This window comes from Aureivirga marina, assembly GCF_015767265.1.
GTDB lineage: Bacteria > Bacteroidota > Bacteroidia > Flavobacteriales > Flavobacteriaceae > Aureivirga > Aureivirga marina.
Genome location: NZ_JADPIB010000003.1, coordinates 115343 through 230685, shown reverse-complemented (window position 1 = coordinate 230685; position 115343 = coordinate 115343). Strand labels below are relative to the sequence as shown.

Below are 115343 nucleotides of genomic sequence, written 5' to 3'. Positions count from 1 at the left end.
ACAAGCAGCTGTTTCTTCTTCTTCAAAACTTCCAACTTCGCCACTCAAATTTCCATCTGAAACAGAATCATCATCATTACATGAAATTAAAAAAGCAAAACCAATAAAAAGGTATAATATTTTAAAAGTAAAAACTCTCATAGTAACTATTTTTAATATTTGTTATTTAAAGCTAATTAATACTTTTAAGAGAAGCTGTTAATAAAAATTGAAATCTATAATAGAAAAACTATTAATTAAACTTTAATTTTAATAGCTGAAAAAAATTCAAACCAAAAAAAATGAGCATTTTAGATTATATCAAGGATGAAATTCATTCTACCCACACAAAAACAAATCAATTAATAGAAAAAATTCCAGCTGAAAAATGGAATACTACTCCAGAAATTTTAGAAACAAATATGAATTGGCAATTAGGACATTTAATTTTGGCAAATTATTTACACGGAATTGCTTCTATTTCTGGACCAAATGAGTTGATTCGAAGTAAAATTAATATTCCAGATTATATTAAATTTTATGGACCGAATTCTTCACCAACAAAATTTAATGAAGAAAAACCAGATAATACTACTTTAAAAACTATTTATTCAATTCTTTTAGAAGAAATAAAAAAACAAATTGAAACTATTAAAGAAGAAGATTTAATTTCGGAAACAGCAATTCCAAATCCAGCTGCAAAAACCAAGAAAGAAGCTTTAAGTTTATTATATAAACATCAATCTTGGCATAACGGACAAATTGCTATGTTGGGAAGAATTTTAAAATAAGACATAAAAAAACCGAGTAAAATTACCCGGTTTTTTTGTTATTGGATTACCATTTTATTTTTGTCTTCTAAGTTGAATTTATCAAACTTTATTTTGTAGTCATATCCTGAACCACTTCCTTTAATAATTTCAACTTGTGAATTTACGTCTTCTAAAACTTTCTCATTTTTTGGATTTTCTAAAATCTTTACGAAACTTAATTTATAGTTACAGTGATCAATCCATTCAATTTTCAATTCGATTTTAACTCCTGTATCTAAATTATGCTCGATTTGTTGGCTTCCATTTCTTGTTACTTCAGTAACTCCAGAAATTTTGTCATCAATTTTAAATTTTCCAGATTTAAATTTCTCACAAACTGCTGGATCTAATGCATCATGAGATTCGGTGCTTGGTATCGTAAATTTCCCTGATTGGAATTTTTGACTACTTAAAACTTGACTGTAAGAAACCAATGACGTTAAAAAAAAGAAACCTAGTAATATTTTTTTCATTTAGTTAATTTTTAAAATTAGGATTGTTTTTATTGTTTAATAGTTATCTAGTATTTTAATTTGATTAATTAATTCTATTGAGTTGCAAATTTTATTATCGATTCCAGTTCCACCAAACATTTCAGTTTTCATTTTTAAATATTTTCTTTCACTATTTTTTACAAAGACTAAATAATTTGTGTACTTATAATCTCTTCTCGATCCTTCTGCTAAAAACCAAAAACTTTTCTTCCCTTGAAAGTCTCCTCTTCCGCTTGAAATTAATTCCAAACCTTCTTCTTGCACATATTTATTAATTACAAGAGATTCTGAATCTTGATCCATTTTTAAATTACCGTTGACCATTGAGACATCTAAAATAAAAGTATTTGTTAAACTTTTCGTAGTATCTGCCGAAAAAATTTCACTTTCATAATCGCTATAATATAAGTTTGTTTTCCAAGTTTCAGGGATTTTCATGATAAAGTTTTTCTTTATATCTATAACCTCCTCTAAATCATTAGTTTTATATTCAGAACTAGAACAATCAAATTCTGAATTCAAATAAGTTGTCGGATTTTTAGAACATCCAATACAAACTAATAGAATAAAAATTAAATAAATATTATGAATGTATGTTTTAATCATCGGGTTTTGTTATTTTAATGTTAAACGTGCCAATTTATTACTTCCACCTAACCAAGCGACTGTTGGAGAAACAAATGAAATTGTATAAAATCCTTTTTCACTTAATTTAGACCAATTATCTCCTTTATCTCCAGAAAAATAAATTCCTTCTGAACTTACAGCTACAATTTCTTTTCCGTTTGTTTCAGGAACAAATTTTACACAACTAATATATCCAGGTATTTGTTCATTTGCAATTAATGTCCATGTTTTACCTCCATCAATTGTCATAGCCTTTGTAGCTTTTGTGTCTTGTTTTTTATCCCAATTTCCTCCCATAATTATTCCTGTATTTGCATCTAAAAAATCAACTGAATAAATTCCAGTCATTGTTAGACCTTGAATTACTGGAGTATTAAATATTTCCCAAGTTTCGCCTTTATCTTTTGAATGTAAAATTCTAGCTTTTTTTCCACCTGTGACAATCCACGCATTATTTTCATATAAAGCAATATTTGTATTACTTGCAGCAAAAGCAGCTTCTCCTTCTTCTAAAGTTGGAATTTTATCACAAGAAATTCGATTCCATGAATTTCCACCATCTGTTGTTTTTAAAATAGTTAAACATCCATTTGTAGGATCTCCCATTACCAAACCTTCTTTATCATTCCAAAAATTAATTGCATCAAAAAAAGCATTTTCTAAAGTATCTTTATAAACAAAAGAAGTTCCTTGATTAAATTTTATGATTCCAGCAGGTTTTTCAATGCTAAGTAAAAATAAATTTTCTCCATTTTTGACAATTCCTCTAAAGTTCATTTTCTTTTCATTTCTTGGAAAAGAATCTAATTCTAATTCAATATTTACAGAATTTCTAATAAAACCAAAATGTTCATTAGAACCTCCATACCAAACTGTAGTTGAATCAATTGCTGAAATTGCACGGATTTCAGTTTTTGGAATTTGATATTCTTTTAAAACAATTTTTTTTTCATTATTTTTAGAAGAAGAGTTTCCACATGATAGGAAAATAGTTACAAACAGAAAATATATTAATTTTTTTAGCATAAATAATATTTTTTATTTCGTCAAATGTATAATAAAATAATAATATCATAAAAAAAACTTAGGAACAAAATATGAAAAAAGCATTGGTAATTTCTGGTGGTGGAGCAAAGGGTGCTTTTGCAGGTGGAATAGCAGAGTATTTGATTAAAAATCAAAAAAAAGACTATGATATGTTTATTGGTTCCTCTACTGGAAGTTTGTTAGTTACACATTTGGCTTTAGGAAAATTAGCTGAAATAAAAGAATTATACACCAATGTAACACAAGATTCTATTTTTAATAATTGTCCTTTTAAAATTCGTAAAATTCATGGACATGACAATATTCAAGTAAATATTTGGACATTATTATGGAGTTTAATCAAAAGAGAAAAAACATTTGGGCAGAGTTTAAATTTAAAACGATTAATCCGAAATAGTATTTCTCATGAAGATTATCAGCAAATTAAAGATTCAGATCATGAAATCTATATAACCGTTTCTAATTTTACAGAGAAAAAAATTGAATTCAAGAAATTACACGATTATTCGTATGATGACTATTGTGATTGGGTTTGGGCTTCTTGTAATTTAGTTCCTTTTATGAGTCTTTTAGAAAAAGATAGAAAACAATATGCGGACGGAAGTTTTGGATCCATTATTCCAATTCGAAAAGCAATCATGGAAGGTGCTAAAGAAATTGATATTATTGTTTTAGACACGGAAGAAATGCAATATAATCAGCTCACAGCAACAAATGCATTTACCGTTTTATTTCAAGCTTTTGACTTTATGATTTATAACTTAGAACAACGTGATATTGCAATTGGAAAACTCCGAGCTGAACATGCTGATATTAAATTAAATTTTTATTATACTCCACAAGTTTTAACACTAAATCCATTAATTTTCAAAAAGGATCAAATGGAAAAATGGTGGAGTAAAGGTTATAAATATGCACAAAAATACCACGATTTTTAAATCAAAATATTAGAATGCAATTTCGCAATTTCTTTCTTTTATAATTGAAATAATTGAATTGATAAGAGTATCCAAATTAATATCATTTTTAATTAATAAAGCTTTTGGATTTAATTTCTCATGTACTTTAGAATCATTTTCTAAATATTCAAAAGCAGTTAACAGAATAATGCTAGTATTAGGCATTTTCTTTTTAATTTCCTCACCCAAATCCAAACCAGAATAAATTTCATGTTTTGGAGCTGGAGTTAATTGTACATCTAGAAAAATAATATCTATTTCAATATTATTTTCATGACAATCTGATATTTTCTGATACGCATTTTCTAAAGTATTACATACAACTATTTCTTTGAAAACTACTCCCGTTTTTTCAGAAACAAAATCTAATGTTTTTTGATAGGCTTTGCATATTAGGGGATGATCTTCAACTATAAATACTTTATAATTTTTTTTCATAATGACTTCATGTAGGAATCGTTATTTTTATTTCAACACCTTTTCCTAACTCTGATTTAAATTCAACTTCTCCTTTAAGTTTTAATACTCTAGCCTTAATATTTTTTACCCCAATTCCATTCTTTTTCTTTTTCAAATCGAATCCAACTCCATCATCTTTTATAATGATTTCAATAAATTGATTTGCATGTCTTTTAATGCTGATATCAACATTTTTTGCTTTTGCATGTTTTAGAATATTTTGTATTGCCTCTTGAATAATTCTATATAAATTTACTCGTATTTCAATTGCAACATTTTCCCAATCATCATTTTCAGAATGTAAGGAAAATTTACAATCCGTTATACTTTCTTTACTTAAAATTAATTCTTTAATTAAACTTACAAAGTTTACATTAATATCTTCAGAAGACTTATTTAATTGATGTGTAATTCCTCTAATTTCTTTTTCGATTTCTTGTAATTCAGTAAGGTGATTTTCAAAAGTAGATTTTGTATCCTTATCAATATCACTCATTTTAAAAAAACTTAAATGTAATCGTACACCAAATAATTTACTTAATACGCTATCATGCAATTCTTCAGAAATTCTGTTTCGTTCATTATTCTTTTCATTCTGAATTTTCATATGTTGATTCAGTTTTAAAGAATAAATTTGTTCATTCATTTGTTGCTTTTCATTTTCTAAAAGTAATTTCTCATTTCTTTGCTTTTGAACAATCAAAAAGTAAATTAATATGATTAATACAATTAGAAAAAATAGGAAAGAAACCAACCAGATTTTTTGTTCAGATAATTGCTCTGTTTTTTGTGTTAATATTCTTGTTTTCTCAATATATTCATCTGTTTCAAACTCGATTCTAGCAAATTTATTTTGAATTCTTCGTTCTCTTTTTGTTACACTATCAGATACTTTAATATAATCTTCTAAATGCTCTCCTCTTTTATCAATATCGATTTCTGATAATAAATGTAAAGCTTTAAGATAATTCTCTGTGTTTGCTAATTTTTCAGAAATTTCTAATGCTTCACGTGCAGTTTCAAGAGCTCTATCTTGATTATTCTTCTTTAAAAAATATTCTGCAATATGTAATTTACTTATAAGTTCCCCAGATTTATTATCAATACTTTTTCTAATTTCAAGTGCTTTATTTAAATTGTTTAAAACATTATTATTAGTATTTCCTTGAAGTACTTTTGTATAAGCATAATTATCAATTAATCTTGCATATTTAATTTCGTCTTTTTTATCAACAAGTTTTAAAGCTTCGTCAAAATAATACAAAGATTTTTCAAATTCCCTTTTTTCTTGATAAACTCTTCCAAGATTATTATAAGTTCTTATATATAAATTATCCTTATTATCTTTTTCTAATTCTTTTATGATTTCAAGAGCTTTGATATGATATCTTTCAGCTTTATCTAATTCATCTAAATCTTTTTGTAATAGACCAAGATGATTATACATAGATTGCACATTATTTTGAGCATTTAATTCTTTAAAGATATTCAAAGAAGAAATTGTCAATTTTTCAGCTCCTAAATAATCTCCAAAAAAACCTCTGATTACAGACATTCCATATTTCATCAAGGCTATTTCATGTTTTTCATTTTTTGATTCATAGCCCTTTAAAGCATTATAATAATGATAATATGCACTATCATAAACTTCTCTTTTTTTATAGAAATGTGCAAAATTCCAATTAATTCTAGCTAATGATAATGTATCTTTAAATTCATCAGCAATTTCTAACGCTTGTTTATTTAATTTATAAAATCGCTTGTCATTTCCAATCTCATTATAATAAGTAGAAAGTTTTATCAAATAACCTATATTGGAAGAATCTGATAATTCTGATTTATATTTTATATAAAAATCATTTAAATAAGTATTTTTGAAGTGTAAAGAACTATCTTTCTTTTTCCCAAAATCTAATAATTCTTTTTTAATTAAATTTGTGTCTGTAATTGTTTCTTTTTTAGAAGTAACAAAACTACATCTGCTAAAAGTAAAATACGTAAAAAATAGGATACTTATAAATACTAAATATCCTATTAATTTATTAATTTTTATATTCAATTTTCTGTGTTTTGATACAAACGTATTATAATTTATTGAATTAAAAAATTTTCTTTTATTCTAAATAAATTATCCTTTTTTGTTTTCTTTATCCTTATTATTTTCCTCTTTCGGAGTTCTATCATAATTTCCTGGATCTAAAATATCCCAATCAATATCATCATCTCCACCAGTTCCTTTGATATCACCAAATTCAATAATTCCTTGATCAGTTTCTACAATTTCATCATTGTCAGTACATGAAATAACAACGGCCCCTAATGATAATAGTACGAAAGATTTTAATAATAGTTTCATAAGTAGTATTTTTTTTAAGTTTTTAATTGATTTTCTCACAAGATATATATTAATATTTCTTTTAGAAAAATTTTAAGAAAAAACTTCATATTTTAACACATTAATGGAATAACTGACATCATAATAGGAATAACTGACATACATTTATTTCTTCTCTAACTCCTTAATTGGAGAAGATTTAAACTCTTTATTCCTAGATACAGTGTGTTTTTCTTCAAACGGTTCATCCAAAAACTTTTCTACAACAAAATTGTAAAAAACATATTCTTTATGAATATAATCGTATGAAGTATTTGGTATTATAAATAACTGTGCTTTTTTCAAATTATTGTATATATCTATCACATGACCCAACTTAACTACATCATTATCAGATGCCACAACCAATACAGGACATTCGATTCTTTTTAAATCTTGATTTGACATATTAGGCTGAAACTTCATCAACTCCATTTGTGCTCTTGCCCTTTCCCAATTATTTGTAGAGTCATTTCTGAAAATTTTCTCTTCAATTTTTTCTAAATAATTTCTATTTGTTTCAAGCTCAGAAACATGAATTGCATCACTTCCTGGACGTAAATTAGGGGAAGAAACCACTAATTTAGAAACTCTATTTGGGTGTTTACTCGCTAATTCTAATGCAATATTTGCTCCATCCCCATAACCAATTATAAAAACCCTAGCAATTGATAAATAATCCATAATTGCTATATAGTCATTTGCCATCTGCTCAAAAGTCAACCATTTTGCATCTCCTTCTGATTTACCATGTGCTCTATTATCCGCAGAAATTACATGATAATTTTCTAAAAAATGACTAATCTGACAACCCATTGTTTTAATAGAACCTCCATTTTCATGAATAATTAAAATAGTTTGATTTTCGGGGTCTCCATAGGTTTCAAAATAAATATTTGCTCCATTAATTCTTGCAAAAGCTCCAACTTCAGCGTTCTCTCCAAACGGAATTTCTGTGTTGCAATCTTGTGCTTTTGTGTGGAATGAAAATAATACAAATAATAATAAAACTACCTTTTTCATCTTGTATACCGCATTTGATTTAGAATTCGTAAAGTTATAAAAATGCTTTTTGATTTCCATATGTTCTAAAATAAATCATACATCCTTAATATTTTAATTACTTTTTTTTACATTTATAATTCTTTTTTGAGAAAAGAATAAAAAGTACTAATATTATTAATTCAATTTAATGGGTGATTTCTAATTTTTTTATGATAAATTTGAATTCATTTTCAAACTAACCAAAGAACCTTATAAAAACAAAGAAAAAACACTTTTATTAATGGAAGTTATCGATATTATTGGATATACTGTTCCTGCAATTATCACTGCTGGAACTTCATACTATTTTTTGACGAATTTCTTGAAGAATGAACAAAAAAGAAGACGTTTCGAATTGATGAAAGAAGGTCAAAAAACATCTTTACCACTTAAATTACAAGCTTATGAAAGAATGACTCTTTTTTTAGAAAGAATCAGTCCGAATAAAATCGTAATGAGAATTCAACCAATTAGTGATAAAAAAGAAGATTATTTAAATCTTTTGGTTCAAAATATTGAGCAAGAGTTTGAACATAATTTAACCCAACAAATATATGTTTCAAAAGAATGTTGGAATGCTATTCTGACTACAAAAAATGCAACAATTCATCTTTTGAAAAAAGCTACTGCAAATACAGAAGTAAAAACTGCACAACAACTTCGTGAAGAAGTTTTAAAACTAATGATTGAAGGAGAATCTCCGACAGCAACTGGACTTTCATTTATCAAAAATGAAGTTAGTATGATGTTATAATTTATATTTAAAATAAAAGAAAGAATTACCATTTTTAAGCAATTCTTTCTTTTATTTTTTAATATGAATTTAATGATTTCATCGTTGTTGGCGCTGTAACATCTTCTGGAACTTCTTTTGGTTTCATATCATTAATAAGCATCACTACATGCTCTGCTGACATCATCGCTCCTTCTTGCCAACCTGGAATTGTAGAAACTTGATCTCCCATAATATAAAACCTTCTATCTGGCATTAATAATCTTCTATATGCATTCGTATGTGTCGCATCAATAATATCATGATGGTTCCATAAAGGCCATGAACCTTCAATATATGGAACATGTTGCCAAGAAATTGTAATTCCTTTGTGAAGTGGCACAATTTCATTATCTAAAATTTCAGGATGAAATTTAGAAACACTTTGTTTACTTATCGAACATCTTTCGTCTGGTGATAATTCTCCTAACTTATCTTTGTCTCCAGTATAAGCTCCAACTAAAATACCTTTATCTGCATAAAAATCATGTGATGGATACCAAATTTGTCTGATAGGATCAGTCGTCCATGAAATTCCACCAAAAATATGATTCTCTTTTGATTCCCAAAAACGATTATTACACTGCCATCCTACTTTAGTTGCTTTACTAAATTCAATAGAATCTAATGATTTTTTAAATTCAGATTCGAAATTATTTGGAATTTTCTTTAAAATTGGCGCTGGAATACTTGAAATACAATAATCAACATCAACATTAAAATCTTCATCATTCATTGTATAAACAAGCTTTACACCATTTTTCTTTACTTTAATTTTTGTAATTGGTGCATTATAAATAATATAATCTTCTAATCTATCTGTAAATCCATCAATAATTTTATCCATTCCTCCAACTGGTTGTAATAAAGTTGGTTGCCAATTTGTATAATAATGTGCATAAAAAGAATCTTCCCAAAAACCAGAATTCAATAAATCTTCTAATGGAATTTTATCTGGTGCATCACATAAACTATAAATATTTGGTGTCGGATTTCCAGCATCGTCTGTTCCACAGTGAATACTTTTTGAGCCTTCATATTTATAAGAACCATCACTTTTTTTGGTTAAATTTCCATAAACTTTTAAAAGTGATTGCATCTTTTTATTTTGTTCTGGATTTAAATTTCCAAAACTTGCATCTTTAGCTAATGAATTTGCCAAAATCTCAGCAATATATCCGTTTGTATCAAATTTTATATGATTATGCGTGAATTTTTTCTTTGGAGAATTTTCTTCTGAATAGAATATATTATTAGAACATTGAAAAATATATGGCTCTAAATCAATATCAAATTCTTTACAATAATGCAATACTCTTTTGTGCATATGAGAAATTCGACCTGGCCCCATATTTACATACAGTTCTTTTCCATTTTTCATTTTATCGAAAACACATTGTTGAACAGATTCTCCTCTCTTTGTTTTCTCTTTTATAATAGTTCCTCTTCTTGCAGTAAAATTTCTTCCTCCAGCTCTATTTGCAGCTTCTAAAATAATAATATTATAACCGCTATTTTTCAGCATATAAGCTGCTGTCAAACCTGAAATTCCGGCACCCAAAATTGCAACTGTTTTTCCTTTTCCTTTATCTGAAGGAATTTCCGGTGGTTTTGCCCAAACATCATTTGTTTGAAACATTCCCATCAAACTCATCACCTCAAATAAAGCTAAACTTCCTCCTGCTTGTCCTACTTTGTTCAAAAATTTCCTTCTTGACCAATTGTCAATCCTCTCTTTTTTATAAGTCATTTGTAAGCTCTTTAAGTAAACAATAAAAATATCTCAGATAAATAATTACCTTACTTTAAGTTACTAAAAATCAATGACTTATTTATTTATTTTTTTACAAATTTTACAAATAACTATCTAATTCCTAACATGTTATAAAGAAATCATTTGTATCGTCATGAATCTGGAATTTGATCATTTTTTTAATGCTAGCTGGAATTCATTGCTATATTTATTTAACAATTTAGAAAAATTTATTCCAATAAAATTTGTAATTTTTATAATAAAATAGAGTCCAAAATATTAATACGATTAAGACCATACGCATTATGTAAAAACATAACAATTTAACATCTAAATAATTACATTATAAGTAAAATTTCAATTCTAATTTTTAACTAGCACTATAAAATAAAAAATGATTAATTTTGTTAACAATTTATAAATAAATCTTCATAGAACAAAAATTATATAATAAAATACAAAAAATGAGAAAAATTACTACTTTATATTTAATTTTAATAACTTCAACCCTCTTTGCACAAACCAAAGAAAATATGAAAGAACTACTTCTTTCTCAGGTTGAAAAATGTAATTCAATGTTCGATACTGAAGAAGAAATGACATCTTTTGTATTGGATTTAAAAAACAATTATGTGCACTCTGAAGGAAGCTGGCCAAACTGCGGATGTAACTGTAATACAACAGCTAAAGCTTTTGAAAAAACAAACGGAGAATTCGCTATTTTAAAAAGAGAAAGTTGGTCTTGTGAAAACTCTTATGCAACTTCTATAAAAGAGTATCTTCCAGAGAATTTTAATTTCTCTACTTTCTATCAAAAAGATTCTTCGCAAACTCTTGTTAAAAACACGTTTTATTTAGATGTTACAATTCCAAAAAATCAAAATGAAATTACTTTATCTTTGAAAATTGTACCATTTGGAACAAATCATAAATCAAATGAAACACTTGTTTTTAATTATGAAGAAAGTGAAAAAAGCATCATTTTAGAAGATATCAAGACGATGATTGGAACATTTGATGATCCGCATACTGTTGAATATTTATTAGATGAATCTTATAATAATATTTCAAATTCTGATATGAATTTAATAAAATATTATACTTCAATGCCTGATAGTGCAATTTGTTCTGTTAGAATGTTAAGCGAATATATGCACGAATTAAAAGATATTTATGACATTTATTCAAATTTAAAATGTGATAAAGTAATTCTTTTATGGGATAGAAAAAATGATAAATTTAGAGTTGCAGATCAAATTAATACTGTAAGATTTGACAATTTCAACAACTTTTTGGAGGAAGTTCCATTTTGGACACCAAAATGTTAATTTCCACGCATAAATATTACAGTACTGATTGTTTTTATAATAATCTTAAAGTCCATAAAAATAGAACGTTCACGAACATAATAAAGATCATATCTTAATTTTATTTTTTGTTGTTCATATGTATTAGCATAAGGAAATAAAACCTGAGACCAACCAGTTAATCCTGGTTTAATCATATGTCTTAAAGCATAAAATGGTAAATCTTTTTCTAATTCATCAACAAATTGTGGACGTTCTGGTCTAGGACCAATTAAACTCATATCTCCTTTAAATACGTTGATAAATTGTGGAATTTCATCCAATCTTGTTTTACGTAAAACTTTTCCAAATTTCGTAATTCTTGCATCATTTTTTGTTGCCCAAACTGCGCCATTCTTCTCTGCATTAGTAACCATGGAACGCAACTTTATAATCTTAAATGGTTTCCCATTTTGACCAATTCTTTCTTGTAAATAAAATAATCCTCCTCTATTTGCAAAAATATTCACGATAAAAATAAACGGAATAATTGTCAACAAAAAAAGTAAACCAAATAAACTTGCAATTAAATCAATACTTCTAACAAAAGCTTCATAAACTCTATCTTTTTTAATCTCATTATAAGTAATATAATTATAAAAAGTAGAATCAAATCTTTCCACTGGAACTTTTAAAGTTAATTTTTCATAGAAGTTTTCAAAACTTGTAACTTTTACTCCTGATAATAATAATTTTGCTAATTGTGGATCAATTTGCTTTTCAAAATTATTATTTTCATATTTTGAAACAATGACTTCAGTTACATTATATTTTTTTACGATATGTTGTAATGAATTTTTAGAAATATCAAACCATGGTTCTTCCAAAATTTCTTTATCAAAAGAAGATGAAACATGTCCTATAATCACACTATCAATTCCTTCTAAAGCAATTAATTCAGCTGCTTTTTGATTTGAATTATTTGCTCCAATTAATAAAATTCTTCGTTGAAATCTTGGAGAAACTATTAAATATTTATAACCCAATCTCCAAAAAACTAATGCAAATAAAATACTGAAGAAAAAATAAATAATTTGTAATCTATTTTCTGGCAAAGAGGGAGAAAATATCGGTGTTAAAATATAAGATCCTGTTGTAAATAATGAAGTTAAAAGAATACTTCTAAACACTAAATATTTATCATTAGAAGTTTTTAAATTATACATTTCAAAAACTTGTCCAAAAAATAAAAGATAAAATACAAATACTACAACCCAAAGATAAAAATTATCATGATTTGTTTGAAAATATTTATAATCAATAGAAGTAGATTCTATCAAGAATATTTGAAAAATAATTACGAAAAATATGTCAAACAATCTTAAAAAAAACTTTCTTTCAGAAATTGAAAAGTGTAGTTTTGATAACATTAAATCAGTCTTAGGGTTAGTATATTTTGGAACTCAAAAGTATTAATTTTACAGAGTTTATCATAATTTATTTAAATCTTTATTTATTTAAAACTTTCTTGATAATATTAAAACTTAAGAAGTAAAATGATTTTATTATAGAAAATTTTTCTATTTCTCGAAATAATTTCCAATTCCATTTAATTAATTCTATTTTTTTAGAAGAAATGGAATTTTCTCTAAGTCTATAAATCGCTAAAGATTCTTCTAAAGCATAAGCATAATCAGTATTTTTTAACAATTTTAACCAAAGCGCATAATCCTGTCTTTTTCGAATTAAAGGCATTTGAAAATCTGAAAAATAATTGGCATCAAACATAACTGTTAAGCATCCCATAGAATTTTTATGTAACAAATCTTGATATGAAACTCTTCCAGAAACATGACGAGTTTGCTGTAATAATTCACCATTTTCTTGCATGCATTCATAAGAAGTAAACGATAATTTCGCATCCTTCTCTTTCATAAAATCTATTTGTTTTTCCAATTTTGTTGGCTTCCATAAATCATCACTATCTAAAAAAGCAACATATTTTCCAGTTACTTTTTTTAATGCAATATTTCTAGTGTGTGCAGCTCCTTGGTTTTCTTTACATTTAAAAAGTTTGATTCTTGTATCTTTTGAAACATAATTTTCTAATATTGAAATCGAATTGTCCAATGAATTATCATCTACAATCAACATTTCCCAATTCTGATATGTTTGTGCTAAAACACTTTCAATTGTTTGAGAAATAAACTCTTCTGCATTATAACAAGGTGTAATAATTGAAACCTTCTCCTCCATTTTTAAATTTTTGAAATAAAACTTTTTAATTTTCCATTTTTAGATTGAATCTGACAATTTTCTTCAATTTCAAATTCCATATCTTGTTTAAAATATTTTTTAATCTCTTGAAGTAAATCTTTTTTGTTTAATTCTGATAAATTTTGCTCTATTTTAAATTTCAATTTCCCTTTTTCTTCTTGGATTACTTGATAATTTAAAGACAATTCTTTCTCTTTATCTAAATTTTTAAAAATATAATAGAAATATAAACTTGGATAAATCTCTATATTTCCATAAACATTTTCTCCTATTCTACCTGTAATTTCCTCTAAAATTCTATGCTCCATTCCACAAGCACATTTTTTATTTTTAGATGCTAATTTGATGTAATCGCCTAATTTGTATCGAATAATTGGAAAAGATTCTAATTGTAAATTCGTTACCAATATTTCTTGATTAACTTCTTCTACAAGCACTCCCTCCATATTCAAATGCATATTTCCTTCAAGACATTCAAAAGCAATTATTCCAGATTCTGTCGCTCCGTATTCACTTGTAATTTTGACACCAAATGCTTTTTGAACTTCTTCTTTATAACTTTCCTTTATTTTTTCCGAAGTACCTTTTACCAATTTTATTTTTTTTGGTTTTGGTAATTTTCGATCATTAATCAGTTTTGCTGTTTGATATATCATCGAAGAATAACCATGAATAAAAGTTGCTTTTTGTAATTTGTTAACGAATAAATTAAACGAACTTGGTTCATAACTAAAAACACGAAATCTATTTTGAATAAAATCTAAAATTTCTGTTTTTTTCTGCTCTTTTTTTGTAAAATTAAATCCCCAGAAATAACCATTTCTATCCCAAGGCAAAACACCATACCAAGAATACCCTCTAAAAATACTTGCGCGATTAAATGAATCTGCTTCCTCATTTCTTTTAAAAGACAACGAATTTCCTGTTGTTCCAGAAGTAGATGCAATAAACACTTTTTTAAATGTATTTGACGAATGTATTTCTTCTACATTAGAAAGTAATTCATTTTTAGTTAAAACTGGAAGCTTCTTCAAATCTTCAAGAGTTTCAATATCATTTGGTTTTATTCCAATTTCATCAAAAGTTTTTTTGTAAAATTCTGTTGATTCATATGCGATTGAAATAATTTTCTTTAACCTTTCTAACTGATACTCTTCTAATTGTGAAATAGTCCAATTTTCAGAAGCTTTCAAAAACTTATAAATCTTATTTAAAGATGGGTTTCGAAAATTTTGTCCTAATTTGAAGATTTGTTTAAACATGGATATTTTGGTTAATGAAACAAAAAAAGACTCTATTTTACTAAAGTCTTTTTCTGTGATTTTATTGTTTTATTAAACAGTAAATGGTTTATTTTTTCCTCTAAAAAAGTATCTTGTGATTACTAAAGTTATCAATAAAACAACAGCTCCTAATTGATGTAAAACACCAAGAGTCACAGGAACTTTCATCAATAAAGTCATCACACCTAAAACAAATTGAAAAACAACAATAATTCCTAACCATGTAACTAATTTAAATTGAATTCCTTTCAAAGAAACTTTTTTTGCTTTCCAAATTAAAACCACTATTGCAAAAACTACTACAACTGCAATCCATCTATGAATAAATTGAACAGAAGCCGAATCTTCAATAAATGTCAATATTCCAATTTGATCTAATCTCTTAGGAATTTCAGAAGCAATCCAATCTCCACCCATTTTTGGGAAAGTTCCATAGATTAATCCTGCTTTTAATCCCGCCACAAAAGCGCCATAAATAATTTGAATTACAGTAATTATTATAGCAATATTTGTCCAAGTTTTAAAGGATTTTAATTTTTCTCCTATAAATCCTTTTTCTGGATATAATAATTTCAATGCAATCCAAAGAATGTAACAACAAAGGAAAAGTGCAGTTATAAAATGAATTGCAAGTCGGAAATGACTTACATTTGGATCATTTACCAATCCACTTTTCACCATAAACCAACCGATAAAACCTTGTAGTCCTCCTAAAAAGAAAATTACTACAAGATTCTTTAATAAGCGTTTATCTTTTAATTTTTTAGTAAATAAAAAATATAAAAATGGGATTAGAAAAACGAATCCAATTACTCTACCCAAAAGGCGATGAATATATTCCCACCAAAAAATAGATTTGAATTCTTCTACGGTAAAGTGATAGTTTTTAATTTTATACTCAGGTGAAGTTTTATAATTTTCAAATTCTGCCATCCATTCGGCTTCATTTAAGGGAGGAATTGTTCCTGAAATTGGCTTCCAGTTTACCATTGATAATCCTGAGTGTGTTAATCTTGTAATTCCACCAATTACAACCATTGCGATTACTAAAAAAACCCCAGTTAGTAACCAAATTGCGACCTTTTTTCTATCAGTCATATTTTCATTTTATATTCCTAAGCATATCATTTTTTTTAGAATAATATGCTTCGATTATTTCTTATGCAAAAATATTACATAGACTTTATTTTTTCACGAAATTTTGTAAAAATTATTGAAGAATTTTAAACCATTTTTCTTTTACAACATTCCAATCAAAAGTTTCTACTTTTTTTCTTGCATTTTTAGTGATTTCCAAAACTTTTTCTGGATTTTCTAACAATACTTTTATTGCAGAAACCATTTCGTCTTTATTTTCTTTTGAAACCAAAATTGAATCTTCATTGGTATTTAATAGAAATGGAATTCCACCAACATTTGTAGAAATTATAGGCAATCCTAAAGCCATTCCTTCAATGACTGAAACTGGTGTATTATCGACATTTGTTGTATTGATAAAAACATCAAATTCTTTGGATTTTTGATGCCATGTTTCTTTTGATAAAACTCCAGTAATTTCAACAGAATCTTTCAATTCACATTTTTCAATATATTCTTCAACATCTTTTAGACTTCCATCTCTATCAGGGCCAACCATACATAATTTGGCATCAGGATATTCTTTCTTTAATTCTTTTAAAACATCAATTGCTAACCAAGGATTATAAATTTTTGCAAAAGCTCGAACCCAAAAAAGTTTTGGTGCAATTTTCTCTCTTTTTTTAAAAGTATAATTCTTTAATTCAATGTTATTTGGAATAAAAACCGTTTTATAATTTTCTTGTTCAAAAGCTTCTTTTAAATAATTGGAAGGCACTATGTTATTCCAAGAATTCATAAAAATCATTTTTGAAATTTTCGGTGAAGTTTTCAACCTATTTGGTAAATTCCCTCCATGTAAAATAGGGATATATTTAATCTTAAAAATTCTTGCTAATTGAGATATTATAAATGCATAATAAAAATTAATTGTGCTATAAGTGTCTATTAAAATATAATCTGAATTTGATCTTTTTTTAAAAAAAGTAATAATCATATCAAACAAACGTACAATTTTATTGTTTTTAGAAGATGAACAATAAACTTCATAATTTTCACTATTTAAAAAAGAACTTAAGGTTTCTATTGTTGTAGGATATTTTTTTCCTTTTAAATTATTCCCAAAGTATAGAATCTTCTTCTTCATTTTTTTCTGTAATTGTAATTAAACTAATACCATATAAAAAACCTGGAAATGCAAGTCGCATCGCAGAATGATTAATTGTCATAAACCAAAATATTAAAAACGTACTTAAAAATGCTTTGTAAATTAGCGGTTGTTTTAAAATATGAATTACTGGAACAACAATTAATAATATCAAAATTATGATCCCAATAGTTCCATGCTCTCCTAAAAGACGGCTAACCTCGTTATGTGCAGCTGCAACTACTTTTTCACCACTACTTATTCTTACATATTTTCCACTTCCAACTCCAATTCCAAAAATTGGATTTTCATACAGACTTTGTAAATCATTTTCAAAAATATCTCCTCTTCCAGAAGTAATATCTTGTTTTACATTTCCTTTAAATCCTCTGTTTGTATATCTATTAAAAAGTTGTCCTTTTGTTGCAATTACTCCATAAGTCCATAAACTTACAACTCCAACAATGGTAATAATTGAATATTTTAAAAAGTTTTTTGCTTTATTTTTAGATGCTAAAAAATAGAAAAATAAAAAAGATAATAGCATTGTTACACCTGTTAAAACCCCTCCTCTTGAAAAAGTCATCATTCCACGAAATGTCATATAACCAAATAAAAATAAATCAAGAAGTAAATATCCTGAAAATCGCTTTTTAAGAATTAAATAAACTCCAATTGCAAAAAAACCTACGCCTAATGTTGTAGAAACTTGATTTGGTCCAAATCCACCAGAAGCATCAAAATTTGAAGCTCCTCCAAATTTAATTTCACTTAAAGAAGGTGTTTTGAAGAATAAATAACTAACAACAGCAATCATTGGTAAACCAAGAAAGAATAAGAATTGCAAGACTCTTTCTCTAGAAAGTTTTCTTTTATAACAATATAGTGCAGAAAAACAAAGTGAAATAGGACCACTTAAATTAAATAAAATCGCCTTACGAATTGATTCTGGATAAGGAACTTTTGTAAATGCAATTCCAATTAAAAATAATAAAGTAACATAAATATATACAGGGGATAATATATGTTTTCTTTTTTCAACAATCATCCCAAAAGTTAAAAGTATAATCACTAAATATTTTGTCAACTCCCAAGATAAAACACTATTTGTCATTCTAAAAAACACTTCCGCTCCAACAAAATATCCTGTCCATATCAATGCTTCATTATTCTTATTTTTAGTTCTAAAAATAGAAATTAGAGCATACAAAATTAAACTTGCTGTAAAAAGTTTACCTAATGATCCAATAGGAAAGATAAACCCAAGCAAAACATGTGCAAGGAGAAGTAGTATTTTTTTATTTTTGAAAAAACTCAACATGAATGATAAATTTCTTGTATCTGTTTAAGGATTGCTTTTTTAGAATAATTTACTTTCATATATTCCGAAAGTAAATTTGCTTTTTGAAGAGATTCTTCTTTATTTTCTAACGTTTCTATAATTGCATTCCCTAAAGCTTCTGCATTTTTTACAGGAACTAACGTACCATATTTTCCTTTGCATAAAACAGTAGAACATTGTCCAACATCTGTAACAACTATTGGTAAATTTGACATTCCATATTCTAATAACGAAACTGGTAAACCTTCAGAATCAGATGAAAGCACTCCAACAGAACTTTGTTGTAAAATATTTGAAACATCAGAACAAGCTCCATAAAAATAAACTTGATTTGCTAATTTATTAGTTTCAACCAAATCATAAACAGATTGTGTATATGTCGTTTCATATAAATTTCCTACTAAATGAAGTGTTGCTTCTGGAATTTTAGAATGAACTTTTTTAAAAGCTTGAACCAAGTTTAAATGATTTTTCTCTGAACGAAATCCAGCAACACAAACAATTCTAAAATCTTTATGCCCTTTTAATGTCGTTATTTTCAAATCATGATTCAAATTGGAAAAATTCTGTATAAAGTAGGAATTATTAAACTTTAATTTTTGTTTTACCCATTCATCCAACTCAAAACTTACATTAATTACTTTTTTTGTAAATAATAATTGACTTTTTAAAAAAAGTTTTCGTTTGAAATCTGATTTCGTATTTGCGCCTGTATGATTGTGCCAAACAATTTTAATCGACGGATAAAGTAATTTTACCAAACAAGAAAAAAATAAAGAAGTTGTATGCGCATGAATAATTTTAATGTCATTCTTCTTTAAAAATTGAATCAATAATTGAACAGCTGAAAAATCAAATGTTTTCCTCTTATTCAAGAATAAATATTCTATTTCTGGTAATAAATTCTTCTTTAAATCACCTTCTTCTCTTGTGGTACATAAAAAAGTTTTCTGATTTGATTGGGTTAAGCTATTTGCAATATTAACTGCCATCATTTCAGCTCCTCCAACATTCAAAGAATCAATTAATTGTATTACTTTTCTTTCTTCTTGCATTTCTAAAATTTCGTCAAAAATAGTTTAAATTATAATATTTTACTGATTTCTGTCTCAAATTTTTCTAAAGTATAATTTTGCGACCAATTTGCACCATTTTCAGAATGTTCTGTATATTTATTTTTATTAGAAAAATAGGATGAAACTGTTTCGACAATAGATTTCAATGAATCCGAAACGATACTTCCTCTAGAGCCATTTCCTAACATAAAAGGAACACAAGAAACTTTCGTTGTAATTGGAACACATTTCCAAAACATAGCTTCCGCAACTACTTTTGGCCAACCTTCAGATTTAGAAATGAAAATTAAAAAATGTGATTTTTGAAAAGCTTTTTTTACAATTTCACTTGACACATTTCCATGTAAAACGATTTTCTCTTGTAAATTATTTTCTAAAATATATCTTTCCAACTTTTTTCGTTCAACTCCTTCCCCATACATATTTAAAACTACATCATATCCTTTTTTCAAAAGCTCATGTGCTGCTTTCACACTTAAAATCGGTTGCTTTCCTGGACTTAATGCTCCAACAAACATTAAATTAACGGTTTCATTTAATGTTTTAGGGTTAATTTCTTCAATTTCAGATTTATGATAAGTTGCAGTAAAAAATGGTAAAATATTTTTCGTTTGATTTTCCCATTCACCATAAACCAAAACTTTCATATTTTTTGTCAAAAACGTATTTGATAAAATCCATTTTTGAATCTTATAAGTAAATGGTTGTTTTGATTCTGGATCCCAATTTCCAGCATATTTTGCTGTTTTTGGTTTGGAAGGAAATAAAATTTGCACAAAACAACCTAATAAACCAATATTTCCAGGACAACGTAAATGAATATGATCTGCCCATTTCATCGATTTATAAATTTGAATTAAAATAGATGGAATTACAAATAGTGATTTTACTAAATTTTTTAGAGAAGTTATATTAAATTCTTTAATCTTAATAAAATCTAATCTTTCATGACGATACGCCAATTCATTTGAATGGATTTCATCAATTGAAACTGGAGCAACTACTTGTAATTCCTCCGTATATTTTTCCCAAATTTGCATTTCTCTCACATAAGGAGCATAGGAAAACCATTCATTTTCCTTTTTTTTATGAACTGCATGTGTGATGATTGTAAATTTCACTACTCAAATGAATTAATATAATTCCCTAACTCTTCTAAGTTTTTATTATTATATCCATAGAAAGAAATTTCATTAGCAGTTGCTGCTTCATAATCATTGATGGAATCTCCAATTAAAGCAAAATGCGAATTTTCAATATCAGTATTTGCTTTTAAAATTGTTGCTACATTTTCTATTTTAGCAATCGGTGATCCATATATTTTTTCAAAATAATGATTAATATTTAAGGATTCACAGATATGATTTAATTCTTTTTGATCAGAACCAGAAGCAATATACATTGTAATTTCTTCGTGATTATTTTTAATAAAATCAACAACTTCTTTATTCAATAATTCTTCTTTTATTAAATTTTGAAGCATTATTTCTGAAAATCTTTTTGCCCAATTATTTACTTCTTCTTCCGTAATACTTTCATTTCTGATTTCTTCGAAAAAATATCGAAATTTCACATATCTTGATAATCCACCATTTACTTGATGAAAATCTAAAAGAGCATCAACTTGTTCTTTTGGAAAATCTTTTAAAACATCCACAAAACCATTATCTCTTACCTCATTTGAGAACATGATAACACCATCAAAATCCCAAATTATTATTTTTTTATTCTTAATCATTTTTTAGAATTTTTAGTACTTTTTCAAGGTCTTCAGGATAATCCACAGGAACAGAATCTTTAGATAATTCCACCATTCGAATATCATATCCTAACTCTAGAAAACGTAAAATTTCAATATCTTCAATATTTTCAAAAAGCGTTTTTCCATTTGTTTGTGTAAAATTTTCTAAAGCTTTTTTAGGAAAAGCATAAATACAAACTTGACGAAAACCTTTAATAAATTCTTTTGTTTTATTAAAAGGAATAGGAGCTCTAGACATATAAAGTAAACGTTTATCTTCTCTAAAAACTACTTTTGGTAAACCGACACTTTGAAAGTCTTCTTCATGATCAATTTCACAATAACCATTAATAATTTCTCCATTATATTCACTGATTAAATCATATACTTTTTTAATGTCTTGTGAATTAATCACTGGTTCATCACCTTGTACATTAATATAATAATCTGCTTCAACAACTTTTGCAAATTCAGCAATTCTATCAGTTCCTGTCAAACAATCTTCACTAGTTAACACAACATTAAAACCTAAAGATTCACAATGTTCTGAAATTTCTGTTGCGTCCGTTGCGACATAAACCAGTTCTTTTGGAATTACTTCTAAACATTTTTCATAGACTCTTTGAATCATTGATTTTCCTAAAATATCAATCAAGGGTTTTTTAGGAAATCTTGTAGATTTTAAACGAGCCGGAATTACAACTACAGTTTTCATGAATTACAATAATTTATACACAGAATTTGTTGGAATTGAATTATACAATGTTGGTGTAATTGCATGATATGTTATTCCTTTTTTAGAAAAATCTTTAAATAATTTGATATTTTCTTCAAATAATTCTTGATCTTTTTGTACAATTTTTCCGTCAGCATAACCATCAAAACCTGTAAATAAAACCTCATCAACTTCTAATTCAATAGATAGTTGCATTGCAATTGCCAAATGAGAATCTTTTACGATTTTTGTGAATTCAATTTGCTCTAATTCATAGGTTACATCTGAAATTTTCTCAGGCACATACGTTCCCATAACTCTTGGAGTTGGAGGTAAAATACATTGACCATTAAAATTATCTAAAGATTTAAATACTTTTTTAATTCGTAAACCTTCGTTTCCAACTAAACAAAAATATTGATCAGCAGAAGTATTTGAATAAACATTTGCATTTTTTGAAGATGCATGAATTACACAAATATCTTTTTCTGCTTCCAAAAGTTCTAAAATAGCACTACTATGATTAATTGCTGTTTTTCCTCCTCCTATAATTAATGCTTTTTTATATTCTTTTTTTGGTGTAAAAGTTTTATAAGTATTTGAAGAATCATCTTCATTTAAAGCTCTGACAACACTATTTAAAGAATAGAATTTTTTGGAAACCCATTCCATAACATTTTTCTGTGGTAAAGAACGAATTCCAGAAACCATATATGGTAATGAAGTTCCCCAATTATATTCTTCTTTTAAATTACTAAAAGCACTTGTTACTTCACTTAAAGCATCAAAATCAACAGGAATTTTCTGTGTTTTATTTAAAACCGAAAGTAATAATTCTGTTTTTAAGTTTCCAGCTCCTCTTCCCATTCCTGTAATAGTAGAATCTATCAAAGTTGCACCTGCTTCCATTGCTGTTAAAGAATTAACTAAAGCTAATTCTATATTATTATGTCCATGAAAACCAACTTCAACATCTGTTTTCGATTTAACATATTGGATTTTTTCTCTTACAAAATCAGGAAAAACACTTCCAAAAGAATCTACTAAATAAAAATAATCAACCTGTCCAGAAAGTTGTGGTAAAACCAAATCAATTTCTTCATATTTATCCCATTCAGATAAATACATAACATTAAAAGCAACTTTTAAATCGTATTTTTTAATTTCTTTTGCTAAATCTAGCGCATCAAAAACATTTTCAGGTTTAACTGCAATTCTTACTAAATCTATATATTGAATACATGAAGAAAGAAGATAATCTAAGTCTTTTTTCTCCACACTTTTTTGATCAATTAAAATTGCAATTTCTTTATTCGTATTTTCTTTTATTTGCGCTAAAGTGTTAATCGGCGTATAAAAATATTCTCCTTGGTACCCTTCATGTATAATATTTCTATAACCAACTTCAATAATGTCAATTGGTAATTTATTTATCGATTCAAAATATATTTTCTGAATATTTTCATTAAAGTCCCAGTTAGTATAATAACCTCCATCTCTAAATGTACAATCTAATATTTTCATTTATTTGTGTTATTTATGAAGTAAGAAAAATTATTTATGTAAGAAAGCTCTTGTTGACAAGCTTCTATAAACTTTTTCATTTTAATTTTATTTTCATCTCGCATTGCAACATGTCGTGGTAATGTTTTAGAACCATCGAAATATTGCTTTCCTCCTTCTCCTGCATCTAATCCGTAGATATTGAAGTTTTGAAGATTATCAAACTTAGAAGTCAACCAAATTCCATAACCATACAACATCAATCCACTATTAGAATCTGGATTTGGAGTTTCAATATTTTTAGAAACGAAATCAAGTCTTTCACTATAATAATTGACTTTATTTGTTTCTACTAAATTTTCATTATTTGTAATTACAATTGGAAAAGAAAATTTTCTTCTTTGTAAATATTTTTTAATATAATTTATTGTCATCGCACCAAAACCTTTTCCACCAGAATGTGTTGGGATTTCTATAATTACAAGTTTCGGATTATATTTTAAACCAAAAAGTAAAAATTTTCTTAGATAACCTAAATCTTTAATTACATGAACAAAATCATATTTTCCTTCTAAATATAAATAAGAAGAATTTGTTGTTAAATATAAAGTTTCGCTATTTGGCTTGCATAAATTTAAAGAAGGTCCAGAAGCAAACATCGTGATTTCTTTATATTTTCCAATAAAATCTTTTAAATCTAAAAAAGATAATTTCTTTGAATTACCTAAAAAATTATAGAGCATTAATAATTTCGAAAAATGCGGATATTTATTCGTGTATTTTATTTTGTCAGAAATGTTCATTTCTTTAATTATTTTATTATTGATTTAAAAAATCTAACATTATCTTCAACTATTTTCTCTGTTTCAAATGTATTTGAAATAAATATTTTTGATTTCTCTGCACGCTTTAAAGCAGCTTCATAATTTTCAAAAACAGATGCTATTTTTAATGCAATATCTTCTGGAGAATGCGGATTGCAAAGCAAAGCAGTTTCACCATCTTTTATACATTCTTTTGCCGGTCCAATATTTGAACCTAAAAATGGTTTTTTAGATGCTAATACTTCTAACCATGCTAAAGGCATTGCTTCCATATGTGAAGGATACACACAAATATCATGTGCGCTGATAACTTCAGGAATAGTTGTATTTGGAACAACACCTACAAAATTTACATATTTTTCAATTTGTAAATTTTTCACTTCCTTTTCTAATAACGCTTTATAACTTTCTCCTGTTTCTTTAATTTTCACATCAGGTCCAACTAAATCAACTACAATATTTGGATATGTATCTTTTAAATAAGGAATTGCGTGTATTAGTTGTCGAACCCCTTTTTTCTCCACCAAAGAACCAACATAAAGAATTTTATGAGAAATCGTATTTTTCACTTCTACATTTGAAAATCTTTGTGTAGAAATTGGATTGTAAACAACAGTATACTTTCTATCTTTTTGCTCTAACAATTCTAGTGTTTCTTTTCCAACAAAATCACTTACAGCAACTAATTCATCTGCTTTGGAAAAAGATTTTTTTTCTTGAAAAACTTTCCATTTATTCAGAGGTCTCTTTTCATATTTTGCGAAAAAATGATGTCCTCCATGCATTCGAATAATATATTTTATTCCAGTGATTTTCTTTAAAAAAGCCAAACCTAATTCTGCCGTTTCTATAACAGATATTGGCTTATTTTTATGAATTTTCTCAATTTCTTTATTTATTCTATACGTATTTTGAAGAAAACTTCCTTTCGGAATTTTACTTTTTGGTAAACGAATAATTGTAATACCATTTTCATTTTCCTCTTCTCGTTTTGGTATATTATTTAATCCTAAAACAGTAACTTCAAAATTTTGAGAAACTAATTTACTTGCTAATGTTTTTAAAAAAGAACCTACTCCACCATGTGGAACATTTTTCTTTGGATATTCATTGGTGATAAAACAAATGTGCATTTCTCTATTTTTTTAAAATTACATTAACCAAATTATCACAAGCATTGTTTTTTTCATTCACAATACAATCAAACCATTTTTTATTTGAAAGCTTTTCTTTAGAATGTAAAGCTTTTTCTACAACAGTTTTAATTTCAGACTTATCATTTAACCAATGAACTGCATTCTTATCTGGCATACTTCTAAAATGCTGAAATTTATAAATCGTATCTACAGACCAACCACTTTCTTTTTCTACATCATAATTAATGTAAATTGCAGGTTTATTATGAATTGAAAAATCGTGCGCCATTGTAGAACCAACATTCATCACTGTATCACAATGCTTTACAACATTCATCAATTCTATGATATCAGAATATTTCGGATACACTAAATCCCAACCTATTTTAGTTCCTTCTAATGCCCATTCTGGATTTCCAACTTTTATAATGTGCTTATAATCTTCTAAAACCTTATCGAATCTATCCGAAAGATCTACAGGACATCTTCTAAAAAGAATTTGAGGCTGAGATTCTTTAGGAAAATTTTCTATTTCTTTTGCTAAATGTTCTAAATAAATAGGATCAAAAGGAGAAGTTTTTTTATCATCTCCAGAATAGCAGATTACTTTTCGGTTTACATCTAAATTATGCTTTGTGAAAAATGCTTCTTTAGAACTATATAATTCTTCTTTATTATAAAATTCAAATTGTGGTGTTCCTGTAATTGTTACTTTATCTAAAGATATTTCTGGATAATATGTTTTCATTTCTTCTTTCATTAAAGAAGACCAAACAACATATTCATCTGTTCTCACAGAAAGTCTAGCTTTTGGCATATTATCCCAAGAAAAAATTGCTCCAACTGTGCGAATTCCCATTCTTTTTGCTTCTGTCATAATCGGAATCGCTTGAATCGCTCTTTGATGGGTACAAAAAACAACATCAATCTCATTTTTCTTTAAATATTCACTATAAATTTCTGGAATTTCTCTTAGAACCAGTTTTTCATAATAAGATTCTAATTTTACAATATCTTGATAATTCTTAGAAATTTTCTTTCCATATAATTCAATTAAACCAAAAAGATATTTTTTGATACCTTGCTTTCTTGGTTTCCAATTATTAAGAATCGTTTCGTTTTTTTGTAATTTCGAATTATAAAGTAATCTTGAATAAGAAATTAATTCTCGAATGAAAACCTGCGATTTTGTTTCTCTAAATACGGGCATTCTTTCAAAAATAATCTGGTCATCTGAATGTACTTTTTTAATTTCTTCTATGGCAGAATTTGATAAAGTATGCCAAATGAATATTTCAGAATTATTTTCAATTAATTTTTTTAATAAATCTGAATATAAATAATTTCTTATCCCAACTCCATCAGGAATTACTATACAAACTTTCATTAATTAAGAAATTTTAAAAATTTTTCTAATATAAACTCCTCTGTTTTCTCAATAGATTCATACGTATTTCCACCAATATGAGGAGTTAATATGATATTTTTATGCTTTTTAGCATATTGAAAAATAGGGTTTGTTATTATTTCTGGCTCTCCAAACAAAACATCTGAAGCATAACCTGAAACAATATTATTTTGCATCGCATTTACCAAATCTTCTTCTTGGATTAATCCTCCTCTTGATGTATTAACGATTAACATTCCTTTTTTCATGGTTTCAAAATAGGAAGCATCAATAATTTCATGATTTTCTTCATTGAAAGGCAAATGAATCGATAAAATATCTACTTCTTGTAACATTTCTTTTACAGTATCACATTTTTTAAAATGTTTTGAAGTTTGCTTTTCTTCTGTATCAAAATAAAAAACTTGCATTCCAAAAGCATGCGCATAGCCTGCTACAATTTCTCCTAATCTTCCTAAACCAAGAATTCCTATTTTCTTTTTATACAATTCTGAACCTTGAAAAAGTGTTCTGTTCCAAAGTCCATTTTCTACATGTGTAATTGCTTTATCCGTTTTTCGAATTAAAGTCAGAAGTAACCCCCAAGTATGTTCAGCTGTTGCTCTAACTTCTTTTAAAAATTCGAATTCATTTTTCAAACTAATCACAGTAATTCCAAATTCTTTACAAGCTTTTAAATCTATATGATCTAAACCTGTAACAGCACATAAAATATATTTACAACTTGCTGTTTCTAAAATTTCTCTTATTAGTTTATGGTTTAAGCGAAACCAAAAAATATCACAATTTTGTAATGCTTCTTTTACATCTTTATCTGATTCTAATGTAACGTATTCTATTGAAGAAACTTGCGCTAATCTATTTTCAACATCCACAGCCAGCTTCTCAATTCCAGAAATTTTTGCAATTAAATTCATATTATAATTCTCCTTTTTTCCAAAGTTTAATTAAAGCTTCTGTTATAATTAAATCTCTTTCTGTATCAACATTTGCCCATTTTGATTCAGGCATTATATATGCTTTTTTATTAGCAGTAATTACTTTTCCTTCTTTTTTGAAAATATCTGTTCTTACAGCATAAATACTTCCATTTCTAAGGTAAACTTTTGGTAATTCTTGTCTTCTTTTCTTTTCTAATTCAGGATTTAAAGAAATCATTTCTGCTTTTTCACCAAGTGTATACATTCTTGCAGGATGAATATCATCTAATTCAATCACAGAAACCACACTTTCAATTATTTGATTTTCAGAAAACATTTTTATAACATTATCAATGTCATCTGTTTCACGAATCGGAGCAGTTGGTTGTAATAAAATAATAATGTCAAAATTTTCATCTAATTTCGATAAAACCTCTTCAATTACTCCTTCTATCTTAGCAGTATCTGTAGCATTTTCTTTAGAACGTAATTGTACTTCACAACCAGCTTGTTCAGAAACTTCTTTAATTTCTAAATCATCTGTTGTAACAAGAAGTTTTGAAATTTTAGAACTTTTTAAAGCTGTATCAATTGTATAATGAATCAAAGGTTTTCCATCAACTTCTCTGATATTTTTTCTTAAAACACCTTTAGACCCTCCTCTTGCTGGTATAATTCCTAAAACTTTCATCTAATAAGTAATTGTTTTATGAAAATGTAAATCTATTGTTGCTAAAACTTCTGCAATTCGTTCTCCTGAAAGTCCATCACCATAAATAGGATTCGATGGATATTCTTTAATTGATGCTTGCTTTGAAATTGCTTCTTTAATTTCTTCTACATTATAATTAACATCCAAAACATTTTCTCCTCGTTGTCTTCTATTTTGTCTAGAACCAATATTCACTACAGGAACTCCAAGAAAAGCACATTCGCGAATTCCTGCGCTTGAATTTCCAATCAAACAATTACTATTTTTTAATAATCGTAAGAAATCATGTGGCTCCATATTCTTAAAGAATCGGATATTTTTAGGTTTTACAGTTTCTCTAAAACTTCTGATTGCTCCTGAAGTTCCATCAGAACCTGCATCCACATTTGGCCAAAACCAAAACGTTGGAATTCCTAATTGTTCAACAGCTTCCAAAGTTTTGAAAGCATCTTCTCTTGCTTTATCAAATTCGGTAGTTACAGGATGTTGTAAAACAACAATATATCCAGATTTCCAATCAAAATCTTCTCCTACTCCTCCATATTTTTCAATTGGATCATAATCTAACATTGGATTATCCATGATTTCTTTTACCAAATCCATCGAAGGACAACCTGTATTAATTACCATATCCTCATTTTCACCCATTTTCACCACTCTTTCCCTAGCATCTTCAGAAGCTACAAGATGTAAATCCGCCAATTTTGTATTAGCATGACGAACTTTTTCATCAATATTTCCAGTAACTTCTCCTCCTTGAATATGAATTAGAGGAATATTTTGATATGCTGTCGCAATAGAAGTTGCAATTGTTTCGAATCTGTCTGCAATTGTCACAACAGCATCAGGTTTTAAGTTATAAAACACATTAGAAAGTTCCATAACGCCTATTCCTGTTGTTTTTGCCATTGCTGTCGGATTTTCACCTTCTAAAACCATGAAAACTTTTTCGGTAATTTCAAATCCATCAGCCTGAATCACATCTACAGCGTTTCCATATCTACCTAATAAAGCAGAACCAGCAACAACTAATTGTAATTCTAAATTTGGATGATTTTTAATTGCAACCAATGCAGATTTAATTCTACTATACGAAGGTCTTGCAGTTACTACAACACATATTTTTTTCTTCATATTCTTTCTATCAATATTTATTTAAACAGAATTTTAAACTAAATCTTCATAATTCAGAAAATCCCATTTTTGCATATCATTTTTTATTTCTTTACCAATAATTTCTTCATATTTCGAAGCTTCAATTCCGAAACCTTTTGGTTTTTTAGTTTCTAAATCTTCAAAAGAAATCACATGACCTGCTGGTAAGTTTTTATTTATTGCTAAAGATTTCTCAAAAATAGATTTTAATTCCGAGAATCTACTATTATCTGCTTTATTTATTGGATTATTTTTAGCAATTTCTATATTTCTAATAGCAGTTACCATTTGCTTCGTTTCTTCCATTGTTAAAGAAGATTTAGCATCTGGTCCAAACATTTCTCTATGGAAAACAACATGAAATTCTAAAATTTCTGCTCCTAAAGCACAAGCTGTAATTCCTGTTTCAATTTTTGCAGAATGATCAGAAAAACCAACAGGAACATTATATCTTTCCTTTAATTCAGAAATAACATTAAATCCAAAATCTTGAGGTTTTGTAGGATAAGAAGTTGTGCATTGTAAAATTGAAAAATCTGCATTTCTATTCTTTAAAAAAGCAATTGTTTTATCTAATTCTTCAAAAGAACTCATTCCTGAAGAAACAATAATTGGTTTTCCAGTTTTGGCAATTTTCTCTAGTAACACAAAATTATTTACTTCTCCAGAACCAATTTTATATCTTTTTACACCAACCTGCTCTAACAAATCTACCGCAGCATTGCTAAAAGGAGAACTCATAAACTCTAATCCAACCTCATCACAATGTACTTTAATTTCTTTCCATTGTTCTAAAGAAAATTCCATTCGCCTCCAATACTCATAACGAGTTTTATCTTGTTTTGAAAACTTTATACGAAAAGGCTCATGAATACTACTTTCTGCTTCTGCAATATGTGTTTGAAATTTAATGGCATCCACTCCTGTTTTTGCCAAAGCATCGATATAAGAATGTAATAATCCTAAACTTCCATCGTGTGCTTGTGCTATTTCTGCAATTATCAGCGTCATATTATTATTGATATAAATCTTGTATTTTATCTAAATTTTTAAAGAATAAAGGTTTAATTTCTTCCAATTCTTTTTCTGTTTTATTCCACCATTCCAATGCTTCAATTTGAGAAATTATTTTCTCTGAAAAACGTTTTTTTAATGGTTTTGCTGGAATTCCTGTAACAATTGTATATGAGGGAACATCTTTAGTAACAACAGAACCCGCAGCCAAAATAGCTCCATTTCCGATAGTAACATTTCCAACAATAATTACATTATGTCCAATCCAAACATCATTTCCAACAACAACTTTATTTGTTGTTTTCAATTTTTTTAATTCTCCATTAAATAATTGTTTATTAATGTAAGTGGATAAATAGTTTATTGGATGATTAGTTGTATGAATAGCAACATCTGCTCCTATTTGACAATATTTTCCGATAGAAACATCACCCATTAACATATTATTATATCCTAATGTTGTTCCATAACCAATAGAAATTTTCCCAGAAAAATTACATCTTTCAGGAATGCTGTTTTTTCCTTCAAAAGAAACATTTTGATACCCTTTCGATTCCTTTGAGATAAAAGTTCCTAACTTTTTGTTCTCTTTACGAAATCGATATTTCTTGTATTTCAACCAATATTTGTATAATATCTTTTTAAACATGTTTCTTTAATTTCTTGGTTTATTTTTTCAATAACAATTGCTTTAAATCTTTAAATAAATATTTTTTTATCACAAAAGCATAAATTCCTATGAAAATTGACATTATTATAATTTCAAAAAAGATTCCTTCTACAATATTTTTATTCGCAATTAAAATCAATAATAAAGCTATATAAATTGTTTTTTTAGAAAGATCTTTTAGAATTTTCAATAATGAAATCTTTAAATAATAACTGGATATAAATGCTTTTAAAAAATCAAAAATAATATTTATTCCAACATATATTTTGACAAAACTTAATAAAGAAAAAGAATCTAAACCTGTTAATATTAATAAACAAAGTCCAACTGTTATAGTTCTAGCTAAAACAATCATTGTGTTTTGTTTGATTCTCCCAATTGCTGTTAAACCAGGCATAAATGGAAAAACAAACATTCGAACTGCAACTAAAATTAAAAACACCTGCATTAAAGAAGCAGATGAAACCCATTTTTCACCATAAATCAAACGAATCAACAATTCTACATAGAAATAACCAATAAAAAGAATTGGTAACATTAACAAAACGGTTAACCTTATAATTTTAGTAAAACTCTCACTTAATTTACCCTTATCATCTTGAAAATTAGAAATATACGACAACACTAAAGAAGCTTGAGGCATCACAAAGTAATTATATGGCATATTTGCTGTGGCATTTGCAAAATTATAAGATCCAATCTGTGAAACAGAAAATGTCTTTGCTAAAAATAATTTGTCCATTTGTTGAGAGAAAAAACCAATTGTCCCACTTATCCAAGTATATTTTGCAAATCCAAAAATCCCTTTGAAATAAGATTTTTTTACTTTAGAAAATTGTGGAATAAATTTTCCTTGAAAAACTAAATAAATAGATTTTACAATACGTTTTGCTAACATTCCATAAGCAATACTAAATACTCCAAACCCTATAAAAGCTAAACCAATTTTTATAATTAAATTGGACGCTTCGCTAAATATTTGACTTTTTACAACAGGTGTATATAATTGTCTTTTTTTAAAGCGTATTTCATTTATTACACCAAAAGGAACAATTAAATAAGTAAAAGAAAGTATTCGGATAATTTCATCAATTGGACTATTTTCTGCATCGAAATAAAACCCATCTAAAAGATAAGAAACTGAAAATTGAGCGGCAAAAAGAAAGATACTCATAAATAGTTTTAAGAAAAAAATTGTGTTTTCTAAACTATTAATCTCATTATCATCCATTTTATCTTCTCCAATTAATTTTACTTTTACTAAATAATACGTTTCAAATCCAACATCAAAAACTAAAGTTACGAAACTTGTAATAATCGTAATCAGAACCCAATAACCAAAATCTTCTTTGGCTAATAATCTAGCTAAAGCAATGGAACCAATAAAATTTAAACCTTTTATCAGTAGATTTCCAATGAAAATATGCTTTGATGCTTTTGAACTACTTCCAATCATTTGCTGGATTATGGATTATAAGAATTGTAAAAAAATTGGAGAGCAAAAATAGGATTATTTCATGAAATTCTATCGTAAATTCAATTAATTTTTCAGCTTATTTTAGGAAATATTTTTTCTGTTTCACAGAAACTAAAGTTCAAAATTTAAACATTTATTAATATTTTACCAGAAAATTAATTATTTCTTAAAACAACTTCTTCTAAAAAAATGAAATCTGGAATGAATTTGGTTAGGTCTTTATCAATTATAAATTATAACCAAATAAAACATGAAACAATCATTATTTTTAATTTTTACGTTTTTTTGCATTCTATTTTCTTCTACAAATGTAAATGCACAACAAAACGATTTTTTAGTAAAAGCAGGAATTAAAGAAACTATTCATTCAAAAATTCTAAAGGAAGAAAGAACTTATTTTATTCATTTACCTAGAAATTATAAGGAAACTAAAAAATATCCTGTTACTTATATTATTGATGGTGAAGTTTTTCTACCAACCGTTGCTAATTTTCACGAATTTTATAGCGGAGGATTCATTCCTGAAATGATTTTAATAGGAATTTCAAATCAAAAAAATAGAACGCGTGATTTAACAACTTCAAAAATCAAAAAGAAATATGGAATGCCTTTTAAAGAAAAAAATGGAGAAGCTGAAAATTTTTTAAAATTTATCTCTGAAGAATTGATTCCACAAATTGAATTAAAATATTCTGTTACAAATTATAGAACTTTAATCGGTCATTCTTATGGTGGACTTTTCACGATTTATACTTTAATAAACAAACCAGAACTTTTTGCAAATTATTTAGCAATTGATCCGAGTTTAGATTGGGATGATCAAAAATTAATTAAGGATTTTAAAAAGCAAATGCTAAACTCTAAGTATAAAAATAAATCGCTTTTTATAACTTTAAGTGGACAATTACACATGCAAAATCCGAATATTACAATTGAAAATGTAATGCAAGACGATTCTGACTTTACCATTTTTGCACGCTCTAATCTGAAATTAAAAGATATTCTTCAAAGTAAAATTAACCAACACATTGCTTTTAATTGGAAATTTTATCCAAATGATTTACACGGAACAGTTGCCTACCCTTCTATTTCTGATGGAATGATCTCGATGTTTCGCTGGTTTCAAATGGAAAAAACAGATCGATTCAATTCTTTTGATACACCAAAAGAAGAATTACTTTCTATCATTAAATATCGTGAACAAAAACTTTTAAATCATTTTGGATATAAAGTTGCGCCTTATCCTGAAGATTTAATGAATATGTCTGGTTATATGTATATGGATATGAATCAACCAGAAAAAGCAAAAATGTTTTTGGAATTGGCGATTGATTTTTATCCAAATAGTGCTAATGTTTATGATTCAATGTCTGATTTTTATTTAAGAAATGAGAATAAAAAGAAAGCTTTAGAATTTGCACAAAAAGCATATGAAATTGAAAAAAGTGATTATTTAAAAAAGAAAATCAAGAAATTAAGTAAGTAATTTTATCAAGAAATTGTTTCAATAATATTCTCTTTTAATTTTTTATTTTTCGTGATACATTTGTTTTAAACAAAATTTATGAAACCTACACAACTAATAGAATGTATTCCAAATATCAGCGAAGGAATTGATGCGATAAAAATTCATCAAATTGCAAATGTGGTAACAGAACTTCCAAATGTTCGTTTGCTTGGCGTTGATATTGGAAAAGGTGCAAATAGAACAGTAATTACATTTGTTGGTCCTCCAAAAGAAATGGTAGAAGCAGCATTTAAATTATATCAAAAAGCAGTGGAATTAATAGATATGTCAAAGCAAAAAGGAACACATCCTAGATTTGGAGCCGTTGATGTTTGTCCTTTTGTTCCTATTCAGAATATTTCTTTGGAAGAGATAGATTTTTACGCAAAACAATTAGCAGAAAAAGTTGGTTCTGAACTTAAAATCCCTGTTTATTTATATGAATTTTCCGCTACAGAATCTGTAAGAACTAATTTAGCAAACAATCGAGCTGGACAATATGAAGGTTTAGAAGAAAAATTAAATAATCCGAAATGGATTCCTGATTTTGGATCTAAAAACTATAATGATTTTGTTCGAAAAAGTGGCGCAACAGTTATTGGAGCAAGAAAGATTTTAGTTGCTTATAATGTGAATTTAAAGTCAAAAGACAAAACAATTGCACATAAAATTTCACAACAAATCAGAGAAAGTGGTTATTGGGATACATCAGGAGAAAAAAAAGTAAAAGTTCCTGGAAAATATAAATCTGTAAAAGGTTTAGGTTGGTTTATATATGAATATGATTTTGCTCAAGTTTCTTATAATATCACAGATTATAAAGAAACTGCAATCCAGAAAGTTTATGAAGAAACTAAAAAACAAGCTTTAAAATTTGGTACAGAAGTAAATGGATCTGAATTAATTGGTTTGATTCCATTAGATGCAATTTTAGAAGCAAGTGAATTTTATCAAAAACAAGAAAATTTGGAAAATTTAAACCAAGAAGAAAAAATTGATTTAGTAATCAAAAATATGGGATTGGACAGTATTTCACTATTTAATCCACAAGAAAAAATACTAGATTTTTGTATCGCAAATGCTTATAAAAAATAAAAACTGGATTTTCATCCAGTTTTTTTATATCAAAAATTTAATAATTCTCTGTAAACTCTATGAACTGGTAAACCGACAACATTAAAATAACTTCCTTTGATTTTTTTAACACCAATTAAACCAATCCAATCTTGAATTCCATAACTTCCAGCTTTGTCATAAGGTTTATAAGTATCCAAATAAAAATCGATTTCTTCCGAAGAAAGTTTTTCAAAATGAACAACAGTTGTTTCCGAAAAGGTCAGTACTTTATTTTTCGATTTTAAACAAACAGAAGTAATTACTTTATGTTTTCTTCCAGAAAGTTTCTGAAGCATCATAAAAGCATCTTTTTTATCTTTTGGTTTTCCAAGAGCTTTCCCTTTTAACCAAACAATTGTGTCAGAAGTTACCAATATCTCATCATCTTGTAATTCTTCATCGAATGCAAGCGCTTTTAGTTCTGCTAAATAATTAGTGATTTCTTCTCCTTCTAATTCTTCAGGATAAATTTCTTCAACTTCTTTTGTTTTAACCGTAAAATCAATTCCTAAATCTTTAAAAAATTGTTGACGTCTAGGCGATTTCGAAGCTAAAATGATTTTTTTATTTTCAAGTAATTTTAAAGACATATTCTCTAAATTAAAATTGTAAAAAGTTCAAAGTTCTTAAATTTTTCAATTTATTTAATCAAAAACTTTTTTGCTCTTTTATATAAATCCTCATATTGAGGTAAAATTTCTTCCAAAGAAAAATTCGCTGCATGTTTTTTAGCATTGAATTTAAATTTTTCCAATCTATCTGGATCTTCCAACAAATAAACTGCATTTTTCGCCATGTCATCCACATCACCTAAATCACTTAAAAATCCTGTTACACCTTCAATATTTACTTCAGGTAAACCACCAGTATTTGTAGAAATCACAGGAGTTTCAGCAGCCATCGCTTCCAGAGCAGCAAGACCAAAACTTTCTGTTTCAGAAGGAAGTAAAAACAAATCCGTATAGCATAAAAGTTTATTTACTTCATTGCTATTTCCTAAAAACAACACTTTTTCACGGATTCCTAATTCATTTGAAAGTTCTCTTGCTTGTTCTCTTAAAGGACCATCACCGACCATTAATAATTTGGAAGGAATTTTCTCTTGCACTTTGGCAAAAATTCGGATTACATCTAATACACGTTTTACAGGTCGGAAATTACTGATATGTGTTAAAATAAATTCCGATTCATTTGCAAGATTAATTCTTTTACATTCTGCGTGTTCGATTTGTGGATATTTTTTAAAATCGATGAAATTATAAATTACTTCAATTTCTTTTCGAATATTAAAAAGACGTAACGTATCATTTTTTAAACTTTTAGAAACTGTCGTTACATAATCTGAGTTATTAATACTAAATTCAACAGAAGATTTATAATTTGGATGACTTCCAACTAAAGTAATATCTGTTCCGTGAAGTGTAGTAATTACTTTAATATCGATTCCTTTTTCTTTCAACATTTGTTTTGCCATATAGGCTGCATATGCATGTGGAATTGCATAATGAACATGTAAAATTTCAATATCATTATTTTCAATTACCTCAGCAATTCTACTAGAAAGTGCCAATTCATATGGTTGAAATTCAAATAAAGGATATTCTTTCACAAAAACTTCATGAAAGAAAATATTTTTAGAAATATAACCTAAGCGAACAGGTTGATTATATGTAATAAAATGAACTTCATGACCTTTTCCTGCTAATGCAATACCTAATTCCGTTGCTACGACACCACTTCCTCCAAAAGTAGGATAACATACAATTCCTATTTTCATTCTATAATTTGAGATTAAAAATATGTTTCTTAAAAAACATATTACAAAGTGAGACAATTCACTTTAATAAGTTACTAAAAAATTCTTTTTTTGGGTAAAACTAATTTTAAGTCTATGCTAAATAAGTTTTTAATTTATTGTCGAAAACAAAAAGATTACATTTCTTGTTTTAACAAAAAATTAAGAAATCGGAAAAAAAAATCCCGCTCTAAAGCGGGATTCAATATTAAGTTTTAATAGTCTCCTAAAGTTTCAGGATTTTGAGCTAATGCGATTTCTAATTGTTCATCACTTGGTGGTTTTCCGTGCCAAGCGTGTGTGTTCATCATAAAGTCTACTCCATTCCCCATTTCTGAGTGCATTAACACACAAACTGGTTTTCCTTTTCCTGTTAATGACTTAGCTTCATTCATTCCTTGAATTAAGCTTTCAATATCATTTCCTTTGTGAATTTCAACAACTGTCCAACCAAAAGCTTCAAATTTAGCTCTTAAATCACCTAAAGGAAGAACATCATCTGTTTCTCCATCAATTTGTTTTTTGTTATAATCTACTGTAGCAATAAGATTATCTACTTTTTTTCCAGCAGCATACATTGCAGCTTCCCAAATTTGTCCTTCTTGTAACTCACCATCTCCATGTAAACTAAATACTAAATGAGAATCTCCATTTAATTTTTTAGTTTCAGCAGCACCAACAGCAACACTCATTCCTTGCCCTAAAGACCCAGAAGCAATTCTAATTCCAGGTAAACCTTCATGAGTTGTTGGATGTCCTTGTAAACGAGAATCTAATTTTCTAAAAGTATTTAATTCATTTACAGGAAAAAATCCGACTCTAGATAACACACTGTAATAAACTGGAGAAATATGTCCGTTTGATAAGAAAAATAAATCTTCATTTTTCCCGTCCATATCAAAATCCGTAGAATAATCCATCAATTCTTTATATAAAACTGTGAAAAACTCTACACATCCTAGAGAACCTCCTGGATGTCCAGATTGTACTGCATGCACCATTCTAACTATATCTCTTCTTACTTGTGAAGAGAAATCTTGTAACTCTTGTATATTTGGCATTTTGTGTTGTTTTAATGAGAAGCAAAAATAAGAGTTTTCCTATACCTTTCAAAGAAAGAATTATTTTTATTTAATTAAAATTATAAATCATTAAACATTAAAAAAATAAACAGAAAAAACGCTCTTAATTAAATTCAAACTTCTATAGATTATATTATTTTTGGAATTTGATTTTTTAAAAAAAACTATGGAAAAAACTAGAAAATTATACAGTTGGAAATTATAAATTAGAGGAGAATGAACCTCTTTTTTTACATTATAAAAATGACTCTCGATATTTTAGTTCAAAACTAGAATTTAAATTATTGGTATTTAAAAACTATGAATTTAAAGCGATATTGGGAGGAACTAATCATTATGATTTAAGAGTATCTCATCGAATTAATTTTAAGATTAAAGGAATAATTCCAAGGCAAATTCAGGCATCAATCGATTTTTTAAGTTCAGAAAAAACATTTCAAAAATTGTATTCTGATGAATTTGAACAAAATCAAATTTCAAATACAGATACAGATTCTTTTCATATTTATTTAAAAGAGAATTATTCAAATAATGCATATCATTTCATAATAAATGATTTTAAAAAGAAACAAAATTTTGAAAAAGAACTTAATTCTCATTTAGAAGCAATTTACAATTGGATGGATGAAAAAAAATTACCTGATTATAAACAAATGGTTTCTAAAGGAATTTATAGTATGGAAATAGATTCAGAAAATTAATTCAATTTATATTTGACAAATCAAAAACTTAAAGAAAATGCAATTTAATTTGAATAAATCTATCGAGATTTTAGAGAAAACTCCAGCAATTCTAGAAACCTATTTAACTGAATTATCTGACGAATGGTTATTTATTAATGAAGGTGAAAATACTTGGAATCCATATGACATTGTTGGGCATTTAATTTTTGGAGAAAAAACAGATTGGATTGTTAGAATAAAAATAATTTTAAGTAAATCCGAATCTAAAATTTTTGAACCTTTTGATCGATTTGCTCAGTTAAATGAAGATCAAAATATTCCAATTTCGCAATTATTAAAAACGTTTTCAAAATTGCGAAGACAAAATTTGGAAGAATTAAAATCATTAAATATTTCGGAAAGTGATTTAAATTTAACAGGAATTCATCCAGAGTTTAGAGAAGTTACATTAAAAGAATTGATTGCGACTTGGGCAGTTCATGATTTGGGGCATATTGCACAAATTTCAAGAGTAATGGCAAAACAATACAAAGAAGAAGTTGGACCTTGGATAAATTATTTAGGAATTTTAAAGTAATAAAACTTAAACTTTAGCAAAAACTTATTCTTTTTTACAATTCCTAAAATCTCCTTTTTATATTTGTCAAGAACAAAAGATTTATACGACTATTAAGTTTATAAATTTGAAACAAAAGAAAAAGCATGTTTAAATTCAAAAAGAAATTTTCCATCACAGATATAATATTAATAGCGTTTATTGTATTATTGATAATTCCTTCAACAAAAGCAAAAATTCTGCAAATAATTTCATCATCACCTTCTGTTGAATCTGTGGGGGAAAGAAGAAAATTAGATACTTATAATTGGAATTTAAAAGGTGTGAATGAGGAAAATTTAAATTTTAATCAAACGAAAGAAAAGGTAGTTTTGGTTAATTTTTGGGCAACATGGTGTCCACCATGTATTGCAGAAATGCCAAGTTTACAGAAGCTATATAATGACTATAAAGATAAAGTACAGTTTGTATTTGTATCCAATGAAAATCCTGAAAAAATTAAATCATTTTTAAATAATAAAGGATACGATTTACCGATTTATTCAAGTTTAAGTAGAGCGCCTAAAGAATTTGAATCAAGTTCAATTCCAGCAACATTTCTGGTAGATAAAGCGGGATATATTGTAATTGATAAAAAAGGTTCAGCAGATTGGAATACTTCAAAAGTTCGTAAAACAATAGATGAACTTTTACAACAATAAATATTTAAAGTCTCATTTTAAAATGAGACTTTTTCTTTTCCTTTAATTTCATTTTTTATATTTTAACAATACTTCCCTTTCTTTAATTTAGTAATTCTTACAAAATGTAATTTCCAATCTTTACTTCTTATATTTGCGTTTCTATTTGTAAGAAAATGTCATTAAAAGAGAAAAACATTTATAATTATTCTATGTATTCATTAAATAAATTAAAGTTTATTTTATGTGTCCTAATTTTTAGTTTTTCTTTTGGGAAAAGTTTTGGTTATCAGAGTGAAAAGGAATTAAAAGTGATGAAGGATTCTTTAAGATCATGGCATAGTCAGATTACTTTTGAGAAGCAAAATATTTTTTTATCAATTAATAACTTCAAAAATTACAAGCAAAAAAATTTATTTTATTTAAATAAAATAAAGAATTTTTTCAAAGAAAATGACACTCTTTATCATGTATATCCAATTATTTTAAGATCTGCTTTATATGCTAATGATACTTTAGAATTTTGGAAATCTTATAAAAAATTAAAAAAATAAAAAGTCTTAAAAATGAAAGTTATTTAAAACTATCATTGGGACAGTATTATTCTTATCATTCCAAAAATTTATCAAAAGCATTAATTAATCTACACGAAAGTTTAAAGATTTCTGATTCAATAAAAAATTATAATAGAGTAATTCGATCTATGATAGAAATTGTATATGTCTATGAAAAATTAAATCAACCTTATCATTCCGAAAAGTTTATCATAAAATACCTTGATTTTTATAAAGATAAAATGAATTCTACACAAATTGCCTATATCTTTGAAATGCTTATTTCAAATTATATAAACATTGATAATTCTAAAAATGTAGATTTCATTCTCAAAAAAAGTTTGGATTATAAAAAAAATAATTCTGTATCATTTGCATTTTGGAAAATCTTTCATCGCGCTTTTTTATATTATTTGAATAAAAACGATTATAAAAAAGCAAAAATGTGTTTTGATGTGTATTCTTCAAAATATAAGAATATAAAAATTAAAAATATTTGGTTAAAAATGGAATCTGCATATTTAGATATTTTGGCTGGAAATGCAGATAAAAAAACATTAGACATGCTTTTTTCTTTAAAAAAAGAAGGTTTTTATCACAAATCCGATAAATATATTAGTATTTATTATCATAAAAAAAAGGAAAAAGAAAAAGCTAGAAAATATGGAATTTTATATAAAGAGAATCTTGAAATTAAAAATAAAAACTTACCTGAATATCTAAACGACCTTTTGTTTTTAGCGAAAGTTAATCCAGAAAATAAAGTTAATTATTTAAAGAAATATTTATTCCTTAAAAATAATTCTAATAAAACTATTTTAAAAGAAGAAAGGAGTTATTCAATCGAAAAACTTGAAATCAAATCATTGAAAGAAAAGTCTTCTTTTCTTTTTTATAAACAAAAAAATCTAAAAAAAGAACAAACTTGGCTCCTATTTCTTCAACTGACAATTGTTTTGATTTTTATTACTTCTTTTTTGATTTACAAGCAAAAATTAGACAACAAAAAACTTGCTTTAAAAATTCAAGAAACTAATTTAAAAAGAGAGTTTTTTAATCTTAGTTTGAGTCAACATGATTTAGTTATTCAAGAAAAAAACAAAGATAAATTACAAATTGCAAGCGAATTACATGATGGAGTTTTAAGTCGATTTTTTGGATTACGATTATTGATGAATTATTCCAATGTAAATTTAAATGAAACACAAGATAAAGAACTAAAAAACATCATTGAAGAATTGTATTCTATTGAAATGGAAGCTCGTGATTTATCACATAAATTGAATAAAAATTTAGAAGAATCTAGTTTTAATTCTCTGATTTTATATAGCTTAAAAGATATTTATAAAACAGAAAATATTTTATTAGAATCGAATGTTAATTGGACAAAATTTAATGATTCTCAAAAGGAAAATCTCTTCTTATTTCTAACTAAATTCTCTAATATTAATAAAGCAACAAATCCAAATAAACTGTCTGTAAAAATTGATTTTACAAATGATAATTTCCAATTAAAAATCCATGATAACGGATCTGTTTTCTCAAAAAGAAATTCCAAATTAAATAGATTAATTACTGAAATTGAAACGAAAAATGGTGAATTTAAAATCTCTTCTAAAATGAATATTGGAAAGGAAATTCAGATTTCTTTGACTAATTTTTCTTAATTCTTAAAAATTACTATATTCGGAATTCCATTCAAATAATAAAAATGCTATTTAAAAGGTTTTCAAATATTTACTATCATAAAACTTCTTTTCATTGGAAAGTATTTTTTTGTGTTCTATTTTTCAGTTTTCCCTTTGGAAAAAGTTATGGGTTTCAGAGTGAGGAAGAGTTGGAAGTGATGAAGGATTCTATTGTTAAATGGTATGATAATATCAAATATGATTTATCTTTTATAAACCCTCAAGATAATTATGAAACAAATAAATTTTATTATGATAAAATTAAGTCTATTTTTTACAAAAATGATACACTTTATAAATATTACCCTCTAATTTTAAGAGCAGCACTTAGAATAAACGATTCTACTTCATTTTTTAAAATCTTAAAAAAAATTCAAAAGTATGATGATAAAGAAATTAATTTTTTCATTCATAGGTGCTTAGGAAGATATTATAAATATAATAATCCAAATTATTCAAAATCAAAATATCATTTTAATGAAAGTATAATAAAATATTTAGATATCCATAAAAACAGCATAAACATTTATTCGATCCATAAAGAAATATGTGAACTTACAAATTTACAAAATCAACTAGGTGAATATTATGAATCTGAAAATCTCCTTATCAACTTTATTAAAAATAACAAATCAAGATTAAATAGTCAACGTTTAGGTCATTTATATTATCACCTCATAAAAACCTATATTCTATTAGATAATTCAAAAAATATTGAATTTTATATTAATGAATATGAAACTAATAGAATCTATTTAAACGATTTTTTTTATTTCAATTTATATCTAGAAGTATATGAATATTATATACAAAAAAAATCTTTTGATGAAGCTGATAAATATTTTATAAAAATTAATAATTATTTTAATACTTGTATTCACAGTAAAATTAGTTTTTCTTATATTGATTTAATAAAAAACGAAATAAGTGAAAGTGATATTAATTATTTAATTAAAGCTAAAGATAGTTTAAATTTAAATTATGGTCAATCATATAACAAGCTTAATAAATTATTAAGTGAATATTTTTATCAAAATAAAAAATATGAAATAGCAAAAAAATATGGATTAATTTATTATAATAATATCAGTAATTTAAATTTCAATCATGAGCAATATAAATTAAATAATCTTCTATTTATATCAAAAATAGATACTCTTAATAAAGTAAAATATCTTAATCAATATATTAAATTAAAAGATAATCATCATAAATTCATATTAAAACAAAAAAAGACTTTCTCAGGAGAACAATATCAAGTAGAGTTACTTAAAAAAAGAATTCCATCACTACAAAAACAACAAACCTCTCTAAAAAAAGAACAAACTTGGCTTCTATTTCTTCAACTAACAATTGTTTTGATTTTCGTCACTTCTTTTTTGATTTACAAACAAAAATTAGATAACAAAAAACTTGCTTTAAAAATTCAAGAAACAAATCTAAAAAGAGAGTTTTTTAATCTTAGTTTGAGTCAACACGATTTGGTAATTCAAGAAAAAAACAAAGATAAATTACAAATTGCAAGTGAATTACATGATGGAATTTTAAGTCGATTTTTTGGATTACGATTATTGATGAATTATTCCAATGTAAATTTAAATGAAATCCAAGATAAAGAACTAAAAAGCATCATTGAAGAATTGTATTCTATTGAAATGGAAGCTCGTGATTTATCACATAAATTGAATAAAAATTTAGAAGAATCTAGTTTTAATTCTCTGATTTTATATAGCTTAAAAGATATTTATAAAACAGAAAATATTTTATTAGAATCGAATGTTAATTGGACAAAATTTAATGATTCTCAAAAGGAAAATCTCTTCTTATTTCTAACTAAATTCTCTAATATTAATAAAGAATCAAATCCCAAAAAAGTATCTGTAAAACTGGATTATATAAATAAAAAGTTTGATTTAAAAATACAAGATAACGGATCTGTTTTTTCAAAAAGAAATTCCAAATTAAACAGATTAATTAAAAAAATTGAAAAGAAAAATGGCGAATTTAAAATCTCTTCTAAAATGAATATTGGAAAGGAAATTCAGATTCAATTTCAGTTATAAATTTTCTATTTCTTAAACAATTTTTTACATTAATCGTTATTCTTTAAAATTAAAGGATTATTTTGTGTTTTTTCATATATATTTGTTTTCCGAAGAAAAAAATAAACTTTAACCATTGAAGAAAAAATTACTTTTAATTTCCACCATCATAATACTATTTTTTCCGAAGTATTTTTTTGCTCAATATTCGGAGAATGATAGTATTCAAAAATGGTTTAAAATTGTTCGAGATTCCGATCGCTGTATAGATGAGCGTGAATCTTTTCTTCAAAAAATTAATGAAAAAGTTCAAGAAAATAATCACCTCTTCAAAAAATACAATAGTCATATTTTAGGTTGGAGTTTAAAATTAAAAGATAGTTCAATTTTTTATCAGAATTTCAAACGAATGTTTGAACTTAATTCTATCAAAAAAGACACTAACCGAATCGCAACTTTATACAGACTTGGAGCTAAAGCTTCAGATGTTTTTTTCAATTTTGATAGTGCATATTCCTATTTAAATAAAGCAGCTAGGAATTATCGATATCTAAATAAAAAAGAAATTTCATATACTTTAATGACTAAAATGGCTCGTGAAAAAATGAGAATGGGCGATTATGTAAAAGCGGAAAATATTTATATTGAAATTCTTAGAGAAAAAGATGAAAAATTAATTGAAGGTTTGAAATTTGATATTTATTGTGAATTAATAAAAATCAATGTAAAGCATGGAAATTATTTAAAAGCTTTCGATAATATTGATCAGCTTCAAAAAACTGTTGATACAAAAAAAGATAATTTTGAAACTAAAAAATACACCTATTCTTATTTTTATTACATTATAGGAAGCATTTATCGACAACAAAAAGATTATAAAAATGCTTTAGAATATTTTCAAAAATCTGTCGATAATTTATATGATGAAAAATTAAAAGTTGCTCTTCTGAATAAAAATTATGAAGAAATTGATTGTAAGTTTTATGCCTTTTATTTAGATCAATTGAGTTTTTTAAAAATGAAAAATGGTGATAAATCACCAGAAATTCTCAAAAATTTCCATCTTTCTACGGAAATCATCGATTTTTATGGTAAATATTGGGAATGGGATACTTATTTAGAGGAACGTAATAAATATTTATTACATATCGGAGAATATCATTTTTTAAATAAAAATAATGATTTAGCTTATAATTTCATCAAACAAGCATTAGATTTAGCACGAAAAACAAAACGAATTGAAGATAATTTATATGCATTAAAACTTCTTTCAAAAATTGATATTTCTAAAAAAGATATTTATTTAGCAGAATATTTACAACTTAAACAAAAAATCTCTGCTTTTGAAAAACATCATTCTGAGCGTTTTGTTGCAGATCAATTTAGAACAGAAGAATTAAGAAACAGAGCCATTTTATTAGAAAGTAGACAAGAACAACTTACAAATCAAAATAGAACAATTTCCTTTTATTTAGCATTTATTTTCGCTCTTTTCATTTTATATTTAATCTATACTCAAAAAATTAGAAACAAAAAATTAATGCTTCAGAATGAAAAACAAGAAATGAATTTACAGCTTTTTGCTCTAACAATTAAACTTTATCAAAAATTAGGAGAAGAGAAAAAACAAGAAAAACAACGAATTGCTAGTGAATTACATGATGGTGTTTTGAGTAGATTTTTTGGTTTAAGATTATTAATGAATTTTACAAATGTAAATCTAAATGAAGAAGATTATAAAAAATATAAAAGTATAATTGAGGATTTATATAAAATTGAAATGAAAGCTAGAAATATTTCTCATGAACTTAGTTTTGAAGCTGACGACGATATTAATCCTGAAGATATTTATGAAGATTTATTATTTGATGCATTAAATACCTATTTTGAGAATTGTAAATTAGAAATGATTTCTGGAGTTGAATGGCATAAATTAAGTTTACAATTCAAAGCAAATATCTTTGTTTTCTTAAAAGAAATAAATCGACTTATTTTTGAAAAAACACAACCATCAAAAATCTCATTAGAAATACAAACTCAAGAAAAAAAGTTAATTTTCATCATAAAAGATAATGGTACTTGTTTTACAAAAAAAGATTACGAATTAAAGAAAGTGAAGTTCCATATATCAAAATTAGGTGGAAAAATCTCAATTGAATCTAAAATAAATATAGGTAAAACTATCATTATAGAATTACCTATTCCTACAAAAAAATAATTATTTTTCTTTAAGTTTTTTGATGTTTTTTCTTCGCAGCTGGAAAAAGTACATTATTTAAAATCAAACGATAGCCAGGAGAATTTGGATGTAAATCTAACTCGGTTTTTGGATCTCCTACTCTATGCTTATAATCCTCTGGATCATGTCCACCATAAAAAGTAAACATTCCTTTTCCTTTTGTTCCATGAATATATCTTGCTTCTCCATTTGCTTTATGTTCACCCATCACCAAAATATTTGACTTAACTGTATTTCTATCAAAGGATGTTGTTTGTCCCATAAAACCTTTAACTAAAACAGTATGATTTTGACATAACATTGTCGGAATCGGATCCCATTTTGCAGAATAATCCATTAAAGAAAAATAATCTGAAGTTCTTGGAATTTTTCTTTTTCTTGTCATATCAATTGAAGAAAATTCATATTCCGTTGGATTTCTAGACAAAATAAAATCTTTAAAAGCAAACGTTTTTGTAAAATCAATTTTTGATTGGTAATTTTTTTCAGAAGGATCTCCATCAAACATTACCTCAGCAATATCCACTCCTTCAGCTGAAAGTGCAATATCAAAACTATCTGTTGCAGAACACATCGCAAACATAAATCCACCTCCAATTACATAGTCACGAATTTTCTTTGCAACTGCTAATTTTTCTTGAGAAACTTTATCATAACCTAATCTTTTTGCTAAAGCTTCTGAGTTTTTTTTCTGTTCAATATACCAAGGCATTGCTCGATAAGCTCCATAAAATTTCCCATATTGTCCAGTAAAATCTTCATGGTGAAGATGTAGCCATTCATATAAAATCAATTTATCATCCAAAACTTCTTCATCATAAATTACATCATATGGAATTTCCGCATAAGACAAAACCATTGTTACAGCATCATCCCAAGGAAGTTTATCTTTTGGAGAGTAAACAGCAATTTTTGGTGCTTTTTCTAAAGTAACAGCTTCCATATTTTTAGAAGGACTAGAGATTTCTGCTAAAATAGAAGCTGCTTCCGAATCATTAATAACATTATAAGTTACTCCTCTAATTTTACATTCATTCCTAGTTGCATCATTATCTTCTAAAAGAAAAGAACCTCCTCTATAATTTAAAAGCCATTTTGCTGTTCCACCATTTTGCAAAAACCAATAGGTTATTCCATAAGCTTTTAAATGATTCTTTTGCGTTTCTGCATCCATTGGTATTAAAATAAAAGAAGCAAAAGATTGTATAGAAAACAAAAAAGTGAATACCACCAAAATAGTAGTATTCACTTTTTTATACTTTGAACTAAAACTTAGTTTCATAGTTTTTTTATGTTTTATTAATATTTTTAAAATGGCACATCGTTATTCGGTGTTCCAAAATCTGTATCAAAAGGTGAACCAAAAGCATCTTCAGGACTTGCAAAATTTGATGGTGAAATTCCTGGTTCGCTTTCTCCTCCTTCTCCAGAGAAATCATTCATTTTTGATTGAAATTCTGTTCCAAAACCTTCTTCTAAGTCAGAGAATTTTGCAAGATGTCCTGTAAATTTCAAACGAATATTATCTAAACCACCATTACGATGTTTTGCAACAATAAATTCTGCTTGACCTTCACAAGGAGTTCTTTCATCATCATCCCATTCTGTTTGACCATAATATTCTGGACGAAAAATAAACGATACAATATCTGCATCTTGCTCAATCGCTCCAGATTCACGAAGATCGGATAAAAGTGGTCTTTTACTTCCACCTCTGGTTTCTACAGCACGAGATAACTGAGAAAGTGCAATTACGGGAATATTTAATTCTTTTGCAAGTGCTTTAAGATTTCGAGAAATAGTAGAAATTTCCTGTTCACGATTTCCTCCTCCTTTTCCAGCTCCACCAGCAGTCATTAATTGTAAATAATCAATAATAATCATTTTAATTCCATGTTGTGAAGCCAAACGTCTAGCTTTTGCTCTTAAATCAAAAATAGAAAGTGAAGGAGTATCATCAATAAAAATTGGTGCATCTGAAAGATTTTTCACTTTCACATTTAATTGCTCCCATTCGTGTTGTTCTAGATTTCCTTTTCTTAATTTTTCTGAAGTCAAACCTGTTTCACTAGAAATCATTCTGGTAATAAGCTGTACAGATGACATCTCCAGAGAGAAAATTGCAACTGCATTATTAAAATCAATTGCCATATTTTTTGCCATTGACATTACAAAGGCAGTTTTTCCCATACCAGGACGAGCGGCAAGAATAATTAAATCGGAAGGTTGCCAACCAGAAGTTAATTGATCAAGTTTTGTAAAACCAGATGCAACTCCACTCATTCCTTCTTGATTTGAAATTTCTTGAATTTTCTTAATTGCTTGAGCAACTAAACTTTGTGCATTTTCAGAACCTTTCTTTAAATTTCCTTGTGTAACCTCAAAAAGCTTTGATTCTGCACTATCTAACAAATCAAAAACATCTGTTGTTTCATCGTATGCTTCATTAATAATTTCTGTAGAAATTGAAATTAATTTACGTTGAATATATTTTTGAAGAATAATTCTTGCATGAAATTCAATATGCGCAGCTGAAGAAACTTTTTGTGTAAGATTAATTAAATATAAATCTCCTCCAACAATATCCAATTTACCATTTTTACGTAATTGATTGGAAACCGTTAATAAATCTGTTGGTTCTGAATTTTCAAATAAATTATAGATTGCCTCATAAATATGTTTATGACCTTCTTTATAAAAAACGTCTGCATGCAAAATATCAATTACATCATCCACACCTTTTTTATCAATCATCATGGCACCAAGAACTGCCTCCTCTAAATCTAATGCTTGAGGTGGTACTTTTCCTTGTTCAAGGTTAATTACTTGCTTTTTTTTAATATTTCTAGAACCAAAAGGTTGCGTTTCTTCCATAAAAACAGATAAAATTTAATTGCCGAAACAACAGCGCAAAATAATACATTTTTACCTTAAATTACAATAAATATTTCACATATAAATTATAATTTTATATGTTGTTAATTTTAAAATAATTACACAATATTTTGTATCTTTTAGCATTTATACTTAATAGCAACTTTTAATTTTAAATTCAATTCTACTTCTTATGATTCATGCTTCTTTACTAAATAATTTACAATACAATGAAAATCATCCGATGATGTATGATTTATTGGAAACGCCGAAATCGATTGAAAAAGCAATCTTATTACGAAAAGAGCAATTATTAGAAAATCATTCTTTTAATGCTCATGTTGTAATTGAAGTTTTCGCTGGAATTATTGATTTTAATGACGGAGAACAGCATTCTGTTTTTGATAAAGGTGATTTTTTCTATCTTTCAAAGAAAGCAACTTTTGAAATAAAAGCGAAAGAAAATAGCATGTTACGTATAACACAATTTAAATAAAAGATAAGCCTATTTTTATAAACCTTAAAAGTAGGCTTATTTTAGACTTATTTTAAACATCTAAAAGGTTTGGATATTTTTTGTTTTCGTACATTGAAATTGCTCCAAAACAAGTTCCAAAATCTGGTTCTTTTAAAAAGAAACTATTTATTTGAAAAATCTCTGAATATTTTTTAATTATTTTTCTTACCGTTTTATTTTTACTCACACCTCCTGCAAAAATTATATCTGAAATTCCATTTCCATCAATATGTGCTTTTAAAATGGACATAATTGGTTCTGCAACTAAACTACAAATTCCAACTGCTATATTCGCATCTTTTAAAGAATTGTTACCAAAATTTGAAATAGTAATATCACTTTGAAACCAACTTGTGTTTTCTTCAAAGACATCTTTAACAGTTAAATTAATTGCATTTATATCACCAAATTCAGCTAACGTATTTATTTCATGATAATTTGTAATTCCTAACATTCTTTTTGACAAACCTAATAAGGTTCCACCACCAACTCCAGTTCCAATCAAATGAGAAATTTCACCATTATCAAATTTCATAAATGAAGTTCCAGTTCCAATATTTACAATAATACTTTTATCAAATTCACAAGCTTTTGCAATGGAAGCATTTGCATTTAATTCTTCCAAAAAAATAAAATCTTTTTCTTTTGAAAGTAATCTTGAACCTGTTCCGATAGCTAGCTTTGTTTCAAAATTATATTTAGAAAGAATTGAATTTCTAATTTCTTCAAACAATTCTTTTGAATGAATTTCTTTAAAATAATTTCCTTCTATTCTATACACAATTTTTAAATTCGTTGTACCAATATCAAAACAAATTAAATTACTCATTATATTTTTTGTTTTAAAATTACCCAAATACATTAAAACAAAAGTATTTTTAGAATTATTTATTTTTAAATTCTTCTACTTTTTCAATAATCTCAGAAAAAGGTGTTTGATAATCAAACCAAAGAATATTTTTATCTTTTCTAAACCAAGTTAATTGACGTTTTGCAAATCGTCTCGTATTCTTTTTTATTTCTTCAATTGCAAATTCCAAAGAAATATCTCCATCAAAATGTGCAAATAATTCACGATATCCAACCGTTTGTAAAGCATTTAATTCTTTATGTTTATATACATTTTTAGCTTCTTCAATTAAACCTTCATGCACCATGATATCCACTCTCCTATTTATTCTATCATAAATGATTTCACGATCCGCAGTTAAACCAATTTTAATTGGTGTAAAATCACGTTTGCCTTTTGGTTTATTTTTATAATATGAAAAAGGATGTTCAGCTCCAATACAAATCTCTAAAGCTCGAATCAAACGATGTGGATTTTCAATCGAAATTTGATCGAAAGAAACAGGATCTAATTCCTTTAATTGTTTTTGTAAAACTTCTATTCCTTCTGATTCTAATCGCTGATTTAATTCTTCTCGAATATTTTTTGCAACATCAGGAAAATAATCCAAGCCATCAATAATTGCATCCACATAAAGTCCACTTCCACCAACCATTACTAAATGTTGAAAATCTTGAAAAAGTTCTGTGATTTTTTCTAATCCTTCTCTTTCAAAATGTCCAACACTATATTCTTCAAAAATGGATTTATTTTGAATAAAATGATGTTTTGCACTTTCCAATTCTTCTTTTGTTGGAACAGCTGTTCCAATTTTCATTTCTTTAAAAAACTGACGAGAATCCGCAGAAATTATTTCTGTGTTATAATGATTTGCTAATTTAATTCCTAAAGCAGTTTTTCCAATTGCAGTCGGACCTACAACAGTTAATAAAAAGTTTTTCATAAAAAATATTTAAGAATGCGAATTTAAGAATTATATTAGTTCTTACAATGTATCTAAAAATACAAAACTATATTTTGAGTTTTCTTTTGGAATATTTCAAAATAGAACTGTAAATAAAAAATTTATAAAAAAATGCTATTTATACTTTAAGTTTCGTTCTAAATAACTAATTTTACTATAACATTTAATTTAATTTAACTGTTATTTAACAAAAAAATATTTAATCATCTTCTACATTCACATAAGCAAAAACTATAAACAGATCTACAACTAAATGAAAACAAAATTACTTCTTATTGTTTCCCTATTTTCTCTTTCTTTTATTTATGCACAAAAAGAGAAAAAAGTCTCCTATGCTGTTTCAGGAAAAGTGATTGATGCTGAAACAGATACACCATTAGAATATGCAACAATTGTTTTTACCCCTAAAAATGGCGGAAATGTAACAGGAGGTGTTACTAATGGAAAAGGGAAATTTTCTATTGATGTTCCGAAAGGAAATTATGTTATTACTGTCGAATTTATTTCATTTAAAACAAAAACCCTCAATATTTCTGAAATTAATTCAACCATAGATTTAGGCGTTATTTCTTTAAAAGAAGATGGTGAAAATCTTGGAGAAGTTGAGATTAGAGCTGAACGAACAACCGTAGAAGTTAAATTAGATAAGAAAATTTACAATGTTGGAAAAGATTTAACTGTAAAAGGTGGAACTGCTTCTGATGTTTTAGATAATATACCATCTGTGACAGTTGATGTAGATGGAACTGTTAATTTAAGAGGAAGTGATAATGTTCGAATCTTAATTAATGGTCGCCCTTCTGGTTTGGTTGGTCTTTCAAGTACGGAAGCTTTACAACAGTTTCCTGCGGATGCAATTGAACGTGTGGAAGTAATTACAAGTCCATCTGCAAGATATGATGCCGAAGGAACTGCTGGAATTTTAAATATTATCTTGAGAAGAGGAAAAGGACTTGGTTTAAATGGTTCTGTTACTTTAAATGCTGGTTATCCAGAAAATTTTGGAGGAAATTTTAATCTTAGTTATAAAAAAGACAAATTTAATTTGTTTTCAAATAGCGGATATACGTATAGAAAATCTCCAGGAAATTCTTCTGTTTTTCAGCAAAATTTCGTAGATAATACTTTAAATAGTTTTCTTTCAGAAGTAAGAGATTATGACCGTGAACGAAAATATTTAAACACAAATTTTGGAATTGAATATTTTTTAGATGATAAAACAACCATTACAAATAGTTTTTTATATCGAATTTCTGATGGAAATACACTTGTTACAAATGATGGAAAAATCTTAACTGCAAATCGAGAAATTGATAAACTTTATATTCGAAGCGAAGACGAAATATCAGATAGAGAAACGATTGAATATAATTTCAATTTTTCTAGAGATTTTGAAAAAAAAGGACATAAATTGACGGTCGATTTCCAATTTGATAAAACAACAGAAGATGAGTCTGCTACGATTTTACAAAGAAATATTTTCGATTCTGAAGATGAAAATCCAAATGATGATGACGAAAGAACCATTAATAATAATGATGAAAAAAGTTTTTTAATTCAATCTGACTACGTTTTACCTTTAGGAGAAGTTTCTCAATTTGAAGCTGGTTATAAAAGTGAATTAAAAAGTGAAATTACAGATTATACGTTATTCTTAAAAAATGAAGATGGAGAATTTGTAAGAGATTTATTGACTTCTAATGTTTTGGATTATACAGAGAATATTCATGCTTTTTATACACAATTTGGAAGTGAATTTGGTAAATTTTCGTATTTATTAGGTTTAAGATCTGAAATCACAGATATTAAAATTAAATTTGAAGATGATGCTTCAGGAAATGCAAATAATGCAACTAAAAATTATTCAAATTTCTTTCCTTCAGTAAATTTAGGATATGAATTCACTGAAAGTTTAAGTATCTCTTTAGGATATAATAGAAGATTGTCAAGACCTCGTTCTTGGTATTTAAATCCTTTCCCATCTAGATCAAGTGCAACTAATATTTTCGTTGGAAATATTGATTTAGATCCTATTTTCACACATTCATTTGAAGCTGGAATTCTAAAAAAATGGAAGAAATTCATTTTTAATTCTTCTGTTTATTATAGACATTCTAAAAACGTAATTCAAATTGTTTCTACTGAAATTGGTGAAACGGAAGATGGAATTCCAATTATTCAAAGAACTCCAATTAATATTTCTTCAAGAGATCGTTACGGATTTGAATTTACAACAAGTTATTCTGCTTTTCGTTGGTGGCGAATTTCTTCAGATTTCAATTTTTATAGATTTGAAACAAAAGGATTGTATGAAAATATCAGTTTTGATGCATCAAATTATAGTTGGTCAGCTCGTTTAAGTTCGAAAGTTTCTTTACCAAAAGATATCGATTTCCAAACACAAATACTTTATAGAGGACCGTATGAAAATGGACAAACAGATAGAAAAGCAATGTACACAGCAAATATTGCCTTGAGTAAAGATATTTTAAAAGATAAAGGAACACTTACTTTTAATGTGAGTGATTTGTTTAATTCAAGAAAAAGAGTTTCTACAACAACAACTCCTACAACAATTTCAGATAATGAGTTTCAATGGAGAGAACGTCAATTTTTGCTAAGTTTTACCTATCGATTTAATCAGAAGAAAAATGCAAAAAGGCCAAAAAGATATGATGTAGAAGAAGGAGGATTTTAATTTAAATTAAAAATATAATGCATAAAAAAAGCGGACTTGATAAAAGTCCGCTTTTCTATTTTATATTAAGAAATTATTGTTTAATCTCTGTTTTTTCGTAATTGAATAATTCATCAATATCCATTTCTTTCACTTTTCCAAGTTTACTTAAAGCGTTCATATCTAAATCTTTCTTATTTCCAATTACCATTGTAGTATATTTCTTTCCTTTAATATTTTCATTAAAGAAATCTACTAAATCCTTCATTGTTAAGTTCTGGATTTCTTTATACATTTCTTCACGGAAATCATTGTCTAGTCCTAATTTTTGAACTCTTTCATAATTCCAGAAAATATCATCTTTTGTAATTCTTTCTGCTGCAATTTTCTTTAAAGTTGCATTTTTAGCAGCATTAAATTGATTTTCTGCTTCAGGAATATTATTCATTAAATCCATCATCGCATCAACAGCTTGCGTTAATTTGTTCGCCTGCGTTCCAACATATGCAATAACATAATTTGAATCATCTGCTTTTCTAGCTTGAGAATAAGAAGAGAATGCAGAATAAGCTAACGATTTAGACTCACGAATTTCTTGGAAAACGATTGAAGAAAGTCCACTTCCAAAATAAGAGTTGAAAACTCTAGAAACAGCCATTGACTTCTTATCGAATTTTTTGTCTTTTGCTACGAATAACATTTCAGCTTGCACCATGTCGAAGTCAACAAAAAGAACTTCTCCTCCTGTTTCTTTCTCAGCATATTCTGTAGCTTTAGGATATTCTTTTAATTCGCTTGAAACAACATGATGTTTATCTAAAGCTTTTGTAGTTCCAGCAATATCATTTCCATAATAGAAAACGCGTTGTTTGAAATCTTTGATTCCTTTTACTAAATCTACTAATTCTTGTGGATTAATATCCATCATTTCTTTGTAAGAAAGAATGTTACGGAATCTAGAGTTTTCTCCATATTTTCCATAATTATGTAGTCCTCCCCAAAGAATTGAAGCTTTTTGAGTTTTTGTATTTTGTCTTCCCTTCATGATTCTATCCACATATTTTTTATATGCTTCATCATTAGGAGCAACAGTTGTCATTAAGTTTTCTAAAAGCTCTAAACCTTTTTCCATATTTTTCTGAAGACCAGAAATATAGATAATTGATTTATCATCAGAAACTCTTACACCATATTCGATTCCTAGTTTATAGAACTCTTTCTTAACATCTTCAGCAGACATTTTATCAGTTCCTAGATATTCAACAAAACCAACAGCATGAGCTAATTTTTTATTATTATCTCTACCCATGTCGAAAATAATATTTAAATCAAAAAGATCATTTGTTTTATTTTCTACATAAGAAACTTCGATTCCGTTTGCTAATTTTTGTTTCTTAATTTCAGATTTATAATCTACAAATAATGGTTGTAAATCTGGAGATTTTAGTTCATCAAATTTCGCCAAGAATTCAGATTTAGCATCTCTATTTGTTTGAATTGGAGTAATTCCAGGATTATCAACTTTTACGATATTTTTGTCTTCTCCTTGTCTTTTATAAACAATAACTTGGTTGTTATCTTTATAGAATTTATTCGCAAAATCAACAACATCTTGTTTTGTTATTTTTCTTAATTCTTCATTAAATGAAACAACATCAGCCCAATCTTGATTATGAATAAATGCATTATAATACGCTGTTGCTACAGCAGTGTTATTTTCGTATGATTTTGTTTTAGAAAGCTCTAAATCATTAATCACAGCTTCTAATAACCAATCATCAAATTTTCCTTGTTTTACAAGTTCTATTTGTGCTAATAATAAATCTTTTACTTCTTCTAAAGTTTGTCCAGATTTTGGAGCTCCATTGATAACGTGGAATCCATAATCATTTAAAGATTGTGTGTAAGAAGTTCCGTATTGGATTTCTTGTTTTTGGTTTAAGTTTAAGTCGATTAATCCTGCACTACTATTTGCAAGAATCATATCAACTAATCTCACCATTTTTTCATCTTTACTTCCAATTCCATCTGCTCTAAATGCAATATTTACAGATTCTGAAGTTGGTCCATAAACATCTTTTACAACATTTTGAGTAATTGGAGCTTCTTTTGGAAGAGTTGGATGTACAACTTCCTTCGATTTGAAGTTTCCAAAATACTTATCTACTGTTTTAATTGTGTTTTCAAAATCTAAATCTCCAACTAAAACAACAGACATATTATTAGGAACATAATATTTATCAAAATAAGCATGAATAGCTTCTAAAGAAGGATTTTTCAAATGCTCAGAAGTTCCAATTGTAGTTTGTTGTCCGTATGGGTGTGTTGGAAATAAACCATCAAGCATTGCTGCCCAAGTTTTTCTTCCATCATTATCTTGTCCTCTGTTAAATTCCTCATATACAGCTTCTAATTCTGTATGGAATAATCTTAAAACTAATTGGCTAAATCTTTCACTTTCTAAGTGAGCCCATTTTTCCAATTCGTTTGCAGGAATTTTATTTTTATAAACAGTTTCTTCTACCCAAGTATGCGCATTTGTTCCTTCTGCTCCAATAGAAGCTGTCATTTTATCATATTCATTAGCTACCGCAAAATTTGAAGCTACATTAGAAATAGAATCGATTGTTCTATAAATTGCAACTTTCTTTGTTTCATCTTTTTCTACAGCGTGTTTTTCATATAAATCAGAAATCTGCTTTAAATAACCTTTTTCAGTTTCCCAATCTTTTGTTCCAATTTCATCCGTTCCTTTGAAAACCATGTGCTCTAAATAGTGTGCTAAACCTGTGTTATCTTTTGGATCGTAGTTAGAACCTGCTTTTACAGCAATAAAAGTTTGAATTTTTGGCTCGTCCGTATTTTTACTTAAATATACTTTTAAACCATTTTTTAGTGTGTACAAACGTAAACCAGTTGGGTCATTTTCTACGGTTTCGTAAGTAAATCCATTAGCATCTGTTTGAACATTTTCAGTTGCTGGGGCTGTTTCACTTGATGATTTTTGCTCACAAGAACCTAAAACCAATGCTAATGAAAGTAAGCTTACATAATGAAGATTTCTCATTTTTCTAGTTAGTGATTAATTGTTTAATGTTATAAAATTTTCGCTTGAAAATACTAGTATTAGATGTTATGTTGTCAAAGTTGTTTCTTAAAATTGTGTTAAAAGTAAAAAAATATAACGGACAAGCAAATTGTTTTAGATTTTTATAATATTAAATCATAAAAATTAAATTTTTCTAATTTATTCACTAGCTAAAATACTTTTAATTCAAAAAAACAATCTCAATTTTAAAATTCTGTTTATGTAAACATCTATTCTTAAAAAAGAAATTCAATAAATATTATATTTAAATAAATCTTATAAAACAAAAAACAGGTTCAGAGAATCTAAACCTGCTTACAATTCATCATTAAAAAAATAAATCTAAATCAACCATTGTAGCTCGTAGAATATTCTACAGATGTTTGATATTGTTCATCATAAATTTGGTCAACAAAAACCCAGTTTGCATTTGAAGTTGAGTTCGTAAAATTCACTTTTAAATATCCTCTATCTGATGCATTTAAATATTTTAAATGATCAATCAAAGAAGTCATCACTTCTTCAAAAATAGAAAAGACAATACTACCACTTAAAATCAAATCAATCCCTGGTGAAGTAACAGAAGCTGTTGCAAATTCTTCTCCTACTTTTATATCACTATTTGTAATTAAATCCGAATGCCAAGCATTGTGAGAATCACCAGCCAAAGCAACCAATTTTTTCCCTTTAAATGCATTTAAAATCATTTCTCTTTCTAAAGGATATCCATCCCATGCATCTAAATTGTATGGAAATCCACCAGAAATTCTAGCCGATTCATTTTCTGTTAATGTAAGATCTCCAGCTAATTGTCTGCGTTTCAAAGTAACTAATTCTTCCATTTTAATTTCTAAAGCTTTTCTAGTTTGCGTTGACATTCCTCCACTTTTAGATTCTCTAGAAGCATCTTGTAACAAATCTAAAAAGTCAAATGGTAACAACATTTTTCCCATTAGAACTTGTTGTCCTAAAACTTGCCAAGTTGCACTATTGCTTTCTGCAACATTTAATAACCAATTTCTTTGTTCATGTCCTAAAATCGTTCTGTTTTTGTCCAACCAATCATTTCTAAATTCTGAAAAATCAAATCCAGTAATTGAAATATAATCTGTATAAGAAAGTTGTTTATCACGTCCAATTACACGAGTATCTAACATAATTAGATTCACTAAATTCCCAAATTCAATATTTCGATAAATCTTATTGTTATCGCTAATTTTCATTGGTAAATATTCGCTATAAGCTTGAATAGCATTTATTTTTCTTTGTACAAAACTTCCTTCAGAACTGTCATGATTTTGTGCACCGTCTTTATAAGTATCATTTGCAACTTCATGATCATCCCAAACGCAAATAAATGGTTTTTTCTGATGTGCTAATTGTAACATTTTATCTGAACGATACAAACGATAACGTTCTCTATAATCATCTAAAGAAATAATTTCATGATCTGGAGAAAGAGGTCTGTATACTTCTGAAGTATAACCATATTCTGTTTCTCCATATTCGTAAATATAATCTCCTAAATGAACAACAACATCTACATCTGATTTTGCAATAGAATCATATACATTAAAATAACCTGCCGCATAATTAGAACAAGAACAAACTGCTAAATTCACTTCGTTAGGATTTTCAGAAAGTGTAATTGTTTCTCCAACAACTGAAATGGTTCCTTCTTCTAATTGTGCAAAACGATAATATAACTTTTGATTTGGTTCTAAATCTTGCACTTCAATAGAAACCGTATAATCTCTTTCTTGATTTGTAGTAAAAGTACCTGTTCTTAATAATGTAGAAAAATTAGGATTTTTAGAAACTTCCCAAACAATTTCAACTTCTGGTTTGTCAGTTGTATATCTTGTCCAAATTATAACTTGATTGGTTGTTGGATCAAAACTTGCAACACCATGATTGAATTTTTCCAGTTTTGAATTGTCTGGAATATTTATATCATCAATATCATCATCGCTACAACTTATTAAATTTGAAGCGATAATAATTCCTCCTGATGCCAATAAAGTGTTTCTTAAAAATTTTCTTCTAGTAGTAGTATTTTTAGATTTCATTATCCTTAAAATGTTTTAGTTTTTGGTAGCAGAAAATTAGAAACCCATCATTATTATAACATCATGTAAATATTTTAATTTTTTTAAAGTAAAGTTAACTTCATTAACAAATCAATAATTTTAAAACAAAAAAAGACTTGATTCTAAAACCAAGTCTTTTTTTTATTATATTTTAATAAATATTAAATTCCGCTATATGCGTTGTAATAAACATTTTCTGGATTCATTTCTAAAGTAAATTCTTTTTCTTTTGTAAGTGTTGTTAGATTAAAAATCTTAACGATTCCTTCTTCTAAACCACTGTTTGTATTTATTCCAAAAATTTTCTCTTTTCCAACACTAATACTTTCGATATTTTGTCCAGTAATTAATGGAATTTGAGATAAAATCGGAGAATTTACGTGCATTTGATACACATCTCCGTTTAAAACATAGTAAAAGTTTCTCTTATAATAATTTAAATTTGTAGGGTGATTAGAATTGTTTCCGAAGTAAAAAGATGTCTCTATTTCAAAAGATGATTGGTTAATCTTAAATAATTGTCCTGCTGTTTCTTCCATGTCTTGTTTTCCACTACATAATACCCAGATTTTTCCATCATCATCTACTTGTAGTGAATTTACATTATATCCAACTTCAATCTCTCGAATGATTTCTTCAGAATTTACATCAAAAACAGAAATTTTATTATTCATTTCTCCTGCATGTGTAATATAAATTCTATTATTTGTAAGTAACATCTTTTCAGGCTTCATCCCAACAGGAATTTTACTGATAATCGTATGTGTATTCATATGCATAATTGCAATAAAATCATCATCTGGATTATCGGTTTCTCCCCAATTTGTAATATATCCTTTACCGTCTTGTCCTCCTTTTTGATTTGAAATAAAATATCTTGGTTGGTTTAAATGTTGTGAAGTTTCAGCAATTTCTGTAAACCTATAACGATCTACGGAAACAACTTTATTCTCATCACTTACAACAATCGCAGCTTCTTCAATATAAAATCCTAACGAACTTACATTTTTACCAAGCGTCTGACCATTTACTTTTTTGAAGATATTATTTTCAGTATTTGAAAAGTTATAAGAAACAAATGAAACTGATCCAGTCTCCTGTCCTTTGTTTGTTATTAATAGCCCTTCGTCATAATTTCCTCTAAGATACCTATCCTCAGTATCTTTTCCACATGAAACTAAAATTGAACTTGAAACGGCTAATGCTAGAAATAATTTTGTCAACTTCATTGTACTATTTGTTAGGGTTAATTTGTGTTTTGATTTATAAGTAGTCTTTATTGTTTACATACGCATTACTTTTAGAATTTAACTTTCTTTATTACAGATAGTTACAAAAAACTGATTTTAAAAAACCGCAACTATCAATTTAAAACCTAATACATTTTTTTAACTCTTTATCATAATCATTTATCTAAAATTAGGTTTATTTTTTTGTTAAATAATATTTTTTAACATATACAAATTTACTTATTTTTTGTGAAGATTCTATGCATGAATTAGAATTTCGGACTTCTTTTTCATGATTTTTTATTTAAGTAACTAAGGGATATTGAATTAATTAATGAAGATTTTACAATTAATTTTTATTAAAGAAATAGGAAGCAATTTTTTTGCAGCTAATTTAGCTACATATTTTAGATTATAGTTTTCAATATAAGCAATTTAGTTATTTGAGTTTTGATAAAAGAGGTTCTAAATTTAGAACCTCTTTTATTTTTATATTAAACTTCGAAAGCTTCCATAATTTGCTCTGCAATTTCATGTGCAATTCTTGCTTGCGCTTCAATTGTAGAACTTCCAATATGTGGTGTCAACGAAATTTTATGATTCATCAATACTTGAATAGCTGGTGTTGGCTCATTTTCAAAAGTATCAATCCCCGCATAAAATAATTTATCTTCATTTAAAGCGTCTACTAAAGCAACCTCATCAATTGCTCCTCCTCTAGAAGTATTGATAATTCCTGCTCCATCACGCATCATTTCGATTTCTTTTACTGAAATTAAATGTCCTTCTTGATATGGTGTATGAAGTGTAATAAAATCTGAATTCTTTAAAACATCTTCTTTATCTGTCGTTAAAACATTAAAATGAATTGCTTGTCCATCATAAAAATCTAACTCAATTGTTGCTTCTTCTACATACGGATCACATGCTAAAACTTTCATTCCTAAGCTTAAAGCAATTTTTGCAACATTTTGTCCAATTTTCCCAAAACCAATAATTCCTAAAGTTTTCCCTCTTAATTCTGTTCCAGCTGCATACGATTTTTTCAATCCTTTAAAATTAGAATCTCCTTCTAAAGGCATTGTTCTATTTGAATCATGTAAGAATCTTACCATTCCAAATAAATGTGCAAATACTAATTCTGCAACCGAACTTGAAGAAGCATCTGAAGCTGTAATTACACGAACGCCACTTGCTTCTGCATATTCTACATCAATATTATCAATTCCAACTCCAGCTCTTGCAATCATTTTTAAAGAAGGACAATCATCAATAATATCATCTCTAACTTCTGTTCCACTTCTTACAATAATGATATCAATATGATTTTCATTGATATAGTTAATTAATTGGTTTTGTGCAACTTTTACAACAATCACTTCAAAACCTGCATTTTCTAGGGCTAGAATTCCATTTCTAGACAATCCATCATTTGCTAATATTTTCATTTCGTATGTATCTTATTTAATTTTTTTTTCAAACTTTTTTAATGTATCAACTAAAACTTCTACTCCTTCGAAAGGCATCGCATTATAAATACTTGCACGATATCCTCCAACAGATCTGTGTCCTTTAATTGCACTAATTCCAGCAGCATCACAAAGTTCTTCAAAAAGTTGTTCTTTATCTGTGTTTTTTAGTTTAAATGTAACGTTCATTTTAGAACGATCTTCTTTATTTGCAGTTCCTTCAAAAAATGGATTTCTATCAATTTCTTCATATAAAAAAGAAGATTTTAAGTTATTTTCTTTTTCAATTCCAGAAATTCCTCCTTTGTTTTTTAACCAATTTAGATTTAAGTAAGCCGTATACACTGCAAAAACTGCTGGTGTATTACTTAAACTTCCATTTTTAATATGAACTTGATAATTTAACATTGATGGAATTTTTCTTCCTGTTTTTCCTAAAATAGAATTTTTCACTGCAACCAATGTACAACCTGCTGTTCCAATATTTTTTTGCGCTCCAGCATAGATTAAATCAAATTTATTAAAATCTAATTGTCTTGAAAAAATATCTGAACTCATATCAGAAACCATCGGAATATCAATATCAGGAAATTCATTCATTTGCGTTCCATAAATAGTATTATTCGTTGTACAATGAAAATAATCTTGATCATTTGAAACCGAATAATTCTTAGGAATATAATTGTAATTTTTATCTTTTGAAGAAGCAACAATATTTACATTTCCAAGATTTTCAGCTTCTTGCATTGCTTTAAAACTCCACCTTCCTGTATCTAAATATGCCGCAGATCCTCCAATTTTCATTAAATTAAAAGGAACTAATAAAAATTCTAAACTTGCTCCACCATGAAGAAATAAAACAGAATAATCATCCGAAATCTGCATTAATTCTTTCACCATGTTTTGTGTTTTATGCAAAATTTCCAAAAAAGCATCACTTCTATGGGAAATTTCCAAAATGGAAAGTCCTAAATGATTGTAATCAACAACTGCTTTTGAGAGTTGTTCAAAAACTTCTTTGGGCAATGTACTTGGGCCAGCACAAAAATTGTATTTCTTAGCTTTCATATATAAAAGAATTTGATTTTAGTTTTAGTTAAATTAAATTTAAAACTAATTCTATTCTAATCCTATTAAAAATTCCAAAGTATCTACACCATCTGCATAATCCCAAAGTTTTGGTTTTTGCGTTTCTCCAAATGCGACTGTTTTTTTATCTAAAGTATTTTCTTTTGCAACAATACATTGGATTTTTTCTTCATCTTGATTTAACTTTTCTTGTAAACCTTCTAAAGAATCATAATATTCATAGAATAATGTAGAGATTGGTGATGAATAATTTTCATCTTCTTTTAAAACTAAAAAACCATTTTCTCTTAAATCAAAAAGACTCATTAAATAGACAGCTTTATTATAATCATAATTATTCGCATATCTTTCATAATTGATGATATCTTTCTGATTATAAACTGCTTTAAAAATCTTATCAAAATCATAATCTCTAGGAACAAAAATTTTAGAAACATTTCGGCAACCTAAACCAAAATATCTGAAAATATCTTCTCCTAGAGCAACTAATTCTTCTTCAGTTTCATTTCCTGTAATTACAGCAACTGAATTCCTATTTTTTCGAATAATATTTGGAAATTTTCCAAAATAATAATCAAAATATCTCGCCGTATTATTACTTCCTGTTGCAATCACAGCATCAAAATCCTTTACCTCTTCTTTTGTAATGGTAATAATTTCTTTAAAATCTGGATTTATATATTCTAAATATTTAACTGCTAAAGGAATAAAATGTGCATCGTTCGATGATTGTTTCGCTAAAATCGAATGTCCTGAAATTAACACAGATAGAAAATCATGAAAACCAACCAAAGGAATGTTTCCTGCCATAATAACAGCAACTTTTTTTGGTGTAATTTCACTAAAATCATAAGCTTTAAGCCAAGAATTTAAATTTTCTTCTGTTAATGCTTTACTCCAATTTTCTAAGGAAAAAAGCACGTTATTTTCTGTAAACCAACCGTTAACTTCTTGTGCTCGTTTTATTTGCATTTTGAAAGCATCAAAGAACAAGTCATTATGTGGAATATTGTCTTTTTTTACAATACCCTCTGTTGAAAACTGACTTAAAAACTCTCCTAGAGCTATAAACGCTTTTTTTCTATCTTCTATCAACATTTTGCCTATAATTTTACAAAGATTTATGTATTTTTGTTATGCAAATTTAAAGTAAATATAATTATGGCAATAATAATAACTGACGAATGTATCAATTGTGGTGCATGTGAACCAGAATGTCCAAACAACGCTATATATGAAGGTGCGGAAGATTGGACAATGGCACAAGGAACTGAGCTTTCAGGTAACGTTGTTTTTCCTAATGGAAATTCTTATGATGCAGATGAAGATCAAGAACCGATTAGTGACGAATTCTATTTTATCGTTCCTGATAAGTGTACAGAATGTAAAGGTTTCCATGACGAACCTCAGTGTGCAGCAGTTTGTCCAGTAGATTGTTGTGTTCCTGATGAAGATCGTGTGGAATCTGAAGAAACATTATTAGAGAAAAAAGCGTTTTTACATGACGAATAATCTTTGATAAATTCTACATAAAAATTAAACGAATTATATCAAAATATTTTTAAAGAGTTTTCTATTTATGGAAAGCTCTTTTTTTGTTTAAGAAACTTTTTTATAGCAATTAAAGGAATAAATACGCTTTATAGAAAAACAAATCATGAATAAAACTATATCTTAAGCCGTGAATAAATTTAAATAAAGTATTTATTAATTAACTTTTATTAAAGAATAATATAGTTTCTTGTATCATAATATTTTTTCCAATTTTTCTTGCTGATTATTTTTTTTCTTATTTACTTTGTATTTCAAAGTACTTTAAATTATGAAAGAAATAGTCCTTACAAAAAATTATATTTTTTATGGAATTGCAATTTTTCTCCTTTTCCTTTTAAAATTTTGGTATAAAAATACTTCAGCTGATGATGTGGGTTTTTTATTGAAACCTGTAGATGAATTCATTTCTTTAATCACAAATTCCAATTCGATTTTCACAAAAGAAACTGGTTATTTTCATAAAAAATTAAATATTTATATTGATAAATCATGTTCTGGATTTAATCTTTGGATCATTGCAACAATGCTATTTATCTTTCAATTTGTAACTTTTCTTAAAAAGGATTTAAACAAAATTCTAGCAATTATTTTTAGCTTTTTCATAGGATATATTTTTACAATAATCGTCAATACTTTCCGAATTTACACAGCAATTATTTTTAAAAACATTTCCATTTTTGAAGCAAATTCAAAATTTACACATGAATTTATTGGCGCAATAATTAATCTAACTTTTTTAATTCTAGCATATACTTTTATTCAAAAAATTATAAATAAAAACAACTATGAAAAATTTGCTTCATCCAAAATGGAATTTAATAATTAATGTAATTCCAGCAATTTTACTCTTCTTTTATGGAGTGTATCATTTCGATTTAATTTTCTCTTATTTAAATGAAAAACAAATCGAAACTTGGAATCATTTTCTTATTTCTTTAGGAATACTTAGTGGATTTTCTACTATTTATACCTTAGCTTTACTAATTAAAAAAACAAAAATCAATCTTGTTTTTTCTATTTCTCAAACCATTTTTTATTTCAGTTTTTTAGTTTATTTCTTTACAAATTATATAAACTTAAATCCTTTTAGTATTCCAGAATGGTTAGTTTCTGAAATAACTTTATTTCAATATTTTGGTACATTTTTATTACCTTCTATTTTATATGGTTTAATTTTAAGCGTACTTTTAGTAACTCCTGAAAAGAAAAAATATTATCTTTTATCCAATCTAGGTTATGCTCTTATTTTTCCAATATTATGTTTCTTTTTTGTTTTAGGAATTCTTCCATTATTCAAGTTTTCAGATTCAAAATTCAGAGATCATTTACTAGTAATTTCAATCGCTATTTTTACAGTATTATTTTTCTTTTATTTATTCCGATTCATTTATATTTTAATCCTAAAAAAAGGAAAAAAACCTTCAAAAACTTGGTATCGAATCTGGATTTTCATCGTTTCTTTCGTATTTCCAATTGCAGGTTTAATAGTATATCAAGAAATATTTCATGGAATTGCTCCTTTAGGAGAATTCAATAATTTTTGGATTTATTTTTTAACTGGATTCAATGCTTTAATTCTTACAGTTAGAAATGTTTCCAATAAAAATTTAAATTTCATTTTACATTTTTTAAAATTCGTCACATTACCATTTTCTTTCTATTTCTTTATCGTTTTTCTTCCCATTTTACCTTTTTCTGTAATCGCAATTTTCATGATTGGATTTGGTTTTTTAATGCTTTCTCCTTTTCTATTATTTATTTTTCACATTCGTGAACTTTCAGTTAGTTTTAAAATTTTAGAGCCTTATTTTTCCAAAATAAAATTGATTGGTTTTTCTATTTTAGGAATTCTTATAATTCCTTCAATTCTGACATTTTCATTTATACAAGATAAAATCACAATTGATAAAACTTTAAATTATATCTACAATCCTAATTATTTTGCCAAGGAAACAATTCAAACAAATCGTTTAGAAAATGTTTTACAGAAGATTAAAATAGAAAAGAAAAAAAATAGAAACACATTATTTGAAGCTTCTTTACCTTATATTTCTTCTTATTATAATTGGATTGTTTTAGATAATTTGACTTTATCAAACAACAAAATTCAAGAAATTGAAAGTATCTTTTTTGACAAAAATTATCAAAAACCATCGACAGATAGAATTCAAAATGAAAATGTAAAAATTACCGATATTCAAACTGAAAGTAAATTTGATGAGACAACTAAAACTTGGATTTCCACAATCGATTTAAAAATTAAAAATTTTGATGAAAATTCATGGCAAAAAGAATATGCTACAACATTAAATTTACCAAAAGGTTGTTGGATTAGCGATTATTATCTTTATGTTGGTGATATAAAAGAAAAAGGAATTCTTGCAGAGAAAAAATCGGCAATGTGGATTTATTCGAGCATTCGTAATGAAAGAAAAGATCCAGGAATTTTATACTATTTAACAGGAAATAAAATTGCTTTTAGAGTGTTTCCTTTTACTGCTTTGGAAGAAAGAAAAACAGGAATTGAATTAATTCATAAAGAACCTATTACATTAAATTTCGATGGAAATCAATTAAATTTAGGAGAGAAAAAAAACAACACTTTATTTTATGAAGATGAAAATATTGCATTTTTAACTTTAAATGAAAAAAATAAATTAAAAAAAGTAAAACGTAAACCTTATTTTCATTTTTTAATAGATGCTTCTGATTCTATAAATACACAAAATAAGGAAGAATTTGAAGAAAGAATAAATCAAATAAAAACTACTTTTCCGACTTATTTTAAAAATGCAAAAATCTCTTTAGTAAATAGTGCAATAAATACGTTTTCTTTAGATGAAAATTGGAAACAATTTTATACTAAAAACAAAAAAGGTGGATTTTATCTTGATAGAGCAATTCGAGAAAATTTAGTAAAATCCTATCGAAATTCTGGAGAAACTTTCCCAATTTTTATTACGGTTACAAATGATTTTTATGATGCTATTTTAAATAAAGATTTTACAGATTTAGAATTTACTTTTCCAGAAAATAGATGGTTTTATAATTTGACAACTGAAGGAAATTTAGAATCGTATTCTTTAAAAGAAAATCCAACAAAAAAAATAGATTCTATTCCATTTAAAGAAACTTTTAAATCTGTTTTAGCTTATCAAATAAATGATAAAGAAATTCGATATTTAAAAAATGATGACTATCCAGAAATCATTTTGAAAAATGAATTTTTAGAGATACCAGAAGAAAAAATAAAAGAAAAAAATTGGGTTTCTGCTTTATATATGGAAGCGAAAAATCAATCTTTTCATTTATTTCCTGAAACTTTAGAAAAAGATTGGAAAAAATCTGTAAAATATAGTTTTAAATCACAAATTATGAATCATTTCACTTCTTATTTAGTAGTAGAAAATGAATCCCAAAAGAAAGCTTTATTCAAAAAACAAAAAGCAGTTTTGTCAGGAAAAAATGTATTAGATGCAGGTGAGGAAACTACAAGAATGAGTGAACCAAGTTTCTATATTATTTCAGCGATTTTACTACTTTATATTCTTTATACTAAAAGAAAAAAAAGAATGCGATTAAGCTAAATTAAAAAACAAAAAAGTACGTTTATCTTTTATAAACGTACTTTTTAAAATATAAATAATTTCATTTATTTCTTCACTAATTGTTTTACAACAACTTGCTCTTTTAAATATTGTCTAGATTCTCTTGCAGGAGTTCCGTTGTAAACTAAACCACCTTTTAATGATTTAGAAACACCAGCTTGTGCTAATAAAACAGCTCCTTTCCCTATACGAATTCCACTTACTACACCAACTTGTCCCCAAAGAATAACCTCATCTTCAAGTACTGTACAACCAGCAATTCCACATTGAGAAGCGATTAAACATTTTTTACCAATAATTGTATCATGCCCAATTTGAACTTGATTATCAATTTTAGTTCCTTCTTTAATTGTTGTACTTGCAGTAACACCTTTATCGATTGTACAAGTTGCACCGATATCAACATTATCCTCAATTACAACATTTCCACCAGAAATTAATTTATCAAAACCAGTTGGACGATTTTTATAATAAAAAGCATCGCCACCTAAAACTGTTCCAGCATGAATCGTTACATTATCACCAATAATTGTATCGTCATAAATTGTAACATTTGGATGAATTAAGCAATTCTTACCAATTTTCACATTATTTCCGATAAAAACATTTGGTTGAATAACAGTATTTTCTCCAATTTCAGCAGATTCAGAAACAGCAGCAGAAGCAGCAATAAAAGGATTAAAATGTTTCGTTAGTTTATTGAAATCTCTAAATGGATCTTCAGAAATTAAAAGAGCTTTTCCTTCTGGACAATCAACTTCTTTATTAATTAAAACAATTGTTGCAGCAGAATTTAAAGCTTTATCATAATATTTAGGATGATCCACAAAAACAATATCACCAGGTTCTACAACATGAATTTCATTCATTCCGTGAACAGGAAAAGTTGCATCCCCAACGAAAGAAGCCTCAATAATTGAGGCTATCTTTTCTAAAGTTTGAATTTCTTTAAATTTCATAAAGAAAAAATTTATTGTTTGATACGCTCTTGGTAAGTACCTTTAGCAGTTTCAATCTTAATTTTATCACCTTCATTGATGAATAAAGGAACATTTACTCTAGCTCCAGTTTCAACAGTTGCAGGTTTTGTAGCATTTGTTGCAGTATTTCCTTTTACACCTGGTTCTGTATGTGTAACCTCTAAGATTACAGATTGAGGCATATCAACAGCTAAAGGCATTTCGTCTTCAGCACGGATAATTACTGTTACAACTTCTCCTTCTTTTAATAATTGAGGAGCATCTAAAGCTGCTTTTTCTAAGGTAATTTGGTTATAATCTTCAACATTCATGAAGTTAAACGTATCACCTTCAGCATATAAATATTGATATTTACGAGTTTCAACCCTAACTTCTTCAATTTTATGTCCTGCTGAGAAAGTATTATCAATTACTTTTCCAGTTGTTAAACTTTTTAATTTTGTACGAACGAAAGCTGGACCTTTTCCAGGTTTTACATGTAAAAATTCAATAATTTTATAAGTATCATGATTAAATTTAATACATAATCCGTTACGAATGTCTGACGTACTTGCCATAATATTTTCTAATTAAGTTTTTAGTTTTACAAATTAATTATTTCCAATATAACCTTTCATAATTCCACGCTGAGAATTACGGATAAAAGTTATAATTTGATCTCTTTCAGAAGTAGCTTCCATTTCGGCTTCTATCTTTTCAAGAGCTTGTGAATTATTAAATCTGCTTTGATATAAAATTCTATAAATATCTTGAATTTCTCGTATTTTTTCTGTTGAGAAACCTCTTCTTCTTAATCCGATAGAATTAATTCCTACAAAAGATAATGGGTCTTTAGCTGCTTTTGTAAAAGGAGGAACATCTTTACGAACTAAAGAACCTCCAGAAATCATTGCATGATCACCGATATGAATAAATTGGTGTACAGCTGCAAGACCTCCAACAATCGCATGATTTCCAACAACAACGTGTCCTGCTAAAGCAACTCCATTTACGATAATTGCATTATCACCAATGATACAATCATGTGCGATGTGAGCTGTTGCCATAACTAAACAGTTACTTCCCACAACTGTCTGACCAGATGCGTTTGTTCCTCTGTTAATTGTCACACATTCACGAATCGTAGTGTTATCTCCAATAATTGCCAAAGAATCTTCATTATCAAATTTAAGATCTTGTGGTATTGCAGAAATAACTGCTCCTGGGAAAATTCTACAATTTTCACCAATACGAGCACCTTCCATAATTGTAACATTAGAACCAATCCATGTTCCTGATCCTATTTCTACATTATTATGAATTGTAGTAAATGGTTCAACTACAACGTTTCTTGCAATTTTTGCTCCCGGATGAATATACGCTAATGGTTGATTCATTTTTTCTTTATTTAATTTTAGATATCTGAGCCATTAATTCAGCCTCGACAACTACTTTGTTATTTGCATATCCTACTGCTCTCATATGAGAAATTCCCCTTCTAATTGGCGTAATTAATTCTGCTCTGAAAATTAATGTATCACCAGGTAAAACCTTTTGTTTAAATTTCACGTTATCCATTTTCATGAAATATGTCAAATAGTTTTCAGGATCTGGAACTGTACTTAATACTAAAATTCCTCCACACTGTGCCATTGCTTCTACTTGTAAAACTCCTGGCATTACTGGTGCTCCTGGGAAATGTCCTCTAAAGAAATCTTCATTCATTGTAACATTTTTAGTTGCTACAACATGTGTATCTGACAACTCTAAAACTCTATCGATTAATAAGAAAGGTTGTCTGTGAGGTAAAATATCCATGATTTGGTGGATATCCATTAATGGTGGCTTATTTAAATCATATTTAGGCACATAATTTCTTTTTGCCAATTTGATTTTCTTAGCCATTTCCTTTGCAAACTTAGTATTGATTCCATGTCCTGGTTTGTTTGCAATTATTTTACCTCTAATTTTTGTACCAATTAAAGCTAAATCCCCAATCACATCTAAAAGTTTATGACGAGCAGCTTCATTTGTCCAACGTAAATCTAAGTTATCTAAAATTCCGTTAGGTTTTACGCTGATATCTTCTTTATGGAAAGCTTTTTTAAGCTTCGCCATTGTATCTCCAGAAATTTCTTGGTCTACATAAACAATAGCATTATTTAAATCTCCACCTTTAATTAAATCATGATCTAATAAAGCTTCTAATTCATGTAAAAAACTAAATGTTCTTGCAGAAGCAATTTCTGTTTTAAAATCTTCTAATTTATCTAAACTAGCATTTTGAGTTCCTAATACTTTCGTATTATAATCTACCATTGTAGTAATTTGGTAAGAATCTGCTGGCATTAAAATGATTTCACTACCTGTTTCTTCATCTCTACAAGTAATAATTTCATCTACAACAAATTCTTCAACTTCCGCATCCTGCTCTTCAATTCCAGCTTCTTCTAAAGCTTCTACAAAATGAATTGAAGATCCATCCATAATTGGTGGTTCTGGAGCATCTAACTCAATAATAATGTTATCAATACCTAAAGCTACAACTGCGGCTAAAACATGTTCAGTTGTATGTATTTTCACACCTTTTTTATCTAAATTCGTACCTCTTTGAGTTCCTACAACGTAATCTGCTTTTGCTTCGATAACTGGCTTATCTTCTAAGTCAACTCTCACAAAAGAATATCCGTTGTTTACAGGTGCTGGTTTAAAAGTCATCGTCACTTTATTTCCAGTATGTAAACCTACTCCTGATAAAGTAACTTCATTTTTGATTGTTTTTTGGTTTTGATTCATTACTTATCTTTTAATGCTTTTATTTCTTTTTCTAATTGATCTATTTTCGAAACTAATTTTGACAAATTCTTAAAATGTACATAAGATTTATTGTACTCGCCATATGGCAATGCTGGGCTTCCTTGTAAGACTTCATTATCTTTTACATTTCTTCCAATTCCAGCTTGTGCTTGAATTTTCACATTGTCTCCAATGATTAAATGTCCTGCAATTCCAACTTGTCCTCCAATCATACAATTTTTTCCAATTTTTGAAGATCCTGCAATTCCTGTTTGTGCAGCAATTACAGTATTTTCTCCAATCTCAACATTATGTGCAATTTGAATTTGATTGTCTAATTTTACACCTTTTCTGATGATTGTTGAACCTAAAGTTGCTCTATCAATAGTTGTTGCAGCTCCAACATCTACTTTATCTTCAATAATTACATTTCCGATTTGCGGAATTTTATCATATTCCCCATTTCCATTTGGCGCAAATCCAAATCCATCTGCTCCAATTGTCGCTCCAGAATGAATTGTACATTCATTTCCAATTACAGATTCAGAATTTATTATACCTCCTGTAAAAACAGTAGAATTATCTCCAATTGTTACATTATCACCGATATAGGCATTTGGATAAATTTTCACATTATCTCCAATTGTTACATTGTTTCCAATGTAAGCAAATGCACCTAAATAAATATTTTCTCCGATAGTAACATTTTCTCCGATAAAGTGTGGTTCTTCCCTTCCTTCTTTGTTCATTTTTACTTCATTGTAAAATGCAAGTAATTTTGAAAAAGATTTATAAGCATCCGCAACTTTAATCATCGTACAAGAAACTTCTTTTTCTGGTTCAAAAGTTTCATTCACGATTACAATTGTTGCTTTTGTTTTGTAAATATATGGAGTGTATTTTGGGTTTGACAAGAAAGATAAAGACTCCTTCTCACCCTCTTCTATTTTAGAAAGTTTTGAAACCTCTGCCTCTGGATTTCCGACAACTCTTCCTTCTAAAACTTCTGCTATTTGACTTGCTTTAAATTTCATTAAATGCAAAAATATAAAAAATATACTTTATGGTATTGTTTAGAAAGTTTTAATTATTCACAATACATAACATCTTAATTAAAATTTCATTAATACATTCTTAAATGAAATCTTAATTCGTTTTATCATTTGCTTTTTATTAACAAAAAACAAAATCTAATTTTAAAAAAATAGGATTTTGTTTTTAATATTATTTTAAGAAAATTATTTCTCTTCTTCCATTTTTATGAAAAAAATTTCTTCTTAATTAAGTGAATAATAATCTGTTTATTAATTTAAATTCGTTTCTAAATAGTACCGTGAATATTGTTAATTAATTAATTCTTTTGGATAACAAACAAAATATTTTGTCACCCTTTTAGACAAAGCTTGAATGTTCAAATGATCCGATGCTTCAATTACGTCTTTAATTTCTCCGTTTTTGAAAAGCATTTTTATTGGACTATAAGTTGCATCATAAGCTTGGTTACTTATTTCGCCTGCAAATATAAAATATTCTGACAAGCTCTTTTCAATTTCACAGCTTTTTCTCCATTTTTCCTTCATTTCTTCTATTCTATCTTTAGAAAATGGTGTTTTAGAAATTTCAATCTTAGGAAAATTTCTATTTGTAATCATCTTCGCTAAGCTAGAAAGTACAAAATCATCTACAAAAACCCATTCCTTAATTGCACCTAAAACATCATAATCGTCTAATCTTGCAAACATTTCAAGAGTATGATTATCGAAATTTTCTTCCTTAATTTCTTTATATAAAAAATATTTAAATGTGTTAGAAGCTGGAAGTTCCATTCCTGATTTTGCCAATTCTTTTGCTCTCTTTAAAACAGAAACCAATAAATTTTCAGCAACAACTCCAGTTTTATGCAAATAAACTTGCCAATACATCAATCTTCTAGCAATGATAAAATTCTCGACAGAATAAATTCCTTTTTCCTCAACAACCAATTCATCATTTTTCACATGAAGCATCGTGATAATTCTATCAGAATTAATTGCTCCTTCAGCAACTCCAGAATAAAAACTATCTCTTTTTAAATAATCTAATCGATCCATATCCAGTTGACTAGAAATCAATTGATGTAAAAATTTTCGAGAATATTTTCCTTTAAAAATAGAAATAGCCAAATCTAATTTACCTTCAAATTCTTTGTTTAAAGCCTCCATAAATTTCAGAGAAATTTCCTCATGAGTGATTCCAGAAACAATACTATGTTCTAAAGCATGAGAAAAAGCTCCATGACCAATATCATGTAACAAAATAGCAATTTGTACAGCTTCCGCTTCTTGGTCCGAAATTTGAGTGCCTTTCGAACGTAAAACCCGAACGGCTTTTTGCATTAAATGCATTGCACCTATCGCATGATGAAAACGCGTATGATGCGCTCCAGGATAGATCATATAAGACATTCCCATTTGTGAAACACGCCTTAATCTCTGGAAATAAGGATGTTCAATTAAATCAAAAATTAATACAGATGGAATCGTAATAAATCCGTAAATTGGGTCGTTTAATATTTTAATTTTGTTCGTACTTTTCTCGTTCAAAATGCTTAATTTAAAAGATAAATAAATACAAATATAGCAACTATGAATAACATACAAATTCTGTGGGTTGATGATGAAATTGATTTATTAAAACCACACATCATTTTTCTAGAAAAAAAGGGCTATAAAGTAACTAGTTGCACAAATGGCGCCGATGCAATTGACCTAATAAATGAAGAAACATTTGATATTGTATTTTTAGATGAAAATATGCCAGGATTGACTGGATTAGAAACTTTGACAGAAATAAAGCAAATTCAACCAAATCTTCCGATCGTGATGATTACAAAAAGTGAAGAAGAATATTTGATGGAAGATGCTATTGGAAATAAAATTGCAGATTATTTAATCAAACCTGTAAATCCAAATCAAATTTTATTAAGCTTAAAGAAAAATTTAGATCATACCAGATTAGTTTCTGAGAAAACTACTTCGAATTACCAACAAGAATTCCGTAAAATTGCGATGGATTTAAGTATGGTTAATACATATGAAGAATGGATTGAATTATATAAAAAACTTGTTTATTGGGAATTAGAATTAGATGATATTAAAGATTCTGGAATGATGGAAATTCTGGAAAGTCAGAAACAAGAAGCAAATACCCAGTTTTTTAAGTTTGTAAAGAAAAATTATAAAGATTGGCTACATGATGATGATAAACCTGTACTTTCTCACACACTTTTTAAAGATATAATTGCACCAAAAATTGATACAAAAAACGGAACCTTTTTAGTTGTAATTGACAATCTTAGATATGATCAATTTCGAATTTTAGAGCCGTATTTGGAAGAATATTATAAGAAAATTGAAGAAATTCCATATTTCAGTATTTTACCAACTGCAACTCAATATGCAAGAAATGCACTTTTCTCAGGTTTAATGCCTTCTGAAATGGAAAGAATGCATCCAGATTTATGGAGAAATGATACAGATGAAGGTGGAAAAAACCTCTATGAAGATGAGTTTTTAGAAGCACAAATTCGCAGGTTAGGTTTACAATTAAAACATGAATATTATAAAATCACAAATCTGAAATCTGGTAAGCAATTAGTAGAAAGTTTTAGTGCTTTAAAAGATAATGATTTGACAGTTGTAGTGTATAATTTCGTTGATATGCTGTCACATGCTAAAACGGATATGGAAGTAATCAAGGAACTTGCAAGTGATGATAAAGCATATCGTTCTATTACAAAAAGTTGGTTCCAAAACTCTCCTTTGTTTGAAATGATTGAAAAAGCACATCAAGCTGGAATGCGTTTAGTGATTACAACAGATCATGGAACAATTAATTCTACAACACCTTCAAAAGTAATTGGAGATCGAAATATCAGTTCTAATTTACGCTATAAAACAGGTAAAAGCTTAACATATAATGACAAAGAAGTTTATGCTGTAAAAAATCCAAAAGAAATCTTTTTACCGTCAATAAATATGAGTAGTTCGTTTATCTTTGCAAAAGAAGATTATTTCTTTGCATATCCAAATAATTACAATCATTTTGTAAAGTATTATAAAAATACTTACCAACATGGTGGAATTTCTTTGGAAGAAATGATCGTTCCTTGTATTATTTTTGATCCAAAATAAGAGATTTTATAAATGAAAATAGATTATACGTTAGAGAATTTATCTGAAGTTGCTGATTTTGTTTTAGAAAATGCTTCCAATAAAGTATTATTATTTTATGGAGAAATGGGAGCTGGAAAAACGACATTAATTAAAGAACTTGCAAAAAAATTAGGTGTAAATGATTTGACAAATTCCCCTACTTTTTCTTTGGTTAATGAATATCATTCCAATAAAGGAGAAATTATTTATCATTTTGATTTCTACAGAATTGAAGATGAAGAAGAAGCTTATGATATCGGAGTTGAAGAATATTTCGATAGTAACGCATGGAGTTTTGTAGAATGGCCTCAAAATATAGAAAATTTATTACCTTTAAGTGCTGTAACACTTCAAATCACCATAAAAAGTGCTACAGAACGAACTTTAGAAATTAAATCATGAGTAATAATCCAACATCTCCATTCAGCATCAAGGAACTTCTTCCTCAAGAAGAAATGTTAGAAGTAAAAAAACGTAAAGGAGCTCTTGTTATTGGAATTCCAAAAGAGTCTTTTTACCAAGAAAAAAGAGTTTGCTTAACGCCCGATGCTGTTGCGGCACTAACTTGTCAAGGTCATAAATTTGTGATTGAAACTGGCGCTGGAGATGGTGCAAATTTCTCAGATAAAGAATATTCCGAAGCTGGTGCAAAAATAGTGTATTCTTCAAAAGAAGCTTTTGATTGTCACATTATTTTAAAAGTTGAACCACCTTCACTTCAAGAAATAGATTATATAAAGCCTCAAACTGTTTTGTTTTCTGCACTTCAATTGAAAACACAAAATAAAAAATATTTTGAGGCTTTAGCTAAAAAAAGAATTACAGCAGTTGCTTTTGATTTTATTATTGATGAACATGGAGCTTATCCAGTTGTAAAATCATTGAGTGAAATTGCAGGAACTGCTTCTATTCTTCTTGCAGCCGAAATTATGGGCTGTGCAAAAAAAGGTAATGGAATTTTACTTGGAAATATCGGTGGAGTTCCTCCATGTGAAATTGTTATTTTAGGAGCTGGAACTGTTGCTGAATTTGCAGCAAAAGCTGCTTTAGGTTTGGGAGCAAGCATCAAAGTTTTTGATAATTCTATTACAAAATTACAAACACTTCAACATCGTTTAGGACAATCTATTTACACTTCTACTATTCAACCAAAAACTTTACAAAAAGCTTTAATGCGATGTGATATTGCAATTGGAGCAATTCATGGAACTTCTCGCTCTCCTGTTGTTGTTACAGAAGGAATGGTGATGAAAATGAAAGAAAATTCCATTGTAATGGATGTGAGTATCGATCGTGGAGGTTGTTTTGAAACATCAGAAATTACAAATCACAAGAAACCAACCTTTGTAAAACATGGTGTAATTCATTATTGTGTTCCTAACATTCCATCAAAATATTCTAGAACTGCCTCAGAATCATTAAGTAACATCTTCACTCCTTATCTTCAAATTATCGCAGAATCAGGAGATTTTGAAAATGCTGCAAGATTTGACAAAAGTTTGCAAAAAGGTGTGTATTTTTACCACGGAATTTTAACCAACCGTGCTGTTGCTGATTGGTTCAATATTCCGTATAGAGATATTAACCTATTGATTTTTTAAAAAAATGAATTTATTCAAACGTTTAACATATTTTGGAGGAGGATTGTTGATGGGAATCTTCTTTCTATTTTTCTTTTTAAATGGAAAAAAAGCTTCATGTGATTATTTACCAAATGACAGAGTTTTAAAGAATATTAGAACAAAAAAACTCCATTATTCTGAAGATGCTCAAAAAGAAATGTCTACTTTACAATTAGATACTTTAGATATTAAAACTATTTTGACAAATGGAGATGTAGATTTTGGAAGAAGTAATACAAAATCAAAACCATGCAGAAAATACATCATTTCAGGAATGACAAATTCTGAAAAAGAATTAGAATTAACAATCAAGAATTGCGAAGAAGAAGCAATGGTTGAAACGATAATTCCAATTGCAACAAAATAAAACATAAAAAAAGTGGACTCAAATCAAGTCCACTTTTTTTATTTATTCTTTACTTTCTTTCGCTTTTTAGGTTTAAAATCTTTTTGATGTAATTGAATTCTTTCCTTTTCACGATCTAAAAAAGCTAAAAAATCCGAGTTATATCCAAATCTCCTTGCCTTTTTTAAGCAAAATAAAGCATTCTCATACATTTTTAGACATTCATATAACAAAGCCTTCTTTTGCCACATTAAACCTTTGTCTATTCCTTTTATTTTAAGTGCAAACTCAATTAATTTTGCTGCTTCTTTATAATCTTCATTTTGCAATAAAACTTTTATATAATGTGGGTATATGTAAAGTGTATAAATGTCGATTTCAAGCGCTTTTTGAAAGTAGCTTTTCGCCGTTTCAAATTGCTCTAGCTGCTCAGCATATACTCTTCCCATTAAACAAAGAGCATAAGGGTCATTTTCATTATACGCCAGAGCATAATTTAATGATTCAATTGTTTGAACTAGATCATACGGATATGCATCTAAAGCTTCAAACAAATAATTATTTTGAAATGTCATTCTAGTTTTCGATTGGTTTTTTCAAAACATTTTAAAAAAAACGTTCTATTAATATTTTTCACTTTTTAATTAACAATTTAACAAAATATCTAAGAATTTACAATTTTTGTTAAAAATATTAATCTAAGAATTTACAAAAACCAAGAAAAATGGGAATTTAGTTGTAAAAAACATAGCTTATAATTTTTTTATTTCTTATTCATATCGCCAAATATAGTACTTTTTTTAACTCTTCTTATTTTTTTAATAATTATTCCATTTATTTTTCAAAATGAAACAACTCTATAATTTAATAAAATAATTTTAATCATAAATTGATAAATATAATATAAAATTAAAGTTAATTTTTGTAAATTTCTAGCAATGAAATAATTAAAACTTAAAAAACTTTCATCATGAAAAAAAATCTAAATCTAGGACTTCTAATTCTAAGGCTCGCCGTTGGTGTATTAATGCTGTTACATGGAATCGCAAAATTATCAAATGGAATCGGTTTTATCGAAAACCAATTACAAACTTCAGGAATGCCAGGATTTTTAGCTTACGGAGTTTATATCGGTGAAGTATTAGTTCCTATTTTAATCATTTTAGGAATTCTAACAAGACTTTCAGCGCTATTATTAATAATTAATTGTATCGTAGCTGCTTTACTTTTCCATACAAATGAAATATTTTCATTAAGTCAAACTGGAGGATGGAGTATAGAACTTTTAGGTTTATACGCTCTTGGAGCTCTTGTTTTATATTTTACAGGTGGAGGAAAATATGCGTTTAAGACAAAAGGAAAATGGGATTAAATTTTTTATAAAATCATAAAAAAATCCCTGTCAATTAAATTTCAATTGGCAGGGATTTTTGTATTACTAAATTAAAATATATTTATTTTACAACAATATTTTCAAGCTTAATTTCTGATACTAATTCTAATTCATCTTTCTGAAATTTCACATCAAAATCTTGTATATCTAATGTTTTATTTTTTGGTTTATAATTTAAATAATCAACGAATTTTATTCCATTAATTTCTCTTGAATTTATCGCTTTTCTAAATCTAGCTCCGCCATCATTAACCTTAAAGCTATACGATAAGTAACCAACACTAAATACCTGATTATCAAAGTAATAAATATAAACATCTTCATAATCAGTTCCTCCTCCATCTTGTGAAAATGTCACTTGAATTTTATGATATTTTTTAGAATTTATTGTTGTATCTTCAAGCTTCTTTTTATGAACTGCTTTATCATTTAAACCATAAGGAAGTAATGCAAAATAAATTACAGAATTAACAGATTCAGAATATGCAAAAGCCATCTTTTTTGGAACTTCTACAACTTCATTTTCAATTCTTCTTTCAAAGCCATTATTTGTCAATCGATCTTCAATTGTTCTACCTAAAAAATCTTTTTGAAATCGAGAATATTCAAAAATTCCATTATCTCTTTTTGCTGTATATTTTTTATCTCGGAAAGTAAATTCTACATTAATTTTATCATATCTCTCTCCTCCTGCTTTTTCGATTGCTTTATTTACAATTTCATCAGCTGTTAGCTCTTTTGTTTTGTTTTCTTTACATGAAATAAAAAAAATGCCAAAAACAAAAAGCATGATTACATTTGTCTTCATTACCTTGTATTTTTGGCAAAAGTAAAGCTTTCATCCATGTATTTTTCCAAAAAAAATGTTAAGAAATTACTCTTTCTTTGCTTCTTCTTCTACGAAAAGTTCGCAATTACATTCTCCTGAAAAACCATTGGAAATAAATCCTAAATTAAACGAACTAGTTTCTTCTGATTCCAATGAAAATTCTGTATAGTAAATAATTTCTTTACCTAATTTTTCAATTGTAACATAAAAATCTAGATCTTTTCCTTCCTTTAGTGTCTCTAATTTAAAATCATAAGTAACACCAAGAAATTTTAGAGAAGTTTCCGAATTTAAACCATGATAAAATGTCTTCTCTTCTACCACAATATCATTAATCGTTCGCACTAATTTACACTCATAAGTTTGTGAAAAAGAAACTTGTGTAAACATGTAAAATAAAAAACTTAAAATAAAATACCTTTTTTTCATAGTTCGAGGGTTTGGCTGCAAAAGTACATAAACCTTTTAGTTAAAAACAACATTATTTCAATATTCTTTTGATTATTAAATAAATAAAATACTCTTTAAGTTATGTAACAATTTTCAAAATTTATAGTCTTATGGATAAAAAATTAAATAATCCATGAAATTAGCTATTAAAAACCTAACGAAAACCTATAAGAATGGCGTGAAAGCCATTGATAATGTAAGTATTGAAATTGGAACTGGAATGTTCGGACTTTTAGGTCCAAACGGTGCAGGAAAATCTTCCTTAATGCGAACAATCGCAACTTTACAATCTCCGGATTCTGGAGAAATTTTATTTGAAGGAAATAATATTTTCGAACATAAAATGGAACTTCGAAAAACACTAGGTTATCTTCCACAATCATTTGGTGTTTATCCTAAAATGAGTGCTGAAGATTTGCTTTATTATTTTGCAACTTTAAAAGGAATTTCTTCTAAAAAAGAACAAAAACAAATAATTCAAGAAGTCTTAGAAATCACAAATCTTTATGATGTTCGTAAGAAAAATGTTGCTGGATATTCTGGAGGAATGAAACAACGATTTGGAATTGCTCAATTACTTTTAAATAATCCAAGGCTAATAATTGTGGATGAACCAACAGCAGGTTTAGATCCAGCGGAAAGACATCGTTTTTTAAATGTTTTAAGAGAAGTTGGAACAAATTCTACCGTAATTTTCTCTACACATATTGTAGAAGATGTAAAAGAGCTTTGTAATGAAATGGCAATTTTAAATGGTGGAAGAATTTTGAAACATACAACGCCAATGGAAGCGACAAAAGAATTGGAAGGAAAAATCTGGACAAAAGTAATTTCAAGAGAAGAATTGTCTGAAAATGAAGCTTTATATAATATTTTATCTTCAAATTATAATCAAGATAACAGCTTAAATATTCGAATTCTTTCAGAGCAAAAACCTGCAAATGAATTTATCATGTCCACACCACAACTTGATGATGTTTATTTCAAATATTTAAAACAAGACGAATTACAATCACAAACAATTGTTTAACCAATATTTCAACAAACCATGCTTAAAATATTCACATTTGAATTAAAATATTGGTTCAAAAATCCAACTTTCTATATCTTTTTTGGGTTATTTTTCATCTTGGCTGCTTTATTTTCATCAATAAATGCAGGAATTTTTGAATCAATCACTTCTAGTTCTGTAACGACTAGAATTATGAACTCTCCTGTTGCAATCAATGATATTTTTAATGGAATTTCAACTTTCATTTGGTTTTTAATTCCTTCGATAATTGGAGCTTCCGTTTATCGCGATTTTAAATCGAATATGCACAGTATTTTATATTCTTATCCTTTCACAAAATCAGAATATCTTTTCGGGAAATTTTTCAGTTCTGTTTTTGTTGTTAGCATCATTATTTTAGCAATAATGCTAGGAATTATCACAGGATTTAATTTACCTGGAACAAATGATAAAGTCTTAACTTCTTTCCAAATTCTTCCTTATTTAAAAACTTATTTTGTTTTTATTTTACCAAATATTTTATTCATTGGAGCAATTGTTTTTGGAGTTGTCACTTTTTCTAGAAATATCGCTGCTGGATTTATCGCTATTATTCTTTTAATGTTTGTTGGTGATATAGTTTCTGCGGTTTTTGATCAAGATAAAGACATTTTAAAACTTGCTCTTTTTGATCCATTCGGAAATGAAGCCTTGAATTATTATATCAAAAAATGGACAGTTGCCGAACGAAATGTTAATCCTATTCCTTTAGATAATATTATTCTTTATAATCGTTTGATTTGGATTTCTATTTCTACCATAATTTTTGCAACTACTTTCCGTTTATTTGAATTTCATCAAAATGCTTTTTCTTTTAGTATTAAAAAGAAGAAAGGAATTCGTTTTGTAAAACAAAATTTTGGAAATATTGTGCGAATTCAATTACCAAAAGTTTCTTTCGATTATTCATTTTGGTATAATTTAAAAGCAAGTTGGAAATTTTCAAATATCGAATTAAAATATATTATTAAAAGTTGGCCATTTATTATTATTGCTGCTGTTGGAGTTATATTTTTAATCATTTCTTCTACAGTTTTTGGTGAAATTTTCGGAACAAATACTTATCCGAGAACTTGGCAAATGTTATTAATTCCTGGAGGAATTTTTAAATTCTTTTTATTGATTATAACTTTCCTTTATTCTGGATTATTAATTCACAGAAGCAGAACAGCAGGAATCAATGTTTTAGAAGATTGTACGACAATTCCAAACTGGACTTTATTACTTTCAAAATTTATTGCAATTTTAAAAATGCAAGTAATTTTATTATTTGTAGTGATTATAGCAGGAATTTCAATTCAAACATATCGAGGTTATTACGATTATGAAATTGGGCATTATTTATTCGATATTTACATCTTACAGTTCGCTTCTATTATCATTTGGACATTTCTAGCATTCTTTCTTCAAACGATGCTTAAAAACACTTATATCGCATTTTTTATTTTATTAATTCTAAATATTGGAATTCCTTATTTATCATTTATTGGTGTTGAACAAGCAATTTTTAAATACAATCAAGGCCCAGGTTATCAATATTCAGATATGAATGGTTATGGAGCATTTCTTTCTCCTTTCTTTATCTATAAATCTTATTGGACTTTATTAGGAATTGCTCTATTAATTTTAAGTGGAATTTTCTGGACAAGAGGAATTACTTTTTCTTTAAAAGAACGTTTTTCAATTGCAAAAAAACGCTTTTCAACAAAAACTTCTCTTGCTTTTGGTGTTTTAATAGTTGCTTTTCTTTCATTAGGTTTTAAAATATATCATGAAAATAATATTGAAAACAAACGATTTACGCAGAAAGAAAGAGAATTACAGCAAGTTGAATGGGAAAAAATGTACAAAAAATACCAAGATGTACCACAACCAAGAATTGTTTCTGTAAATATCGACATGGAAATTTTCCCAAAAGAAAGAAATTTTAAAGCAAAAGGAAACTATATTTTAATCAATAAAACAGAGCAACCAATTGATTCTATCTTTTTAAATCATAATGATTATCCAAGTACATTTATTTTTGATCAAGAAAATAACTTGGTTTCAGAAGATACAATTTTCAATTTTGATATTTATAAACTTAAAAAACCTTTACAACCAAATGATTCTTTAAGTTTCACTTTTGAAATTGCAAATAAAAAACATACAGCTTTAAGATCTAGTTCTCCAATTTTAGAAAATGGAACATTTTTCCATAGCTTCCACTTTCCTTCTTTTGGTTATTCAGAAAATAGTGAATTAACAGATGACGGAGTTCGTGAAAAATATGGATTACCAAAAAACGATTTACGTCCGCATCCTTCAGATACTACAGCTTTAGGAAATACATATATTGCACACGATGCTGATTGGGTTGATTTCGAAGCAACTGTAAGTACTTCAGAAGATCAAATTGCAATTGCTCCAGGATATTTACAAAAAGAATGGATAAAAGACGGAAGAAGATATTTTCATTATAAAATGGATAATAAAATCTTGAATTTCTATGCTTTTAATTCTGCTAGATATGAAGTTTTAAAAGATAAATGGAAAGGAATTGATTTAGAAATTTATTATCACAAAGGACATGAATACAATTTAAATCGAATGATGAAAGGATTAAAAGAATCTTTAAAATATAACATTGAAAATTTTAGTCCTTACCAACATAAACAAGCTAGAATTATTGAATTTCCTTTAACGCAAGGTTCTTTTGCACAATCATTCCCAAATACAATTCCTTATTCAGAAAGTGTTGGATTTATTGCAGAAGTAAAAGATGAAGATGATGAATCTTTAGATTATCCTTTTGCAATTACAGCTCATGAAATTGCACATCAATGGTGGGCGCATCAAGTAATTGGAGCGGATGTTTTAGGAGCTACAATGCTTTCAGAAAGTTTATCAGAATATGTTTCTTTGAAAGTTTTAGAGAAAACTTATGATAAACAAAAAATGCAAGTTTTCTTGAAAGATGCTTTGGATAAATATACTGAAAGAAGAGCTTTTGAAACAAAAAGAGAAAAACCTTTAATGTATAATGATGGACAAGGATATGTTCGTTATCAAAAAGGTTCTTTGGTTTTCTTTGCTTTGAGTGATTATATTGGAGAAAAGAATTTAAATAATGCTTTAAAACGATATGTAGAAAAAGTTAAGTTCCAATCTGCACCTTATACAACTTCGGAAGAAATGGTTTCTTATATTGAAGAAGTAACTCCAGATTCTTTAAAATATGTGATTGATGACATGTTTAGAACTGTTACTTTGTATCAGAATAGAATCTCTTCTGTTTCGTCAGAAAAATTAGAAAATGGAAAATACAAAGTAGATATTGAATTTGAAGTTGCGAAATCTCGCTATAATGACGAAGGAAAAGTTTATTATAATTTCCAAGAATCAGATACACTTTCTTATAAAAAAGAAGGAAGTAAAAGAACTGTTTATTCTGCTCCATTAGCTGATTATGTAGAAATCGGAATTTTTGGAGAAACAGATAAAAATGGAAAAACGAAAGAAAAAGAATTGTATTTAAAAAAGCATAAAATTGATAAAATTTTCAATACAATTTCTATTATTGTTGATGAAGAGCCAAAAGAAGTTGGTGTAGATCCTTATTATAAATTAATTGATCGAAATTCAAATGACAATAGAAAAAAACTATAAAATTTTAATTTAAAAACACAAAAAAAGAGACTATTTCAGGCGAATTAGTCTCTTTTCAAATCAATTAACAAAAACTAAAAAAACATTATTTAATCATCAAACTTTTTCTCTTCTTTTAAAAAGCCATTTTGAGCTGCTCCTTCTTCATTTATTTTCCCCTCAAACATTGCAGCTTCAAAACAGCATTTTGTATGAATTCTCCCCTCATACATTTTAAAACTACTCTCTAATAGTTTTCCTATCTCTCTATTTTAAAGATAGAATAAAAATTTTAATTAACAATATAACTATCTGATTTTTAACACTTTATATTTTATTTTAACATTTTATACGGTTAATGTAAATCAAATTTTAATCCTAAAAACAAACTTGATAAATCAGAATTCCTAAAAATTGGTGTTGGACTGTATTTCAGATAGATATAATAACTTTTATATCCTAAATATGTTGAGAAACCATAGTTAAAGTCAGTAACACCAAACTCATTCTTGACTTTATCCTTGTGTTTTGTTCCGTCGGGTGAAATGTATTTTAAGCATTGTTTAGAACTTAGTTTCGCTCCTCCATACATTCCAAATCCTATTTCATAGTTATAAATATTAAATTCTAAAAAAATTGGAATTTCGAATCGAACAATTTTAAAAAGTGCAGATTTTAGATTTCCATCATAATTTTCTAAAGTTGTATTTCCATTATTTCTAACAAAATATTTTCCATTATCCGCATATAAATTATTCCAAGTAAAAGAAAATCCATATCGAAAATCCAATAAATAACTATTTTCAATCAATCGAAAATCTCGAATAAATCCAATTTCTAAAAAAGTAGATCTCCAAAATTTAAATTCAGAATCATTTAAAGTGGAAAAATTCCGATTTTCTATCACATTATGCATTCCAAATCCGATTGTAATTGCATTATCTGAGCGATCATCAAAATGATAATATTTATATTCTTTCTTTGGAATAGTATCTATAGTTTTAAAATGAAAAGCATAATTATTAATAGAAAATAAGCTAAAAATGAGAATAAGAAGTAGTGTTTTTTTCATAATAGTTTATTTAAGATCGTGTAAAAAAGATATCTATAGCTAAAGCGATTAAGACAATTCCACTAAGAATTTTTGTTGTTCTATGGAAATATTTATTGTTTTCCATTCGTTTTCCTAAACTTCCTGTCAAAACTGAAACAATAGAAAGCCAAATCAATGAAATCAATGAAAAAACTCCTCCAAGAATCAAAGCATCCACAACATGATGTTTGGTATTATCAGGAATAAAATGAGGAATTACAATTACAAAAAAAGCAATTGCTTGTGGATCTGTAATTGCAATAATAAATCCTTGCATAAAAGATTTATCATAGCGTTTAAATTTCTTTTTAGAAGGTTTCTTTTTATAATTTATAATCGTAGTTATTCCAAGATAAAGCAGATAAATAATTCCTAAATATTTTAGAATATTATATAAAATTTTGGAAGAATTAATGACATAAGCAACGCCAATTGCACTTATTACAGTGTCAATTAAAAGTAATGTTACAATTCCCAATGAAACTTTAAAAGCTTCCCATTTGTTTGTCAAAATTCCTTTTGTAACTACATAAACAAATCCAACACCTGGCGTAATAATCAAAACCAAAGACGTTGTCAGAAAAGCAGAAAAATTAACAAAATCAAACAAAATATGTCATTTTAAAAATTTTCACTTTTTAAATTACCATTATTTTTAAGATTTTTCTTTGTACAAAATGATAAAAAAGCCTTAAAACCACATTAGAATGAAAAAAACGTAAAAAATTCTATGTAAGTTCGTCCAATCAATTAATTATAAAACTACATAGAATTGGAAAAAATAAAACAAGCTTATAACACGGAAGATTTTAGAGAAAAAGGACATGAAATGGTTGATTTCATCGCTGATTTTCTTCAAGATTCTTTAGAAGAAAAAAATAAAGTAATTCAATATAAAAAACCAGAAAATCAGCTAGAATATTGGAAAAATTACAATAAAAATGGAATTGATTTTTTAAAAGATGTTACAGAAAATTCTATACATCTTCATAATCCAAAATATATTGGACATCAAGTTTCTGCAATTGCTCCATTTTCTGCAATTACAAGTATGTTAACTTCTACTTTAAACAACGGAATGGCAATTTATGAAATGGGAAGTACAGCAACAGCTTTAGAAAAAATTATCGCTGAAAAATTTGCTGAAAAATTAAATTTCTCAAAAAATGCAGACGGATTTTTAACTTCTGGTGGAACTTTGGCTAGTTTAACAGCTTTGCTTGCAGCAAGACAAGAAAAATCAGAAAAAGATGTTTGGAAAAATGGAAATTCTGAAAATTATGCGATTATGGTTTCTGAACAAGCTCATTATTGCATTGATCGTGCCGCAAGAATTATGGGATTAGGAGAGCAAGGAATTATAAAAATTCCGAGTAATGAAAAATTTGAAATGGATATTTCTTGTTTGGAAAATGAATTTCAAAAAGCACAAGAAAAAAATTTAAAAGTAATTGCAATTGTTGGTAGTGCTTGTTCAACTTCAACTGGAAGTTATGATGATTTACATGCTATTTCTACTTTTGCAAAAGAAAAAAACATCTGGTTTCATATCGATGGAGCGCATGGCGGAGCAGTTGTTTTTTCTGAAAAATATAAACATCTTTTGGATGGTGTTGAAAAAGCAGATTCTGTAATTATTGACTTACACAAAATGATGATGACTCCTGCTTTGGCAACCATTGTGATGTTTAAAAACAAAAAACATTCGTATCAAACATTTCATCAGAAAGCTCAATATTTATGGGAAAAACATGAAGATGAAGATTGGTTTAATCTTGCTAAAAGAACTTTTGAATGTACAAAATATATGATGAGTGTAAAATTCATGAGTATTGTTCAAGAATATGGATATGAAGTTTTTGAAGAATTTATTGATAAAACGCATGATACTACTTTAGAATTTGCAAAACTTATCGAAAAACATCCAAATTTTGAACTTCCTGTTACTCCAAAATCGAACATTTTATGTTTTAAATTAATTTCTGATTTAGACATTCAAGAACAAAATAATATACATTCAAAAATTCGACAAAAATTAATTGAAAATGGCGATTTCTATATTGTTCAAACAACTTTAAATGGAAAAGTTTATTTACGATTAACTTTGATGAATCCATTTACAGAATTAAAACATTTAGAAATTTTATTGGAAGATATTTTAAAACTAGAAAATACATTTAAAACAGAAAAGGCTCATTAACCTGAGCCTTTTTTTATAATTCATTTTTACAAATCTCCCAAGTATTTACTTTTTGTTCAAAATTGATAGAACCTGGAATTGTAACATGACTTTTTATAAAAGTAAAACCTATTTTTTCCAAAACTTTATTCGGAGCCGGATTTTCAGCATAAGGTTCACAAATAATCTTTTCTAAATTCAATTTATCAAAAAAGATTGGTAGTGATTTTTGAACTAGCTTTACTCCTACACCTTTTTTTCTATTTGTTGCATTCCATAGATGTAAATGCATCTTTGCTTGTTTATTTTCTACAATTTCATTCACATTAGTGTGTCCAACAGCATTTCCATCTATTTCCCAAATTAAAGCATAAGTTTGTCTTTCTTTAATTGGTAAACTTAATTGCTTTGTAAGCATTTTTGTGAAATTTTCACGACTTGGAATTTTATCCAAAGCAACTCCCATTGAAATCAAAAAATCTTTATCTGAAAGCAACCAATAATCAGTTATTAATGGAATATCTTTTATTTCTAATTCTCGAATTGATAAATGCATGATTTCTAATTTAATTCTAATATGATAATGTTTTGAATTTCTTCCTTTTCTAAAATATCAATTTTATTTAAATAATCCATTTCTATTCTTCCTTTTTCTTCTATATAAATACTATTTTAAAATTTCTTGACTTTTTTGTTTAAAATCAATTGTAAATGTCAATAAATAAATTCCGAAAGCTGCAAAAATATGTTTTAAACTATGACCGCTAATCCATTGCATTTTATGAAATATTTGAAAGTCAAAATGTTCAAAAACTTTTGCAATAACATAACAAAGAAGTAAATACCAATAAAACTTTTTGGTCTCTTTTTTAGGTTTAAAAAACAATAAAATAATAGGAATTGCAAGCATTGGGTAAAATTGAATGAAAACATATAATCGTAAATCTTCGTTTTTACCAAATTTCCAGAAAATAATAGAGTAAATTCCAAAAACTAAAAGAGGAATGAATATTTTTTTTCCGAGTTTCTCTGAAATAAATTCTGAAAGCAACATCGAAAATAAAGTCATAAATGCTAAAGTCATCGGTAATCTATCCCAAACTAAAGTTGTTGAATTTGGAATAAAATGATAATATGCAGAGCCAAAACCTACTAGAATTATACTTGTAAAAAACAATTTCATTTTCAGTGTGTTTTCAGAAAATTTTAATTTTCTCAAACCAATAATTCCAGCAATAATAAATGGGAAATTTGAAATAACATTCCAAAAATTAGGAATTCCTAAAATGGTATTTTCATCGCTAAATATGTGATAATTTTCATCTTGATGAATAGGATTTATCAATAAAATAACAATTGCAGCTATTAATAAAATGCTTATTAATAACCATTTTCCAACTTTTTCTTTTTTCATGATTTTTCTTTTCAATAGAATCACAAAAAAAGCAATTTATAATTAGTAAAAAAATTATCTGACTAAATTTTTCACATTTCTAAGATGAATTGCTTTCATTTCAATTGGATTTGGAAAATTCTTTAAAAATTCTAAATCAAAAGGTTGTTTTTGATAAACATTTTCTTCCAATAATTTTAAATATTCTTTATCCAAAGCAATTCTTTTTAAAACAGTTTCTTTACTTTTTGCATAATCTCCATGACCAGAAATAACCAATGAAAAATCTTCATTTTCAATTAAATTTTCAAATAAATCCAGTGTATTTTTATAATCTTTTAAATTGTCATCAATCATTGGAATTTCAATATCTATCAAATAATCTCCAGCAATTAAAATATTCAAAGGTTTGATGATAAAAAATCCACTATCAATCGTATGACCAGGAGCTAAAAATCCATGAACAGAAATAGAATTAAAAAGAAATTCTTGATTATTTTTCTTGATTAAATTTGTAGGAACTGGATATGATAATTCAAAATCACGATGAATATAAAAACTCTGTTCAAAAGCTTCTAAATCATATAATGCTTTCTCAATATCTCGTTTCGTTAAAAAAGTTTCTGTCGTAATCAAAGCATCATAATCAAAAGCATTTACACCAATAATATGATCATAATCTGCATGTGTAATCAAAAGAACCAACTTTTTAGAACCTCTTCTTTCTTTTACTTTTTGTTGGATAAATTCCAATTCTAAAGGAAGATAATTTGGATCTACTAAAAAAAGTGTATTTTCTGTATCAATCAAAGTCGAAGTAGTTCTGTATAAACTACTTTCAAAAATGATTATATCTTTTGTTTCTAGCTGAATTTTCATTCCCTAAAAATACAAACTATTTTCTCTTAAAAGAAGCATTTGCGATAACAATTGCAGCACTAATAATTACAAAGTTTTTAAAAATATATTGTCCTTCAAGGGAAAGTGCATATGGAAATCTTGTGAAAACGATGGAAGGAAACAAAAATATAGGTGTAAGTGTTCCTAACATTTGAATGTTTAAAAGAACTAATGTTTGTTTTAAAAATAATTTTGTGAACATTCCAATTCCAATAATTACTTCAAAAATTGCTAAACCATATCGGATGGAATTTGCAGAAAACATCTGAAAAGTTAATTTATCTATCGTATTAATTGCTAAATCTTGAGCTGGACTCATTCCATCAAAAAACTTTAAAGTTCCAAACCAAATAAAAATAAAACCAATACTAAATCTCAATAATTTTGTTCCGTTTAATTTGTGAAGTTCTCCAACTAATTTTGCTTTTTGTTCAGATAGTGTTTTCATGTTTCATGGGGTTTTCGTGTGCAAATATATTTCTTTATTTTTAATTATTCTAAATAATAAAATCTATTTAGAATTTAATTTTTCTAAGAAAAAAGAATGCCAAAAGTTTAACTTAAAATCAATTTTAACATTCTAAAAATGTTACGAATTCATTGAAAACATAAAGAACTGTTTATTAAAATTTTGATTTTAAATTAGCTATCATTTCTTTTTAATAAAAAATATTTTTTCTACGAAAATTTAAATAAGTATGATATTTGTTTTCGATTTGCATGAAAAGTTTAGTTATTTTTACAATCCATTATTTATTAAAATTTAAACCAAATAAATTAAAATGAAATTGAATAATTTTCTTTTTAAAAATATTGACAACAGTGCAATGGTTGTTTTCCGAATTGTTTTCGGACTTTTGATTTTTTTAGAATCTGTAGGTTCTTGTTTTACAGGTTGGATTAAAAGAACAATGATTGAACCGCAATTCACTTTCAATTTTATTGGTTTAGATTTTCTCCAACCATTAGACGGTTACGGAATGTATGTTTATTATTGTATTATGGGAGTTTTCGGGCTTTTTGTAATGCTTGGTTATCGTTATCGTCTTGCAACAATTGCTTTTACAATTATGTGGGCTGGAGTTTATTTTATGCAAAAAGCTTCTTATAATAATCATTATTATTTATTGATGCTTTTAAGTGCAATTATGTGTTTTCTTCCTGCAAATAATTATGCTTCTTTGGATGCAAAACAAGGAAGAGTCAAAAAATCAATCTCAATTCCTAATTGGGCAAAATGGACTTTAATTGGACAAATGTGGATTGTTTATACTTATGGAGCTTTGCAAAAATTATATCCAGATTGGTTAGATGGAACATTTACAGGTCTTTTATTAAACAGTAAAGCAACACAATATCCATTTATGGCTGGATTGCTTAGAGATCAATCTTTTCATTTATTTATTGCTTATTCTGGGATTTTTTATGATTTATTAATCATTCCTCTTTTACTTTGGAGAAGAACAAGAATTTATGCTTTTGGAGCTTCATTTATTTTCCATTTATTTAATTCTTTTGTTTTTCATGTCGGAATTTTCCCATATTTATCTCTAGCGTTTTCATTATTTTTCTTCGATGCAAAAACTGTTCGAAATATCTTTTTAAAGAAGAAAGAATTGTATACAGAAAATTTAGTTACAATTCCTTCAAATGGAGCTTTTATCAAGACAATTTTTGTTACATATCTTACAATTCAATTTTTACTTCCAATACGAAATTTAGTAATTCAAGATTCTGTTTTCTGGACAGAAGAAGGGCATAGAATGAGTTGGAGAATGATGCTTCGTTCAAAATCTGGTTATATTAATTTTAGAGTTGTAAATCATAATACAGGAAAAACTACACGAATTAATTTAGAGGATTATTTATCAAAAAAACAACGAAGAATGATTGCTACAAAGCCTGATGTAATTTGGCAATTTGTGCAAAGAATTAAGAACGAATATGAAGGTCAAGATATTTCCATTTATGCAAATGGAAAAGTAAGTTTAAATGGCAGAAAATACCAAAGACTTGTAGATCCAAAAGTTGATTTAGCAAAAGTTTCATGGAATTATTTTGGACATCAAGACTGGTTAGTTCCATTTGAAGGTTGGCAAAAAGAAGAGATAAAACCTAAAGTTTCTTCATTAAAGAAAAAATAATTTTGCAATTTATCATATTTTTTAGTATAAAATTTTGAAAAAATAAAATATATTTATAGATTAGACACCTAAAAATAAATTCCTCATTATCAGTGAGGAATCTATTCTATAACTTAACTAACTAAATTTTATTACTATAATATAAACTGTTTTATTTATAAGATTATTGTTAGAACGTATCATTATTATTCAGGCAAAACTATAAAAAACTATAAAATGATCTTATTAAAAACATTCAAATGCAAAGAAAAACTCCGGACAGTTCAGAAGGAAATTGAAAATTCAGGAATTCTCACATTAGTTAAAACGTATGATAATTCCAATGTTTATAAATATCATCTTTTTGTACAAAAAGAGAAATATACACAAGCTTTCAAAAAACTTCAATTGATTGATTTATCTAAATCCCTAGAAGATAGTGAATCTAAAAAATCTTCTAATTCATTCAATTTATCCAATATCTTTAGTTTGAAAATTTAATCAGTTCTTATTATAAAATTAACTAACTATTATTCTTACACCTTAAAAAACTTACATCTAAAAAGATTTTTTTATTTGAAAACAATTTAAAATAAAATAAAAAAGCCAGAAGATTAAATCTTCTGGCTTTTTCTATAGATAAACTCTTAAATTATTAAGCGTTATTTTGAGCTTTAATTAAATTCAATGCAGAACCTGCTTTAAACCACTCAATTTGTTGTGCATTATAAGAGTGATTTAACATGATTGTATCTTTTGATCCATCCGCATGAACAACTTCTAAAGTTAATTGTTTATTTGGCGCAAAATCTACTAAATCAACAAAGTTAAAAGTATCATCTTCTTTAATTAAATCATAATCTGCTTCATTAGCAAATGTAAGACCTAACATACCTTGTTTCTTTAAGTTTGTTTCGTGGATTCTAGCAAAAGATTTCACGATTACTGCAGCTACACCTAAATGACGTGGCTCCATTGCAGCGTGTTCTCTAGATGAACCTTCTCCATAGTTTTGATCTCCAATAACAACTGAAGGTACTCCAGCAGCTTTATATGCTCTAGCTGTTGCAGGAACTTCTCCAAACTCACCAGTTAATTGATTTTTAACTTTGTTTGTAGCTCCACCAAAAGCATTTACAGCTCCGATTAAACAGTTATTAGAAATATTATCTAAGTGACCTCTAAAACGTAACCATGGTCCAGCCATAGAAATGTGATCTGTTGTACACTTACCTTGTGCTTTAATTAATAATTTAGCTCCTGTGATATTCTCACCATTCCAAGGTTTGAAAGGAGTTAATAATTGTAAACGCTCAGAAGTTGGTGAAACACTTACCTCAACTCCAGATCCATCTTCTACTGGTGCTTGGTAACCTGGATCTTCAACGTCAAATCCTTTTGGAGGTAATTCCCATCCTGTTGGCTCGTCTAACTTAACTTCCTCACCATTTTCGTTTAAGATTGTATCTGTCATCGGATTAAAATCTAAACGACCAGAAATAGCAATTGCAGCAACCATTTCAGGAGAAGCTACGAAAGCATGTGTATTTGGGTTTCCATCAGCTCTCTTAGAGAAGTTTCTGTTGAAAGAGTGAATAATAGAGTTTTTCTCTTGTTTATCTGCTCCTTCTCTAGCCCATTGTCCAATACATGGTCCACAAGCATTTGTAAAGATTTTAGCATTTAAATCTTCAAATGTTTTAATGAATCCATCTCTTTCAATAGTATATCTTACTTGTTCAGAACCTGGATTAATTCCAAATTCAGCTTTAGTTTTTAAGTTTTTCTCTACTGCTTGTTTTGCAATAGAAGCAGCTCTAGAAATATCTTCGTAAGAAGAGTTTGTACAAGAACCAATTAATCCCCATTCTACAGCTAATGGCCATTCATTATCAACAGCAACATTTTTCATTTCTGAAACTGGAGTAGCTCTATCTGGAGTAAAAGGTCCGTTGATATGTGGCTCTAAAGTATCTAAGTTAATTTCAATAACTTGATCAAAATACTTTTCTGGTTCTGCATAAACTTCATCATCTCCTGTTAAATAAGAAGCGATTTCATTTGCAGCATCAGCAACACCATCACGTCCTGTAGCACGTAAATAACGCTCCATAGACTCATCATATCCGAAAGTTGAAGTTGTAGCTCCAACCTCAGCTCCCATGTTACAAATTGTTCCTTTTCCAGTACAAGAAAGTGATTTAGCTCCTTCACCAAAATATTCGATGATTGCTCCTGTTCCTCCTTTTACAGTTAAAATTCCAGCAACTTTTAAGATAATATCTTTAGGTGCAGTCCACCCGTTTAATTTTCCTGTTAATTTAACACCAATTAACTTAGGGAATTTAAGCTCCCAAGGCATTCCAGCCATTACGTCAACAGCATCAGCTCCACCAACACCAATTGCAACCATTCCTAATCCTCCAGCATTTACAGTGTGAGAATCTGTTCCAATCATCATTCCTCCTGGGAATGCATAGTTTTCTAAAACTACTTGGTGAATAATTCCAGCTCCTGGCTTCCAGAATCCAATTCCATATTTGTTTGATACAGAAGATAAAAAGTCAAATACTTCGTGACTAGTGTGTTTTGCATTTTCTAAATCTTGCTTTGCTCCTACTTTCGCTTGAATTAAGTGATCACAGTGAACAGTCGTTGGAACTGCAACTTTTTCTTTACCAGCTTGCATAAACTGTAATAAAGCCATTTGTGCAGTTGCATCTTGACAAGCAATTCTATCTGGCGCAAAGTCTACATAGTCTGTTCCTCTTTTAAAAGCAGCTGAAGCTTTTCCATCCCAAAGGTGATTATACAAAATTTTCTCAGCAAGAGTTAATGGTCTACCTACAACCTCACGAGCAGCATCTACTCTCTCGGCCATCCTAGCATAGACACCCTTTATCATTTCAATATCAAATGCCATAATAAATTGTTTTAGTTTTTCAGTTATAAAACGCGAAGTTACGAAATATTGGTGATTTTTAAAAGATTCTTAGCGAAAGGTTAATTTCTTTAGTTTATTTTTAACTAAACTAATTTTTTTAAAATTGAATTTTGCATATTAACAAAAAAAAATGTGTTTTTTTATCAAAAACACATTTAAAATTACGTAAATCTATAAGCTGGATTCTGTAATTAGAAGGAATTCTAATTTCTCATCATTTATCTAGGCTATTAATTACTCAATAGCTCCATCTGCCTACCCCTTGAAATCGGACGGACAATCCTCAATCTTCAATGTACATGGCATTGCACCGCATAGAGTTTACCTGATTTCACTACAGCCGAACTGTACATTCTTTCTGTTGCACTGGTCCTCAACTTTCGTTGGACGGATGTTATCCGCTATGCTTGTCCTAAGGTGTCCAGACTTTCCTCTTCAAAATTGAAGCGATAAGACGATTCACATTTTCTGCAAATGTACACTTTTCTAGCTAATATATTTTATGGATTTCGTTAATATTTAAGCTTATATTTCTATCTATTTATATTTCAATATATAAACTTTTATTTTCTCAAATTAATTAATCAAGTTGTTTAAAAATATAGTAACGAATTTCATTATTTTGTTTTTTTAAAAATTTAAAATCTACAAAATTTATTTAATTCATTTACTTTACAATTCCTTTTAAAATCTCTAAAACTTTATCAATTTCTTCTTTTGTATTGTATTTACTAAACGAAAAACGAACAGAAGTTTTCTTTTGTTCTGACTTAGGTAAAATTGTATTCAGCACATGTGAACCTTTATTACTTCCACTTTGACAAGCACTTCCACCTGAAACTGCAACACCTTTTAAATCCAAACTAAAAAGAAACATCGGATCTTCAATTGGAAAACGAACACTTACTGTAATATAACTACTTTTCTCGAGGTTTTCAGAATTTCCATTAAAAGAAATATTATCGAAATTTTGCTTTAAATTTTGAATAAAATACTTTTTTAAATCTAAAACATATTTTTGTTCTTCTTCTAAATGATTGTATGCAACTTCCAAAGCTTTCCCCATTCCAATAATACTATGTACATTTTCCGTTCCTGCTCTTGCTCCTTTTTCTTGTTCACCACCAATTAACATAGGTTTTACGCCAAATCCTTTTTTGAAATAAGCAAAACCAACGCCTTTTGGACCATGAAATTTATGTGCAGAAGCGACGATAAAATCAATTGGAGTTTCTTGTAAATCTAGTTCATAATGACCAATTGCTTGTACAGTATCCGAATGAAATAATGCATCATTCGCTTTACATAAATCAGAAATTTTTTTTGCTGGCAAAATATTTCCTAACTCATTATTAATGTACATTAAAGTAACCAACACGTTTTCATTTTCAGAAAGTAATTGTTCTAAATGTTTTAAATCTACATCACCGTTTTCATCAACATTAACATACAATAAATTAATTCCAAATTCTTTTTCTAATTCTTTTGCAGTATTTAATACAGCATGATGTTCTATCTTACTTGAAATTATAGTTTTTACACCAAGATTTACAACTGCATTTCGTAAAATTAAATTATCTGCTTCACTTCCTCCTGCTGTAAAAATAATTTCACTTGATGATACATTTAAATATTTCGCAATTTGCTTTCGAACCTTTTCAACTAATGACTTTGCCTTTCTACCAGCACCGTGACTTGAAGAAGGGTTTCCATAAATAGTTTGCATCGATTCAAAGATAACTTCTGCAACTTCCTTGTCTATAGGTGTAGTAGCAGCATTATCGAAATATATTAAGTTTGCGCTCATTTTTTATTTTATTAATTTCTGTGCAAAAATAGAAAAAACCCTAGACAACTTCATTTAAAGTGTGTACATTTGTTTTGAATAAAGAAAAAAATATGAGAAAATATCTTTTACTATTTGGACTTGGTTTTTTGGCTATATCTTGTGATGACGGTGATTTTGATGAACCAAGCTTTGATTTTACAGAAACGATAAATTATTGTAATGATGGTGATAATTTATTTGTTCTCCATAAAGAAAACACAAGCAAATTTGAGTCTTTAATTTTAACACTTACAGATAATCAGATAAGAAGTAGTGTTGCTGATGTAACTCCTGTTCAAATTTCAGAATCTGGGACAATTACTTCAAATTATAGACTTTTTAATAGTGCTGTTAGTAATGATTATTTTTGTTCAAATGTTCCGCCAATTAGCCCAGGAACTGACAGAAATTGGATTGGTGTTGATGGTATTGTAAATGTTGTAAATACCGCTGTTGTTTCTGAAGACGACCCAACTGATACAATCGCTTTTAATCATAATATTTCTATTAGTAATTATACTTTAGAAAGTAATGGAGAAACATTACAATTTGAAAATTATTTCTACGGACAATTTTCAACTTCATATTCTAGTGATTATATTCCTTCTTTATTTAATTTCACAGATGTTATAAGTGTTTGTAATCAATATACTGTTCATCGTGTAAATGCTGTTGAAAATGAAGCAATGGCAATCACGATTAATCCTTCTATTTTACCAACAACTGCTGGAAATGTAGAAATTGATATTCAAAACAATAATGATATTGATGTAAACTACAGACTTTTTGCAACTGCTGTAGATTCTGAAGAATATTTTTGTGCTGGAATTCCTCCAACAAGTCCAGAAATCGTAAAAAATTGGAATGGAACTGCTGGAAAAATTACAATTGAAACAACTGTAAATGGAAGTACTTTAACACATAATTTAATTATCACAGAATTAACTTTTAATGGTAATCCAGATGCGTGGCCTTTTGATACAAATTACACTTTTGGAAGTATTGAACGTAACTTATAAAACATAATTCTCAAAACTACATTCTTTTGTGGTTTTGAGTTTTTTTCTTCTCTTATGACTCAAAATAAAGATTATACAGATTGCTATGCAGTAATTTTCACTTCTAAAAGAACAAATTTTGATGAAGAAGGTTATCAAAAAATGGCAAATGAAATTGAAAATTTAATTCAACATCAAAAAGGTTTCTTAGGAATGGATTTTGGTAAAGACTCACTTCGAATTACAATTTCATATTGGGAAACTTTGGAAGATATTAAAGCTTGGAGAGAAAATGAAATTCATCAAAAAGCAATTAAAAATGGTCAAAAAAAATGGTATGAATTTTACAGTATAAAAGTATGTAAAATTGAAAAATCTTATGATTGGGAACGCTAAAATTATTATTCTTTTCTTAATTACAATTATTCTTTTTTCTTGTGATTCAAAAAAACAACAAGAAAAAATTAATTCTGTTTTTAGATATAATGAACATTCAAATATTTCTTCATTAGACCCAGCTTTTGCAAAAAATAATGCTAATATCTGGGCAACAAATCAACTTTTCAATGGTTTAGTGCAACTCGATGAAAAATTACATATTCAACCTGATATTGCTAAATCATGGAAAATTTCTGAAAATGGATTGGAATATAAATTTATTTTACGAAATGATGTTTTCTTTCATAAAAATCATTTATTTGGAAAAGATAGTACAAGAACTGTAAAAGCTTCTGATTTTATCTATAGTTTTAATCGTTTAACTTCTGAAAAAGTTGCTTCTCCAGGAAGATGGGTAATGCAAAATGTTTCTCATTATCAAGCGGAGAATGATTCGATTTTTATTATTAAATTAAAACAACCTTTCCCTCCTTTTCTTGGTTTATTATCTATGAAATATTGTTCAGTTGTTCCAAAAGAAATTGTGGACAATAAAGAACATTCTTTTAGAGATCATCCTGTTGGAACTGGTCCTTTTTATTTTAAACTTTGGGTAGAAAACACCAAATTGGTTTTTAGAAAAAATGAAAATTATCATGAAACAAATCAAAACGGAGAAAAACTACCTCATCTAGAAGCTGTAGCAATCACTTTTTTACCAGATAAACAAAGTGAATTTTTACAATTTGTTCAAGAAAATATTGATTTTCTTTCTGGAATTGCTCCTTCTTATAAAGATGAACTTTTAACGGAAACAGGAACTTTACAAAATCATTATACAAAGAAAATAAACATGCAAAAAAGTCCTTATTTAAACACAGAATATTTAGGGATTTATTTAGATGTTCCAAATGTAAAACCAACACATTCTCTATTAATTCGTAAAGCTTTAAATTTTGGTTTTGATAGAAAAAGAATGCTAAAGTATTTAAGAAATAATATTGGAACTCCTGCTACCAATGGTATTATTCCAAAAGGTTTACCTTCTTATCAAAATAAAAATTATGTGTATTATGATAAAGAAAAAGCTTTAGAATATGTAAAAGAGTTTAAAAAACTGACAGGAATTAGTCAACCTAAAATTACAATTTCAACCAATAGTCAATATTTAGATTTATGTGAATTTATTCAAAGAGAAATTCAAAAAATTGGAATTGACGTTGCTGTGGATGTAATTCCACCTTCAGCTTTGAGACAAGGAAAAGCAAATGGAAAATTAGAAATTTTCAGAGCGAGTTGGGTTGCAGATTATCCAGATGCGGAAAATTATCTTTCTCTTTTTTATGGTGAAAATTTTGCTCCAAATGGACCAAATTATACACATTATAAAAATGAAAAATTCGATGAATTATATAGAAAAGCAATTTCTACTGTAGACAATGAAATTCGTTATAAATTATATCGTGAAATGGATAGTTTAGCAATGCAAGATGCACCAATTATTCCTTTATATTATGATGAAGTGATTCGTTTTACCCAGAAAAATGTACAAGGTTTAGGAATTAATCCTATTAATTTATTAATTCTTAAAAATGTAAAAAAACAATAAAAAAATCCGTTTATTTCTAAACGGATTTTTAACCACTACTTTCTCCATCATTGGACAACTATTTTCTTTACAGTTTGTCTTTTATCTGAAGATATTTTCAAAGAATAAATTCCAGATTTTATATTTCCTAAATTTAATTGTAATTCCTTTTTTCTTAAAGTATATTCTTTTCTAAAGACTCTTTTTCCATAAATATCTATTATTTCGATTTCGTTTATTAATTCTTGACCTGAAATAAACATTACATCTTCAATAGGATTAGGAAAAATACTAATATTTTTTGCAATTTTCTCTTCTTTTTCTAAAAATTTCTTTAATTCTTCCTTAAAAGGAGTTTCAATGTCTAAGTAGTGTTCTTGGTTTACTCCATTCATTCCATTGGTATTAGTTAATGGAGAAATACAAAAGTCTTGATCTAGAAAAATAATTCCATTATCAAATGAAAAATGAACTTGTAAAACTTGTGGTGTAATATGGTATTGTTCCATGTTTGAAAAAACTGGACGAACTAAATAAGTTCCTTCTGTTGGAAATAAAATTTCATAATTTGTTTTGTCAGAAGAAATTAATGAAGTTTCTCCATTTTGAGCAAAAATTTGGAAATTAATATCTTGTTGCATAAACTCATTTTCTTCACATCCATCATTATCTGCATCAAAATAAATATTACCATTTAATGCATAAATATCTCGGATATTTTTAAAGTCACAAAATGAATTCACTTGGCAATTTGGATATAAATCCAATATCATATTTTCATAGTGTGAAATATACTCTTCATTTGTACAAACGTAAGAAAGATTTGTATTTTGCACATTTAAAAATTGTAAAGGATTTTCATTGTTGATATAGATATAATCTAAAGGATTACTGCTTAAATCAACCATAATTAAATCTGAATTTCTTTCTAAATCAATATTTTTAAACTGATTATTTTTTAAGTGTAACCAAAGTAATTCATCATTTGAAGCAACATCAATATCTTGAAAATTATTTCCATTTAAATTCAATGAAATTAAATTTGGATTTTGTGTAGTATTTATAGATTGTAAATTATTATTTTTTAATATTAATCCAACTAAATTTTGATTTTGAGTTACATCTAAGTTAGATAAATTATTATCTGAAATATTTAATGACTCTAAAGTCTGATTATTCGAAACATTTATCGCTGTTAGAAAATTTCCAGAAAGATTTAAATATTTTACACTTGAAAAAAAATGAATTTCATTAAAAGAAGTAATTCCTAAGTTTTTTAAAGATAAATAAGTAATTGAACTTGCCTCTTGAATTGAAATTTCGCCATCGTTATTTAAATCAGCATCTGAATCTAAAATACTATCATTATTTGAATCAATACAATCTGTATTTAATAAGCCTTGTTTTAGATTATAATCTAAAAAAGTAATATTTTGAGCTGATAAAAAATTTGCACATAAAATCGTTAGTAATAGTAAAAATTTTCTTTTCATTTTTTAGTTTTTTTAGTAGTAATATTTTTCGCAAACAGAAAAGCTTTTTTTCCAAAATTTATTTCTCCAAAAATCTATTTCTTAACTTTTCTGATAAGGCAAATGTATCATTACAAACCAATTAAACCATACTTAGTTTTAGAAAAACCTAAAAAACCACTAGGAAAATACCTAATTACCGTTAAACTTTTTTAACCAAAAAAGAGTGATTTTTCAAAAATTTGGTCAAAATAGTATCAAAAAAAACAGATTTAAAGTTTTCACCTCCAAATCTGTTTAAATTAAAACTGTACTTTTATTTATTATTTCATTTTATATCTTCTTAATCTTCCATCATAATAAAAGATAATATAAAGTGCGTCATTTACCAAAACTCCATCTGCATGAAAATAACCATCTTCACTTTCAAAATGATATTGTCCATCTTCATTTTTCCCCCATTTTAAAATTGCTGTATAATTAATACATTCTCCACTTTCATTTTTTAAATAACGGTTTACAATGCACGATTTATCTTCCTTAATTTCCATTGAATATTGCCAATTACAATCATCTAAAGCAATCAATTCTCCATCATCAATTTGTGTAACAACTGTCCATGTTTTCGTAATTGGTGTTTCTGGAATTAAATCCAAAGAAGCAATTGTCGAATCATCATCATTACTACAAGCTAAAAGCAAAAAAAACGTAAAAAATAATACTGAAAATTTTCTCATATCTATTAATTTTAAATCATTTTTGGTTTGGTAGAGAGATAAGAGAATATTTTAATTAAAATAATTTTATAACATTTAAGTTACAAATATTAATTGAAAAGTAAAACAACAAAAAAAGTTATTCGACATAACATCGAATAACTTATAAATATCAAAGATTGCAAAGTGAAAGTCCTTGAGTGTTTTTTATTTTGGTCTTTGATAAGCTAATTGTAATTTTTTCTCTGGAAAAACATATGTATCCAATCCATTTATTGCTGGAATTTTTCCTTGAATTAAATCGACAACACCATCTTTTTGAATCATGTTATCTTCAATATATAAATCCGTGATTTCACCTAAAACTAAAATAGTATCGTTTGCTTTAATATAATATTCCTCCAAATATTTCATTCCAATTTTTACAGGAGAATCTTTTACAAAAGGCGCATAAAAATTACCTAAATATTCTTCTTCAAGATTCGTTTTTTCAAATTCAGAAATTTCTTTTGAATATTTTGCAGAAGTATGATGTGCATCTAAAACAATTGATTGAAAAATATGATTTATAGTATAAAATCCAGTTTCTTTTATGTTTTCATACGTATTTCTTGGAACAGAAGTCGGACGAAGAACAAATCCTAAAATTGGTGGATTTGATCCATAATGTGTTACAGAACTAAAAACAGCAACATTTGGAATTCCATCTTTTGATTTTGTTCCTATCAAATTTGCCGATTTAAAACCTGAAACACTATTGATTAAATTAATTTTGTATAAATGTCCTAACGAATCGATATCTTTTCTTGAGAAATACATATTATCTGGTTTTAAGTTTTTCAAAAATTAAAATATTTAAAAACAACATGCTAAATGCATATGCAATATCTTCCACTGGAATCGTAAAAAGTCGAATTCCAAGATTTTCTTCATTATTATACCAAACAACAGGAGCTTCTATAAAACTTCCTGTCAAAATTCCATTTACAATAAAAAACGGAATCAAAATAAGTAGAAATGCGATAAAGAATCTCTGTAAAATTTTGATTCCGAACAACAAACCGAGTAAAATTGTAATTAAAAAAACTGAAAAGTCAATTAATGTATAAGCTTTTTGAAACTTAGAAACAATTAAATAGACACTTAAAAAGCTGAGAATAACAGAAATAAATTTTACCCAGAATATCGATAATATAAGTTTTGGTTTGAAATGTTTTAATGCATAATGAATAAAAATACTTGCATATGGAATACATAAAAAGAACAACCATTCTTCAATTGGCATTTTTAGAATTTTAAAACCTAAATAATAATCAGGATTAAAACCCCAAATTCCTTTTGCTGTAAAGATTGCATCCCAAATCAAAAATAAAATCGCAACAATTGTCGACGAAAGAAGAATTTTCTTCCAATATTTGATAAAATACATTTTCTTTTCAAAGGAATAAATCAGAGGAATACTAATCGAACCAAGATTTAAAGCCAAATACAACCAATGTGTCATTTTTTAAAATATTTAAAAGGAACATATAACATTCCAAAACATTCTCCATCAATTTTTCCTAAATGTTTATGATGAATCTTATGCGCTTTTCGCAATCCTCTTAAATATCTATTTTTTGTTCGTTTAAACCATTTGAAACGCTGGTGAATTAACACATCATGAATTAGAAAATAAGCAATTCCATATAACAAAATTCCTAATCCAATGAAAAATTTATAATTTAAAACAGGTTCTAAACCGAAATAAAACAACAAAATACTTGGAACTGCAAAAATGATAAAAAACGCATCATTTTTTTCGAAAACATGTGGATATCCTGGCTGATGATGATCTTCATGCAAATACCATAAAAATCCGTGCATCACAAATTTGTGTGTACACCAAGTAATTCCTTCCATGATTCCAAATGTTACTACTGTAATTACGATAAATAATACCATCAGATTAAGTTTAATTTATATTTAATATAAGATCTTGCGAGTAAATTAATCTTTGTCGGATTTGAAATTCGAATTCGAGTTTCAATAATTTTTGACGAAGGTGTATTTTTAATTTTCTTCAATAATTTTCTATAATAACGATACGCCATATAAACTCCAAACTTCGCTTCTATCGGAAGTTTTACAATTCCTTCGTGATAAGCATAATCAAAATCGGCTTCAATATCTTCAATAATTTCTTGTTTCACTTTTGCATCCAATGCTTTTAAATTCACATTTGGAAAATATGAACGGTTTAAAATTTCTGCGTCTTGTTTTAAATCTCTAAGAAAATTTACTTTTTGAAAAGCAGAACCAAGTCGCATTGCTGGCTCTTTTAATTCTTCATATTTTTCTTGATTTCCATTTACAAAAACTTTTAAACACATTAACCCTACAACATCTGCTGATCCATAAATATAGGATTCATAATCTTCTTCTGTCGTAAAATTTACTTCTTGTAAATCCGCTCTCATACTTTTCATAAAAGCAGTAACCATTTCTTCCTCAATATTATATTTTTCAACTGTTTCTTGAAACGAATTTAAAATTGGATTTAAACTTATTTTGTGTTCTTTCGCCAAATGATAATCTCGTTCAAATTTATCTAAGAGAAATTCCTTATCATAATCATGGAAACTATCTACAATTTCATCTGCAAAACGGACAAAACCATAAATATTATAAATCGCAGAACGTATTTTTGGGGATAACATACGAACAGCCAGAGAAAAAGAAGTACTATATTTTTTGGTTACTAATTTGCTTGTAGCAAAAGAAACCTCATCGAATAGAATTTTCATAATTTAGTTATCGTCTTTTGAATTAATTCAGCAACAATTTTCCCAGAAATTAATGCTGGGGGAACTCCAGGACCAGGAACTGTCAATTGTCCAGTAAAAAACAAACCATTCACCTTTTTACTTTTAATTTTTGGACGTAAAAAAGCTGTTTGCGTCAAGATATTTGCCAGTCCATAAGCATTTCCTTTATAAGAATTGTAATCTTTTATAAAGTCGTTTACACAAAAACTTTCTTTGAAAATAATATGATTTCGTAGTTTTTGATTTGTTCTTTTTTCTAATCTTAATAAAATAATATTAAAATATTTTTCTCTTAGCTCTTCCGAATCTTCAATTCCTGGTGCTAAAGGAATTAAAAATGTCCCTGCTTCCATGCCTTTTGGAGCAAAAGCATCTTCTGTTATACTTGGAAAACTTGCATAAAAAAGAGGATTCTTTGGCCAAGATGGATTATCATAAATTGTTTCCGCATGTTGATCAAAATTAGCATCAAAAAATAAGGTGTGATGTGAAACATTTTCTAATTTTTTATCAAAACCAACATAAAAAAGTAAGGAAGAAGGCGCAAAAATTCTATTTGCCCAATATTTTTCTGAATATTGACGGAATTTTGATTCTAATAAAGTTTCTGTATGATGATAATCAGCTCCACTTAAAACAAGATTTGTTTTTAAAATTTCGTCATTTACTTTAATTCCAACCACATTTTTAGAATTATCTACAAGAATTTGCGAAACTTCAGAATTTGCATGAAACTTTACACCAAAACTTTCTGCTAAAGAAATCATTCCATTAATTACTTCAAACATACCTCCTTTCGGATGCCAAGTTCCTAAACCAAAATCAGCATAATTCATAAAGCTGTAAAAAGCTGGAGTATTACTTGGTTTTGCTCCAAGAAATAAAACTGGAAACTCTAAAATTTGAAGTAATTTTTCACTTTTAATATTCTTTCGAACTCGTTTTCTAATTGTAGAAAAAAATTGTGTGACTTGGGGAATTGTTTTCGTATTAACCAATTCTAACGGAGAAATTCCAGGTTTGTAAACTAAATCTTTTATTGCAGTATCATAATTTCGTTTTGCTTCTTGAATAAAGTCTTTTAGATATTTTGAACTTCCTTTTTCTTCTGTTTCAAAAAAATCATAAATCTCCTCCAAGTTAGCAGAAATTGAGCACGAATCTTCTTTATCAAAATAGACTTGATAACCTGGGTTTAATTTCTCTAAAGAATAAAAATCCGATGGTTTCACATTAAAATCAGAAAAAAATCTTTCAAACACATCTGGCATCCAATACCAAGTTGGTCCCATGTCAAAAGTAAATCCATCTTTTTTCAATTGTCTAGCTCTTCCACCTAATGTGTTGTTTTTCTCTAAAATATGAACATCAAATCCTGCTTTAGCCAAATAACACGAAGCAGCTAAAGAAGAAAAACCCGAACCTAATATGTATATCTTTCTTTTCATTTTGTTTAACAAAACTACAAAAAAGTTAAACAAAACAAAGAAGGAAAATTATTTAAATTTTAGTTAATATATTTTTTAAAGACTTAAAAAATTGAATATCAATATTTTGAGTATTAAAATTAAATTCTAAAATATTTCTATTTACTAACCAAAATTCATGTTTTGTATCTTTAATATAGTCAGATATTTGCTTGATAAACTCTTGTAATTGCTTTTTGGAAGGGGTTATTATGAAGTTAGTGATAAAAATTATTTTTTCAAAAGAAGAAAAAAGTGTTTTTAAATTATCTAATGGAACATTCCTTCCAAGATAGATCACTTCACAATTTCTAAGCAATAATTCATATTGTAAATATAGAATTCCAAGTTCATGAATCTCATTTTCTGGCAAGAATAAAACATAAACAGGTTTGTTTGGATTTCTTGGGTTTAATTGTAGTTTATCTATATTAATTTGAATTTTCTGCGCAATCAAATTTGAGATAAAATGTTCCTGTGCTGGAGTTAAAGTATTTGTTTGCCAAAGCATTCCAATTTCATTTAATAAAGGAATAAAAACTTCAGAAAAAACTTCTGTAAATGTTTTATTTACAAGTAATTCATTATATGTTTTATGAAATAGAAAAGCATCAAATTGAAGCATTGAAATCTTGAATAAATTAATGGCTTCTGAATTTTTTGCTTCTTTACTTGCAACTTCTTTTGCCTTTAAAAAAAGTTCTTCATTTTCTAATTTTGCAATCTTAGAAATCTTATATCCATTTTCATAAAGTAAAACAATATTTAATAATTTTTGAAAATTGTATACATCGTAATAACGAATATTTCCTGAAGTTCTATTTGGAGAAAGTAGTTCATATCTTTTTTCCCAAATTCGAATTGTGTGTGCTTTAATCCCTGAAAGATTTTCTAAATCTTTTATGGTAAACTCTGTTTTAATTATGTTTGACAAATCTTTATTATTTTTAAACAAAAATACAATTTTTTAAAATAAAAGTCATTTCTAATTTTTTGCTGATTAATATCATGTTTAGTTGTTTTTTCATCAATTACATTTGCCGCTCTCATAGGAAAAGATACATGATGACGGATCAAAAAATATACGAAAACCCAATAATTAATGAAGTTTATACAAACGCTCTTAAAAAAGAAAAATTTAGTTTAAACAAGTTTATTTTACTTAGTATTTTAGGTGGAGCATTTGTTGCTTTTGGTTGTATTTTAGCAATTATTGTTGGTGGAGGCTCTATTGGAATTGGCGCTGAAAATCCAGGTTTGCAAAAATTTCTTTTTGGTGCAGTTTTTCCAGTCGGTCTGATATTGGTGGTTTTAGCCGGCGCGGATTTATTTACAAGTGACTGTACTATTATGACAATTCCAGTTTTACAGAAAAAATCCTCTTTTAAAAATTTGCTAAAAGTTTGGTCCGTTTCATATGTTGGGAATTTTATAGGTTCTGTTTTTATTGCTTTTTTCCTTGTGTATTTAACAGGAATTCTAGCTTCAGAACCCTATTTAGAAAGTTCTATTAATATTGCAATTGCAAAAACGAGCAATCCATTTTGGAAAACATTTTGGAAAGGAGTTGGTGCAAATTGGCTGGTTTGTTTGGCAATTTGGTCTGCTTTTGGAGCAAAAAATACTTCTGGTAAAGTATTAGCAATTTGGTTTCCAATTATGGCTTTTGTAACATTTGGATTTGAACATAGTATTGCAAATATGTTTTTTATTCCAAATGCGATGTTACACGGAGCAGATATTTCAATTGGAACATTTTTATGGAAGAATTTACTTCCAACTACTCTAGGAAATATTCTTGGAGGGGCAATTTTTGTAGGGATGATTTATGGTTATATTTTCACAAAAAAAGAGGAATGTTAAACATATTTTAAAATTTCACCTTTACAAATAAAAGTATGCTAGATTTGTATGCTTATTAACAAAACATAATAATGAAAAAATATTTTTTAAAAATTGCTATTTTATTTTCTGTATTAACTCTAAGTTGTAAAGAAGATGATTCTAATTCAATAATTGTTGAAGAACCTACTTTTCTTCCTTTATTTTCCATAGAAACTGAAAATGAAGAACCTATAAATTCAAAAGAAGATTATATAAAAGGAACTTTAACTTTAGAAAATCAAGTTTTTGAAGAAATTAAAATTAGAGGAAGAGGAAATTCTACCTGGGCACTTCCAAAAAAACCTTATCAAATTAAGTTAGATGATAAAGAAGGTATTTTAGAAATGCCTAATGATAAGAAATGGATTTTATTAGCAAATTATTCTGATAAAACATTATTGAGAAATTATTTTGCTTTTAGCTTAGGTTATATCAGTAATTTGGAATGGACTCCTGAAAGTAAATTTGTCGATGTTGAAATTAATGATGAATATGTTGGGGTTTATCAATTAACTCAAAAAGTAGAAGAATCTTCAAATAGAGTAAATATTGGAGATGATGGTTATTTATTAGAAGTAGATCAATTAAATAGAATTGATGTTGATGATGTTTATTTTCAAGCTTCTAAATCTAATTATTATTTTAATATTAAAGAACCAAAGCTTGATTTAGATAGTGAAGAGTATAATTTTATTGTAGATTATTTAAATAATTTTGAAGCTACTTTATTTAGCGATGAAGAAAAATCTTTAGAAGAATTATCTGAATTTATTGATATTGATTCTTTTGTAGATTGGTATTTAATTAATGAAATTGCTAAAAATAATGATGCTATCTTTTATTCAAGTGTTTATATGAATTTAATTCCAGGTGAAAAATTAAAGATGGGACCAATTTGGGATTTTGATATTGCTTTTGGGAATGTAAATTATAATGGAAACGAAAAACCGGAAGGATTTTGGATTAAAAATGCAGCTTGGTATCAACGATTATTTGAAAATGATGAATTCAAACAAAAAGTAAAAAATCGTTTTGAATATTTTTATGAAAATAAAGAAGCACTTTTAGATCAATTAAAAAAACAAGCAAAACACATTGAGTTATCAAGAGAAACTAATTTCGAAACATGGGAAATTTTAGGAACATATGTTTGGCCAAATTATGTGTTTTTTGACACCTATGAAGAAGAATTGACTTATTTGGAAGATTGGTTTTTAGATAGAATGAATTGGCTACATAACAATTTATAAAATCTTTCTTTCAAAAAAGTATAAATTAAGGATGTTATACGGTTATATTTTTATAAAAAAGGAAGAAAGTCCAACTATTTAGTTGGACTTCTTTCTATTATTTATTTTTTCTTCAAATATTTTACTGCAAAATCTAAAACAGGATCTTCATTATTAATAAAACTTTCCACTGTTGTTTCTACAACAATATCTGGTTGAATTCCTACACCAACAAATTTTCTTCCATCAGGATATGTATCTTCTTTTGTACAAACTCTCGCTTTTCCTCCTCCTGGTAAATCCATAAATAAAGGTTGTCCCGTACTTCCATTTGTTGGAGCTCCAATTTTTGTGAAATGCTTTTGTGTATCTGCATAAATTAAAAAATCTTCTGCTGCTGAAGCTGTACTATGACCAATTAAAACTACAGTTGGAACAACAACTCTTGTTTTAATTTCTGAACTAGAAACTCCTTGCATTGTTCCCATGTCATGCATTAAATTATCATTTGCAGCTAAAAACCAATCTTTCTTTCTCTCATTATTCACTGTATCTTTTGGCTTAGTCCACATTCCCCACGCTTTATATGAAGCAATATGTTTTCTAGTTCTTGTTTTAGAACCTAAAAACTCTGTATCATTTGATAAATATTTTAGAATTTCTAAACCTGTATCAGAATTTCCTCCTCCATTTTCTCTAGTGTCAATAATTAATTTTTTAGCTTTTTTAAGTTCAGGTAAAATTGCTTTAAATTCTTCTATAATTTTTGGATCATTAAACGAGTTCAAAGCAACATAAGCAGTTTTCTTTTTTAACCATTTAAATTCTAACAATTTTTGATTAAAAGGAGGAACAATTTTTTCTTCTTTTACATCAGCATGAGTAACTTTTAGATTTTTAATCGTTCCATTTGGTAATTTAATTTCCAAATCATAGCTAGTTCCTACAAAACCTTTTAACATATAAAGCGTTGAAATATCTTGTAAACCATAATCCGTTGAAGAACTCATATATGGTTTTATGTTTTTATCTAAATGTTCCTGTGTCGAAATTCCATTTACTTTTAAAATTTCTGTTCCAATTGGCAATTCTTCTAATTTGCTTTCATTTACTCGCGTAATAATTGCTCTATTTTGAATATTTTCAACATAGAATCGATAGTCTCCAAAATAAGTTGTATACATTAAGTCTCCTATTTCTTTTGGATAATATACATTTGTATGTCCATCTTTTAGAAAGGCACAGAATTTTGTCAATAATTTATAATATTCATAATCATTTTTTGTTTCTTGAACATCTACAATCATTTTTTGATATAATTTATCCCATTCTTCTCGGTCAATATCATTTAAATAGATAAAATTATAATTAACTTCTTGCCAGAATTTTGACAAACCAAAAACTTTTTCTGCTTTTGATAATTTATTTGGAATTTCCTGTGCAAATAATTGCATACAAAAAAGAGCGATACTAAATACAAGTAGTTTTTTCATTCGTTTGTGATTTAAGTTTGGATTAAGCAATATTTATACTTTAAAGGTAATGACTACTCTATTTCGTTTTTGTGACAAATTTTAAAAAAATAATTACATTTTTATTCTAAAAATTCTTCTAAATGAATGAAATCTTTACCTAAACTCTTTCGAAAACATTAATTTTAAATTTTAAAACAAGTTGATTTTTATATGCTGAATGATAATTTAAATTACTTTTTCTTTCAAAAATATATTTAGAAATAAAAACTGTTCTTTTTGTTTTTACCATATCTCTTATTTCATTGCTTTTTTGTCTTGATCAGAAAATTATAGAATAATTTCTGTCATATTTAAAATAAAGTCTGATTAATTCTTGATCCTTGTTCATTTTATTTTTTCATTGAATTGTTAAAAAAATAATAAAAAAACGAAATCTTGTAAGTTTTTAACATTCATAAATAGGAAAAAATCATTTTCCAACAAACACAAGTTATAAACACTGTAAATCAGAATTTTAGCATTCTAATTTTTCTAACATTATTTCTAATTTTTCTTCTTTAAAAATCCTCTATAAAAATATTTTTCATAAAAAATCGGATATAAATCAGTTCTTAACTAAAATATTTTTTATAGGTTTGCATTATTAACCTAGTAAACCGATAGGGTAATATGTTTATAGAGAAACTATTTAGCCTAAAACAAAAAAAACAAGCAGATTCTGAAGAGAAACTTTCAAGAAGTTTAGTCAAAACAATTAGTTGGCGTATTGTAGGAACCGTTGATACAATTTTTATTTCTTGGTTAGTTACTGGAACATTATCCTTAGCTTTTTCAATAGGTTTGATAGAGTTGGTGACAAAAATGACACTATATTTTTTTCACGAACGAATTTGGAATAAAATAAAATGGGGAAAATAAAAGAACCTTTTATGACAACAGAAAAAAATAATATTGCTTCCATGAGAGAAAGTCAGGAAGTTTTAAATAAATACAACGAGGAATTCAAAGATAAACATCCATCAGAAATTGTAAAATGGATTTTATCCTTAGCTAAAAATCCTGTAATAACTACAAATTTCCGTCCTTATGAAGCTGCAATTTTAAACTTAGTAGCTACGGAAGATAAAAACATCAAAACTATTTGGTGTGACACAGGATATAATACTCCAAACACATATCAACATGCAGAGGAAATAATTGAAAAGTTAGAATTAAACATTCAATTATACGTTCCAAGACAAACTGCTGCTCACAGAGATGTTGTAATGGGAATTCCTGATGTAAATGACCCTAAACACACAATTTTCACAGAACAAGTAAAACTAGAACCTTTTAAAAGAGCAATGTCTGAGCATCAACCTGATGTTTGGTTTACGAATTTAAGAAAAGGACAAACTGCTTTTAGAGATAATATTGGGATTTTTAGTTTTAGTAAAGATAGAATTTTAAAGGTAAGTCCTTTCTACTTTTGGTCAGATGAAGAATTAGACATTTATTTAGAAGAACATAACTTACCAAACGAATTTAAATATTTCGACCCAACAAAAGTTTTAGAAAATAGAGAGTGTGGTTTACATAATTAAGAAAAAATGAATAACGATACATCACATATTAATCCGTTGGAAAGTGAAGCTATTTTCATCATGCGAGAAGTAGCTGCACAGTTTGAAAATCCAGTTTTATTATTTTCAGGAGGAAAAGATTCAATCACTTTAGTAAGATTAGCACAAAAAGCATTTTATCCTGCTAAAATTCCTTTCCCTTTATTACATATTGATACTGGACATAACTTTCCTGAAACAATTAAATTTAGAGATCAATTGGTAGAAGAATTAGGTTTAACGCTAATTGTTCGCCATGTTCAAGATTCTATTGATCAAGGAAAAGTGAAAGAAGAAACAGGAAAATATTCAAGTAGAAATACATTACAAACGACTACACTTTTAGATGCCATTGAAGAATTTAAATTCGATGCATGCATTGGAGGTGCAAGAAGAGACGAAGAAAAAGCAAGAGCGAAAGAACGTATTTTCTCTGTACGTGATGATTTCGGGCAGTGGGATGAAAAAAACCAACGTCCAGAACTTTTTGACATGTTAAATGGAGATATTGAACATGGACAAAATGTACGAGTTTTTCCAATTTCAAACTGGACAGAATTAGACGTTTGGAGTTATATTGAAAGAGAAAATTTAGAAATTCCTTCTATTTATTTTTCTCATAAAAGAGATACTTTCTTACGAGATGGAATGATTTGGTCTGCTTCAGAGTTTGTACACCGAGAAGAAGATGAAGAAGTTTCTACTAGAACCGTTCGTTTTAGAACTGTCGGTGATATGAGTTGTACGGCTGCTGTAAGTTCTTTTGCTTCTACAATTTCAGAAGTTGTTGCTGAAATTAGAAGTTCTACAATATCAGAAAGGGGAGCTAGAATTGACGACAAACGTTCAGAGGCTGCGATGGAAAGCAGAAAGCAACAAGGTTATTTCTAAAACAAAACAAAATTAATTTTTTAAGTTCTGAATAAAATAGTTAGTTAATTTATTTTTCCCCTTTTTTAAATATTTGGG

Annotated in this window: 104 protein-coding genes and 1 other RNA gene (1 of these 105 cut by a window edge); 35 read left to right on the top strand and 70 right to left on the bottom strand. The window is 27.3% G+C overall.

The genetic code is table 11. The features are described from left to right. On the bottom strand, positions 1–141 hold the start of the coding sequence (locus I1A51_RS07840; protein WP_196892758.1) for an NPP1 family protein. 840 nt of this gene lie to the left of the window's left edge; the window shows 141 of its 981 coding nt (coding positions 1–141); its start codon is at positions 139–141; its stop codon lies off the left edge, out of view. A 140-nt stretch (positions 142–281) separates the two neighbouring features. Here I1A51_RS07840 and I1A51_RS07835 point away from each other — a divergent pair, with 140 nt between their 5' ends. After that, positions 282–770, top strand: coding sequence for a DinB family protein (locus I1A51_RS07835; RefSeq protein WP_196892756.1), 489 nt, complete (start codon positions 282–284; stop codon positions 768–770). Positions 771–808: 38 nt separating this feature from the next. Here I1A51_RS07835 and I1A51_RS07830 read toward each other — a convergent pair whose 3' ends face one another. From I1A51_RS07830 to I1A51_RS07820, 3 genes are read right to left on the bottom strand one after another with little or no spacing between them, the layout of a single operon-like run. Continuing rightward, complete coding sequence (locus I1A51_RS07830; RefSeq protein ID WP_196892754.1) at positions 809–1264, bottom strand: hypothetical protein; 456 nt, start codon at positions 1262–1264, stop codon at positions 809–811. 36 nt (positions 1265–1300) lie between these two features. Beyond that, entirely contained in the window at positions 1301–1891 is a 591-nt protein-coding gene (locus I1A51_RS07825; protein WP_196892753.1) for a hypothetical protein, read from the bottom strand. A gap of 9 nt (positions 1892–1900) precedes the next feature. Further along, complete coding sequence (locus I1A51_RS07820; protein ID WP_196892751.1) at positions 1901–2938, bottom strand: WD40/YVTN/BNR-like repeat-containing protein; 1038 nt, start codon at positions 2936–2938, stop codon at positions 1901–1903. 71 nt (positions 2939–3009) lie between these two features. Between I1A51_RS07820 and I1A51_RS07815 the strand changes: the two genes are divergently transcribed. Next, complete coding sequence (locus I1A51_RS07815) at positions 3010–3897, top strand: patatin-like phospholipase family protein (RefSeq protein WP_196892749.1); 888 nt, start codon at positions 3010–3012, stop codon at positions 3895–3897. A 9-nt stretch (positions 3898–3906) separates the two neighbouring features. Here the strand turns inward: I1A51_RS07815 and I1A51_RS07810 are convergent, their stop codons facing one another. The 4 genes from I1A51_RS07810 to I1A51_RS07795 all read right to left on the bottom strand — a co-directional run bounded on the left by I1A51_RS07810 (position 3907) and on the right by I1A51_RS07795 (position 7774). Next, a complete protein-coding gene (locus I1A51_RS07810) occupies positions 3907–4356 on the bottom strand; it encodes a response regulator (RefSeq protein ID WP_196892747.1) in 450 nt (149 codons plus the stop codon). Between the two features lie 7 nt (positions 4357–4363). Continuing rightward, positions 4364–6436, bottom strand: a complete 2073-nt coding sequence (locus tag I1A51_RS07805; protein ID WP_196892745.1) for an ATP-binding protein — start codon at positions 6434–6436, stop codon at positions 4364–4366. A gap of 69 nt (positions 6437–6505) precedes the next feature. Continuing rightward, positions 6506–6733: a hypothetical protein gene (locus I1A51_RS07800; RefSeq protein WP_196892743.1), complete on the bottom strand. Its 228-nt coding sequence runs from the start codon at positions 6731–6733 to the stop codon at positions 6506–6508. Positions 6734–6877: 144 nt separating this feature from the next. Then, positions 6878–7774: an alpha/beta fold hydrolase gene (locus I1A51_RS07795; RefSeq protein ID WP_196892741.1), complete on the bottom strand. Its 897-nt coding sequence runs from the start codon at positions 7772–7774 to the stop codon at positions 6878–6880. A 262-nt stretch (positions 7775–8036) separates the two neighbouring features. Between I1A51_RS07795 and I1A51_RS07790 the strand changes: the two genes are divergently transcribed. Next, positions 8037–8549, top strand: coding sequence for a DUF7935 family protein (locus I1A51_RS07790; protein WP_196892739.1), 513 nt, complete (start codon positions 8037–8039; stop codon positions 8547–8549). Positions 8550–8607: 58 nt separating this feature from the next. On the opposite strand, the gene I1A51_RS07785 is transcribed toward I1A51_RS07790, so the two are convergent. Next, positions 8608–10317 carry a flavin monoamine oxidase family protein gene (locus I1A51_RS07785; RefSeq protein WP_196892737.1) on the bottom strand — a complete coding sequence of 570 codons (1710 nt, stop codon included), beginning with the start codon at positions 10315–10317 and terminating at the stop codon, positions 8608–8610. A gap of 536 nt (positions 10318–10853) precedes the next feature. Here I1A51_RS07785 and I1A51_RS07780 point away from each other — a divergent pair. Continuing rightward, positions 10854–11648, top strand: a complete 795-nt coding sequence (locus I1A51_RS07780; protein ID WP_196892736.1) for a hypothetical protein — start codon at positions 10854–10856, stop codon at positions 11646–11648. On the opposite strand, the gene I1A51_RS07775 is transcribed toward I1A51_RS07780, so the two are convergent. The 20 genes from I1A51_RS07775 to I1A51_RS07680 form a co-directional block, all read right to left on the bottom strand. Then, positions 11645–13036 (bottom strand): exopolysaccharide biosynthesis polyprenyl glycosylphosphotransferase, encoded by a 1392-nt coding sequence (locus I1A51_RS07775; RefSeq protein WP_262895823.1) that lies wholly within the window; start codon positions 13034–13036, stop codon positions 11645–11647. The two genes, I1A51_RS07780 and I1A51_RS07775, sit on opposite strands and share 4 nt — an antisense overlap. A 79-nt stretch (positions 13037–13115) precedes the next feature. After that, positions 13116–13862, bottom strand: a complete 747-nt coding sequence (locus I1A51_RS07770) for a glycosyltransferase family 2 protein (protein WP_196892727.1) — start codon at positions 13860–13862, stop codon at positions 13116–13118. A gap of 2 nt (positions 13863–13864) precedes the next feature. Then, positions 13865–15145, bottom strand: a complete 1281-nt coding sequence (locus I1A51_RS07765) for a phenylacetate--CoA ligase family protein (RefSeq protein WP_196892726.1) — start codon at positions 15143–15145, stop codon at positions 13865–13867. A 72-nt stretch (positions 15146–15217) separates the two neighbouring features. Further along, complete coding sequence (locus tag I1A51_RS07760) at positions 15218–16264, bottom strand: COX15/CtaA family protein (RefSeq protein ID WP_196892725.1); 1047 nt, start codon at positions 16262–16264, stop codon at positions 15218–15220. Between the two features lie 112 nt (positions 16265–16376). After that, positions 16377–17390, bottom strand: a complete 1014-nt coding sequence (locus I1A51_RS07755; RefSeq protein ID WP_196892724.1) for a glycosyltransferase family 4 protein — start codon at positions 17388–17390, stop codon at positions 16377–16379. Further along, complete coding sequence (locus I1A51_RS07750; protein ID WP_196892723.1) at positions 17359–18711, bottom strand: O-antigen ligase family protein; 1353 nt, start codon at positions 18709–18711, stop codon at positions 17359–17361. Before I1A51_RS07750 ends, I1A51_RS07755 begins: the two co-directional genes overlap by 32 nt. Further along, complete coding sequence (locus I1A51_RS07745) at positions 18705–19787, bottom strand: glycosyltransferase (RefSeq protein ID WP_196892721.1); 1083 nt, start codon at positions 19785–19787, stop codon at positions 18705–18707. Before I1A51_RS07745 ends, I1A51_RS07750 begins: the two co-directional genes overlap by 7 nt. 29 nt (positions 19788–19816) lie before the next feature. Continuing rightward, entirely contained in the window at positions 19817–20929 is a 1113-nt protein-coding gene (locus I1A51_RS07740) for a glycosyltransferase (RefSeq protein ID WP_196892719.1), read from the bottom strand. Then, complete coding sequence (locus I1A51_RS07735; protein WP_196892717.1) at positions 20929–21546, bottom strand: HAD family hydrolase; 618 nt, start codon at positions 21544–21546, stop codon at positions 20929–20931. Before I1A51_RS07735 ends, I1A51_RS07740 begins: the two co-directional genes overlap by 1 nt. Further along, a complete protein-coding gene (locus I1A51_RS07730; RefSeq protein WP_196892715.1) occupies positions 21539–22264 on the bottom strand; it encodes a 3-deoxy-manno-octulosonate cytidylyltransferase in 726 nt (241 codons plus the stop codon). Before I1A51_RS07730 ends, I1A51_RS07735 begins: the two co-directional genes overlap by 8 nt. A 3-nt stretch (positions 22265–22267) precedes the next feature. Beyond that, positions 22268–23788 carry a beta/alpha barrel domain-containing protein gene (locus I1A51_RS07725; RefSeq protein ID WP_196892713.1) on the bottom strand — a complete coding sequence of 507 codons (1521 nt, stop codon included), beginning with the start codon at positions 23786–23788 and terminating at the stop codon, positions 22268–22270. Then, positions 23785–24570, bottom strand: coding sequence for a hypothetical protein (locus I1A51_RS07720; RefSeq protein ID WP_196892711.1), 786 nt, complete (start codon positions 24568–24570; stop codon positions 23785–23787). Before I1A51_RS07720 ends, I1A51_RS07725 begins: the two co-directional genes overlap by 4 nt. Positions 24571–24578: 8 nt before the next feature. Beyond that, positions 24579–25724 (bottom strand): glycosyltransferase family 4 protein, encoded by a 1146-nt coding sequence (locus tag I1A51_RS07715; RefSeq protein WP_196892710.1) that lies wholly within the window; start codon positions 25722–25724, stop codon positions 24579–24581. A gap of 4 nt (positions 25725–25728) precedes the next feature. Continuing rightward, positions 25729–27114 (bottom strand): hypothetical protein, encoded by a 1386-nt coding sequence (locus I1A51_RS07710; protein ID WP_196892708.1) that lies wholly within the window; start codon positions 27112–27114, stop codon positions 25729–25731. Next, the gene (locus I1A51_RS07705) at positions 27114–28052 is read right to left on the bottom strand and encodes an NAD(P)-dependent oxidoreductase (RefSeq protein ID WP_196892706.1); all 939 of its coding nucleotides are present in this window, start codon (positions 28050–28052) and stop codon (positions 27114–27116) included. Before I1A51_RS07705 ends, I1A51_RS07710 begins: the two co-directional genes overlap by 1 nt. Before the next feature lies 1 nt (position 28053). Continuing rightward, positions 28054–28746 carry an acylneuraminate cytidylyltransferase family protein gene (locus tag I1A51_RS07700; RefSeq protein ID WP_196892704.1) on the bottom strand — a complete coding sequence of 231 codons (693 nt, stop codon included), beginning with the start codon at positions 28744–28746 and terminating at the stop codon, positions 28054–28056. Then, complete coding sequence (neuC, locus tag I1A51_RS07695) at positions 28747–29901, bottom strand: UDP-N-acetylglucosamine 2-epimerase (protein ID WP_196892702.1); 1155 nt, start codon at positions 29899–29901, stop codon at positions 28747–28749. It abuts the gene before it with no gap. Between the two features lie 33 nt (positions 29902–29934). Continuing rightward, positions 29935–30933, bottom strand: coding sequence for an N-acetylneuraminate synthase family protein (locus I1A51_RS07690; RefSeq protein WP_196892700.1), 999 nt, complete (start codon positions 30931–30933; stop codon positions 29935–29937). Between the two features lie 4 nt (positions 30934–30937). Next, positions 30938–31585 carry a CatB-related O-acetyltransferase gene (locus tag I1A51_RS07685; protein ID WP_231373989.1) on the bottom strand — a complete coding sequence of 216 codons (648 nt, stop codon included), beginning with the start codon at positions 31583–31585 and terminating at the stop codon, positions 30938–30940. Between the two features lie 19 nt (positions 31586–31604). Continuing rightward, positions 31605–33062, bottom strand: a complete 1458-nt coding sequence (locus tag I1A51_RS07680) for an oligosaccharide flippase family protein (RefSeq protein ID WP_196892699.1) — start codon at positions 33060–33062, stop codon at positions 31605–31607. Positions 33063–33333: 271 nt separating this feature from the next. On the opposite strand from I1A51_RS07680, the gene I1A51_RS07675 reads away from it, so the two are divergent. Next, the gene (locus I1A51_RS07675) at positions 33334–34569 is read left to right on the top strand and encodes an alpha/beta hydrolase-fold protein (protein WP_196892697.1); all 1236 of its coding nucleotides are present in this window, start codon (positions 33334–33336) and stop codon (positions 34567–34569) included. Between the two features lie 78 nt (positions 34570–34647). After that, complete coding sequence (gene ftcD / locus I1A51_RS07670) at positions 34648–35685, top strand: glutamate formimidoyltransferase (RefSeq protein WP_196892695.1); 1038 nt, start codon at positions 34648–34650, stop codon at positions 35683–35685. Positions 35686–35714: 29 nt separating this feature from the next. Here the strand turns inward: ftcD and I1A51_RS07665 are convergent, their stop codons facing one another. The 3 genes from I1A51_RS07665 to I1A51_RS07655 form a co-directional block, all read right to left on the bottom strand. Then, entirely contained in the window at positions 35715–36296 is a 582-nt protein-coding gene (locus I1A51_RS07665; protein WP_196892693.1) for a Maf-like protein, read from the bottom strand. A gap of 50 nt (positions 36297–36346) precedes the next feature. Beyond that, positions 36347–37483 (bottom strand): N-acetyl-alpha-D-glucosaminyl L-malate synthase BshA, encoded by a 1137-nt coding sequence (gene bshA / locus I1A51_RS07660; RefSeq protein WP_196892692.1) that lies wholly within the window; start codon positions 37481–37483, stop codon positions 36347–36349. A gap of 233 nt (positions 37484–37716) precedes the next feature. After that, positions 37717–38562, bottom strand: coding sequence for a transketolase (locus I1A51_RS07655; RefSeq protein WP_196892691.1), 846 nt, complete (start codon positions 38560–38562; stop codon positions 37717–37719). 305 nt (positions 38563–38867) lie between these two features. Here I1A51_RS07655 and I1A51_RS07650 point away from each other — a divergent pair, with 305 nt between their 5' ends. From I1A51_RS07650 to I1A51_RS07625, 6 genes are all read left to right on the top strand, one after another. Next, on the top strand, positions 38868–39284 hold the full coding sequence (locus I1A51_RS07650) for a hypothetical protein (protein ID WP_196892690.1): 417 nt from the start codon (positions 38868–38870) through the stop codon (positions 39282–39284). A gap of 37 nt (positions 39285–39321) precedes the next feature. Beyond that, positions 39322–39843, top strand: a complete 522-nt coding sequence (locus I1A51_RS07645) for a DinB family protein (RefSeq protein ID WP_196892689.1) — start codon at positions 39322–39324, stop codon at positions 39841–39843. 125 nt (positions 39844–39968) lie between these two features. After that, positions 39969–40523: a TlpA family protein disulfide reductase gene (locus tag I1A51_RS07640; RefSeq protein ID WP_196892688.1), complete on the top strand. Its 555-nt coding sequence runs from the start codon at positions 39969–39971 to the stop codon at positions 40521–40523. Between the two features lie 682 nt (positions 40524–41205). Further along, complete coding sequence (locus I1A51_RS07635; RefSeq protein ID WP_196892687.1) at positions 41206–42723, top strand: sensor histidine kinase; 1518 nt, start codon at positions 41206–41208, stop codon at positions 42721–42723. A 179-nt stretch (positions 42724–42902) separates the two neighbouring features. Continuing rightward, positions 42903–44807 (top strand): sensor histidine kinase, encoded by a 1905-nt coding sequence (locus tag I1A51_RS07630; RefSeq protein WP_196892685.1) that lies wholly within the window; start codon positions 42903–42905, stop codon positions 44805–44807. A gap of 115 nt (positions 44808–44922) precedes the next feature. Continuing rightward, positions 44923–47004, top strand: a complete 2082-nt coding sequence (locus tag I1A51_RS07625; RefSeq protein WP_196892684.1) for an ATP-binding protein — start codon at positions 44923–44925, stop codon at positions 47002–47004. A 10-nt stretch (positions 47005–47014) separates the two neighbouring features. Here I1A51_RS07625 and I1A51_RS07620 read toward each other — a convergent pair whose 3' ends face one another. Together I1A51_RS07620 and dnaB are read right to left on the bottom strand one after the other, a co-directional pair. Then, positions 47015–48307: an asparagine synthetase B gene (locus tag I1A51_RS07620; RefSeq protein WP_196892682.1), complete on the bottom strand. Its 1293-nt coding sequence runs from the start codon at positions 48305–48307 to the stop codon at positions 47015–47017. A 26-nt stretch (positions 48308–48333) separates the two neighbouring features. Beyond that, the gene (gene dnaB, locus I1A51_RS07615; RefSeq protein WP_196892680.1) at positions 48334–49899 is read right to left on the bottom strand and encodes a replicative DNA helicase; all 1566 of its coding nucleotides are present in this window, start codon (positions 49897–49899) and stop codon (positions 48334–48336) included. Between the two features lie 193 nt (positions 49900–50092). Here dnaB and I1A51_RS07610 point away from each other — a divergent pair, with 193 nt between their 5' ends. Beyond that, positions 50093–50395 carry a hypothetical protein gene (locus I1A51_RS07610; protein WP_196892679.1) on the top strand — a complete coding sequence of 101 codons (303 nt, stop codon included), beginning with the start codon at positions 50093–50095 and terminating at the stop codon, positions 50393–50395. Between the two features lie 52 nt (positions 50396–50447). Here the strand turns inward: I1A51_RS07610 and I1A51_RS07605 are convergent, their stop codons facing one another. Both I1A51_RS07605 and miaA read right to left on the bottom strand, forming a co-directional pair. Beyond that, a complete protein-coding gene (locus I1A51_RS07605) occupies positions 50448–51245 on the bottom strand; it encodes an acetate and sugar kinases/Hsc70/actin family protein (protein WP_196892677.1) in 798 nt (265 codons plus the stop codon). Between the two features lie 55 nt (positions 51246–51300). Further along, positions 51301–52209: a tRNA (adenosine(37)-N6)-dimethylallyltransferase MiaA gene (gene miaA, locus I1A51_RS07600; protein ID WP_196892675.1), complete on the bottom strand. Its 909-nt coding sequence runs from the start codon at positions 52207–52209 to the stop codon at positions 51301–51303. A gap of 274 nt (positions 52210–52483) precedes the next feature. On the opposite strand from miaA, the gene I1A51_RS07595 reads away from it, so the two are divergent. Next, positions 52484–54928, top strand: a complete 2445-nt coding sequence (locus tag I1A51_RS07595) for a TonB-dependent receptor domain-containing protein (protein WP_196892673.1) — start codon at positions 52484–52486, stop codon at positions 54926–54928. Between the two features lie 73 nt (positions 54929–55001). Here I1A51_RS07595 and I1A51_RS07590 read toward each other — a convergent pair whose 3' ends face one another. The 6 genes from I1A51_RS07590 to I1A51_RS07565 all read right to left on the bottom strand — a co-directional run bounded on the left by I1A51_RS07590 (position 55002) and on the right by I1A51_RS07565 (position 64970). Next, positions 55002–57974, bottom strand: coding sequence for a M16 family metallopeptidase (locus I1A51_RS07590; protein WP_196892671.1), 2973 nt, complete (start codon positions 57972–57974; stop codon positions 55002–55004). 368 nt (positions 57975–58342) lie between these two features. Further along, positions 58343–60064, bottom strand: a complete 1722-nt coding sequence (locus I1A51_RS07585; protein ID WP_196892669.1) for an alkaline phosphatase D family protein — start codon at positions 60062–60064, stop codon at positions 58343–58345. 182 nt (positions 60065–60246) lie between these two features. After that, positions 60247–61314: a YncE family protein gene (locus I1A51_RS07580; protein WP_196892668.1), complete on the bottom strand. Its 1068-nt coding sequence runs from the start codon at positions 61312–61314 to the stop codon at positions 60247–60249. Positions 61315–61808: 494 nt separating this feature from the next. Continuing rightward, positions 61809–62762, bottom strand: coding sequence for a D-2-hydroxyacid dehydrogenase (locus I1A51_RS07575; RefSeq protein ID WP_196892666.1), 954 nt, complete (start codon positions 62760–62762; stop codon positions 61809–61811). Positions 62763–62774: 12 nt separating this feature from the next. Then, the gene (serC, locus tag I1A51_RS07570) at positions 62775–63851 is read right to left on the bottom strand and encodes a 3-phosphoserine/phosphohydroxythreonine transaminase (RefSeq protein ID WP_196892664.1); all 1077 of its coding nucleotides are present in this window, start codon (positions 63849–63851) and stop codon (positions 62775–62777) included. 51 nt (positions 63852–63902) lie between these two features. Further along, positions 63903–64970: an acyl-CoA reductase gene (locus I1A51_RS07565; protein WP_196892662.1), complete on the bottom strand. Its 1068-nt coding sequence runs from the start codon at positions 64968–64970 to the stop codon at positions 63903–63905. A 63-nt stretch (positions 64971–65033) separates the two neighbouring features. Here I1A51_RS07565 and I1A51_RS07560 point away from each other — a divergent pair, with 63 nt between their 5' ends. From I1A51_RS07560 to I1A51_RS07550, 3 genes are all read left to right on the top strand, one after another. After that, positions 65034–65384 (top strand): 4Fe-4S binding protein, encoded by a 351-nt coding sequence (locus I1A51_RS07560; RefSeq protein ID WP_196892660.1) that lies wholly within the window; start codon positions 65034–65036, stop codon positions 65382–65384. Positions 65385–65694: 310 nt separating this feature from the next. Then, on the top strand, positions 65695–66252 hold the full coding sequence (xrtK, locus tag I1A51_RS07555; protein WP_196892658.1) for an exosortase K: 558 nt from the start codon (positions 65695–65697) through the stop codon (positions 66250–66252). Further along, entirely contained in the window at positions 66212–69013 is a 2802-nt protein-coding gene (locus I1A51_RS07550; RefSeq protein WP_196892656.1) for an MSEP-CTERM sorting domain-containing protein, read from the top strand. The genes xrtK and I1A51_RS07550 overlap by 41 nt, the downstream gene beginning before the upstream one ends. Before the next feature lie 65 nt (positions 69014–69078). On the opposite strand, the gene I1A51_RS07545 is transcribed toward I1A51_RS07550, so the two are convergent. From I1A51_RS07545 to I1A51_RS07520, 6 genes are all read right to left on the bottom strand, one after another. Next, positions 69079–69993 (bottom strand): UDP-3-O-(3-hydroxymyristoyl)glucosamine N-acyltransferase, encoded by a 915-nt coding sequence (locus I1A51_RS07545; protein ID WP_196892654.1) that lies wholly within the window; start codon positions 69991–69993, stop codon positions 69079–69081. 11 nt (positions 69994–70004) lie between these two features. Further along, positions 70005–70571 (bottom strand): elongation factor P, encoded by a 567-nt coding sequence (efp, locus tag I1A51_RS07540; RefSeq protein ID WP_196892653.1) that lies wholly within the window; start codon positions 70569–70571, stop codon positions 70005–70007. 33 nt (positions 70572–70604) lie between these two features. Continuing rightward, positions 70605–71390, bottom strand: coding sequence for an acyl-ACP--UDP-N-acetylglucosamine O-acyltransferase (lpxA, locus tag I1A51_RS07535; RefSeq protein WP_196892651.1), 786 nt, complete (start codon positions 71388–71390; stop codon positions 70605–70607). A 7-nt stretch (positions 71391–71397) separates the two neighbouring features. After that, positions 71398–72789, bottom strand: coding sequence for a bifunctional UDP-3-O-[3-hydroxymyristoyl] N-acetylglucosamine deacetylase/3-hydroxyacyl-ACP dehydratase (locus tag I1A51_RS07530; RefSeq protein ID WP_196892649.1), 1392 nt, complete (start codon positions 72787–72789; stop codon positions 71398–71400). After that, positions 72789–73823, bottom strand: coding sequence for a UDP-3-O-(3-hydroxymyristoyl)glucosamine N-acyltransferase (gene lpxD, locus I1A51_RS07525; protein ID WP_196892647.1), 1035 nt, complete (start codon positions 73821–73823; stop codon positions 72789–72791). The genes I1A51_RS07530 and lpxD overlap by 1 nt, the downstream gene beginning before the upstream one ends. A gap of 309 nt (positions 73824–74132) precedes the next feature. Further along, on the bottom strand, positions 74133–75371 hold the full coding sequence (locus I1A51_RS07520) for an HD domain-containing protein (RefSeq protein WP_196892645.1): 1239 nt from the start codon (positions 75369–75371) through the stop codon (positions 74133–74135). A gap of 42 nt (positions 75372–75413) precedes the next feature. Between I1A51_RS07520 and porX the strand changes: the two genes are divergently transcribed. Genes porX through I1A51_RS07500 form a run of 4 tightly spaced genes read left to right on the top strand, consistent with a single transcriptional unit; the run spans position 75414 to position 78971 of the window. Beyond that, positions 75414–76961 (top strand): T9SS response regulator signal transducer PorX, encoded by a 1548-nt coding sequence (porX, locus tag I1A51_RS07515; RefSeq protein WP_196892643.1) that lies wholly within the window; start codon positions 75414–75416, stop codon positions 76959–76961. 12 nt (positions 76962–76973) lie between these two features. Then, complete coding sequence (gene tsaE / locus I1A51_RS07510; protein WP_196892641.1) at positions 76974–77384, top strand: tRNA (adenosine(37)-N6)-threonylcarbamoyltransferase complex ATPase subunit type 1 TsaE; 411 nt, start codon at positions 76974–76976, stop codon at positions 77382–77384. Beyond that, the gene (locus tag I1A51_RS07505; RefSeq protein WP_196892634.1) at positions 77381–78583 is read left to right on the top strand and encodes an alanine dehydrogenase; all 1203 of its coding nucleotides are present in this window, start codon (positions 77381–77383) and stop codon (positions 78581–78583) included. The genes tsaE and I1A51_RS07505 overlap by 4 nt, the downstream gene beginning before the upstream one ends. A 4-nt stretch (positions 78584–78587) precedes the next feature. Beyond that, positions 78588–78971: a DUF4258 domain-containing protein gene (locus tag I1A51_RS07500; RefSeq protein ID WP_196892632.1), complete on the top strand. Its 384-nt coding sequence runs from the start codon at positions 78588–78590 to the stop codon at positions 78969–78971. 38 nt (positions 78972–79009) lie between these two features. On the opposite strand, the gene I1A51_RS07495 is transcribed toward I1A51_RS07500, so the two are convergent. Continuing rightward, positions 79010–79525: a tetratricopeptide repeat protein gene (locus I1A51_RS07495; protein WP_196892620.1), complete on the bottom strand. Its 516-nt coding sequence runs from the start codon at positions 79523–79525 to the stop codon at positions 79010–79012. A 395-nt stretch (positions 79526–79920) separates the two neighbouring features. On the opposite strand from I1A51_RS07495, the gene I1A51_RS07490 reads away from it, so the two are divergent. Beyond that, on the top strand, positions 79921–80322 hold the full coding sequence (locus I1A51_RS07490) for a DoxX family protein (protein WP_196892618.1): 402 nt from the start codon (positions 79921–79923) through the stop codon (positions 80320–80322). Between the two features lie 82 nt (positions 80323–80404). Here I1A51_RS07490 and I1A51_RS07485 read toward each other — a convergent pair whose 3' ends face one another. Further along, complete coding sequence (locus tag I1A51_RS07485) at positions 80405–81151, bottom strand: DUF6503 family protein (RefSeq protein ID WP_231373988.1); 747 nt, start codon at positions 81149–81151, stop codon at positions 80405–80407. A gap of 66 nt (positions 81152–81217) precedes the next feature. After that, a complete protein-coding gene (locus tag I1A51_RS07480) occupies positions 81218–81601 on the bottom strand; it encodes a hypothetical protein (protein ID WP_196892616.1) in 384 nt (127 codons plus the stop codon). A 154-nt stretch (positions 81602–81755) separates the two neighbouring features. On the opposite strand from I1A51_RS07480, the gene I1A51_RS07475 reads away from it, so the two are divergent. Together I1A51_RS07475 and I1A51_RS07470 are read left to right on the top strand one after the other, a co-directional pair. After that, positions 81756–82652 (top strand): ABC transporter ATP-binding protein, encoded by an 897-nt coding sequence (locus I1A51_RS07475; protein ID WP_196892615.1) that lies wholly within the window; start codon positions 81756–81758, stop codon positions 82650–82652. An 18-nt stretch (positions 82653–82670) separates the two neighbouring features. Beyond that, entirely contained in the window at positions 82671–86321 is a 3651-nt protein-coding gene (locus I1A51_RS07470) for an ABC transporter permease/M1 family aminopeptidase (RefSeq protein ID WP_196892613.1), read from the top strand. Positions 86322–86410: 89 nt separating this feature from the next. Here I1A51_RS07470 and I1A51_RS17695 read toward each other — a convergent pair whose 3' ends face one another. The 3 genes from I1A51_RS17695 to I1A51_RS07460 all read right to left on the bottom strand — a co-directional run bounded on the left by I1A51_RS17695 (position 86411) and on the right by I1A51_RS07460 (position 88003). Continuing rightward, positions 86411–86533 carry a hypothetical protein gene (locus I1A51_RS17695; protein ID WP_262895822.1) on the bottom strand — a complete coding sequence of 41 codons (123 nt, stop codon included), beginning with the start codon at positions 86531–86533 and terminating at the stop codon, positions 86411–86413. 122 nt (positions 86534–86655) lie between these two features. Then, positions 86656–87372, bottom strand: a complete 717-nt coding sequence (locus I1A51_RS07465) for a hypothetical protein (protein WP_196892611.1) — start codon at positions 87370–87372, stop codon at positions 86656–86658. Between the two features lie 10 nt (positions 87373–87382). Then, positions 87383–88003: a LysE family translocator gene (locus tag I1A51_RS07460; RefSeq protein WP_196892609.1), complete on the bottom strand. Its 621-nt coding sequence runs from the start codon at positions 88001–88003 to the stop codon at positions 87383–87385. 162 nt (positions 88004–88165) lie between these two features. Between I1A51_RS07460 and I1A51_RS07455 the strand changes: the two genes are divergently transcribed. Then, on the top strand, positions 88166–89593 hold the full coding sequence (locus I1A51_RS07455; protein WP_231373987.1) for a pyridoxal phosphate-dependent decarboxylase family protein: 1428 nt from the start codon (positions 88166–88168) through the stop codon (positions 89591–89593). Between the two features lie 13 nt (positions 89594–89606). Here I1A51_RS07455 and I1A51_RS07450 read toward each other — a convergent pair whose 3' ends face one another. From I1A51_RS07450 to I1A51_RS07435, 4 genes are all read right to left on the bottom strand, one after another. Then, positions 89607–90128: a GNAT family N-acetyltransferase gene (locus I1A51_RS07450; RefSeq protein WP_196892607.1), complete on the bottom strand. Its 522-nt coding sequence runs from the start codon at positions 90126–90128 to the stop codon at positions 89607–89609. 111 nt (positions 90129–90239) lie between these two features. Next, entirely contained in the window at positions 90240–90986 is a 747-nt protein-coding gene (locus tag I1A51_RS07445) for a ceramidase domain-containing protein (RefSeq protein WP_196892606.1), read from the bottom strand. A 54-nt stretch (positions 90987–91040) separates the two neighbouring features. Then, the gene (locus I1A51_RS07440) at positions 91041–91844 is read right to left on the bottom strand and encodes an MBL fold metallo-hydrolase (RefSeq protein WP_196892603.1); all 804 of its coding nucleotides are present in this window, start codon (positions 91842–91844) and stop codon (positions 91041–91043) included. 16 nt (positions 91845–91860) lie between these two features. After that, positions 91861–92313 carry a doxx family protein gene (locus I1A51_RS07435; protein ID WP_196892602.1) on the bottom strand — a complete coding sequence of 151 codons (453 nt, stop codon included), beginning with the start codon at positions 92311–92313 and terminating at the stop codon, positions 91861–91863. Between the two features lie 334 nt (positions 92314–92647). Between I1A51_RS07435 and I1A51_RS07430 the strand changes: the two genes are divergently transcribed. Beyond that, on the top strand, positions 92648–94009 hold the full coding sequence (locus tag I1A51_RS07430) for an HTTM domain-containing protein (protein ID WP_196892600.1): 1362 nt from the start codon (positions 92648–92650) through the stop codon (positions 94007–94009). A 216-nt stretch (positions 94010–94225) separates the two neighbouring features. Next, positions 94226–94489 carry a hypothetical protein gene (locus tag I1A51_RS07425; protein WP_196892598.1) on the top strand — a complete coding sequence of 88 codons (264 nt, stop codon included), beginning with the start codon at positions 94226–94228 and terminating at the stop codon, positions 94487–94489. 154 nt (positions 94490–94643) lie between these two features. Here the strand turns inward: I1A51_RS07425 and I1A51_RS07420 are convergent, their stop codons facing one another. The 3 genes from I1A51_RS07420 to I1A51_RS07410 all read right to left on the bottom strand — a co-directional run bounded on the left by I1A51_RS07420 (position 94644) and on the right by I1A51_RS07410 (position 98739). After that, positions 94644–96911, bottom strand: a complete 2268-nt coding sequence (locus I1A51_RS07420) for an aconitate hydratase (RefSeq protein WP_196892596.1) — start codon at positions 96909–96911, stop codon at positions 94644–94646. Between the two features lie 179 nt (positions 96912–97090). Beyond that, positions 97091–97398, bottom strand: an RNA gene (gene rnpB, locus I1A51_RS07415) — RNase P RNA component class A. A 201-nt stretch (positions 97399–97599) separates the two neighbouring features. Further along, a complete protein-coding gene (locus I1A51_RS07410; RefSeq protein WP_196892595.1) occupies positions 97600–98739 on the bottom strand; it encodes a cysteine desulfurase family protein in 1140 nt (379 codons plus the stop codon). Positions 98740–98831: 92 nt separating this feature from the next. Here I1A51_RS07410 and I1A51_RS07405 point away from each other — a divergent pair, with 92 nt between their 5' ends. From I1A51_RS07405 to I1A51_RS07395, 3 genes are read left to right on the top strand one after another with little or no spacing between them, the layout of a single operon-like run. Further along, entirely contained in the window at positions 98832–99779 is a 948-nt protein-coding gene (locus I1A51_RS07405; protein WP_196892593.1) for a hypothetical protein, read from the top strand. Between the two features lie 54 nt (positions 99780–99833). Further along, the gene (locus tag I1A51_RS07400) at positions 99834–100154 is read left to right on the top strand and encodes an antibiotic biosynthesis monooxygenase family protein (protein WP_196892591.1); all 321 of its coding nucleotides are present in this window, start codon (positions 99834–99836) and stop codon (positions 100152–100154) included. Next, positions 100138–101745 carry an ABC transporter substrate-binding protein gene (locus tag I1A51_RS07395; protein WP_196892590.1) on the top strand — a complete coding sequence of 536 codons (1608 nt, stop codon included), beginning with the start codon at positions 100138–100140 and terminating at the stop codon, positions 101743–101745. The genes I1A51_RS07400 and I1A51_RS07395 overlap by 17 nt, the downstream gene beginning before the upstream one ends. Positions 101746–101792: 47 nt before the next feature. Here the strand turns inward: I1A51_RS07395 and I1A51_RS07390 are convergent, their stop codons facing one another. From I1A51_RS07390 to I1A51_RS07355, 8 genes are all read right to left on the bottom strand, one after another. After that, a complete protein-coding gene (locus I1A51_RS07390) occupies positions 101793–103217 on the bottom strand; it encodes a T9SS type A sorting domain-containing protein (protein ID WP_196892588.1) in 1425 nt (474 codons plus the stop codon). 302 nt (positions 103218–103519) lie between these two features. Beyond that, positions 103520–103933 carry a hypothetical protein gene (locus tag I1A51_RS07385; protein ID WP_196892586.1) on the bottom strand — a complete coding sequence of 138 codons (414 nt, stop codon included), beginning with the start codon at positions 103931–103933 and terminating at the stop codon, positions 103520–103522. A gap of 186 nt (positions 103934–104119) precedes the next feature. Continuing rightward, on the bottom strand, positions 104120–104731 hold the full coding sequence (locus I1A51_RS07380; protein WP_196893177.1) for a flavin reductase family protein: 612 nt from the start codon (positions 104729–104731) through the stop codon (positions 104120–104122). A gap of 1 nt (position 104732) precedes the next feature. Continuing rightward, positions 104733–105416: a lycopene cyclase domain-containing protein gene (locus tag I1A51_RS07375; RefSeq protein WP_196892585.1), complete on the bottom strand. Its 684-nt coding sequence runs from the start codon at positions 105414–105416 to the stop codon at positions 104733–104735. Then, positions 105413–105856 (bottom strand): sterol desaturase family protein, encoded by a 444-nt coding sequence (locus I1A51_RS07370; protein ID WP_196892584.1) that lies wholly within the window; start codon positions 105854–105856, stop codon positions 105413–105415. Before I1A51_RS07370 ends, I1A51_RS07375 begins: the two co-directional genes overlap by 4 nt. Beyond that, positions 105856–106698: a phytoene/squalene synthase family protein gene (locus I1A51_RS07365; protein WP_196892583.1), complete on the bottom strand. Its 843-nt coding sequence runs from the start codon at positions 106696–106698 to the stop codon at positions 105856–105858. Before I1A51_RS07365 ends, I1A51_RS07370 begins: the two co-directional genes overlap by 1 nt. Further along, the gene (locus tag I1A51_RS07360; protein WP_196892582.1) at positions 106695–108167 is read right to left on the bottom strand and encodes a phytoene desaturase family protein; all 1473 of its coding nucleotides are present in this window, start codon (positions 108165–108167) and stop codon (positions 106695–106697) included. Before I1A51_RS07360 ends, I1A51_RS07365 begins: the two co-directional genes overlap by 4 nt. A gap of 52 nt (positions 108168–108219) precedes the next feature. Further along, positions 108220–109119, bottom strand: coding sequence for a MerR family transcriptional regulator (locus tag I1A51_RS07355; protein ID WP_231373986.1), 900 nt, complete (start codon positions 109117–109119; stop codon positions 108220–108222). Positions 109120–109250: 131 nt separating this feature from the next. On the opposite strand from I1A51_RS07355, the gene I1A51_RS07350 reads away from it, so the two are divergent. Continuing rightward, positions 109251–110048: a formate/nitrite transporter family protein gene (locus I1A51_RS07350; protein WP_196892580.1), complete on the top strand. Its 798-nt coding sequence runs from the start codon at positions 109251–109253 to the stop codon at positions 110046–110048. Positions 110049–110119: 71 nt separating this feature from the next. Then, on the top strand, positions 110120–111319 hold the full coding sequence (locus tag I1A51_RS07345) for a CotH kinase family protein (protein WP_196892579.1): 1200 nt from the start codon (positions 110120–110122) through the stop codon (positions 111317–111319). A 101-nt stretch (positions 111320–111420) separates the two neighbouring features. On the opposite strand, the gene I1A51_RS07340 is transcribed toward I1A51_RS07345, so the two are convergent. Then, entirely contained in the window at positions 111421–112791 is a 1371-nt protein-coding gene (locus tag I1A51_RS07340; RefSeq protein WP_196892577.1) for a S41 family peptidase, read from the bottom strand. A gap of 651 nt (positions 112792–113442) precedes the next feature. Between I1A51_RS07340 and I1A51_RS07335 the strand changes: the two genes are divergently transcribed. The 3 genes from I1A51_RS07335 to cysD are packed head-to-tail and all read left to right on the top strand — an operon-like array spanning position 113443 to position 115265. After that, a complete protein-coding gene (locus I1A51_RS07335; protein ID WP_196892575.1) occupies positions 113443–113691 on the top strand; it encodes a DUF2061 domain-containing protein in 249 nt (82 codons plus the stop codon). 41 nt (positions 113692–113732) lie between these two features. Continuing rightward, positions 113733–114356, top strand: a complete 624-nt coding sequence (locus I1A51_RS07330) for a phosphoadenosine phosphosulfate reductase domain-containing protein (RefSeq protein ID WP_196893176.1) — start codon at positions 113733–113735, stop codon at positions 114354–114356. Positions 114357–114362: 6 nt separating this feature from the next. Beyond that, on the top strand, positions 114363–115265 hold the full coding sequence (gene cysD / locus I1A51_RS07325; RefSeq protein ID WP_196892573.1) for a sulfate adenylyltransferase subunit CysD: 903 nt from the start codon (positions 114363–114365) through the stop codon (positions 115263–115265). Positions 115266–115343: the final 78 nt, after the last annotated feature.

Excerpts from the sequence above, each read along its gene's own strand:
- I1A51_RS07505 (WP_196892634.1), top strand. The coding sequence starts at position 77,381 with ATGAGTAATAATCCAACATCTCCATTCAGCATCAAGGAACTTCTTCCT.
- I1A51_RS07775 (WP_262895823.1), bottom strand. The coding sequence starts at position 13,036 with ATGTTATCAAAACTACACTTTTCAATTTCTGAAAGAAAGTTTTTTTTA.
- I1A51_RS07780 (WP_196892736.1), top strand. The coding sequence starts at position 10,854 with ATGAAAGAACTACTTCTTTCTCAGGTTGAAAAATGTAATTCAATGTTC.
- I1A51_RS07715 (WP_196892710.1), bottom strand. The coding sequence starts at position 25,724 with ATGCACATTTGTTTTATCACCAATGAATATCCAAAGAAAAATGTTCCA.
- I1A51_RS07480 (WP_196892616.1), bottom strand. The coding sequence starts at position 81,601 with ATGAAAAAAAGGTATTTTATTTTAAGTTTTTTATTTTACATGTTTACA.
- I1A51_RS07675 (WP_196892697.1), top strand. The coding sequence starts at position 33,334 with ATGAAACAATCATTATTTTTAATTTTTACGTTTTTTTGCATTCTATTT.
- I1A51_RS07785 (WP_196892737.1), bottom strand. The coding sequence starts at position 10,317 with ATGACTTATAAAAAAGAGAGGATTGACAATTGGTCAAGAAGGAAATTT.
- I1A51_RS07420 (WP_196892596.1), bottom strand. The coding sequence starts at position 96,911 with ATGGCATTTGATATTGAAATGATAAAGGGTGTCTATGCTAGGATGGCC.
- I1A51_RS07820 (WP_196892751.1), bottom strand. The coding sequence starts at position 2,938 with ATGCTAAAAAAATTAATATATTTTCTGTTTGTAACTATTTTCCTATCA.
- I1A51_RS07550 (WP_196892656.1), top strand. The coding sequence starts at position 66,212 with ATGAAAAATTTGCTTCATCCAAAATGGAATTTAATAATTAATGTAATT.
- I1A51_RS07380 (WP_196893177.1), bottom strand. The coding sequence starts at position 104,731 with ATGTATTTCTCAAGAAAAGATATCGATTCGTTAGGACATTTATACAAA.
- I1A51_RS07465 (WP_196892611.1), bottom strand. The coding sequence starts at position 87,372 with ATGAAAAAAACACTACTTCTTATTCTCATTTTTAGCTTATTTTCTATT.
- cysD (WP_196892573.1), top strand. The coding sequence starts at position 114,363 with ATGAATAACGATACATCACATATTAATCCGTTGGAAAGTGAAGCTATT.
- I1A51_RS07400 (WP_196892591.1), top strand. The coding sequence starts at position 99,834 with ATGACTCAAAATAAAGATTATACAGATTGCTATGCAGTAATTTTCACT.
- I1A51_RS07575 (WP_196892666.1), bottom strand. The coding sequence starts at position 62,762 with ATGAAAATATTAGCAAATGATGGATTGTCTAGAAATGGAATTCTAGCC.
- I1A51_RS07700 (WP_196892704.1), bottom strand. The coding sequence starts at position 28,746 with ATGAAAGTTTTAGGAATTATACCAGCAAGAGGAGGGTCTAAAGGTGTT.
- I1A51_RS07340 (WP_196892577.1), bottom strand. The coding sequence starts at position 112,791 with ATGAAAAAACTACTTGTATTTAGTATCGCTCTTTTTTGTATGCAATTA.
- efp (WP_196892653.1), bottom strand. The coding sequence starts at position 70,571 with ATGGCAAGTACGTCAGACATTCGTAACGGATTATGTATTAAATTTAAT.
- I1A51_RS07725 (WP_196892713.1), bottom strand. The coding sequence starts at position 23,788 with ATGAAAATATTAGATTGTACATTTAGAGATGGAGGTTATTATACTAAC.
- I1A51_RS07375 (WP_196892585.1), bottom strand. The coding sequence starts at position 105,416 with ATGACACATTGGTTGTATTTGGCTTTAAATCTTGGTTCGATTAGTATT.
- dnaB (WP_196892680.1), bottom strand. The coding sequence starts at position 49,899 with ATGGAAGAAACGCAACCTTTTGGTTCTAGAAATATTAAAAAAAAGCAA.
- I1A51_RS07590 (WP_196892671.1), bottom strand. The coding sequence starts at position 57,974 with ATGAGAAATCTTCATTATGTAAGCTTACTTTCATTAGCATTGGTTTTA.
- I1A51_RS07750 (WP_196892723.1), bottom strand. The coding sequence starts at position 18,711 with ATGTTGAGTTTTTTCAAAAATAAAAAAATACTACTTCTCCTTGCACAT.
- I1A51_RS07760 (WP_196892725.1), bottom strand. The coding sequence starts at position 16,264 with ATGACTGATAGAAAAAAGGTCGCAATTTGGTTACTAACTGGGGTTTTT.
- I1A51_RS07450 (WP_196892607.1), bottom strand. The coding sequence starts at position 90,128 with ATGCATTTATCAATTCGAGAATTAGAAATAAAAGATATTCCATTAATA.
- neuC (WP_196892702.1), bottom strand. The coding sequence starts at position 29,901 with ATGAAGAAAAAAATATGTGTTGTAGTAACTGCAAGACCTTCGTATAGT.
- I1A51_RS07485 (WP_231373988.1), bottom strand. The coding sequence starts at position 81,151 with ATGAAGACAAATGTAATCATGCTTTTTGTTTTTGGCATTTTTTTTATT.
- I1A51_RS07620 (WP_196892682.1), bottom strand. The coding sequence starts at position 48,307 with ATGAAACTAAGTTTTAGTTCAAAGTATAAAAAAGTGAATACTACTATT.
- I1A51_RS07490 (WP_196892618.1), top strand. The coding sequence starts at position 79,921 with ATGAAAAAAAATCTAAATCTAGGACTTCTAATTCTAAGGCTCGCCGTT.
- I1A51_RS07580 (WP_196892668.1), bottom strand. The coding sequence starts at position 61,314 with ATGAAGTTGACAAAATTATTTCTAGCATTAGCCGTTTCAAGTTCAATT.
- I1A51_RS07745 (WP_196892721.1), bottom strand. The coding sequence starts at position 19,787 with ATGCAAGAAGAAAGAAAAGTAATACAATTAATTGATTCTTTGAATGTT.
- xrtK (WP_196892658.1), top strand. The coding sequence starts at position 65,695 with ATGAAAGAAATAGTCCTTACAAAAAATTATATTTTTTATGGAATTGCA.
- I1A51_RS07335 (WP_196892575.1), top strand. The coding sequence starts at position 113,443 with ATGTTTATAGAGAAACTATTTAGCCTAAAACAAAAAAAACAAGCAGAT.
- I1A51_RS07495 (WP_196892620.1), bottom strand. The coding sequence starts at position 79,525 with ATGACATTTCAAAATAATTATTTGTTTGAAGCTTTAGATGCATATCCG.
- I1A51_RS07655 (WP_196892691.1), bottom strand. The coding sequence starts at position 38,562 with ATGCCAAATATACAAGAGTTACAAGATTTCTCTTCACAAGTAAGAAGA.
- tsaE (WP_196892641.1), top strand. The coding sequence starts at position 76,974 with ATGAAAATAGATTATACGTTAGAGAATTTATCTGAAGTTGCTGATTTT.
- I1A51_RS07595 (WP_196892673.1), top strand. The coding sequence starts at position 52,484 with ATGAAAACAAAATTACTTCTTATTGTTTCCCTATTTTCTCTTTCTTTT.
- I1A51_RS07365 (WP_196892583.1), bottom strand. The coding sequence starts at position 106,698 with ATGAAAATTCTATTCGATGAGGTTTCTTTTGCTACAAGCAAATTAGTA.
- lpxA (WP_196892651.1), bottom strand. The coding sequence starts at position 71,390 with ATGAATCAACCATTAGCGTATATTCATCCGGGAGCAAAAATTGCAAGA.
- I1A51_RS07545 (WP_196892654.1), bottom strand. The coding sequence starts at position 69,993 with ATGAAATTTAAAGAAATTCAAACTTTAGAAAAGATAGCCTCAATTATT.
- I1A51_RS07565 (WP_196892662.1), bottom strand. The coding sequence starts at position 64,970 with ATGTTGATAGAAGATAGAAAAAAAGCGTTTATAGCTCTAGGAGAGTTT.
- I1A51_RS07800 (WP_196892743.1), bottom strand. The coding sequence starts at position 6,733 with ATGAAACTATTATTAAAATCTTTCGTACTATTATCATTAGGGGCCGTT.
- I1A51_RS07690 (WP_196892700.1), bottom strand. The coding sequence starts at position 30,933 with ATGACGCTGATAATTGCAGAAATAGCACAAGCACACGATGGAAGTTTA.
- I1A51_RS07350 (WP_196892580.1), top strand. The coding sequence starts at position 109,251 with ATGACGGATCAAAAAATATACGAAAACCCAATAATTAATGAAGTTTAT.
- I1A51_RS07560 (WP_196892660.1), top strand. The coding sequence starts at position 65,034 with ATGGCAATAATAATAACTGACGAATGTATCAATTGTGGTGCATGTGAA.
- I1A51_RS07330 (WP_196893176.1), top strand. The coding sequence starts at position 113,733 with ATGAGAGAAAGTCAGGAAGTTTTAAATAAATACAACGAGGAATTCAAA.
- I1A51_RS07440 (WP_196892603.1), bottom strand. The coding sequence starts at position 91,844 with ATGAAAATTCAGCTAGAAACAAAAGATATAATCATTTTTGAAAGTAGT.
- I1A51_RS07795 (WP_196892741.1), bottom strand. The coding sequence starts at position 7,774 with ATGAAAAAGGTAGTTTTATTATTATTTGTATTATTTTCATTCCACACA.
- I1A51_RS07345 (WP_196892579.1), top strand. The coding sequence starts at position 110,120 with ATGAAAAAATATTTTTTAAAAATTGCTATTTTATTTTCTGTATTAACT.
- I1A51_RS07410 (WP_196892595.1), bottom strand. The coding sequence starts at position 98,739 with ATGAGCGCAAACTTAATATATTTCGATAATGCTGCTACTACACCTATA.
- I1A51_RS07605 (WP_196892677.1), bottom strand. The coding sequence starts at position 51,245 with ATGAGTAATTTAATTTGTTTTGATATTGGTACAACGAATTTAAAAATT.
- I1A51_RS07685 (WP_231373989.1), bottom strand. The coding sequence starts at position 31,585 with ATGTTTAAAAAGATATTATACAAATATTGGTTGAAATACAAGAAATAT.
- I1A51_RS07810 (WP_196892747.1), bottom strand. The coding sequence starts at position 4,356 with ATGAAAAAAAATTATAAAGTATTTATAGTTGAAGATCATCCCCTAATA.
- I1A51_RS07765 (WP_196892726.1), bottom strand. The coding sequence starts at position 15,145 with ATGTTTAAACAAATCTTCAAATTAGGACAAAATTTTCGAAACCCATCT.
- I1A51_RS07680 (WP_196892699.1), bottom strand. The coding sequence starts at position 33,062 with ATGATTGGAAGTAGTTCAAAAGCATCAAAGCATATTTTCATTGGAAAT.
- porX (WP_196892643.1), top strand. The coding sequence starts at position 75,414 with ATGAATAACATACAAATTCTGTGGGTTGATGATGAAATTGATTTATTA.
- I1A51_RS07770 (WP_196892727.1), bottom strand. The coding sequence starts at position 13,862 with ATGGAGGAGAAGGTTTCAATTATTACACCTTGTTATAATGCAGAAGAG.
- I1A51_RS07585 (WP_196892669.1), bottom strand. The coding sequence starts at position 60,064 with ATGAAATCTAAAAATACTACTACTAGAAGAAAATTTTTAAGAAACACT.
- I1A51_RS07755 (WP_196892724.1), bottom strand. The coding sequence starts at position 17,390 with ATGAAGAAGAAGATTCTATACTTTGGGAATAATTTAAAAGGAAAAAAA.
- I1A51_RS07370 (WP_196892584.1), bottom strand. The coding sequence starts at position 105,856 with ATGGTATTATTTATCGTAATTACAGTAGTAACATTTGGAATCATGGAA.
- I1A51_RS17695 (WP_262895822.1), bottom strand. The coding sequence starts at position 86,533 with ATGTATGAGGGGAGAATTCATACAAAATGCTGTTTTGAAGCTGCAATG.
- I1A51_RS07635 (WP_196892687.1), top strand. The coding sequence starts at position 41,206 with ATGATAGAAATTGTATATGTCTATGAAAAATTAAATCAACCTTATCAT.
- lpxD (WP_196892647.1), bottom strand. The coding sequence starts at position 73,823 with ATGAAATTTAAAGCAAGTCAAATAGCAGAAGTTTTAGAAGGAAGAGTT.
- I1A51_RS07835 (WP_196892756.1), top strand. The coding sequence starts at position 282 with ATGAGCATTTTAGATTATATCAAGGATGAAATTCATTCTACCCACACA.
- I1A51_RS07445 (WP_196892606.1), bottom strand. The coding sequence starts at position 90,986 with ATGAAAAAAGAAAAAGTTGGAAAATGGTTATTAATAAGCATTTTATTA.
- I1A51_RS07500 (WP_196892632.1), top strand. The coding sequence starts at position 78,588 with ATGAATTTATTCAAACGTTTAACATATTTTGGAGGAGGATTGTTGATG.
- I1A51_RS07640 (WP_196892688.1), top strand. The coding sequence starts at position 39,969 with ATGTTTAAATTCAAAAAGAAATTTTCCATCACAGATATAATATTAATA.
- I1A51_RS07425 (WP_196892598.1), top strand. The coding sequence starts at position 94,226 with ATGATCTTATTAAAAACATTCAAATGCAAAGAAAAACTCCGGACAGTT.
- serC (WP_196892664.1), bottom strand. The coding sequence starts at position 63,851 with ATGAAAGCTAAGAAATACAATTTTTGTGCTGGCCCAAGTACATTGCCC.
- I1A51_RS07430 (WP_196892600.1), top strand. The coding sequence starts at position 92,648 with ATGAAATTGAATAATTTTCTTTTTAAAAATATTGACAACAGTGCAATG.
- bshA (WP_196892692.1), bottom strand. The coding sequence starts at position 37,483 with ATGAAAATAGGAATTGTATGTTATCCTACTTTTGGAGGAAGTGGTGTC.
- I1A51_RS07475 (WP_196892615.1), top strand. The coding sequence starts at position 81,756 with ATGAAATTAGCTATTAAAAACCTAACGAAAACCTATAAGAATGGCGTG.
- I1A51_RS07395 (WP_196892590.1), top strand. The coding sequence starts at position 100,138 with ATGATTGGGAACGCTAAAATTATTATTCTTTTCTTAATTACAATTATT.
- ftcD (WP_196892695.1), top strand. The coding sequence starts at position 34,648 with ATGAAACCTACACAACTAATAGAATGTATTCCAAATATCAGCGAAGGA.
- I1A51_RS07815 (WP_196892749.1), top strand. The coding sequence starts at position 3,010 with ATGAAAAAAGCATTGGTAATTTCTGGTGGTGGAGCAAAGGGTGCTTTT.
- I1A51_RS07385 (WP_196892586.1), bottom strand. The coding sequence starts at position 103,933 with ATGAGAAAATTTTCAGTATTATTTTTTACGTTTTTTTTGCTTTTAGCT.
- I1A51_RS07435 (WP_196892602.1), bottom strand. The coding sequence starts at position 92,313 with ATGAAAACACTATCTGAACAAAAAGCAAAATTAGTTGGAGAACTTCAC.
- I1A51_RS07720 (WP_196892711.1), bottom strand. The coding sequence starts at position 24,570 with ATGAACATTTCTGACAAAATAAAATACACGAATAAATATCCGCATTTT.
- I1A51_RS07610 (WP_196892679.1), top strand. The coding sequence starts at position 50,093 with ATGATTCATGCTTCTTTACTAAATAATTTACAATACAATGAAAATCAT.
- I1A51_RS07470 (WP_196892613.1), top strand. The coding sequence starts at position 82,671 with ATGCTTAAAATATTCACATTTGAATTAAAATATTGGTTCAAAAATCCA.
- I1A51_RS07790 (WP_196892739.1), top strand. The coding sequence starts at position 8,037 with ATGGAAGTTATCGATATTATTGGATATACTGTTCCTGCAATTATCACT.
- I1A51_RS07830 (WP_196892754.1), bottom strand. The coding sequence starts at position 1,264 with ATGAAAAAAATATTACTAGGTTTCTTTTTTTTAACGTCATTGGTTTCT.
- miaA (WP_196892675.1), bottom strand. The coding sequence starts at position 52,209 with ATGAAAAACTTTTTATTAACTGTTGTAGGTCCGACTGCAATTGGAAAA.
- I1A51_RS07735 (WP_196892717.1), bottom strand. The coding sequence starts at position 21,546 with ATGATTAAGAATAAAAAAATAATAATTTGGGATTTTGATGGTGTTATC.
- I1A51_RS07630 (WP_196892685.1), top strand. The coding sequence starts at position 42,903 with ATGAAGGATTCTATTGTTAAATGGTATGATAATATCAAATATGATTTA.
- I1A51_RS07665 (WP_196892693.1), bottom strand. The coding sequence starts at position 36,296 with ATGTCTTTAAAATTACTTGAAAATAAAAAAATCATTTTAGCTTCGAAA.
- I1A51_RS07405 (WP_196892593.1), top strand. The coding sequence starts at position 98,832 with ATGAGAAAATATCTTTTACTATTTGGACTTGGTTTTTTGGCTATATCT.
- I1A51_RS07705 (WP_196892706.1), bottom strand. The coding sequence starts at position 28,052 with ATGAATTTAATTGCAAAAATTTCTGGAATTGAGAAGCTGGCTGTGGAT.
- I1A51_RS07645 (WP_196892689.1), top strand. The coding sequence starts at position 39,322 with ATGCAATTTAATTTGAATAAATCTATCGAGATTTTAGAGAAAACTCCA.
- I1A51_RS07825 (WP_196892753.1), bottom strand. The coding sequence starts at position 1,891 with ATGATTAAAACATACATTCATAATATTTATTTAATTTTTATTCTATTA.
- I1A51_RS07530 (WP_196892649.1), bottom strand. The coding sequence starts at position 72,789 with ATGAATCAAAACCAAAAAACAATCAAAAATGAAGTTACTTTATCAGGA.
- I1A51_RS07390 (WP_196892588.1), bottom strand. The coding sequence starts at position 103,217 with ATGAAAAGAAAATTTTTACTATTACTAACGATTTTATGTGCAAATTTT.
- I1A51_RS07710 (WP_196892708.1), bottom strand. The coding sequence starts at position 27,114 with ATGAAAGTTTGTATAGTAATTCCTGATGGAGTTGGGATAAGAAATTAT.
- I1A51_RS07730 (WP_196892715.1), bottom strand. The coding sequence starts at position 22,264 with ATGAAAACTGTAGTTGTAATTCCGGCTCGTTTAAAATCTACAAGATTT.
- I1A51_RS07360 (WP_196892582.1), bottom strand. The coding sequence starts at position 108,167 with ATGAAAAGAAAGATATACATATTAGGTTCGGGTTTTTCTTCTTTAGCT.